This window comes from Arthrobacter sp. ISL-5 (genome assembly GCF_018613835.1).
Taxonomy (GTDB): Bacteria; Actinomycetota; Actinomycetes; order Actinomycetales; family Micrococcaceae; genus Arthrobacter.
In genome coordinates this window covers 1-115,343 of sequence record NZ_JAGGPM010000013.1, presented here as the reverse complement: position 1 = coordinate 115,343, position 115,343 = coordinate 1, and the positions used below count along the sequence as shown (strand labels likewise).

The following is a 115,343-nucleotide window of genomic DNA, read 5'->3' as shown; positions in this document are numbered from 1 at the left end:
GACCACGTCCCGTGAGCTGGGTGAAGAAGTCATCAGGCACATCGACAAGCAGCTGCGCACGCTGGCCACCCGGGACATTGCCGGACCCGCATGGCGGGACTACGGCACCGTCTACCTGGCGGAGGACCGGGAAACGGCAGTGCAGATCATGGATCTGCTGGCCCCGGAGCACCTGGAAATCCAGACCTCGGACGATTCCTACTATCACGCCAACCTGCAGAACTACGGCTCCATCTTCCTGGGACCGTGGTCCACCGTGGCCTACTCAGACAAGGGCGCTTCTGGCACCAACCATGTGCTGCCCACCGGAGGGGGTGCCCGATCATCAGCCGGGCTCTCAGTCTCCAGATTCCTCAAACCGCTCACCTACCAGCGGGTCGACAAGGACGCCACCCCGCGTCTGGCCAACTACGTGGCGACGATATCCGACGTCGAAGGAATGGAAGCCCACAAGGCCACTGCCACACTTCGACTCGAACGCTTCAACCGATAGAACCCATCACTAACAAAAGGCACTCCATGATGAATACAAAGATGCTCCGCAGGCGCTTCGCCGCACTGCTGCCCATGGGCGTTGTTGTTGCCCTGGCCATGACGGCGTGTGGCTCAGGAGGCGGAGCGGGCGGCGGCAACACGGGCGGTGCTGAACAGAAGACCATCACCATCGCAACGTCAAACGACGCACCCTTCTCCTTTACCGACCAGGCGTCCGGCGAACTCAAAGGCATTGATGGGGACATGATCAAGGCCATCGCCGATGCCAAGGGCTGGAAGATAAAGGTCTTCACCTCCGAGTTTGCCACGCTGATTGCGGCGTTGAGCGCGAAAAAGGCGGACGTCATCGTGGATGCCATGTACATCACGGACGACCGGAAGAAGCAGATCAATTTCACAGACCCCTGGTACACCGAGGGTGAGGCCATGGTGGTCCCGGCCGACTCGACCCTGGCCTCCCGCGACGACGTAAAGGGCAAGGTACTTGGCGCCCAGACCGGCACCGTGTTCAAGGACCTGGTGGACAGCCTGGGCGGCAGCCAGGTCAAGCTCTTCGATTCGCAGGCCGCCCTGCTCGCTGCAGTGGAAAACAAGCAGGTTGACGCCGTATTCACCGACAGTGCCGTGATTGGCTACAGCCTGGTGCAGAAGCCCAACCCCAAGCTGAAGCTCGTGTCGCCCTACAAGCCGTACTACCCGGGCATCATCGGCGCCGGAGTGCGCAAGGACGATTCGCAGCTGCTGCAGGACCTGAATTCCGGGCTGGCAGAGCTCAAGAAGTCGCCAAAGTACCTCGAGATCCTCAAGAAGTACGGCCTCGGCGAAGCCAACATGTCCAAGTAGCATTCAGCACCGGGCAGGGCCGGCGGACACCGCTTCATGGGAGCTGTCCGCCGGCCGGACCCTAATTTAGGGATTCCTTAATGGACTTCATCAACAACACCCTCGCCGTTTTTCCGGCACTGCTGGTGGCCGTACCCGTCGTGGTGCAACTGGCGCTGGGCGCCATGCTGCTGGCACTGGTACTGGGCCTGCTGATTGCCCTGGCACGCATTTCCTCGATCAAGATCCTCCGCGGGGTTGCGACCTTCTACCTGGAGGTCATCCGCGGTACCCCGCTGCTGGTGCAGCTGGTCTACATCTTCTTCGTCCTTCCCAGCATCGGCGTGGAAATCGAACCCGTCCCCGCCGGCATCCTGGGCTTGGGGCTCAACTATGCCGCCTACCTCTCCGAGGTTTTCCGCTCCGCAATCCTGTCGGTGGAACACGGCCAGACCGAAGCCGCGCTGTCCCTTGGCTACACTCCCTCGAAGACCCTGTGGAAAGTCGTGATCCCGCAGTCGTTTGTGGTCTCCATGGGACCGATCGGCAACTACTTTATTGCCATGATCAAGGACACCGCCCTGACGTCGGTGATCGCCGTGACCGAGATCCTGAAGACCGCCAACATCCTGAACAGCCAGACTTTCCAGACCACGGCCATCTACACCGCCGCGGCGATTCTGTATCTGATTATCAGCCTCCCACTGTCGCGCGTCGTGGTAGTGCTTGAACGAAAGGCACGGGCCAGTGGCTGACGAGACCATCATCGACGTCCGCGATGTCCACAAGACCTTCATCTCCGAGACGAAAAGGACCCTCTGGAGCAAGCTGACGGGCCGGCCCCACGTGGAAAAGAGGGTGGAAGTGCTCAAGGGCGTGGATCTTGTGGTCCACCGAGGAGAGACCATCGCCATCCTCGGGTCCAGCGGCTCCGGCAAAAGCACGCTTCTGCGCTGCATCAACAAGCTCGAAACCATCGAAGCCGGCCGTATCTACGTCAACGGGCACCTGATCGGCTACGAGGAACGTGACGGTGAGCTAATCGCTGAAAAAGCATCCATCACTGCCCAGAAGCGCACGGACATTGGCTTCGTGTTCCAGCACTTCAATCTGTTCCTCAACAAGACGGCCCTGGGCAACGTCATGGCTCCGCTGCGGGATGTCAAGAAACTCTCCGCGGCCGAGGCCCGGAACATCGCCGTACCCAACCTGGAAATGGTGGGACTGGCAGACAAAATGGAGAACTATCCCAGCAAGCTCTCCGGCGGCCAGAAACAACGCGTTGCCATCGCCCGTGCCCTCGCCATGGAGCCCAGCGTCATGCTCTTTGACGAGCCGACATCCGCATTGGACCCCGAACTGGTGGGAGAGGTCCTCGCCGTCATCAAGAAAATCGCCCAGCAGGGCACCACCATGGTCATCGTCACCCACGAGATGCAGTTCGCCCGGGATATCGCGGACCGCATTGTCGTCATGGACCAGGGGGTAATCGTGGAGGAGGGGCCTCCAAGCCGGATCTTCACCACGCCGGAGCATCCGAAAACCCGGGCCTTGCTGAGCCGTTCGGGCATCCTGCCGGGCTAAGGGGCTCCTGGAAGAGGGCCGGCGGGGAGACCTGGATTCGCTTCCCGCCGTACCGCTGCACAGGGCGGCGTCGCTCTTCCGGCCCTTTTTCTCTTGCGCTTGGACACGGTTCGGCGCCTACTTATGGAAGGAGCCGAACCGCCCTGGTAACACTTGCCGACCAGGCCGTGTTCCGCCCGGCAGCGGCCCGACCCCAAGGGTGAAGGCTGAAGCGGCAAACGGGCTCCACATAGGGAATATTGGAGGTAGATCGATGTTCGCTCGAGTCAGCACCTACAGAACAAGCCCGGACTCAACCACGGAGGGCCCGTCGGAGGACACGCTCAGGAAATTGTTTGATATCCCTGGGTGCAAGGGGGCCTATTTCTTGAACGGGACCGGATCGGACAAGGCCCTGTCCATCACGTTGTGGGAGAGCGAGGAAGCTCTTACCGCAAGCCAGCAGACAGCTAATAAGCTCCGCTCCGCGACCAGCGAAGAGCAGAAAATCGAGATCCTTGAGGTGGAAGAGTTCAAGGTGACCGCCAGCAAGCTTCCCGCGTGAATGCCTTCCAATCCTTAGGAGCCCGTCATGGCGACCTGCGATACCTGCGGCAACGATTACGACAAGACATTCACCATCACAAGAGGTGAGCAGTCCGGCACCTTTGACAGTTTCGAGTGCGCCATCCATGCCATGGCGCCGGCCTGTGCCCACTGCGGCTGCCGGATAATCGGACACGGCACCGAGAGCGGGGGCGCAATGTACTGCTGTGCCAACTGCGCACGCCAGGCCGGTGAGACCGGAGCTGTTGATCGAAGCTAGAACCGCCCCAGCGTTACCGGAAGATGTTGTAGCTGTCCCGGCCGGAGCCGACCCGAGTGCGCGGAGACAGCGATGATCCGCTGCTGTTGCCGTAGTACCAGAGAGTCCCGGCGGAGTCGTAGCCAAGATGCCCGGGTACCGGTCCGTCTTGCACCAGCGGCGGACCGTCACTTGGTGACTGCCCCATCCTGAACCGACGGCGCGGGCCCCTGGGCAACAGGCGTCGGGGATACGGGTGGACGCCAGCGCTCTGCCGACGTCGTTCGTCCGCGAGCAGAAGCCCCGCCCTAAGCGCGGTTCCGTGGCTTCCTGTACCGGGCGACCGACGGGTCCTGGAACATGGGCCCAACGCGCTGGAGCGCGAGGAGGAAGAGCTGGCCGAGGAGTACCTGCGAATCCGCAAGCCGATCTCCAGCTACTACTCCGTGGCCCTGACGGACTGCGGCACCGGCGTGACGCACAACGCGATGAGCGGGATCCTGCAGTCGGCAGACAACCTGATCATCGCCGCCGGCTACGCGGTGAGCGGCGCCAAGCGCGCCCGCAGCACCCTGCAGTGGCTCGCCGGCCACGGCTACGAGGACCTGGCCCGCAACGCGATCGTGGTGATCACGGACAAGGACGAGGTCTCCACCCGGGTGGACAAGGACGCCATCGAGGACCACCTCGCAGGGATGTGCCGTCAGCTCATCGCCGTGCCGCACGACAGGGGAGTGGCCGACGGGGACCTGGTGACACTGGACGTCCCGAAGCCGGAGACCCGGCGGGCGTACAAGGAGATTGCCGCGGCGATTGTGGACGGGTACCGGTAGCGGTTTCTGGGCGGATGTTTGGCCGGGTGTGGTCACTTCCCAGCTGATCCTCGCTTGTTGTCCCGCAATCAGACCAAGCTGCTAGCTACAAATCGCTCCAACCTCTTCTGACGGTGAGGGCACTTAACCGGTGGTAACTTCACCACGTTTACGTAACTGTTCCCGTGTTATGGATCCCAGGGTTGCTGAGTCAATGCAAAGTTAGGCCCATGCTTATCAGACGGCCGCGGGCCTCCCACTTGAGTAAGGTGTCCGGCCCTTGGGCTGAGCGGCACGCCAAGGAACTCTTCACCTACGAGATGGTCCTTCAGCGTGAGTTGGAGCAGGACGCCATGCTTTGGCAGACGCCAACAATCGCGTTGACCGCGCAAGCGTTTCTTTTGACGATCGCATTGAACCCTTCCTCACCAGCTTTCGCCACCTACCTGGCGGCGGCCCTGGGCCTGGTCGTCGCGCTGCTCTCCATGCAATTGATGGCCAAGCACCGCTTCCTCAACCTCATGGACAGAGCGCACCTGCACGCGCTCGAGGCCCGTCTGAGGATGGAGCACCTAAGCAACCGCCAGTATTTCTACACTGACGGCGCCTACCAGATCCCGAATTGGCTCGTCGGGCACAAGTCGCCGCCGTCCGAGCACGGCTTGGCGAGGTTCCGCAGCTACCGTGTCTGGATTGGCGGCATGGTGATCTTCGCGGCCGTCAACCTTGGGATCATCGCCGTACAAATTTGGGCCCCGGGGCTCCTCGACGCCCCTCCCGCGCCAACACCACTGCCGTGAGCTTTGACTCCCTCCCGACTTGCGTGGAGGGCAACTTAGCTGGTCCACTGCGGTGATTGTGGACGGGTACGTGTAGGTCTTAACCGTGTGCATGCGGCTGACTGTCGGCTAGCCTCTTGCCATGACTGACGACGAATTCAAGAGGCTCCTAGACGGAGTGGATGCGCTGTACCGCGAAGTCGTTGCGCTGCGGGAAGGCGCCAAGGGCGGCGGCCACCCGGGCAAAGAAGAGGAGCTCGTGCTAGCGGAACTGCGGCTGGATAACGCATGGCATGAGCTGTACGAGTTCATGGACCTGCCCCTTTCCCGTGAAGGTGGAAGAGGCGCCGGCCCCGAGTGACTGTGCAGTGGTCGGAACCGCGCGAGATAAACGAGGCTGTGCCCCGCTGACCGGCGCCGCAGCGGCGCCGGTGAATTCTTGATGAAACCTTGACGGATTCCGGCATGCAGTCCTGAGCCTGCGGCGGCATTGTTCTTGCAACAGGCCCGGGGAGAGTCTTGTGGTTTTCGAAATCTGACGCTCTTCCTCGGCTCCAGCCACCGTGAGGGGACACACGCCGTGAGCATCGCGATTCCACAAGTTTCCCGGCAGCTGCGGGCCGCCCGGTGACAGAGCCTAAAACCGCGCCCCCAGCCGGGGACTCATTCACGCCGAAGGCCGCAGGAGATTCGCGGCCGCGGCCGCAGTTCGGCATGGATACCGGCGGCCAACGTGGCAGCCGCCGCCCCGCCGAGCCCGCCGAAAGACGCGGCGGGCCCGGGTTGGGTGCCGCCGGCGGCGTCGCCAGCGTGCTGTTGATGGTCCTGGTCTTCGCTGCCCTTGCCCTGGTCATCGTGCCCCAGGTCGCCGGGTACCGGACGTACACCGCTTCAACGAACTCCATGGCGCCGAAGTACCCCGCGGGAACATTTCTTACGGTGAAACCCGTGGCGCTCAGCGAACTGAAAACCGGCGACATTGTCACGTTCCAGCCCAACCCGGAACGGCCGGAGGTCGAAACACAGCGGATCGTCGGGTTCGGCATCACACAGTCCGGCGAAAAAACCCTGATCACCAAGGGCGACAACAACGGCTTCCCGTCCCCGACGCCCGTCCACGCACGCCAGATCAAGGGGAGGCTTTTCTACGCGGTGCCTTTTGCCGGCTCCGTCGCGGACGCACTGGGGAACGCGGACCGCGATCTCTGGATGACGGTGGCCGCTGCCGGCCTGATCGGCTTCGGTGCGCTGTTCATCTTCCGGGCGGTCCGCCGCCGTCGCCGGGCCGGAGGCCGGGGCTGACCTCCCGACTCCCGGCCCGCCGTCGTCGTTCTCCTTCTTTGAAACGCTCACAGCCCGCTCACAGCGGCACAACAGGCGCACAATAGTCCCGCGTTCAAATATTGGGTCATAGCCTGCGAGCAGTCGGAGCGGAACCCAAGGAGCACGATGATGAACGCCAGTGCAGGCGCCGAGAACCAGGCCGCCGGGACCCCGAAAACCCGCCGGAAGGCTGGGAAGCGGGTTGGGCCGGCGGTCTTTGTCACGAGCCTGGTGGCCGCGGGTCTCCTGGGCGGGGGCACCGCAGCCGGGGCGGCATCCCTGTGGGGCACGCCTGCGCAGACCGCATCCAGTGCGCAGACTGCCCAGTACACCCCGGTGATCGTCAACAACACCTCCAGCGTGAACGCGGTCACCGCTGCCGCCCAGAAGGCCTCGCCCAGCGTGGTGACCATCAGCGCGAGCTCCGGCAGTTCCGGCGGCACCGGCTCCGGCATCATCCTGGATGCGGAGGGCCACATCCTGACCAACACGCACGTGGTCACCCTGGACGGGCAGGCCGAAGCGGCGGCCATCGAAGTCCGCACCAGTGACGGGAAGGTCTATGCGGCAACCATCGTCGGCACGGATCCGCTCTCGGACCTGGCCATCATCAAGATAACGGCTCCGGGGCTGGTTCCGGCGACCCTGGGTGACTCGAGCGCCGTCAAGGTGGGTGACACCGCCATCGCGATCGGAGCGCCGCTTGGGCTCAGTGGCACCGTCACGGACGGCATCGTTTCGGCCGTGGACCGCACCATTGAGACGGCGTCCTCGGCCGTGCCCAGCTCCGATTCCTCGAGCGCGGGGCAGGGCTCCATCAGCATCAACGTCATACAGACGGACGCGGCCATCAACCCCGGAAATTCCGGCGGCGCCCTGACCAACACACAGGGCGAGATCATCGGCGTGAACGTTGCCATCGCCTCGGCCGGTTCATCCTCCACCGCCCAGTCCGGCAACATCGGGGTCGGCTTCTCCGTCCCGATCAACGTGGCGAAGCGGGTGGCACAGGAGATCATCGCCACGGGCGCGGCGACGCACGGCCAGCTGGGCCTGTCGGTGAAGTACAAGGCGTCCGGAACGTCATCCGAGTTCACCACCGGGGCCGAGGTGGCCGCCGTGACCCCGGGGTCTGCCGCGGCCGAAGCAGGGCTGAAAGCCGGGGACGTGGTCACCGAACTGGCCAGCCACACCGTGACTGACGCATCCGAGCTGACGGCGGCTGCCCGGGAACAGGCAGCCGGGACCACCGTGAAGATCACCTTCCAGCGGGACGGACAGGATCAGGAAGCCGACATCACCCTCGGTGTGGCCACCGCGGGCTGACCGCAGGGACCGGTTAGTCGACGCCGGCCCGCTGCGTGAGGCGGCGGAAGTCCCGGGACAGGTACAGGGCGATGGCAGCGGAGTTGGCGCTGTGGACGGTGACGGCAACGGCCCTGTGTCCCAGCGTGTGCAGGACATCCATGGCAGAGCGCAGGAGGTCCTCGGCGAGGCCCTGTCTGCGGTGGTCCGGATGGGTGAAAAGCTCAGCGATGTAGGCCGTTCCCGGGGTGGCACTGCCGACATTGCGGTCCGTGATCAGGATGGCCGCGGTGATCTGCCCTACCGCGTTGACGATCGCCAGGGATGCCTGGGGGATGGGGGTTCCGTGCGTGCCGGCAAAGATCCGGCTGATCCTGCCGGCTGCCTTTTCGGCGTCCAGACGGTCCGCTTCGGGATGGTAGGACCGGAGATACAGGTCCGTCAGTTCTGTCAGATCCGTGGATTCCACGGGACGGGGGATGCTTGCGCCGGTCTTGTGTTCCTGCGGGCCGATGAGAGCCGCCAGGGAGATGAGAGGGGCCATGGTTGATCTGCCTTCTACCAGTGGGGGAATGACTCCTGCGCTAAGTGTGGGGCATTCGGGGCTGCGGGGGAAGACCCATGAGAGGGGCGTACCAGCCGCGGGGATTTTCTGGACGACCTTCGCCATGTCTTGCTTGCTGGACGCCTTCTTGACCAGGAAGTGGATCAGACCAGATGCGCTCAGAGACTACCGAGCCCGTCAGCCTCAGTAGGCTTCCCGCGGCGGGCCCCGTTGGAGTGCGGGACCGGCGAAAAACAGCTGCTGGGACTTCCCCGTACCGGAGTCGCCGATCAAGACCTGATGAGTGGTCGGGAGGCAGTCCCGGTGTCCGGCCCGTGTGCCGGGCGGCCCGCAAGAACTACGGCCACCTTCTCCAGCTGGCGCGGCCGGCTGCCGGGTCCCCGCCCAAGGGCATGCGGGCTCTCTGAACGGTTCTCCTTCGTCGCCCACTGACTAGACTTGTGTCAACACGAAAGGCGGGGACATGGTGCACGAGCCGGCTATCAGCAGCCCCGGGACTGTCCTGCAGCAGCGGTACAGGATAGGGGAGGAGATCGGGCGCGGCGGGATGGGCACCGTGTATCGCGGCACCGACCTGGTCCTGGAACGCGAGGTGGCCCTGAAGGTCTTTCGCCCCGACGTCGCGGGTGCTGACCAGCTCAGCAGGCAGCAGAGCGAAGTGCATCTGCTCGCCAAGCTCAACCATCATGGCCTGGTCACGCTCTATGACGCCGGGACAGCAACCCTGGGCAATGAGAACGTGTCGTTTCTGGTGATGGAGCTGATCCCGGGCAACGACCTGCATCGTCTTCTTGCTTCGGCACCCCTGTCGGGCGCCGAAACCGCCAGGATGGGTGCCGATCTGGCCGAGGCGTTGCAGTATATCCACCATCACGGGGTGGTGCACCGGGATGTGAAACCAGCCAACATCCTGCTGACCCGGTATGCCGGCAATGTCGGGCTGCGGCCCAAACTCGCCGATTTTGGCATTGCCAGGATGCTGGACGGTGCACGGCTCACAGCAACCAACACAACACTTGGAACCGCCGCCTACCTGAGCCCTGAGCAGGCCAGCGGCGGGCCCGTGAACTCGCCTGCAGACATCTATTCTCTCGGCCTGGTCCTGCTGGAGGCCCTCACCGGGAAGGTTGAATATCCGGGCCCGCCGTTGGAGGCGGCCGTCGCCCGGCTGTCCCGGGACCCCAGTATCCCTGACACGCTGGGTCAGCGGTGGACGTCACTGCTGACAGCCATGACCGCCCGGGAGGCGGCGAAAAGGCCCGAAGCCGGTGAAGTCGCCAGGACCCTGAACGACGGCGGCGACTGGAGCACCCAAGCCGTCCGGGCGGGCGCCGCAGCGATTCCCGCGGCGCACACTCCGCAGCGGACCATGCCGATCGACGCCACGAAGCCGCAGGAAAACGGAAGCCCGGGCCGGATGGTGCCTGTCATGCCGACCAGTCAAATCACCAATGCGACGGGTTCATGGCAGCCGGCACCGGCCGTGCCGCAGCGCAGGCCTGCGGTCCCGGGGCGGAAGCCGCGGGCCGGTCTCTTCCAGATCAGGGCCCGCGATGTCGGCCGCCGCAGGATCTTCATCGGTGCCGCGGTGGTGGTCGCGGCAATGGCTCTCGTCATCGCCGCGACGTTCTTTTCCCTGCCGCAGGGATCGTCACCGGGACCTACACGGTCCCCGGATCCGGTCATCACCGGAGAATTGGGTAACGACTTCAAGGAGCTGGAAGAGAGCGTCACACCATGACCGCGCTGCAAGCCATAAGTGAGGAAACACTTTCCCGGGCCCGCCGACGTATCAGTGGGCTGAACGTGGCAGTTCTGAGCGGTATCGTTTCCGCAGCCCTGCTGACCGGCTGTTCAGCTGCCCCGGAGCTCGATGAAGCCGCCGGCCGGAGGCTTCAGGACCGCGTCAGCGCCGCGAAACAGCTCACCGCGCAGCAGAACTACACCGGCGCGGTCGCCGAACTCGACCAGCTGGCCCGCGAACTGCAAACCGCCGTGGAAAGGGGGGAGGTCTCGGCCGCGAGGAGTTCACGCATTGAAACATCCGTGAGCAAAGTCCGAGCCGGTCTTGACGCCGCCATCGCCGCCGCTAAACCGACACCTGAGCCTGTGCCGTCCACTACCGCTCCCGCCGGCGGAAACGACAACGCAGGCGGGGACGATGAGGACAAAGAAAGGGGCAAAGGTAAAGGCAAAGGGGAGGAAAAGCAGGACGCTGGAAGTCGCTGAAAACAGACACGGCATGTGTGACGTCGTGGACGAAGTGCCAGGAAGGCACGCACCCACGCTCCGACAGGGCCACGCGGCGCACGGACGCCGCGACAGTCATGATCCTGCTGGTTTATGCCCTGCATCACAAAAGTCGGGTCCACCGGTTACACTCATTTTGACGCGGCGGGGGCCGCGCTTTTTTCTGCGTTCCGGCCATCAGTGGTCTGGGCGCCGCACAGGATGGTCTCAATGTCTCAGACGCGCCGCACTTACTTGTCCTCTTTGCTGACCTCGGCCGGCGTTGCCGCCCTGGTTGCGGGCGCGCTAATCGCGCCCCCGGCCTCGGCTGCAGACGACCCGGCCGTGCCGCCCGCGGCGCCGCGCCGGGCGTCGTCCACCGCTCCCGCGCCCACGGACCAGTTCATTGTGAAATTCAAGGACCCGGCCGCAAGGGCCCCCGCGGAGCGGGCCAGGGCCTACGCCCGGGCCGCGGCCAAGCTGGGCGCCGCCGTCAAGGACATCCGGGCCACCTCGAGCGGAGCCCGCGTGCTGCGGACCGACAAGGAGCTGGGCGCCGCGGACGCTGCCAAGCTCCTGGCCTCGCTGCGCGCCGATCCGGCTGTGGCCTATGCCGAACCGGACGCCCTGCTTCAGGCCAAGGCTGCGGACCCGAACGATACGTACTTCGAATTCCAGTGGCCGCTTTCCGAGCAGCCGGGCGGCATGCGGGTCACGCGTGCCTGGGATGTCACCCGGGGCAGCGGCGTGGTGGTGGCGGTGGTGGACACCGGCATCACCAGCCACATCGACCTGAACGCCAATGTGCTGCCGGGCTATGACATGATCGCCGATCCCGACAATGCCCGGGACGGCAATGGCCGCGACGCCAACCCCAGGGACGAAGGCGACTGGACTGACATCGGCCAGTGCACCAACGGCACCCCCGAAATGGATTCGTCGTGGCACGGCACCCACGTGGCGGGCGTCATCGCCGCCGTCGCCGGCAACGCAGAAGGCGTCGCCGGGATTGCCCCGCAGGCCAAGATCCTGCCCGTGAGGGTTCTGGGCCCGTGTGGAGGCCGCACCTCTGACATTGCGGACGCCCTGGTCTGGGCATCGGGAGCCTCCGTGGCGGGCGTACCGGACAATGCCACTCCGGCGCGCGTCATCAACCTCAGCCTCGGCGGCACCGAAGCCTGCTCGCAGGCCTTCCAGGAGGCCATCAACACCGCCGCCGGCAGGGGAGCGGCCGTGGTGACGGCCGCCGGCAACGAAAGCGCGCAGGCCGCGTCCTCCAGCCCCGGCAACTGCCAGAACGTCATCAACGTTGCGGCCAGCGGACCCAGCGGTGCGCTTGCCCCCTACTCGAACTTCGGGACCGCAGTAGACGTCACGGCCCCCGGCGGCGACATGACACCCCTCCCCGGCGGAGACGCCAACAGCGGCGTTCCGGGCGGCATCCTGTCCACGCTGAACGACGGCCCCACCACGGCCGGACCGGAGGCCTACTACTTCGCCGAGGGCACGTCCGCGGCGGCTCCGCACGTATCCGCCGCAGCCGCGCTGCTCATGGCCCAGATGGGCCCGGGGGCCACCCCCGCCGCCGTCGAGGCACGGCTGAAGAGCACCGCGCGGCCCGTGCCCGGAGGCTGCCCGGCAGGGTGCGGGGCCGGCCTGGCGGATGCCGCGGCCGCGGTGCTGCACATCAACATGGTTGTTGCCGCCGGTGACCTGAGCGGCGACGGGAAGGCCGACGTCCTGGCCCGCGACAACGGCGGCGTGCTGTGGCTGTACCAGGGCAACGGCCGGGGTGGCTGGCTCGGACGGGTGAAGGCCGGGACGGGCTGGAACGGCATGACGGCCATCGTGGGCTCCGGGGACATGAACGGCGACGGCAGGAACGACGTGCTGGCCCGTGACGGGTCCGGCGCCCTGTGGCTGTACCAGGGCAACGGCCGCGGCGGCTGGCTCGGACGGGTGAAGGCCGGGACCGGCTGGAACGGCATGACGGCCATCGTGGGTCCCGGGGACATGAACGGCGACCGGAAAGCCGATGTCCTGGCCCGCGATACCGCCGGTGCGCTCTGGCTGTACAAAGGCAGCGGCACCGGCGGCTGGCTCGGCCGGGTCCAGGCCGGTTCAGGCTGGAACGCGATGACCGCCGTCGTGGGTCCCGGGGACATGAACGGCGACAGGAAAGCCGATGTCCTGGCCCGCGATACCGCCGGTGCGCTCTGGCTGTACAAAGGCAGCGGCACCGGCGGCTGGCTCGGCCGGGTCCAGGCCGGTTCAGGCTGGAACGCCATGACCACCATCACCGGCCGGGGCGACTTCAGCGGAGACGCCCGTAACGACGTCCTCGCCGTGGACACCGCCGGAGCGCTCTGGCTGTACAAGGGCAGCGGCACCGGCGGCTGGCTCGGCCGGGTCCAGGCGGGGTCGGGCTGGAACTAGGCTCGGAGCGCCGCCGATACCCGAGGAAAAACCCGAGGACTCTAAGACATACCGGCCTGCCAATTCCGTCCGATCGCTCCAATTAGCGACGGGTACACGATGAGGTGGCGGAATGGCGCGATTACGGCCATGTAGATCTTCCCGACGATTCCGTTGGGCTTCACCAGGACGGCCATCTGGCCGTGGTAACCGCCGGCCTCGTCCTGGACCCAGCCAATGTGCATCACCGCGTGCACGGTCCGGTTCGCGATCTCCGCCGCCCATTCGTCGTCGGTCTGGTACACACAGGTGAATGGACCCGTGGGGAGGTCCAGCGCGGGTGGAGCGCCGCGAAGATCCAACGGCAATCTGTCGCGTAGCGACTGCACCCGCGAGCCGAGGCCGGTCTCCGACTTGTCCCACCCGAGCAATTTCCCGAGCTTCCAACGGATCTCGAAGAGCGTGCGGGTGAAAAAAGACGTTCGGCGCGGCATGTCAGCCGAAGTGAACTGTCGCACCAGACGTGCGAGATCGTCGGGGCCACCCGGCGTCGGCAATGCCCACACGTCCTCGAGGCGGAAGTCGGGTGTGATTTCGTGGATCCGCCAGGGTCGGGTGGTGTGTGCTGTCTTCGGGAGTTTCACTTCGTGGTCTCCTTCATCCGGTTCTGCGTCACGGCAACGGGGTCGAGTCCGAGTACGCCGGCTACGGCACGGGCTGCGAGGAGTTCGTCATGCGGGGCCAGTCCCGCCACTGCGGCCACGGTCCCCTCGAGCGCGCCGACGAACGCGAGGGCGACGGTACTGGTTGGCGGGCCGGGTGGGATGGTTCCGTTCTCGCGTCCGGCGTCGATCAGGCGGACACAGCTCTGGACGAGCAGTTCGTAACTCCGCTCGATCTCGCGCCCGACAGGATGGTCCTGTCCGGAGAATTCGAGCCGCACCGCGAGAGCCATGCGCGCGATATCACGTCGACAGAAGATGGCGTGCCCGCGGGCCAGGGTGAGCAGCGCCGTGACGGGCTCCGATTCCTGGTCGACGCGGGCAAAAACCTCCTGCCGCATTGTCTGAAGAACCCACTCAATCACGGCCAGGACCAGGTCCTGCTTGTCCTTGAATTGGTGGTAGAGCGCCCCGCGCGTGTACCCGGCATCTTGGGCGACCTGCTCAAGCTTGAGGTTGCCGTAGCCGTAGCGGGACAGTCCGCGTGCGGCCGACTCGAGCAGTGCGTTGCGAGTGCGCGCCCTCCGGTCTGCCTGGGTGGGACGACGACGGCCGGCGTGATCCGGCTCGATCAACCGCTCCCGTGTCTCGTCGTTTGCGTCCGGTCGGAGCAACGCCCGCTCCATTCAATTCGTCGCAGTCTTGCTCGTGATGAGCTGCCGCACCGTTCGGCGATGCCCCGGGCCGACGAGCGCCCAGACGAGGCGGGCGAGCACGGGCCGCTCGTAGTAAAGAACGGTTGTGAGCGTCCGCCGCGTCGGCTCGACCCTGCGTCCCACCACGGCAACGCGCATCAGCGGAAAGTGCGTCTCCAAATGGATCACCTCGGGTCCGGATTCGACAATCCGAAAAGGGCCCAGACGATCGGGCGACGGGGTAGTGGGGGCGCTTCGTATTCCCATCATGCGCAGGATTCGCTTCACCGTCGGCGACGTGGATCGCATTCCGGCCCGGAGCCAAGTTTCGGGCGAGTGGGGATCCGGCTCGGGTAAGCGAACTTCGAAGGCGTCGGCGTAGTCGTACGGGTGAGCGGCTGCGACCGGATCGGTCGCGTCGATCTGACGTACCTGGTCGGCTGGTTGGATTTTCATGCGGCCCTTCCTCCTCATGGAACCACTGAGACAGAACCATACATACGCGTATGTATATAAATCAATACCCTCTCGCAACACCAACCCCGCTGTGCTGACAGCACCAAGCCAGATCAGCGGGGCCGCAGCCGGCTGCCCGAACAGCAACTGGACCGGCGTGAACCCGGTCCTGACGGTGACGTCGATTTCCCTGGTCATCGAGCAACCGCCAGGCACCGTCATTTTCAGGTGCTCGGCGTCCAACTCGCGCGGACTGACCGGCACGGGGGCTCTTACCTGCTGAGCAGCCCTGGACTGAGGTAAACCAAACGCTGATTGTCCGGGCTTCAGGCTCCGCCTTCCGGGGCGGGTCTGGAGCCCGGACATAGGCGGTGCCAGCCGGCTTGACCACATCCTGCAGTTTCACGTGAAGATGTCCGCCACGTACCTGCCGTGCGTGCGTTCCACCTCATCCATCCACGCGTCGGCATCCGCCTCAGAGGCGCCGGTCGCCTCCTGGTAGATCTGTGCGCACGTGTCGCGGACCTGCGGCGCCATGTTCTTGCCGTCGCCGCAGACGTAGACTGTGGCGCCCTGCCTGACCAGCTCCTTCACATCGGCGCGGTCCGCCCAGAGCCGGTGCTGGACGTACTTCTGGCCGTCTGTGGGTGCGGTGGAGAAGACCGGCCGGAGGTCGAGGTTGGCTTCGTCTGCCCAGGATGCCAGCTCCGCCCGGTAGAGGAAGTCGGTGTCCTCAGCCCGGCAGCCGAAGAACAGCATGGAGGGCGCCGGCTTGGTGCCCTCGGCCTCGGCCCGCAGTGCCCGGTCCTGGACGAACCCCCGGAAGGGCGCCAGCCCGGTGCCGGCACAGACCATGATGAGCGGGACCTCCAGGGACTGGGGCGGGTGGAAGGCGGTATTCGAGGGACGCACCGTGACCGCGACCCGTGTCCCGGGCCTGGCCTGGGCGAGGTAGGTGGAGGCGGCACCCTCGAAGACGCCGCGGCCCGACCACGCCGGAGCCTGGATGACGGCGAACGTTAGGGTCACATGGTCCGGACTCCAGAGCGGGGACGACGAGATGGAGTACCGCCGCGGCGCCAGCTGGGTCAGCAGCTGCAGGAACGAGCTGAACGACAGCTTGCACGACGGGTACCTCTCCAGCAGGTCCAGGAGGGAGACGCGCTTGTCCAGGATCTCGGCCGCATGGCGCTCGCGGTCCTCCGCCAGGGCCTCAAGCTCCCAGCGGTGGGCGGGATCCTCGGCCACGTCGGCCAGGTACTCGAGCTGGGTCCGCGTGGCCGGGACCGCAAGTTCGACGTAACTGCTGAGCAGCTCGCCCACGGCCACAGGCGAACCGGTGGGCAGGAACGTGTCACCCTGCTCCATGCTCAGCAGGACGTGCGAGTCGTAGTCGAGGTTGAAGCGGCTTAGGGCCCGCTGCACGAGTTCGCTGGGATTCAGCGGCAGCACGGCCAGATAGTCGCCCGTCCGGTAGCTCATCCCCTCGGGCAGGGCGATCTCGACATGCCGCTTGGACTTGGCTCCTGGCTTGGCCATGTCCACCAGTTCACGGTTTGCCACCACCGTGCCGAGTGCCAGCCCGTTCTGGCGCAGCAGCGGTTCCCGGACGTTGCCCACGAACTGAATCTCCAGCTCGGGCTGTGCGGCCGGCGAGCTGGTGCTCTGCCCGAGCGCGCCGTCGACGGCGGGCCAGAAGCCGGCGTACCACTCGTCGAAATCGCCGAAGAAATCGCCGCGGGCGTTGGCCTCGCCCCGTTCATAGATCTGCGTGGCGCCGGCGGCCTCCAGCCGGGCGTCGATGGCCTTGGGCACCTCCTGGTAGGTCCGCGCCCAGTCCTTGTTTCCGTTGCCGAACACCGTGTACCGCACCCCGGAGAGGCTGCCAGGCTGCAGGCCCTCGGTCCAGGCCATGAACTTCCGGGCGTTGTCCGGCGGCTGCCCCTCATAGGAGGAGGCCACAATGGCGACGATCCCCGCCGTCGGCAGTCCGCCGGCCGCGTCGTCGAGCGGACCGATGGTGGGGCTGTAACCGCGCCGCCCGGCGTCGTTCGCAATGCGCTGGGCGAAGTCCTGGGAGGTTCCCGCGTTGGACCCGTAGAGCACACGGAGCGGGACTCCGTTGGCGGCTGCCGCCGGCGCCTCGGCCTGCCGGGCAAGTTCGACGGCGGCCTCGCTGGCCGCTTGGATCTTCACGTTCCGCCGGCTCACGTTGATGAAGAGCCCCTCGGGCTTCATGGTCAGCGTGTGGTGGATCTTCAGTTCATAGCCGGGGTCGGCCGGCGTGATGTCGAAGCGCTGCAGGAGCTTGGCCAGGAACAGCATGGCCTCCTGCAGGGCAAATCCACGGCCGATGCAGGAACGCTGGCCGTTGCCGAAGGGCTTCCAGGCATTGGCAGGGATTTCCGCGGCACGTTCGGGCGAGAACCGGTCCGGATCGAAGAGCTCCGCGTCCTCGCCCCACGCCGCCTTGTCCCGGTGCAGCTGCGGGATCAGGACCAGGATGCCCTGCCCCGCGGGGACCTGGTAGCGGCCGCCGAGCGTCGTGTCCTCGAACGGGGCGACGTTGAATCCGGGGGCGGTGGGCCAGAGCCTGAGCGTTTCCTTCAGGATCTGGTCCAGATACCCCAGCCGGGGCAGGTGCTCGAACCGTGCGCCCTCGGTGCCGAGGACCTCGTCCACCTGGGCGCGCGCCTTGGCCAGGACATTGGGATGGCGCAGCAGTTCGTAGAGCGCGAAGGACAGCAGGCCGCTGGTGGTCTCATGCCCGGCCACCAGGAAGGTGACCATCTGATAGCGGATGTTGTCCTCGGACAACCGCTCACCGGTCATCGGGTCCGCCGCGTTGAGCATGGTGTCCAGGATGTCTTCGCTGCCCGGCGGGCTGGGGTTGCGGCGCCGGTCGCTGATCATCTGGTCGGCCACCTCGAACATCAGGGCATTGTCTTCCTCGAGCTGGTGGCGCCTGCGCAGCATGATCTTGTTCTGGACCGGGAGCCTGCGCGCCCGGCTCCCGGATTCGACCAGGGCACGGACCATGGCCCCGACGAAGGGATGCAGCTCCTCCCGGTAGAGGCTGTTGAAGCGGTAGCTGAACGAGCACAGGGCAATGGTGTCCAGGGTCAGCCGGGTGGCGTTGTCCGGAACATCGATCCGGGCCGTGGGGCCGAGCCTTTCCCACTTGAGGAGCAGCTGCTCGGCGATGTCGTCCATGCCGCTGAACATCCGCTTCAGCGCCGCGGGCCCGAACGCCGGCATCAGGATCCGGTGCGCCTTTTGCCAGTTCGGTTCTTCTGTCCGTGCGGTGAACAGGCCGTCTCCGATGAAGTCCCGCACCTCCCGCAGGGAAACGCCCAGCACCTTGCCGAAACGGGACTCGTCGCACACTTCGTTGACGAGCTGCTGGGAGGAGACGGCTATGACGCTGCGGTTGAAGAACTGGATGCGGACAATGGGGCCGTACCGCTCGGCCACCTCGGCTATTCCCAGGATCCCCTTGCTGGAATCGATGTCCGGCAGGTTGCCGACCACCGGCTTCGGGGGAGGCTGCGGTATGGGGACGGTGGGCGAAGTCATGGCCCCTCCTAGGCGATTCTCAATCGACGCTCAGTGAGCTCTAATTGCTGCCTGACCGGACGGCACTGTCCGGACTCGACACAGGATACTCCGGTCAGTTCCGGGGCACTACGGGAAATTTCCGGGACGCAACGGGTGGCATCCTCAACGTTGACCTCGGTGCCAAAGTCCTCGGAGTCCTGCTCTCGCTGGAGTTCGTTTCCTGATGCGGCAAGTGGGACTGCTACCGGACTTATCGGACCCATGATGTCCGTTATCCGAATCCTCTCCAGACCATGAGTTGGTGGCGTTGTACGCGAGCAGTTGAGCTAGTGGAGAATTCGTTCATGACCAATGACGATCTTCGGCCCGTCTACTTCCTTTCGGACAGCACCGGCATCACAGCGGAAACGCTCGGCAACACCTTGTTGACGCAGTTCCCCGCTAATAACTTTGACCGCATCACGGTCCCCTTCATCACGACCGTCGAACAGGCCAGGACGGTGGTCGGCTCCATCGACAAACTGGCCGCCACCGGCCTGCGGCCGATTGTCTTTTCCACCGCTGTCAGCAGCGATGTCCGGCAGACCCTGGCGACGTGCAACGGAATCATCGTGGACCTCATCGGGACGCATGTCGGACAGCTGGAGCACGCCCTCGGCACCCCGGCGAGCGGAGAACCGGGGCGGGCGCACGGCCTGGGCAATGCGGAGCGGTATCGATCCCGGATGGCCGCCGTCGAGTACGCCATGGAACACGACGACGGCCAGAGCCTGCGCGCGCTGGAAAAGGCGCAGGTCATCCTGGTGGCGCCGTCCCGCTGCGGAAAGACACCCACCACCATGTACCTGGCGCTGCAACACGGAATCTTCGCCGCGAACTTCCCGCTGGTGGACGAGGACTTTCAGCGGGAGGGGCTACCCAAGCCGCTGCGGCCTTTCGTTGAGAAATGTTTCGGCCTCTCCTCCAACCCCCTGCGCCTGAGCCAGATCCGCACCGAACGGCGCCGCGGCTCACCCTACGCGTCGCTGCGGCAGTGCGGCTTCGAGCTGCGCAGCGCCGAGCAGCTGTACGTATCCCACCGGATTCCGTACCTGAATTCAGCCACGGTGTCCGTGGAGGAAATGGCGGCCACCATCCTGCAGCGCATGAACCTCAAACATTAGGAAAAGTTTCACAAGCCCGGTGTGGCGCACATCATGTGGAAAGAGCGCTCGAGACCTGACACTGTGGACAGGATTCGCGCCCACCAACCGGCCATCGCCGCGAGCGGGGCGGCACATCTGCATGCCATCATCTGCAAAGGAGCAGCAACTATGACGACAGACATCCTGTGGTTCTCGGAACTCGGACTCAAGGACCTGGACCGGGTGGGCGGGAAAAACGCCTCCCTCGGTGAGATGGTGCAGAACCTGACCTCTGCCGGCGTCCAGGTCCCGGACGGCTTCGCCACGACGGCCGACGCCTACCGCACCTTCCTTACAGACTCCGGCCTGGACCAGAAGATCGCCGACCGCCTGGTCGGACTGGACACCGACGACGTGACAGCCCTCGCCGCGGCTGGCCAGGAAATCCGGACCCTTATGCGCGAGACCCCCTTCCTGCCGGACTTCGAAACGCAGATCCGGAACTCCTACCAGCAACTGGTGGACAAGCACGGGGGCTCCGAGGACCTCTCCTGGGCCGTCCGGTCTAGCGCAACGGCCGAAGACCTTCCCGACGCCTCCTTCGCCGGGCAGCAGGAAACCTTCCTGAACGTCCGCGGCATCGAGAACATCCTGCTCGCCATCAAGGACGTGTTCGCGTCTCTCTACAACGACCGGGCCATCGCCTATCGCGTGCACCACAAGTTCGAACACGCCGAGGTGGCGCTCTCTGCCGGCATCCAGCGGATGGTGCGCTCCGACGTCGGCGCCTCCGGTGTCATGTTCACCATGGACACGGAGTCAGGGTTCCAGGACGCCGTATTCGTCACGTCCTCCTACGGCCTCGGCGAGGCCGTCGTCCAGGGCGCCGTGAACCCCGACGAATTCTACGTGTACAAACCCGCGCTGCAGGCTGGCCGCCCCGCCATCCTCAAGCGCGGACTGGGCGAGAAGGCCCTCCAGATGACTTACACGAGCAGCCGCGAGGTCGGCCGTACCATCGACTTCGTACCGGTCGAGGCCTCGTTGCGGAACCGCTTCAGCCTCAGCGACGACGACGTTGAGCAGCTCGCCCGGCACGCCGTCGCCATCGAGAACCACTATGGCCGCCCGATGGACATCGAATGGGGCAAGGACGGGGTCGACGGCGGCCTGTACATCCTGCAGGCACGCCCGGAGACCGTGCAGTCCCGCCGGGCCTCCGGCAGCCTGAGCCGTTTCCGCCTCAACGGGACCGGCCGGGTGCTGGTCGAAGGCCGCGCCATCGGCCAGCGCATCGGCGCCGGCAGCGTACGCATCCTCACCGCGATCGACCAGATGGCCGCCTTCAAGACTGGCGATGTCCTCGTCGCAGACATGACCGACCCGGACTGGGAACCGATCATGAAACGTGCCTCCGCGATCGTGACCAACCGCGGCGGGCGCACGTGCCACGCGGCTATCATTGCCCGGGAACTGGGAATTCCCGCCGTCGTCGGCACCGGAGTCGCCACGGACGCCCTCTCCGACGGCCTCGAAGTCACCGTCTCCTGCGCCGACGGTGAGACCGGCTTGATCTACGAAGGGCTCCTGGACTTCAGTGTCGAGGAAGCCGAGATCACCCAGCTGCCCGAGGCCCCCGTCAAGGTCATGATGAATGTCGGCACCCCGGAACAGGCGTTTACGTTCGCGCAGCTTCCCAACCACGGAGTGGGCCTGGCCCGGCTCGAATTCATCATCAACCGCCAGATCGGCATCCACCCCAAGGCACTGCTGAACCTGAACGAGCAGCCGGCGGACGTCGCCGCGGAAATCCGTGAGCGGATCGCCGCGTACGACGGCCCGCGCGACTACTACATCAAGCGCCTGGCCGAAGGCGTGTCCACCATCGCGGCGGCCTTCGCGCCGGAACCCGTGATTGTGCGCATGTCCGACTTCAAGTCCAACGAGTACGCCAACCTGATCGGCGGACCCGCCTACGAGCCGCACGAAGAGAACCCGATGATCGGCTTCCGCGGCGCCTCACGGTACCTGGAACCGTCCTTCCGGGACTGCTTCGACCTCGAGTGCGAGGCCCTGTCCTTCGTCCGCAACGAGATGGGGCTGACCAACGTCAAGCTGATGATCCCGTTCGTGCGGACCCTGGACGAGGCCCGCGGCGTCATCGAGCTGCTGGCCGAGAACGGCCTCACCCGCGGCGAGAACGGCCTGGAGGTGATCATGATGTGTGAAATTCCGTCCAATGCCCTGCTCGCCGACGAGTTCCTGGACTACTTCGACGGATTCTCCATCGGCTCCAATGACATGACCCAGCTGGCCCTGGGCTTGGACCGGGACTCCGCGATTGTCTCGGGCGGCTTCGATGAACGCGACCCCGCCGTCAAGAAGCTCCTGAGCATGGCCATCAAGGCCTGCAAAGAGCGCGGCAAATATGTCGGCATCTGCGGCCAGGGCCCCAGCGACCACACGGACTTCGCCGAGTGGCTGGTCGAGGAAGGTATCGATTCCGTCTCCTTGAACCCCGACACCGTGGTGGATACTTGGCTCCGGCTCGCCGGCGCTGCCCTCGAAGCAGGGGTCGGCGCCTAGCAGTTTCGGCCGATGGAGGAGCAGCGTTAAGACTCACTCGGTTGTTACGGCGGATGCACGAGGCCCCGCCCAGAATCAATCATCTGGACGGGGCTTCGTCAGTTAGTGCTTACCGGTGACTGCTAGACCACCTTGACAGTAGCCGCCGACGTCCTGGCGACGGCGGTGTAGCCCGCCTTCCGACCCGTGACCGTGACCGTCAGGATCTTTCCTCGCACCGCGGCGACCGGCTTGTAGGTGCTGGCGGTGGCGCCGGTGATGGCGATGCCGTTTGCCTTCCACTGGTAGGTCAGCGTGACGGGTGCCGGTCCCCAGGTGCCAGGAACGGCGGTCAGGGTGTAGCCCACCCTGACCGTGCCGGTGATCCTCGGTGCCGGCGCCGTCAGAGTGCCCGCTGCCACCCTGAGCGTTGCTGCGCTGGTCTTGGCTACGGTGGTGTACCCAGTCTTGGCTCCGGTGACGGTGACGGTCAGGGTTTTGCCCACCACCGTCGACACCGGCCTGTACGTGCTGGCGGTGGCGCCGGTGATGGCGATGCCGTTTGCCTTCCACTGGTACCTCAGGGCGACCGGTGCCGGCCCCCAAGCGCCAGTTGCCGTCAGCGTGTAGCCCACCTTGGCGGTGCCGGCGATGCCCGGTACCGGTGCGGTCAAAGTTCCCGCTGCGACCCTGGCCGTTGCCGCGCTGGTCTTGGCGACCGCGATGTAGCCGGCCTTTGACCCCGTGACAGTGACGGTAAGGGTTTTGCCCAGCATGGTTGCTGCCGGCCTGTACGTGCTGGCGGTGGCGCCGGTGATGGCGATGCCGTTGGCCTTCCACTGGTACGTCAGCGTGACCGGTGACGGGCCCCACGTGCCTGCTGCGGTCAGCGTGGAGCCGACCTTCACCGCGCCCGTGATCACGGGTACTGGCGCGGAGAGCGTGCCGGCGGCGACCTTGACCGTTGCCGCGCTGGTCTTGGCCGCGGTGGTGTAGCCCGCCTTTGTTCCGGTGACCGTGACGGTCAGCGTCTTTCCCACCACCGTGGAGGCAGGCTTGTAGGTGCTCGCGGTGGCGCCGGTGATGGCGATGCCGTTTGCCTTCCACTGGTACGCCAGCGCCACCGGCACCGGTCCCCAGGTGCCCGGTGCCGCGGTCAGCGTGTAGCCGACCTTCGCCGTGCCCGTAATGGCGGGCACCGGTGCGCTGAGCACAGGGTTGAGGGCCATGACCGTGCCGGTGCGCACTGACGTCTTAGCCGTCGTCGTGTAGCCCGCCTTGGTGCCCGTCACGGTGACGGTTATGGTCTTGCCGACGTCGGCCGCCGTCAGTTTGTACGTGCTGGCGGTGGCTCCGGCGATGGCGAGTCCAACGGCTGTCCCGTTGGACTTCCACTGATAGGAAAGCGCGACCTGCCCCGGCCCCCACGTGCCCGGGACCGCCGTCAGGGTCGAGCCCGCCTTGGCGGTTCCCGTGATGGTGGGCACCGGTGCGGTCAGGGGTTCCGTGGCGTACGACAGATCGTGCGTGGTGGCGCTGCCGCTGGCAACCGTCACGGGTGTAGCCGCGGCTTCCGTGGCGGCGTTGCCCGAGTAGAGGTCCCCGGCAATCGGGCCGCCGATGACCCGCAGCGTGTACTTTCCTGACGTCAGGCCATTGATGGTGTACTTTCCGGCCGCGTCAGTGAAACTGGCGCGGGTCACGAGCGAACCATCGGGGGTGTAAGCGTGGACGAATGCATCCGCGAAGGGCTTTCCGTCTTTGTTCAGCACGGTGCCGGTGAGGGATCCACCGGTGGCCAGGGTCGCGTCAATGTTCTGTACCTGCTGGCCTGCCGTCACCGGGAGCGACTGCGCCTGGCCTGCACCGGCGGACTCGGGCTTGTTCTGGTAGAACTGCGCTTCTTCCTGCGCATAGCCGCTGGAGCGGTTGAAAGCTACCTTGTAGGAGCCTTCGGCAAGCCCCACCACACTGTAGTTTCCGGCGGCGTCCGAGAAACCTTCCTTGACACTCTTGCCCGCGGCATCAAGCACGGAGACGGGGTATCCGTAGGTGGTGCTGGTGCCGGCGATCTTTCCCTTGATGGACGCTCCGGTAATCACGGTCATGTCCACGCCCGTCACGGTCTGCGAGACCGCCACTGTCACGGGGGTGGCGCTCGCTGCCGTTGCTCCGCCGTGCCAGGTATCCGTGGCGCCGCTTTGGCCGCCGGAGAACCGCACCGTGTACGTGCCTCCCTCCAGCCCGATCACGGAGTACGTTCCGTCGGAATTCACGGAGCCGTACACGGGGGCCGGATTGCTGACCCCGTTCTTCGTCGCGACGACCTGCGATGCAGCGAGGTTGGTCCCTGCGGGGGCCGTGATCTTGCCGCTGATGGTGCCGCCCTTGATCAGGGTTGCGTCAATGGCGGTCAGGTCCTGGCCCTCGGTGACCGGCACCGTGGTGGCAGTTTCCATGGACGAAGCGTTCTTGTACCACTGCGGCAGCGCTCCGGTGCCGTAGGAGCCGAAGGAGATTTTGTAGCTGCCCGGCGTCAGGCCGCGGATTGAGTAAGTGCCGTCGAAATTCGAGTTGGCGGAGCCGGCCATGGTGTTGTCGCTTGCCCTGAAAGCAGTGACGAAGACGTTCGGGGAGTATTCGGCTGCCGGCAGCGTGACCTTGCCGCTGATGCTGGCACCCTTGGCAAGAGTGGCATCAACGGCCGTGCGGTCCTGGCCTGCCGTGAGCGTGATCGGAGTGGCCTCCGCCGCGGTCAGGACGTTGTTGTACCACTCGTCCAGGGCGCCCGAGTTGTAGTTGGAAAAACTGACCTTGTAGGTTCCCGCCGGAAGTCCCTTGACCGCGAAGGTGCCGTCGGCGTTCACCTGCCCATACGAGCCGTTGGCGCTTCCCTCTCCGGTGGCGGACACGTTGACCATCGTCAGGTCGACGCCGGCGGGAGCCGTGATTTTGCCCGCGATGGACGCGCCCTTGATCAAAGTCGCGTTGATGCCTGTGAGGTCCTGGCCTGCGGTGAGAGGCAGTGTGGTTGCCGAGTCCATGGTGGTGGCGTTCGCGTACCACTGGTTCAGCGCGCCGGTGTTATAGCCCGCGAATTGAACTTTGTAGTTTCCGGCGCGGAGGCCGGTCACCTTGTACGTGCCGTCGGACTGCACCTGGGCGTTCACGGCGTATGACCGGAAGTTGTCAGCGTTGTAAACGGACGCCGTCACCGCGGAGAGCTCGACGCCGGCAGGAGCCGTGACCTTGCCGCTGATGGACGCGCCCTTGGCGAGAGGCGTGTCACTCAGAGTCAGATCCTGGCTGTCCGCTACGGGGACGGGCGTGGCCTCGGTGAACGACAGGCCGCCGTACCACTGATCAAGTGACCCCGAGCTTCCTGCGCTGAACTGCACCTTGTAGGACCCGGCCGCTAAGCCGGCAAACTTGTAGGAGCCGTCCGCTCTGACGTCGGCAGAGCCCGCGTAGGAGTAGCTGTCCGACGTATAGAGATAAGCCTGCACCGCGGACAGATTGACGCCGGCCGGAGCGGTGACCTTGCCGGATACTGACGCGCCCTTGATCAGGGTGGCGTTGACGCCGCCATGATCCTGGCCTTCGGTCAGGGCGACCGGTGTTGCGGCATCAAAGGATGAGGCGCCGGCATACCACTGCACCAGTGCGCCGGTGTTGTACCCGGCGAACTGCACTTTGTAGCTGCCTGACGGGAGACCGGCCACCTTGTAAGTGCCGTCGTCGTTGACCGAGGATGAAGCCACGTAGTGGGGGTTCGTTCCGCCGGCCTGGTAGACCGTGGCCTGAATGGAGCCAAGATTCACCCCGGCGGGGACGGTAACAGTTCCGCTGACAGACGCGCCCAAGACCAGGGTCGCGTCGATCCCGGTACGGTCCTCGCCCGCGGCGAGCGTCACGGGCGTGGCCGTGGCTTCGGACGAGGCGCCCGCGTACCACTGCTGCAGGGTGCCGCTGTTGTACCCGGAGAACCGGACTTTGTAGCTGCCTGCCGCAAGGCCGTTGACTTTGTACGTGCCGTCGGCGCCGAGTTGGGTAGATCCCCCGTAGCTTCCGTTAGCCGAGAGGACGTCGGCCTGCAAGGAACCGGGATCCACGCCGGCAGGAACGGTGACTTTGCCGCTGATGGAGGCGCCCATGACGAGGGTCGCGTTGATTCCGCCAAGATCCTGACCTGCCGTGAGCGTTACTGGCGTAGCGGTCTGGGAGGACGACGCTCCCGAATGCCACTGGGTGATGACGCCCGAGTTGCCTCCGGAGAACTGGATTTTGTAGCTGCCGGCAGGCACTCCGTGAACGGTGTAGCCGCCGTCCTGGCCAACCTGCCCGTAACCGGAATACCAGTCGGGGCCATAGGCAGTGCTGGTGATCCAGACGCCGACTGAGCTGGGATCGATGCCTGCGGGGACCGTGACGTGCCCGCTGATGGAAGCGCCCTTGATGAGGGCTGCGTCGATGCCGGCCAGGCTTTGGCCGGCCGTAAGGGTGACGGGTGTGGCCGAGTCAAAGGACGATGCGCCCGAGTACCACTGGTTCAGTGCACCGGAGCTGGAACCACCGAATTGGACCTTGTAGGAACCTGCCGGAAGGCCGCTGACCGTGTAGCTGCCGTCTGCGGCGACCTCCCCCCAGCCAGTGTAGGAATACGCCTCAGCGGTGTGGACCGTAATTCCGACGGAGGTGAGATCGACGCCTGCAGGGGCCGTCACCTTTCCGCTGATCGAAGCATTCGACAAGTCTGCTGCGTTGGCCGGCGTTATGCCGAGCAGTACCAGCGCTGACAGAACCGATAATAAAACGACGATTCGGAAACGGAATCGCCTGCTCAAAGCGAGCATTTTTACCCCCCATGGGTCATGCAGCAGCTGGGCCGCATCATTTAATTGTCAAAGAACGCCTCAGTGTAACCGTTATAAACGGCATTCAAAGTACTTTTTCCAGAAATTTCGGCCGTATGTCCAATTGAGTTAGTAACCGTGCCTCTTGTCGGCTTGACATAGTCCTGTGTCAGGGCGGGGCGGTTATATTGGAGCAGTCTCCCTTGAAAGGTCACCAACCCGCGCATGAAGCAAGCGATTACCCGGCTGCCCGCGCTCTGCATCATCCTGATGGCAGGGTCAATCCTGGTGTTTCAGCCCGGAGGCCTTTTCAGGTTCGTCTGGATCAAGCTTGTGGTGGTGATCATCGCCGTCCTCGCCGGCCTGCTGTCTCCGCTGCGGGCCCGGATTCCCTGGGCGGTGCAGGCGGCGACCGCCGCCTGCGTGGTGTGGATCGCCGTCGCCATGCTCTTGTCCGATACTCCGCTGGCCAGCATGGCCGGACGCTGGCCGCGCTACGAGGGAATGTTGACCCTTGGCGTGTACGTGGCCGTGTTCGCGGTGGGCGCGAAGGTCCTGGGCGGTGCGTCGGCCGGCCAGAGACGCAAGCTTCTCAGCATGTCGCTCGCCGCCGCCGCCTTGGTTCTGCTGCCCATCGCAGTCCTGGAAAGCGCGGGTTTGCGGCCGCTGGGAGGGGCCGCTGACGTGCGGCCTGGCGCCACGCTGGGGAATGCCACGGACCAGGGCCTGGTGGGCTTCGTCATCGCGGGAGTGTTGTCCGCCGGCGGTAGTTCTGAGCGCGGATGGCAGATGTGGCTGCGGCGGGCAGGCCTATTCGCCGCTGCCGGGGTGGCGATCCTTTCGGGCTCCCGGGCTGCGCTGGCCGGGCTGCTGATCGTGGCGTTGTTTGCCTCCTACATGTGGATGCGGGGCCGGTCCTGGGCGCGGCCAAAAATCGCGGCGGGAGCCGCACTCGCTGTGGCGGGCGTCGCCGTCGGAGTACTGCTGGTCCCCGCTGCCCGTGACCGGCTGCTGTCCGCGGGAACCGTGGACGGACGCCGGCTGCTATGGGACCGGAGCCTCGGCCTGATAGGCGCCGATCCGGTCTTCGGCGTTGGGCCGAGCGGCTTAGTTGATGCGCTGCCGGCGTATCTGAACCAGGAGTGGGCCCGCTCCGTGGGCGACAGTTTCCCTGCCGATTCTCCGCACAGCTGGCCCCTGCAGGCACTGGCCTCTGGCGGAGTTCCTCTGCTTCTGTTGGTCCTGGTTCTCGGTGCGGTTGCCGTGGTGGCTGTGGTCCGGCGGATGAAGGAAGCCGGGCACGGTGCAGACCGCCGGTACCTTGCCGTGGTGCTGGTGACGGCGGCCGCCTACGGTCTGGCGCTGCTGACGCACTTCACGTCAATCGGCACCACGGCTCTGGTGGCTTTCCTGTGCGGCGGCCTGGTGGGGTGCGAGGGCGTGGGGTTCTCCGTCTTCCGTTCACGGGTTTCGACGGCGGCTGGCCTGGTTCTCGTCGCGGCCGGCCTGACCGTTGCCGTCCCGGCCACCATTGCCGAATGGCCGATGGGCTCTGGAGCCCAGGCTGCCGCGGCGGGGGATGCTGACCTTGCCGAGCAAGCGTTTCAGCAGGCCCGGCAGCTCAGGCCGTGGGACAGCGATACCGCGCTGCTCGCGGCCCAGGCGTTTGCCGGCCCGGCGACGGCGGGGGACCAGGGGGCGGCGCGCTACGCCGTCGATTGGGGAAGCCTGGCCCGGGACCGGACGCCGCGCTCGCAGGAGGCCGGGACGGCGCTGGCCATCGGTTACCTCTACAGCGGGGATCCGGGCGCGGCCAAAAACCTGCTGGACGACCTGGTCCGGGATGCCCCGTATTCCACCGGACTCTATATGCACCGGGGCGTTGCCCAGTTCGGCCTGGGGCGACCCGCCGAGGCCGTAGCGGACCTGCAGTACGCGGCAGCCCTGGACCCCGGCTTGGACACGCCCTGGCGCATCCTCGCGAATATCCATCAGCGATTGGGCAATGCCGAAGCCGCCCAGGCTGCCAGCCAGCGCGCAGATGCGTTGTCCGGACGCTAGCTGTGGGGAATTAACGGCGGGCTGTCCTCGAACCGTGACGAATAATTACCCTGTCCGGGTGGAAATTCGATTCCGGCAAATTGAACTCTGCATAAACATTCCGGAGTGAGAAGTTCTTAACCCAAGAATGACTCAAGATTTGATCAAGAAAAGCGCAGTTTTTTTAGGAAAGAATGGAAATTCTCTTCGGCGGTGATATTGTCCGCGCGGCCGGTTGGGCGGGGTCGTGTCCCAGTGGTGCGGTATTACGCCCGTCTGGAAACAGTGCAGACACACAAGGAGCACAATTTCGAAACCCTGCAGAAAACTTCATCGTGCAGGCTGGGCATATTGAGCCGGACCGTGGAAGGGGACACAGCAATGATGACGGATGAGGACCTTGAGGTGCGTTCGTGCGCGGAGCTCTCGGCGGGGGAGGAGATCGAGGCCTGGCACCGGGGACGTCTCTCGCACCGTGGGACAGTGGCTAACATACTCGAAGACATTGACCTGTTCTGGATCATCGATGCCCGGACCGGCGCGCGCCGGCTGCTGGATCTCGAGCAGCTCAGCGTCAGGCGCGTCCCGGTGGGAAAGCCGGCCGCCGCCGTCGGGAAGCTGAAGCCGGCTGCCGCGCGGAAGCCAGCTGCCGCCGTCGGGAATCTGAAGCCGGCCTCCGCCGCGAAACCGAAGCCAGCCGCCAGCCTGAGGCAGGTCGTCTTCATGGAGGCGCGGTGACGTGCGTCAGGTGAGGTTGCTAAATCTCTCCGCCTGGGTTTTGCTGCCCTGGACGATGATCTGGTCCTCCTCGTAGAGGACGGTCTGGGCCGTGGTGTGGCCCCAGATGCCGCCGGGGCGCTTGACGGCCACGATGGTGATGCCGTACTTGTCCCGGAGCCCCAGCACGCCGAGCGGTCGGTCCTGGGCTTCCCGCGGAGGGCTGGTGCGGATCATCACGAAGTCGTCCTCGAACTCCACGTAGTCGAGCAGGGAACCCCGGACCAGGTGGGCCACCCGCTTGCCCATGTCGTGCTCCGGCCGGATCACGTGGTCCACGCCGAGCTGGTTCAGGATCTCGGCATGCGGTTCGCTGATGGCCTTGGCCCAGATCTGGGGTTTGCGGAAAGTCAGGAGGCGGGACGTCGTCAGGATGCTGGCCTCGATGTCCGAGCCGATGCCCACCACGGCCCGGTCGAACTCATGCACCGAGAGCTGGCGCAGCACCTCTTCCTTGGTGGAGTCCGCCCGGACCACGTGGGTCAGGCGGCCGTTGTAGGACTGGACGATCTCTTCGTTCGCGTCGATCCCCAGGACCTCGGTGCCCTGCGCTTCGAGTTCCAGCGCCAGCGCCCCGCCGAAGCGGCCCAGCCCGATCACGACGACGGAGTCCGCCTGCGGTTCGCTGCCGGCCGAGCGGGAGAAAATGTTCTTAGCCAATGAGGGGCCTTTCCTTCGGGTATTCGTAGAGCGGAGGGCGTTCCCGCAGTGCAAGGGCGGCGCCCAGGGTGACCGGGCCGAGGCGGCCGATGAACATCAGCAGGATCAGCACCACCTGGCCGGCCGGCGGCATGGCCGCGGTGATTCCGGTGGAGAGCCCCACCGTGGCAAACGCCGAGACGACCTCAAACAGGATCCGTTCCTGCCCGAAGTCCGTGATGATCATCAGGAACATGGTGGAGCCCACCACCAGGGCGATGGCCAGCAGGACCACGGTGATGGCCTGGCGGTGCACGGCCCGTGAGAGGCGCTTGCCGAAGATGTTCACGGCCGTCCCGCCCTGAAGCTCCGTGGCCAGGATGAAGAACAGCACGCCGAACGTGGTGATTTTCAGGCCGCCGGCTGTTCCGGCCGGACCGCCGCCGATGAACATCAGGATGTCCATCCCCATCCAGGACACCGGGTGCATCTGCCCGATGTCGACGCTGTTGAAGCCCGCCGTGCGCGTGATGACCGACTGGAAGAAGCCGGCAAGGACGCGCTCGCCGGGCCTGAGGCCTCCCAGCGTGGCGGGGTTGGACCACTCGACGGCGGTGAGGAAGACGGTGCCGCTGGCGAGGAGCACGGCGGTGCCCACCAGGACCAGCTTGGTGTTCATGCTCCAGTGGATGGGCTTGCGGTACTGGCGGCGGAGTTCGAACAGCACCGGGAAGCCGAGGCCGCCGATGATCACCGCCGCGGCGATGGGCAGGCAGATCCAGGGGTCCCCGGCGAACCCGATCAGGTTGTCCGTGTACAGGGCGAAGCCGGCGTTGTTGAACGAGGACACGGAATGGAAGACGCCGTGCCAGAGCGCACGGTCCGGCGCGTACCCGTACCCGGCCACGAACCGCGCCGCGAGCATCCCGGCGAGGGTCACCTCGACGGTCAGGCTGATGGCGAGCACGCCCAGGAGCACCCGGCGGACATCGCCGAAGCCGGTGCTCTTAATTTCGGCCGCCGCCGAGAGGCGCGAGCGGAGGCCCAGCCTGCGGGCCATGAGCACGCCGAGCAGGGTGCCGAAGGACATCACGCCGAATCCGCCCACCTGGATCAGGGCCAGAATGACCACCTTGCCGAAGCCGCTCCAGTAAACCGGCGTGTCAACGGTGATCAGGCCGGTCACGCAGACCGATGACGTGGAAGTGAACAGGGCATCCAGGAAAGGCGCGCCCTCCGGCCCGTTCCGCGCTGCGGGCAGCATCAGCAGCAGGGTTCCCACGGCAACTGCCGCCGCGAAGCCGAGGACGATCACCTGGGCGGGGTGCTGCGGCGCCAGGATGTTCAGGATGGCCGGAAAGGCCTTCGACGCCCGATGCCAGTGGCCGTGGAGGACTCCGCCGGAGGCGTCCTGCCGCCCTTTGGAATCCGGAACGTCGCGCATATGCGTCACGCTACCACCGCGAATCCGCCGCGCACGGCCTGAACGAGGTGGCGTTAAGAAAGCGTTAAGATCCCGGGTTCCGGCCCGCGGCGGGAAGCGGCCGGTGCTACGCTCCCGTGGTCATCAGCAAACTTTCCGTTCGAATCGAAGGACCCCGTGGCCACCACAAGCGCGCAAGCGGAGACCGGCCATGCTCGCTGATGCAGCCCCCCTGCTCCTGCTGATTCTGGGCTGCGCCGTGACGGGCTACATGATCTACCGGTTCATTAAGGCAACCAAGTAGCCCCCGCCGTCGCCCGTTCCCGGCCTGAACCGACGCACCCGGAACCCCAGAAAGACACTTCATGACCGCACCCGCCCAGTATTCCGTTCCCGCCAGCGTGCCCAATCCGGAGCAGGAAGCCGGCCCCGGCAGCCCCCTGACGCGGTGGCTGCTGGAGCACAAGGTGCACCAGCCGATGGGTCCGGAAGTGGCCGAAGCCGGGGCGCACCAGCAGCCCTGGTGGAAGGTCATGTGCCTGACCGGCGTGGACTACTTCTCGACGCTGTCCTACCTGCCCGGCATCGCGGCCCTCGCGGCCGGCGCGCTGTCCCCGCTGGCCACGTTGCTGATCGTGGCCCTGACGCTGCTCGGCATGCTGCCGATGTACCGGCGGGTGGCGCAGGAGAGCCCGCACGGGCAGGGATCGGTGGCCATGCTGGAGAAGCTGCTGCCGTTCTGGCGGGGCAAGCTCTTTGTGCTCATCCTGCTCGGGTTCGTGGCCACGTCCTGGATCATCACCATCACCCTCTCCGCCGCGGACGCCACCGTCCACATGCTGGAGAACCCCTATCTGCCGCCCTTCCTGGAGGGCCAGGCGGTCCTGATCACCGTGGTGCTCCTGCTGATCCTGGGCGGGGTGTTCCTGCTCGGCTTCTCCGAGGCGGTGGCCGTCGCCATCCCGCTGGTGGGCGTCTTCCTGCTGCTGAACGCCATCATCATCGGCACGGGAATTTACGACGCCGTCACACAGCCGGGTGCGCTGTCCGACTGGACCGCTGCGCTCACCTCGTACGGCGGAGTCGGCAGCATTGCCGGGCCCGCCATCCTGGCGTTCCCGCTGCTGGTCCTGGGGCTCTCCGGCTTCGAGACGGGGGTCAGCATGATGCCCCTGGTTGCGGCCTCGGGGGCCACACCGAAGGAGATGCTGCAGAACCGGATCCGGAACACCCGCAAGCTCCTGACCACGGCCGCGGTGATCATGAGCGTATACCTGATCGGCAGCAGCTTCGTGACCACGGTCCTGATCCCGGCCGAGGCATTCCAGGAGGGCGGCGAAGCCAACGGCCGGGCGCTGGCATATCTGGCCCATGAACGGCTCGGCAACGGCTTCGGCTCCGTCTACGACGTCAGCAGCATCCTGATCCTGTGGTTCGCCGGTGCCTCGGCGATGGCCGGGCTGATCAACATCGTGCCCCGGTACCTGCCGTCCTACGGCATGGCGCCCGACTGGACGCGGGCGGTGCGGCCCGTAGTGCTCGTCTACACGGCCATCAGCATCCTGATCACCATCGGCTTCAAGGCCGACGTCAACGCCCAAGCCGGCGCCTACGCCACCGGCATCCTGGCCATGATGGTCTCCGGCGCCCTGGCCGTCAGCATTTCCGCGGCGCGCCAGAAGCGGCAACGTGCCGCCGTCGGCTTCTCCGTCCTGACCCTCATCCTGCTGTACGCCTTGGCGGCGAACGTGATCGAAAAACCGGACGGCCTGGCCATCTCCGGGTTCTTCATCCTGGGCATCGTGGTGATCTCGCTGGTCTCGCGGATCAGCCGGACCACGGAGCTGCGCGTGCACCGGATCGAGTTCGACGATACCGCCCGCCGCTTCGTCACCGACACGCTTGAGTTCGACGGGCGGATAAACCTCATCGCCAACCGGGTGCAGGACGGGGACGCCGCGGAGTACGCCGCGAAGGAAGCGGAGCAGCGGGGCATGAACCCGGTGCCGGGGACCGCGGACGTGATGTTCCTGGAAATCGACGTCACGGACCCGTCAGCATTCAGCGACGTCCTGGAGGTCAGGGGCGTTGAGGTGGACGGCCACCGCGTCCTCCGCGCGAAGAGCCCGGCCGCGCCCAACGCGATCGCCGCGACCCTCCTTGCCCTGCGCGACGGCACCGGGGTCATTCCCCACGCGTACTTCGAATGGGCGGAGGGGAACCCGCTGGCCCACCTCATGCGGTACCTGCTGCTGGGCCGCGGGGACACGGCGCCGGTGGTCCGGGAAATCATCCGCGAAAACGAGACGGACCCCGAGCGCCGCCCGCGCATCCACGTGGGCTGACGCTCTCTCACTTCCCGTCGCGTCTTTCCCGACGCTCTCTCACTTCCTGTCGCTTTTTTTCGGACGCTCTCTCACTTCCTGCCGGTTCTTTCCTGACGCTCTCTCACACGTCCTGTCGGGTTTTTTCGGACGCTCTTTCACTTCCTGTCGGTTTTTTTCGGACGCTCTCTCACGTCCTGCGCGAAACCGCTAGGCGTATTTCAGGCTCATTATCAGGGCCTTGAGCTGGGCGTACTGTGCCGTGGCCATCCACGCTTTCGCCGCTTGTCGGCTCGGGAACGCCGACTGGGGGTTCGGGTACATCGTCTGGTTGAAGATGACCTGGTTCTGCGCGCCGCCGTTTCCCATAATGAGCAGCGTGCAGTGCGACGAGACGTCACCCTCCTTCAGGTTGCGGGCGTGCATGACCGCCATGACGTACCAGTCTTGACCGACGACGTTTTCCACGATAAATCCGAACATCGGCGTGGTGCCATCAACTTCGCGCATTCCTGGGACGGCTGCACTGTCGAACACTGTGCGGTTGGCCGGTCCCGCCGTGCAGCCGATGCCGTCGGCGCCGCTTGAGACGCTGAAGAGGTCGGCGCCGGTTCCGTCCGAGACAATCGCTTCAAGGGGCTGCCAGGGAGGCCCCTCCCGGCCCGGCCCACGTTGGGTTCTGACGGACCAGGACGCCGGGTACGAGAAGGAAATGTGCCCATCGGGGAACGTGAAGGACTTCAGTGCTGGCTGGACCGGCGCGGCAGGCGCCGCTGGTGGGGTGGGAATTTTAGGAGCAGGCGCAGCGGTCGTGGCGGGCGCTGTCGGAGTTGAGGTAGCGCTGGCAAGGGCTGTGGGCGCCGATGTCGCAGCGGCCCTCAGGCTGCTGGGAGCCGCATTTTCCGCAGTCGCATTTTCGGCTGGCTGTGGCCCGCAGGCTGAAAGGATAAGGCTGATAGTAAGACCGGCCACAGTGACGGCACCATAAAGTCCGAAGCGATTGGAACTCATGTTTCTAAAATCCCCCTGAAAGCGCTTGATAGCGCGGTTTCTGCTCCCTCATCCCGTAGATCGGGGCCGGCGGCATTGGTCAAAGACTAGACGGGAATTCCGCATCGTCGGAGGCAGGATCATAACTGACTAATAACGAAATTTCTTGGCGGGAGAAACGGTCCTCGAGGTGCTGATCGAGGGTGAGTGCTACCGACTCGATTCCGCGCCGTGACTTCGGACTCCTTACCTGCTTCAAAGGAATATGCAGGACCCCAAGGACCTTGTCCTAGGTGGGCGTCGACGATCGGCTGCCTCGTGAAAGGACCCTCTTTGCCCACCTTTATTCCGTTCAACATGCGCGCTACCGTCCGCGAAGACCACAAGCGTTCCTTCCGCACCGACATAGAACGTCTCACCTCCGGCCACCGTGGTTGGGCGCCGCTGGACGTGGTCAAGTCCACCGACACCCAGGCGCTGCTACGCGGAGCGGTCCCGGAAAGCGTTCACACCGCTACCGACGCGAGCCTTGCCCGCTACCTCCAGGATCGCCTCGTCGCCGACGACGACATCCACGTGGATCTCACCGTCTGCATCGAGCGCTAACAGCTTGCCCACGCGAGCCCCGGACCCTTCAGGTCCGGGGCTTTTCTGTGTCCACTGATCGAGGGTTGGGTTTTGGGCGGCAGGATCTGAGAGAGGGTTGGGTTTTGGGCGGCAGGAACTGAGAGATGGTTGGACGGCGGCTCGTGACGCGCCCTGTTCACCGGGGCGTCAGCCGCCGGTGGGGAAGCGTTAGCCAGCGCGGGGCAGTGTGGTGGGGCACGCCGTCGGGCCTTCCCTATCCGGGAGGCGGGCGGCGGACCCATCCCGCACTGAAGGAGAACCCTGTGCTGATCAAAAGCACCGTCACCGCACTCGTTGCCCTCACGGCCCTGGCCGGAATTGCCGCCCCGTCCTCGGCGGCGCCGGCGTCCGACGTCGTTCTGGGGCAGCCGCAGGCCGCAGCCCACGCGCACAACGACTACGAGCATGACCGTCCGCTGCTGGACGCCTTGGAGCGTGGCTTCACCAGTGTGGAGGCCGACGTCTGGCTGGTGGACGGCGAGCTCCGCGTGGCCCACGACCTCGTGGATGCCAAGGCCGGCGTCACCCTGGAGAGCCTGTACCTGGACCCGCTGGACGAGCTGGTCCGGCAGGACGGCCACAGCGTCTACCCCGGCTGGGACGGCAGCCTGCAGCTGCTGATCGACATCAAGAGTGAAGGCGAGGCCACGTACACCGCGGTGGAGAAGGAACTCGCGGAGCACCCGGCCCTCATGAGCCGGTTCGCCAACGGCAAGGTGTCCACCGGACCGGTCACCGCGGTCATCAGCGGCAACCGCCCGCTGGCCACGATGCAGGCCGCGGACAAGCGCTTCGGTTTCTACGACGGGCGTTCCGCGGACCTCGCCTCCGGCATGCCGGCCGCGCTGATGCCGCTGGTCAGCGACAACTGGACCAAGCTGTTCACCTGGCAGGGCGTCGGTCCGATGCCGGAGACCGAGCGGACCAAGCTGCGCGCCTACGTGGAAACCGCCCACTCTAAGGACTACCGCGTGCGCTTCTGGGCCACGCCGGACCAGCCTGGACAGGCACGCGACGCCATGTGGGCCGAGCTTCACAACGCCGGTGTTGACCACATCAACACGGACGACCTCCCCGCGCTGGACGAGTTCCTGAGCGACCTCGGACAGTAGCTGCTGCGCCCTCCCGCGCGGGGTGTGCGGGAGGGTTCGTCGTTTCGCTCCGGGAAGTGCAAGAGGGTTGGTCGTTTCGCTGCGGGAAGTGCAAGAGGGTTCGTCGTTTCGTTGCGGGAAGTGCGGGAGGGTTCGCCGTTTCGCTGCGGGAAGTGCGGGAGGGGCGGTCAGAAAAATTGCGCTCCTTCTATGGCCGCGGCCGTCACGCGCGGCTAGGCTACAAGCTCAAGACGGTGCTTCAGCCTGAGGCCGCCGGCGTGGAGTTGAGAGTCATTACTCTCGGACGCGGTAGGGGGACCAATGGCTGAGGAACGCCATGATGATCTGGTCATGCAGTCGCTGCTGCTCGATGACATCGGACAATCGGTCATCGGGATGGACAGTGAGTGGCGGGTCACGTACTGGAACCGCGCCTCTGAGCGGTTGTACGGGTTCAGCCTGGCCCAGGCGTTGGGGATGAAGATCACGGATCTCGGAATCATGGGCGGCGCTGACGGGCCGGGGCAGGATGCCACCGATCAGGAGATAGCAGACAGGCTCGCCCACGGCCGGGACTGGGCCGGCGAGCTCTGGATGCACCACCGGACCGGGAGGGAGTTCCCGGTCCATGCCACCGTCAGCCCGATCCGCGGCCGGCACACGGTGCCCGTCGCCGTCGTAGCGATCTCCAAGGACATCACCGACCGGAAACAAAGCGAGGCCATTCTGCGCCGGCTCTCAGCCATGGTGGAATCCTCCGGGGACGCGATCATCGGCGCCGACCTGACCGGGAAGATTTCCAGTTGGAACGCAGGCGCTACCAGGATGTTCGGCTGGAGTGCCCGGGAAGCTGTCGGACAGAGCTATCGCCTGCTGACCACCAGCGACGCAGCGGACCACGACCAGGAATTCACCGCGCGCATCGGAAGCAGGACGTTCGCGACCGGAGTGGAAGCGCGGTGGCGCTGCAAGGACGGGTCGGTGATCGACGTCGAGCTGACCGTGTCCCCGGTCTATGGCCAAGACGGTGCACAGGTCGGAGCGTCTGCCATCGCCAGGGACATCACCGAGATCCAGCGGCTGAAGGCAGCGGCCGCCGCCGAGCGGGAGCGGCTTCTGGCTGCCCAGGAGATGGCTCATGTCGGAAGCGTCGAATACACGGTCGCGACCGGGGAGACCTGGCACTCGGAGGAGTTCGCCCGCATTCTGGGTGTGGCAGCCGGTACCCCCGCGGCCAGGGATTCGATGCTTGAGTTGACGCATGTGCAGGACCGCGATCTCGTCCGTCAGGCATGGAAGAGCCTGGAGAACGGACAGGGATTCGCGGACTTCGAATACCGGATTATCCGGCCCGATGGGGAGCAGCGATGGCTGCATTCACGGATCCGGAGCGTCGACGGCCCGGACGGGAAACCTGTCAGGTTCCTGGACACAGTCCTGGACGTCACCGAACGGAAGAACGCCGAACAGGTTCTGGAATGGCAGGCCCGCCACGACGCCCTGACCGGACTGCCGAACCGGTACATGATCACCGAGGTGCTTCAGGGCTGCCTTGACCGGGCCTCCCGACCCGTGGTGATGTTCGTAGACGTCGACCGGTTCAAACTCATCAACGACGGGATCGGCCACGGGGCCGGTGACACAATTCTGGTTCTGCTGGGGGAGCGGCTGAGGACCGCCGTCAGGGCCGGCGATACAGTCGCCCGGTTCGGAGGCGATGAATTTGTCGTGGTCTGCGATGACCTGCTCAGAGGCGGAGCCAAGGCGTTGGCCGAACGGATCAGGGACGCCACCCGCCACCCCTTTGAAGTCGACGGGCGCAAGGTCTACCTGAACGTCAGCATCGGCATCGCACTGGCGGGCCCTGATGACACCGCCGAGGCGATGCTCAGCGGTGCAGATGCTGCCATGTACCGCGCCAAATCCGCTGGCGGCGATTCCTCGGCCGTGCATGACGCGCGCCTGACGGCCCGGGCCGCGGGCCGGCTAGATCTGGAATCTGACCTGAGGCTGGCCCTGGACCGCGGAGAGCTTTCCCTGAATTACCAGCCAATCATTGACGTCACCACCGAATGCCCTGTCGGCTTCGAGGCGCTGCTGCGATGGCACCATAACGAACACGGCTTGATCATGCCCGACACGTTCATTCCCATCGCCGAGGAAACGGGCCTCATCCTTCCTATCGGCAGCTGGGTTCTCCATGAAGCGCTGCGCCAGGTGCAGCAGTGGCGAAGCCAACTTCCCGGGGCGGAAAACCTTTCGGCGGCAGTGAACATCTCGGGGCGACAGCTCGTGGCGGACGACTTCCCGGACGTCGTGGAAGCAGCAATGCTCAGCTCCGGCATCGATCCAGCCGCTGTCCACTTGGAAATTACCGAAACTGTGCTCATGGATCAGCCCGATCTGCCCAAAGAAACCCTGCGACGGCTCTCCCGTCTGGGTGTGGGACTTTCCATCGATGACTTCGGCACCGGGTACTCATCCCTGAGCTACCTCAAGTGGCTCTCGGCCCGGACCCTGAAAATCGACCGCAGCTTCGTAGAAGAGCTCGGCAGCGACCCTCACGGTGCGACGATTATCGAACTCGTCATGGGCATGGCCGGCAGCCTGAATCTCGACGTCGTTGCCGAAGGAGTGGAAACCGCGGACCAACTCACCGAACTCCTACGCCTGGGCGTCCGCCACGCCCAAGGCTATCTGTGGAGCAAACCGATAGCCGCGGAGAGCATCCCGGTGTGGCTCGCTGCCCTTCCGGCCGGCCCTCACGGCCGAGAACCGGCGCAGCAATTGCAGTAGGTTATCCGTCGGGCACCGTCGCCATTGCTCCTCGAGCTGTAGTCAGAGAATTTCCTCGAGGTGTGAAACCCGCATTTTTTCGACCTGCTCCCGAAGTGCCCGGACACGGAAAGGTTTGGTCATGACCGCGCTGGCACCGGCAGATAGCAGCGTTTCGGTCAGATCATCGTGACCGGTGAGCATGAGGATCTGCACCGCACTGAAGCTCCTGATAAGCCTGATCACTTCCAAACCAGTGATGTCGGGAAGACCGTAGTCCAGGACCACGAGATCGGGGCAGTGCCCCCGGACGGCGGCAACGCCGTCGGTCCCTGTTGCAGTCAGTCGGACCTGCATTCCGGTTGCGGACAGGACTGTTTGAACGAGCCGTCCAACGTCCGCGTCATCTTCAATCACCACAGCCGTGCACGTATCGGGCATCGCAACATCCCCCTTAGACCCGCCCCAGCAAAGCCTTAAGTGCACTCTATCAACGGGTGAAGGCTCCCGGCAGTGGCCATTCGAGTCGGCAAGCGATTTGTACCGGACCCAGCCCCGTCAGGACCGCGAGCCATCCCCCCAGTGGCGGTCTTGCGCATATCTAGGGGCTAAGCTGCCTCGGGCTTGAGCCTGATACGGGAAGGTGGTTACGTACCGTGCAGCAGAGCCGCGGTGCCCTTAACCCAGTTTCAGGAAGGTCAGGGATGAGCACCCCATGGCGAGACATCGCCGGCACCGGAATTCCGGCTATCGTTCAGGTCTCAGGAGCGAGCCACAGGCAGGAAGGGCAGCAGGACGGGGGGTCCCTGCCGGTGCTGGACAGGGCCCCGATCCGGTTCCTCGCCGACGAGGCAGGTCCGGGTGCGGCGCAGAAATTCCTTGAGGACTACCTGGGCTTGCTGCCCGCCCGAGCCGCAGCGATCATCGACGGTCTCAACTCCGAGGACCGGGAGAAAACCCTGGATGCGCTGGTCAGCCTGGGGGTCAGCTCTGCCATGGCCGGCGCCTCGCGAGTGGAATACCATGCCCGGAACCTGCAACGGCAGGTGCAATCCGGTCATTGGCCCGATGCCACCTCGGCGAAGGCACTTCTGTCCCAGGCAATTCTCCAGATCAAAGATGCGACCGTTGGCCCCGTGCGCCCGGGCTAACGGGGAAGCCTGGCCGAGCGAGTCAGCCTGAGCCTGTCTCCGTGCCACCGCCGCCTGCGCGCGTTGGAGGAGTCCGGCGCGATCAGCGGCTACCGGGCCCAGCTCGACGCCGAGGCCCTGGGCCTCACGTTCGACGCGCTCGTCTTTGTCACCATGCGGGACGCGGACAGGGACACCGTCGAGGCCTTTGAACAGGCTGTCGCCACGATTCCCAACGTCCTGACGGCTCAGCGGCTTTTCGGGGATCCCGACTACCTCCTGCAGGTCGTCGCCCGCGACCTGCGCGCTTTCCAAAAGCTCTACGACGAGCGGATCTCCACCCTCCCCGGTGTCCAGCGCCTGAGCTCCACCCTGGTCATGAAGAGTGTTGTCGAAAACCGACCGCTGCCGCTGTGAACCGGTTCTGCGAGAGGGTTCGTCGTTTCGCTGCGGGAAGTGCGAGAGGGTTCGTCGTTTCGCTGCGGGAAGTGCGAGAGGGTTACACGGTTCAGCGCTCCGTGGCCTGGCGCGCCAGCTTCACAGCACTACTGCTACGGCTGACAGCGGGTGAGGACGTGGATAGTCTTAGTAATAAGTCTCGCGTTGTGATTTATATCGCAGCCGATGACCTTGTGCCCCCTGGGGCACGCTCACGGCAGGGGCACCGAGGTGAACAGAACCAGAGGTTTGGCCAAGGTAAGTTTCCTTGCAGCAGTTTGGCTGGCTGTAGCCTTTCTGGCGGGCTGCACGCCAGGCGGCGGCTCAGCAGGTGCTCCCGTCAATACGCCGGATGCCCACGACATAACTGTCTGGACCACGGACGTCCTCCCGGACCGGGTGGCCAAGACGAAGGCGATCATCGCCAACCTCACCACCGCGACGGGGGTGAGAGCGGAGCTGGTGAGCGTGCCCGAGCACCGGTTTAACCAGGTTCTTAAGTCCTCAGCCGCATCCGGTAACCTGCCGGATATTATCGGCGGCATTTCGCTGGGGCACGTTCGCACCCTCGCTTCCAGCGACCTGATTGACGCCGAGGCCAACGCCAAGGTCATCGGCAATCTTGGCGAGGGTACCTGGTCCCGGCGGTCGTTGGAGCTGACCCGCGACGGCGTCAAACAATTGTCCGTGCCAGATTCCTCGTGGCAGCAAATCCTGTATTTCCGAAGGGACCTGTTCGCGAAGGCCGGCATAGCGGCGCCGGCTACCTACGGTGACATCAAAGCGGCCGCGGCAAAGCTGCACAGCCCGCAGCTGGCGGGATTCGTCGCGGCCAACAAGGCTGATCAGGCGTTCACACAGCAGTCGTTCGAACACATCGCGCAGGCCAACGACTGCGAAATGGTCAACGCCGAGGGCGACATCACCTTTGACAGTCCGCAGTGCGTGGGTGCCCTCGGCTTCTACCGCGACATGCTGAAGAACTACTCCGTGCCCGGGACCCAAGACATCAACTCCGTGCGTGCCATGTACTTCGCCGGCAAGGCCGCCATGGCGATCTGGCCCACGTTCATGCTTGACGAATTGGCGGGCCTGCGCAGCGACGCCAAGCCTAACTGCCCCGAATGCAAAGCTGACCCCGAATTCCTGGTCAGGAACACCGGCGTGGTAGCCGGCATTCTCGGTGGCGGTGGCAACCAGCCCGCGCACTTTGGCGAGATCACCTCCTGGATTATCACCAATGACTCAGACACCGAACCGGCACGCCGGTTCGTGGAGTACTTCATGAGCGACGGTTACGCCGACTGGCTGTCCATCGCCCCGGAGGAGCGGCTGCCGGTCCGGGCCGGCACGGCGTCCAAGCCCACGGAATATGCGGACGCCTGGAAGACCATGCCGGCAGGCATCGGCACGAAGGAACCCCTGGGGAAGTACTACGGACAGGACGTCGTTTCTGTCCTGACGCAGGGCGCCAAGGACCTCAAGCACTGGGGCATCCTAGAAGGCCGCGGCGACCTCGCCGGTGCTGCGATGAGTGAACTGCCCATCGCCAAGGCGGTTAGCGAGGTTGCTCTCGGTGTAACCGATCCCAAGGTCGCAGCCAAGAAGGCGGCTGCCACCCTCCGATCCATCATGGGCTCCCTGTAGTGACCGGAACTGTCTAACGCCGTTCGGTGGCCCGACGCACAAGTTTCGCTGCGGGAAGCGAGAGAGGGTTTGTTGTTTTGCGGCGGGGAGTGCGAGAGGGTTGGTCGTTTTGCTGCGGGGAGTGAGAGAGCGTTGGCTTAGCCCGCGGGGGTTTCCGGGACGCGGACCACTTCGAAGGCCAGGGGATCCAGCAGCTTCCGGGTTCCGGTCCTGGAGTCGAGGATCCAGAACATGTCGAGGACCGGCACCGTCTCCGTAACCTTTCCCTGGTAATACATGAGGCCGTTGTAGCGGGCCTCGATGACGTCGCCGGGGGAGAGGTCACCGCAGTGGGTGATCCTTCGCGTCGTTGCCTCGTTCATGGCGGGCTCCATCCTGGCGTTACTCGCGCCTTGACCCTGTGCGCTGACCCTGCGGGCTTGACCCTGCGCGCCGATTGGCGCACTGCGCTGATGTGCGCCCTTTCAGGATGGGGCCTCCACGTTGCCGCGCCGTTTCGGCCAGGTGATTTCCCCGTGTCCAATATCCGCGCAGGGCTCCTGCCCTAAACACTACGCGCGCCGCGGGCTCCCTGCACGCCCCGAGCCGCGGGTTCCCCGCGCGCGTCGCGGCCGCCGCCAAGGCACTGCCCCAGGCGCAGCCGCCGGCCCTGCTGCAGACGCCGACGACGCCGATTCCGCAGCCACCTCAGGGTGGCGGACCTGCGCCAGCAGGGCCAGGGACGGCGCGATGGACAGGTTCGGCTCGTGCCGGGTCAGGTCGCGGGCGCGGAGCACCGTCATGGACCGCGCGGTGACTTTCAGCACCGAGCCGGCGACCAGGGGTCCGCGCTCCACTCCGTTCCCGGCGGTGTTGATCACCATGTCCCAGGACGCAGCGAACTCGGCGGCCGGAAGCGTGAACTTGATGTCGTCGTCGTGCGCGTTGAAGTAGAGCAGGAAGTTCACGTCCGTGATCTGGCGGCCGCGGTCGTCGCGGCCCTGGATCCCGTCGCCGTTCAGGAACGCGCCGATGGTCCGCCCGAACCCGCGGCCCCAGTCCTCCGGCAGCATCTCCGCGCCGTCCTCGTTCAGCCACACGATGTCCGGCAGCTTGTCGTCCTTTCCGAGGCGGCGCACCGGCCGCCCGTCGAAGAAGGTGCTGCGGCGGAACGTGGGGTGCGCGGCGCGCAGCCTGTTCACCGCGGCCGTGAACTCCATGAGCGGCTGGTCCACCTCATCCCACTTCACCCAGCTCAGTTCCGAGTCCTGGCAATACACGTTGTTGTTGCCCTGCTGCGTCCGGCCCAGCTCGTCGCCGTGCGCGATCATGGGCACGCCCTGCGAGAGCAGCATGGTGGCGATGAAGTTCCGCTGCTGCCGGGCCCGCAGGTTCAGGATTTCCGGGTCCTCCGTGGTCCCCTCCGCGCCACAGTTCCACGACCGGTTGTGCGATTCGCCGTCCCGGTTGTCCTCCCCGTTCGCCGCGTTGTGCTTCCCGTTGTACGAGACCAGGTCCCGCAGGGTGAAGCCGTCGTGCGCGGTGACGAAGTTGATGGACGCCACCGGCCGGCGTCCCGAGCGTTCATACAGGTCCGACGAGCCGGTCAGGCGCGACGCGAACTCGCCCAGCGTGGCCGGCTCGCCCCGCCAGAAATCCCGCACGGTGTCCCGGTACTTGCCGTTCCACTCCGTCCACTGCGGCGGGAAATTCCCCACCTGGTAGCCGCCCGGCCCCACATCCCACGGCTCGGCGATCAGCTTCACCTGCGACACGATGGGGTCCTGCTGGACCAGTTCGAAGAACGTGGAGAGCCGGTCGACGTCGTAAAATTCCCGGGCCAGCGCCGCCGCGAGGTCGAAGCGGAAGCCGTCCACGTGCATCTCCGTGACCCAGTACCGCAGCGAATCCATGAGCAGCTGCAGCGAATGCGGGTGCCGCACGTTCAGCGTGTTCCCGGTGCCGGTGTAGTCCACGTAATGCTGCCCGGCGCCGTCCACCAGCCGGTAATAGGCCGCGTTGTCGATGCCCCTGAAACTCAGTGTGGGCCCCAGATGGCTCCCTTCCGCGGTGTGGTTATAGACGACGTCGAGAATCACCTCGATGCCCGCACGGTGCAGTGAGCGGACCATCGACTTGAAGTCCTGGACCTGCTGGCCCATCTCCCCGATGGAGCTGTACGTGTTCTGCGGCGCGAAGAATCCGATGGTGTTATAGCCCCAGTAATTGCCGAGGCCCTTCGCCTGCAGCTCGCCGTCGTTGACGAACTGGTGCACCGGCATCAGCTCGATCGCTGTCACCCCCAGCAGCTGCAGGTGCGCAATGACGGCGGGATGCGCGACGGCGGCAAAGGTGCCGCGCTGCTCTTCGGGAACCTCCGGATGCAGCTGCGTCAGCCCCTTGACGTGGGCTTCGTATATGACGGAGCGGTGGTAGGCGGTCCTGGGCGGGTGGTCCCCGGCCCAGTCAAAGAACGGGTTGATCACCACGCCCAGCATGGTGTGCGCGGCGGAGTCTTGGTCATTGCGGGAGGCAGGGTCGCCGGCGCTGAACGAGTACAGCGACGGATGCCAGTCCATCTTCCCGGCGATGGCCTTGGCGTGCGGGTCCAGCAGCAGCTTGTTCGGGTTGCATCGCTGGCCCCTCGGCGGGTCGTACGGGCCGTACACCCGGTACCCGTACATCTGGCCGGGCTGGACCTGCGGGAGGTAACAGTGCCAGACGTAACCGTCCACTTCGACGAGGTCCACGCGTGACTCCGTGCCGTCGTCGGCCATCAAACACAGCTGAACGGCCCTGGCCGCCTCGCTGAACACGGCGAAGTTTGTCCCGGCTCCGTCGAAGGTTGCACCCAGCGGATACGCGCGGCCCGGCCAGACTTCCATGGTCACTCCTGTGGCTTCAGTTTTCCCATATCCGGCCGGGTTCCGCGTGCCACGCCCTGAGACAATGCTAAGGAGACTTAGTAGAATCGCCAAGCGTTTTGCCGGTCCGGTTGCCGGGAAGCTGTGATCCCCGCCTCTCCGGCGGTCCGCGTCCGGGGAGTCCGCGGGCCGCCGCGGGGCAGCCTGCCTAGGATGAAGGGGATGACTCCGCCAGACAGACCGCCGCCCTTCAGCCTCCGCAGCATTGCTGTTCCGGCGTTCGGGCCGGCGCTCCTGTTCAACATCGGCGAAGGCGCGGTCCTGCCCGTGGTGGCGCTGTCCGCCTATCGTGGGCGCCGCGGCGGCGGGGGCGCTCGCGCTGCTGGCCGCCGGGCTGTCCCTGATGATTCCGGACGGACTGTGGCTGCTCGCCGTGGCGATGGCCGTCGTCGGAATGTCCGCGAGCGTCTTCAGCCTGGCCCGGCAGAAGTACCTGACCGAGGCCGTGCCGGTGGAGTTCCGGGCGCGGGCGCTGTCCACGCTGGGCGGCGTGAACCGGATTGGCATCTTCATCGGCCCGTTCGTCGGGGCCGCGGTGATGCATTTCGCCGGGATCAGCGGCGCCTACTGGGTGGGCGTGGCCGGGATGGCAGCGGCGGCCGTGCTGGCCGTGACCATCCCCGACCTGGTGGTGGCGCCGTCGTCCTCCGCGGCCGGGCCGGAGCCCACGCTGCGGGGCGTGGCCATGTCACATGCCCGCGTGTTCCTGAGCGCCGGGGCGGGCATCCTGCTGCTCAGCGCCCTGCGGGCATCGCGCCAGGTGGTCATCCCGCTGTGGGCCGACCACGTGGGCCTCGACGCCACACAAGCCTCCTTGCTGTACGGGCTTTCCGGGGCGATCGACATGCTGGTGTTCTACCCCGCGGGCAAGGTGATGGACCGGCGGGGACGGCTGTGGGTGGCCTTCCCGTCGACGCTCATCATGGGCACGGCGCTGATGCTGATACCGCTCACGGCGGGGTTCACCGGCCTGCTGCTGGTGGCCCTGCTGATCGGCTTCGGCAACGGCATCAGCTCCGGGCTGGTGATGACCCTGGGCGCCGACTTCTCGCCCGACCGCGGCCGCGGGCAGTTCCTGGGCCTGTGGCGGTTCATTGCCGACGCCGGATCCACGGGCGGCCCCGTGCTCCTCTCCGCGGTCACGGCCGCGTCATCCCTGGCCGCGGGCGTGACGGCCACCGGCGTACTGGGGTTCGCAGCGGCAGCCGTGTTCGCCGTCGTCCTCCCCAAACTCAAGCACCGCCGGAACTACTGACGGCTCCTCACCCACCCCAACTAGCTCGCATTTGTGGTCGTTTTGAGCGCTCAAAACGACCACAACTGCGAGCTAGTTGGGAGTTCGCTCACGGTCCGGCCTTGTTCTTCCGCCCGGTGAACAGCAGGTACTCCCAGTCCATCTGCGACGGGGCATCGCCGTGCGCGTCGCTGAAGGCGTCGGCCAGCTCCGTGAGGGCCTTGTCCAGGGCTTTCAGCCTGTCTTCGTCGCCGGCGAGGGACTTGTACACGGAGATGGTGGGGCCGTAGTGGGATTTGAAGTAGCGCAGGAAGTCGTCCGGCTGGTGAAAACTGGTGATGGTGGCCGTCTGCTTCCGCGTCTGGATGTCCGCGACGCGGTCACCGAACAACTGGCGGAGGTGGTCCTCGCTGCCCCACAGCGGCGGTGGCTGCGCGCCCGGCGGTGGCGGGGGAGCGAACGGCTTCATGGTCTTGGACATCTGCCCGATGAAGCCCTCAGGCGTCCAGCTCAGCAGCCCGATGGTCCCGCCCGGTTTGCACACCCGGACCAGTTCGTCGGCGCCCGCCTGGTGGTGCGGGGCGAACATGACGCCGAGGCAGGAGATCACGGCGTCGAACTCGTTGTCCGGGAACGGAAGGGCCTCGGCGTCCGCTTCAACCCATTCCAGCTCGACGCCGCGATCGGCCGCTTGGCGACGGCCGGCGTCGAACATCTCCGGGGTGAGGTCGCTGGCCACCACCTCGGCACCCATCATGGCCGCGGGAATTGCCGCGTTGCCGGCGCCGGCGCCGACGTCCAGCACCCGCTGCCGCGGCCTGAGCCGGCACGCCTCCACCAGGATGGCGCCGAGGTCCGGGATGAGCTCGCTGGCCAAGGCGGGGTAGTCGCCCTGTGCCCACATGGCCCGGTGCTTCTCCTTCAGGACGCGGTCCGCATCGGCTTGATCGTTCATGTCGGCACCCCTCTGCTCGTGCAGGATTCGGTGACAGCGCGCTGCTGACCAGTGGAGGCTGTGGTGCGACTTATTGTGGGCGCCGACGTAGGGGATGTAAAGGAGGTGCGGCTACCGCTCCGGCGCCGTTCCGGCCCCGCTCTGGCCCAAGTAGGTCGCAATTGATGCCGTTTTGAGGGCTGAAAACGACGTTAACTGCGACTCAGTTGGGTGGGGAGGGCGGGAGGTGCGGAGCGCGACCCGGTTGGGTGGGCGACTCAGCGGCGGCCGCTTACCCCGGGTAGTCCGCCTTCAGGAGGGCCGACTGCTTCGCGAAGATGGGGTCGCCGGTCTGTCGGCCAAGAATGGCCAGCTGGCTGGTCACGCCCTTGTGGTACGTCGCGGGGGTCCGCCACACGTACTGCCCGAAGGCGCTGGCCGCGTACCACGAGATACCTCCGGGGCGCCGGTAGACATTGAAGTGGTCGCGGATGACTGTTGCCGCGGTGTTGAACATGAATTGGGCGGTGGGATTCTTCGTGATCCGGTAATAGTCGTAGGCTCCCCAAGCAGCGTAAATGTGCCCGTTGACGACGCGTGTGGAGGGAATGTCTTTGCCGACGTATTCTTCGAACCATATGTAGATTTTGCTGCCCTCAAGGACCTTGTTCTGGAACCACGGCTGGCCGTTCCGTTTCGGCACCTGGTAGGACTTGAAAACGCGGTCGGCATTGGTTTTCCAATAGGTGTTCCCGGTGGTCTCATAAAGGTTTACGAGCGTGGAGAGCATCATTCCCTGGGCCATTCCTGAGTACCACGGCCGGCCCATATTCATCCTGTTTCCCGGGGTGTGCCGGAAGTTGTAGGGAAACCACGTGGCCCCGCTTGCATCCGAGAACGAGCCAGACAGGATGTACCGCGTGGTAGCCTCGGCACGCCGCAGATACTCCCGGTTCTTGGTCACGCGGTACGAAGAGAGCATCTGGTTGATGAACCAGGCGCTGTTGACCGGGTGGTACACCGCCACGTTGTTAATCTTGACTTGCACCACTCCCTGGCTATTCACGGTGCCCCATGTTGTGGCGGTTAGAGGCACCACGGCGGTGCCGATGTACGGCGATCCGAGTGCCGTATTTATGGTGTAGCCTGCATTCGCATAAGTGAGCTTTACCGGTGCCGCCTGGGATGACACCCCGGCGGTCAAGAGAATCGCTGCAACCGCAATAAGAGCTGTTAAAGAACGCGAGACACCACGGAAGCGCAAAAGAAATTCCCCCAATAATTAAGTCAAGATGCGCCAATGCTAGCAAGGTTAATTCCGCAACTTGGCAATGCGCTCTCGGGCACCGCGTTGGGTAAGGGCGGGCGGGATGTGCGGCTCTTGGCCAGAACGGGCCCCTTCGCCCAACTGGGTCGCAATTGATGCCGTTTTGAGGGCTGAAAACGACGTTAACTGCGACCTAGTTGGGTGGGCAGGGGGTGGGGGAGGGCGGGAGGTGCGGCTACCGCTCCGGTAAGTCCCGCCGTCGGGCCGTGTAGGCGAACAGCGACGTCGTGGCCACGGTGGCCAGGTACCCGGCGATCACGATCAGCGAAATGCCGGCCCAGAAGTAGTTGGTGGTGCTGTCCTCCAGGCCCGGGGCGATCTTGAACAGCGAATACCCGGCCACCGCGGCTGACGCCAGCCCCAGCACCACCGGCAGCGTGATCCACAGCCGCGCCGAGGCCCAGTGTCCGCCGAAGCCGTCCCAGACCCTCCATTCGTGGCTGTCGTTGCGGATGATCAGCCAGCCCGCCGGGATCATGAAACAGCCCACCAGCAGGAACGCCGCCACCACATCCGCCGGCCGGTGCCACTGGTTCACCAGCGTGGACATCCCCGACGCGATCGCGAAACTGCCGCCCACAAAGCCCGCCAGCGGCCGCCACCGCGGCGACGCCATCAGGAACACGGCCGCAGCCGCCGAGGCCGCCAGGGTGGTGTGGCCGGACGGCAGCGAGTTCAGCTCCAGCGTCTCCACGCCCCGGTACGGCCGGGCCGGCAGCAGGTCCTTGAGCACCTGCGTGGCGATGTTCGCCGCCACGCACGCCGCCACCGCAATGCCCGCGGCCCGCCATCTGCGGTGAATCACCGTCACCGACAGAACGACGACGGCGGCCATCACCAGTGAGATGGTGGGCAGCCAGTCCAGGAACCGGGTGGTGACCTTGCCCGCGGGCCCGTGGATGGCCACCGCCTCCACCAGCGCGGACTCGTCGATGAACTGCCCGGTGGTGGTTCGCACAAAGTAGTAGTAGGTGGCCGCGAGCCCGGTGGCACAGGCCAGGGTTGCCACGGCAAAGAGGAAGCCGGTGCCCCTGGCGAGGCGAATCCGGCCCGCTGCCTGCTTGCGTCGGGGGTCCCTGAGCTGGAAAGTCATCGTAACAAGGGTGTCACAGTTTGCTGGGAGCCGCCTGTCCGCCGGGTGGGAGCACGGATCCGCCGGTTGCGTGCAGGAGGGGCCAATCCATCCCCGCGGCCTAGCGCCCCGAACGGCTATTTCGGCGCCGTCTGGCCGATAGAGTTGGAGCATGGCCGGACTGGTGGATGCGCTGGGACCCATCCTGGAATTGATGACGTGGGTGGGGTTCGTTCCCGGCGTGCCGCTGCTCGTCTGGGGCCTCATCATTGCCCGGCGGCGCTGCGTCTGGACCCGCACCACGGGCGAGGTCTACACCGCCGGCGGATTCACCGGATTCCGCTGGACCGACCAGGACAACGTGCCGCGCCAGACCCTCGTGGACGCCGACGTTGCGCCGGGACTGGTGGCAGGCAACGAGGTGGAACTCCACTACGACCTCTGCCACCCCTCCCGCTGGGGCCTCGGGCCTCCCAAGCATGACAACACCGTGCTGATCCTGGGCTGGATCCTCACCTCGGTGGGCATTCTGTGCACGGTCGGGGGCTTTGTGCTGCTGCTGTTCTGACTGCTGGTCCGCTATGGCTGGTTCCGCTATGCGTGCTTCCGCTAAGCGTGCGGATCCAGGCTCGGACCGCGCCCGCCAGTGCGCGGTGACCGCCCGCCGCGGCGGTTCCTGTCCCGCAGATGATCCAGGAGCGCCTGCTCCGGATGCCCCGGATTCTCCGCCAGGTGGCGCAACAGACGGCGCCGGACGTCCGACCGGGCGTCAGTAGTGGCCAGCACACCCTGGATGATGTCCAGCACCTGCTGATGGAGTTCCGAATCGTCGACACTGACAGTGGAGGGCTGGCCGAACTGGTCCGCGCCGGCGTGACCCCACCGGTCCGGCGGAATGGGTTCGTACAGATCGCGGAAGTCGGTGTGCATCACGGGCTCCTTCATGAGAGGGGAAACTGATTCAGGCTGCCGCCGCGGGCGCTTACTCATTGCTGCCTCCGGTGCCTTTGTTTCCGGAGAGACCGCCGTTGTCATCGGGGATGGTGACCGACGTCGAATCGTCGAGGGTGCTATATAATGTCGAGTCGTCGAGGTCGGTTTGCGACGTCGAGTCGTCAGTGGGGGCCACCGCGGGGGAGGTGACCTGCGCCGGTTCCACGCGCTCCACGGTGACCCCATCCTCCGGAGCGGCGGTGCCGGCATCCGGTGCCTCGGCGGCCTTTGAGGCGGGCGAGGTTGCGGGGTTAAGCGGCGTCGACTTGAGCGCGGGCGAGGTTGCCTTGGGCGTGGCAATGGGTGCCAGGCCGGGGCGCTTGGTGAAGCCGTCAATGTTGAGAACAGAGTCGCGGGGTGAGGGTTCGCGCACGACCACGCCGGAATACTGGTCAGCCGGGGCCCCGGCGACGGCCTGCGCCCAGACCGAAATGCTGGCAAGTCCGACCAACGGAATGCTCAGCAAGGACCACTTCTTCATCGGCTTGCCTTCCCTCATTCGTGCTTCCACTGTGAGGGGCGAAGGTGAGGCAGGGATGAGACGCGGATGAGAGTCTTCTCATCCACCGCCTACACGGCGGTTCATGCACCGCCTACACGGCGGCAGGCTCCTGGCCGTTGGGGTCGCCGTTGCGGTCCTTGTTGCCGGGCTGGTCACCGGCCTGGTCCCCGGAGCCTTCGGGGCCTTCGGGGCCGGTGCCGGATGCCTCTGCCGGATCGCTGGCTGGGGGTTCCGGATGCGGGGCGGGCATGCACATGAGGCGGTAGCCCACGCCCCTGATGGTCTGGATGCGTTCCGCGCCGAGCTTGTGCCGCAGGTACCGGACGTAAACGTCCACGACGTTGGAGGAACCCTCAAAGTGGTAGCCCCAGACGCGGCTGAGGAGCTGTTCGCGGCTCAGCACCCGGCCTGCGTTCTCCATGAAGGTCCGCGCCATGACGAATTCCCGCGCCGACAGGTCGATCACGCGGCCGCCGATTTCCGCGGTGCGCAGGTTCACGTCCAGGGTCAGGTCTCCGCAGACGAGGGAGGGCGTGGCGGTCACGCCCTGGGTTCCGCGCAGCCGGAGCTTGACGCGGGAGAGGAGCTCTTCGAACCTGAACGGCTTGGTCATGTAGTCGTCCGCCCCGCCGTCGAGCGCGGCCACCGTGTTTTCCAGGCTGTCCGCCGCGGTCAGGACGATCACCGGAACCGTGGAGCGCATGGCCCGCAGGTTCCTGAGGACCGCCAGGCCGTCCATCCTTGGCATCCCGATATCCAGGATGAGCAGGTCGAACTCGCCGGAGGTGGCGTAGTCCAGCGCCTTCACCCCGTCAGACACCTGGGTGGTGGTGTAACCGGCGGCCGTAAGTCCCTTGGCGAGGAAGGCAGCAATGCGGGGCTCGTCGTCGGCGATCAGGATCCGCGTCACGGCGTTCCCCCGGCCTGGGTCAGGATCTCAGTGCCCGACGACGGCCCCCTCACGTGCAGTTGGACCACCTCGTCAGCTGCGCTGTTCGCCTCACCGCTGCCTGCTTCGCCGCCGCTGTCACCGCCTCCGGACGGAATGACCAGCACGAAGCGGCTCCCCTTGCCCACCTCGGATTCCAGCCGGACCCTGCCGCTGTGGGCCTCGGCAATGGCTTTCACGATCGACAGGCCAAGGCCCGAGCCTTCGGTGCCGGCCGCATTCCGGCCCTTCCAGAAACGCTCGAAAATGCGCTCGTGATCCTCGGCGGGAATTCCGGCGCCGGTGTCCGCGACCCAGATCTCCAGGTTCTTCGCAAGGCCGGGCCGCGCGCCCTGCGGGGCGCCGCCGTCGTCGTTCTGCGCCCAAGCAGCCCCGACCGAAATCCGGTCCGCCTCCGATGTGTGCTTCACAGCGTTCGCCGCGAGCTGCTCGACGGCCTGGGTCAGCCGGCGGCGGTCCGCGCGGACCAGGCCGCCGGGCGTGGCATCCAGCTGCCAGCGGCGTTCGCCGAGGACCTTGATGCGGTTCATGACGCCCACCAGGAAGTCGTCGGTTTCGATCCAGTCCGGGGAAATGAAGTCGGGACGGCCGCTGCGGGCCAGGATCAGCAGGTCATCCACCAACTCCTGCATCCGGTCCAGCTCGTCCAGGAGCAACACCCGCGTCTGGTCGACGTCGGCCGGATCGCCGGCGCGGAGCAGTTCCAGATATCCGCGGATGATGGTCATGGGGGTCCGGAGTTCGTGGCTGGCGTCGTGCACGAAGCGGCGCTGGTTTTCGAAGCCGGACTCCAGCCGTTCCAGCATGTGGTTGAAGTTCATGGCCAGCTGGGCGACGTCGTCCGTGCTGGCCGGAACCTCGACGCGCTTGGTGAGGTCGTCGAACGTGGTGCTCTGGGTGGCCTCCCGCAACCGCCGGATGGGACTCAGCAGGCGCCCGGTGACCAGGTACCCCACCACACCTGCCAGCCCTAGCGTTGCCAGCGAAGCCAGGCCGTAGATCCACATGGACTGGATGACCTCGCCGCGCTGGACCCCGATCTCGTTGGAGACCACAAACAGCCCCTGGTCAGGCCGGCCCTCCAGGGAGACGGAGGTGATGGCGAGCCGGACCTGCCGGCCGTCAATCTCCGTGTCCCTCAGGACGGTCTGGCCGGGAACCCGCCAGTCCCAGACACGCTGGATCACTTCACGGGACCCCAGATTGGTGCGCTGTTCCTCGATGGGCAGGATGATGTTGCCGCCCCGCACCATGGTCATGACGGACTCGTAGCCTCCGGGCGAGCCGCCCCGCAGGTAGGTGGTAAAAAGCTCTTCAAGGGAGGTGTAACCCGCGCCGCCGGCGTTTGGCCGGCCCCGCTGGGCCAGGGCGTCCAGGTTCTTGCTGGGCAGCTGCAGTTCTTGGTTGACACGGTCGTTGAGGTTTTTCAGCTGCGCGGCGTGGGTGAATGCGCCGGAAACGAATAGCCCTACGGCCATGAACACCAGAAGCGTGGCCAGCACCCGGAAGCGGACGGAGTGGATCTCCGCCCGCAGCGCGCTGGCCGGGTTCACTGTTCTACCCGTGAATGCCGGGGTGGTGCCGGCAGGGCTGATTCTGCCGCTACGTGCCGCCGGATTACCAGCCGGTAGCTTAACGCCGTACACGAAATCGCCCGTTCGGCAAAATATTTTTGGCCGCGGAAGTCGCCCGGAACGCCCCTCAACGCCCGGTACACGGAGTACTTGGTTGTACCCGCCACGGCCATGTTCCGTGTCATTGGATCACCCATCTCATGGTTATTTGGCGGTCCTCCGGGGGCGAGGATCGCCGAATCACCGCTGGAACTGCGGTAATACGAAACTAACCCCCTGTGCTTGGGAAAAACTTGGTGTTTCGGCACCCCCACAGATGCCCTATCCCAAGTACTCGGGGGGTCCCCCGGCAGGCAGCAGACAGGTGGTCGCCAAAGGCCGCCAGAGCATCCAAGTGGTCCCCGCGGCAAAAATCGAGTACTCGCTACTCGTGCCCCTACTTGGCCGAGTGGCAAGTATGAGGACAAGACATTCATGGGGAATGCAGTTTGATGGGGATAGTAGGTGCACAGATGGTTCAGACAGTTGCAGAAGACACTCGCTGGCCGGGCAGGGCGCACGAAGACGAGTACCTTCCCCCGACTTTGGCAGCTGGGCAGACAGCACGTCTGTACATCAACATCCTGGGTCCGCTCCGGGTCCGCCGGGGCAACGTGGTGATCGGATCCCACGAGCTGGGCGGACCTAAACCGCGGCAGGTGCTGGAGCTCCTGTTGCTCAAGCTGGGCACACCGGTCTCCAAGAATCACCTGATCGACGTCCTGTGGAACGGGCAGCCTCCGGCCGAGGCCCTGTCCACCCTCGAAAGCTACGTCAGCGTCCTCCGGCGCCACCTGCAGCCGGGCTCCGGCAAGGGCGGTGCGCTCCGCACGGTCACCGGCGGCTACATGATTGACCGCACCATGGTGGACCTCGACCTGGACCGGTTCGATGACCTCCTGAAGCAGGCCGGACATGCCGGCCCGGAGGAATCGTTCCAGCTGCTCGAGAAGGCACTGGAGATCGCCTCGGTGCCGCTGCTCGGCGATGAGCTCCTGGCAGGCTGGGCGGAAGAGGAACGCGGACTGCACTCGGCCCGTGTGGCCAGCATCAAGGCCCGTGCCGCCGAAGCCGCCGTCACCGTGGGCCAGCCCGAACGCGCCGTGGCACTGGCCAGCGAACTGCTGCTGGACGATCCCATCAACGAGCGGGCCTGGACCGCACTGGTCCTGGGGCTGGAGGAATCCGGACAGTACATGGAAGCCCTGCGGGCCTACGGCCGCTGCCGGCGGGTTATGGACCAGGAGATCGGCTGCCTGCCCGGACGTGCCCTCCGCGATGCGCACGCCAGGCTGCTGCAGGCAACCGCCGCCAGCGACGAGGACACCTCTGAGATGTCCGACGGCGACGCACCGCTGCCGGCACTGTCCGTGCAGAACGCCCGGGAAATCAGCATCCTGACCATCGACGACCACAGCACGTTCACCGAACTGCTGACCGCCGCCCTCGACCGCGAGCCTGACCTCCGGAGCGTCGCTTCGGCCACCACCGCCAAGAGCGGCGTGGAGCAGAGCATGGCGCTCAAGCCCGACGTCGTCATCATGGATTACCACCTGCCCGACGGCGACGGCCTCACCGCCGCTGCCCGCATCCTGGCCGATGCACCGAACACCCGGATCGTGATGCTGACCGGCGACCCCACGCCGGACGCGCTGCGGACCGCCGCTTCGATGGGCATCTGCGCCTTCCTGCCCAAGGGCGGCTCGCTGTCCACGCTGCTGGATACGCTCCGGTATGCGCGGGCCGGGAACATGGTGGTCCACCCGTCCCTGGTGGCCCAGCTGGGCATGAGCACGCCGAAGCCGGCTCCGGCCGTCCGGGCGGTGGAGGCGGGCGGTCCGGTGCTGACCCCCCGGGAGCTTGACGTGCTCCGGCTGATGGCGGGCGGGCACGGCTCCAAGGAAGTGGCCAGCAAGCTGGACATCTCACTGAACACCTGCCGCGGCTACGTGAAGGCAATCTTCGCCAAACTGGGCACCCATTCGCAGCTCGAATCGGTCATGGAAGCGTCACGGCGCGGCATGCTCGAGCAGCCGTCCCATGGCTAGGCCGTCCCTTCGAAAGCCTGCCCTGTTCGGCCCGTTTGAATCGCCGGCGTCCGAGAATTCCGAGGTCTTCAAGGCCGTCCGGCGGTTCTTGCTCATGGGCCTGGTTGCCCTCGTCATCGTCACCACTCCGGTAGCCTTCTGGATCTGGTCCGAGGCCGAACACCACGCCCTGGAGAACTCGAAGGAGGCCACCGAGCACCTGGCCAGCAACGTGGTGGGGCCCCTGCTGGACGAAGAAGTCCTCTCGGGGAACCCGACGGCGGTGGGGCGTCTTGACGAGCGGCTCCTCCCTTGGATGGGCGAAACCTCGGTTTTCGAGATCCGGCTGTGGGACAAGGACGGGCGCATTGTCTATTCGGACGACGAGAATCTGATTGGCAAAAGGTTCGATCTCCCACATGACGCGGCGGAGGTGCTGGCCGGACGTCTCGTGCCGCCCAATCTCGAGATGCAGACGGACGAGGTGAACACGCCCAATGCGGCGCCGGAGGAGTTGGTGGAGGTTTACGTTCCTGTCACCGCCCCGGACGGCCAGCGGCTGGTGTTCGAGGCCTACTACGACGACGACGAAGTCCGGGCTGAGCAGGCTTCGGTCCTGTTCGGCATGGCACCGCCGTTCCTCCTGGCCCTCGGTGTGCTGCAGCTGGCACAACTTTTCCCGGCTGTACGGCTGGCCCGCAGGATCCAGGCACATGAAGCGGCGCGGAGCCGCCTGCTCCGCCGGGCGATCGAGGCCTCTGAACTGGAGCGCCAGCGCATTGCCCGGGATCTTCACGATGAAGTGATCCAGGACCTCTCGGGCCTGTCCTATGTGTTGGAATCCGAAGAGCGCCACGGTCCCCAGGCACAGCGTGCGCTCTTCGCCGATGCCCGCAGGATCCTGCAGGACAACGTCCGGAGCCTTCGGGCAATGACCACCGAACTCTATCCGCCGGACCTCAACAGGCTGGGGCTCAACGGAGCCTTGGCGAGGCTTGGGGATCCGCTCGAGGAACGCGGGATCAGCCTCGAACTCGAGCTGCCGCCCGAGTGCGAGCTGGACAGGGACCGCGCCGCGCTGTTCTACCGGGTGGCGCGGGAGGCCCTGGCCAACACGGCCAAGCATTCCAAAGCGGCCACAGCCCAGCTCCGGCTCAGCCAGGACGGCAACCGGGCAGAAATCCGCATCCAGGACGACGGCTGCGGCTTCGACCAGAGCCTTGGGTCGCCGGAAGGCCACTTCGGCCTGCGCATCATGGAGGACACCATCGGCGAGGCCGGCGGTACCCTCCAGGTGATGTCCGCTCCCGGGCGCGGGACCACCGTGATCGCGCGCTTCGGTGCAGAAAATGATGCTGTCCTCCGTGGTGTCCCGCAGCCGGTGCCTTAGCGCCGGCCCCAAAGCCGCCGGCCCCTCCAAAGGCGTGGGGACCGGCGTAAAACCTGAAAGAGTTCCTTCTATGACCCCGACAGCACCCGAAGGGCCGGCTGGACTAGGGCCGGCTGGACTGCAGCACACGCGGTTCGCGCGTGCGTACGCACGGGCCGTCGTCGGAATGAACCGGCGCGGAGGCGCCGAACACCGGCGCCGCCTGCTGGCCGGCTTGCGCGGGAGCGTCATCGAGATCGGCGCCGGGGAGGGGTCCTCGTTCGGCCTCTATCCGGGAACGGTGACCGACGTGCTGGCCATCGAGCCCAACGACTACCTGAGGAACCTGGCCCGGCGGCGGGCCGAGTCGGCTCCCGTGCCGGTGGTCCTCGTGGCCGGCGTGGCGGAGCAGATCCCGGCCCCCGATGCGGGCGCGGACGCGGTGGTCACGAGCCTGGTCCTGTGCAGCGTCGCGGACCAGGCCAGGGTGCTGGCGGAAATCCGCCGGGTGCTGCGTCCGGGCGGAACGCTGGCCTACTACGAGCACGTCCGGTCCGGGAATCCGGTCCTGGCCGCGGCCGAGGACCTGCTGACCCCTGCCTGGCAGCGGATGGCGGGCGGCTGCCATCCCAACCGGGACACGCTCGAAGCCATCACGGCCGCCGGATTCCTTGTCCAGGACAATGAGCGCTTCGGCTTCGGAGGGCACCCGCTGGCGCCGAGGGTCGCCCATATCCTGGGCCACGCAACGAGCCCTGGCCGTTGACGGTGGGCTGTTGGCGGCCGCGCCCGCTGAGGGCCGCGACGGGCCGCCCGTTGAGGGCCGGCTGAGGCGCTTGGGCTGGTTCCGGTCGGGGTTGTCCACATAGCCGCACGGGCGCTGAGGGGCCGACCGGCCCCACCGGTACAGTGAAATCATGCCTGCCGCTTCGCCTCCCGGGGCCCCCAAGTTTCCGCCGCTCCATGCGTCTCCGCTGCCGTCCTGGGGCGGAATGCCGCCGCTTGCGGAACTGCTCGACGGCGCCCGCGTGGTGGCGCTGCCCATGCGCGTGAAGTTCCGCGGCATCCTTGAACGCGAAACGCTGCTGTTGCGCGGACCCGTGGGCTGGGGCGAGTTCGGCGCCTTTCCCGAATACGGCGACGCCGAGGCGTCCCGCTGGCTCGCAGCGGCCATCGAAGCCGGCTGGCACGGCTTCCCGGAACCGCTGCGGGCCAGCATCCCGGTGAATGCCACGGTGCCGGCCGTTCCTGCCGAGCGCGTGCCGGAAATCCTGGCCCGGTTCGGCCGCGTGGACGCGGTCAAGGTCAAGGTTGCCGAACCCGGCCAGTCCCTCGACGACGACGCCGCCCGCGTTGCAGCCGTCCGGGCCGAACTTCCGGAGGCCGCCATCAGGGTGGATGCCAACGGGGGCTGGGACGTGCCGGCGGCGGTGGAGGCGCTGACCCGGCTCGCCGCCGTCGGGCTGGAATACGCGGAGCAGCCCGTGCCGGACATCGAGGGCTTGGCGGAGGTGCGGCGCAGGCTCCGCGCGCTCGGCGTGCCGGTGCTGATCGCCGCCGATGAAAGCGTGCGAAAGGAGGAAGATCCCCTGAAGGTGGCACGCGCCGGGGCTGCCGATCTGATCGTGGTGAAGGTGGCGCCGCTGGGGGGAGTGCGGCGCGCGCTGGACCTCGTGGCGCAGGCCGGGATGCCCGCCGTCGTGAGTTCCGCGCTGGATACCTCGGTGGGGATCCGCGCGGGGCTGGCGCTCGCCGCGGCGCTGCCGGAACTGCCGTACGCCTGCGGACTGGGAACGGTCTCGCTGCTCGCCGCGGACGTCACCACCGATCCCCTGGTGGCCGACGACGGCGCCATCCGCCTCCGCGATGTGGCCGCCGACGAGGGGCTGCTTGAGCAGTACGCCGCCGCTCCCGAGCGGAGGGAATGGTGGCTCGCCCGGCTGCGCCGGACCTACGCGGAGATTGCCTGAACCCGGACGCCGTCGTCCGGGCCAGTGATGTTCACCGGCTCTTAACCAGAGCGTCCTCTCATCTTTGGTTAGCGCTGACAGGGTGGGCGGGACCGCATCTCACCCCTTGGCGGGTAAGCGGGACCGCATCTCACCCCTTGGAAGGTCTCTCTCCATGTCTGAAATCTCCGGACGCAAGTTTGCCCTGCTGCCCATGCTTGGCCACACCAAAGGCAAGCGCAGCCCTGTCACGTGTGCCCTCAAGTGCGACAACGCGTGCGCGGGCGACGTCTGCAACACCAGCTCCAACAGCTACTTCCGTGACATCGCCTCGACCACCCTGTCGCGCCGCGCCGCCCTGGGCTTCGGCGCCGCCGGAGCGCTCGCCGTCGCATTCGGCGGTGCCCTCAACTCCTCCGGCACGGCAGTGGCCGACGGCGGGTCCGGCCTTTCCCGCGCCGCGACCACGGGCTACGGTGCAGGCGCATCGAAGCTGCAGTTCACGGCCATCCCTTCCATCGCAGCCAACGTCGATGCCGTGACCGTGCCGGCCGGCTTCACCTGGCAGCCCGTCATCCGCTGGGGCGACCCCATCTTCAACGACGCCCCGGCGTTCGATCTCGCCAACCAGACGGCCGCGGCCCAGGAGCGCCAGTTCGGCTACAACAACGACTACTCGGACATCCTCGAGATCCCGGGCAGCAGGGGACGCCGCGCGGTCCTGTTCGCAAACCACGAGTACACCAACGAGAACATCATGTTCCCGGCCACCATGCCGGCCGCCGAGATGCGGGCCGTCGGTGCCGCGGCCCACGGCCTCTCCGTTGTGGAACTGGAGCGCGCCAACAAGAGCACGCCGTGGAGCTACGTCCAAGGCGCCGGCCTTAACCGCCGCTACCTGAACAGCACCCGCTATGAGCTGACCGGCCCGGTTGCCGGTTCCGCCCTGGTCAAGACCACGGCCGATCCCGCAGGCCGCTGGATCAACGGCACCCTCGGCAACTGCGCCGGCGGCACCACCCCCTGGGGCACCATCCTCTCCGGCGAAGAGAACTTCAACGGCTACTTCGTGGCCCCCGGCACGTCCGCCTCGGACAAGCGCTACGGCCTCACCAACAAGGTCACCGCACGCCAGTGGGAACTGGACGATCCGCGCTTCAACACCAACAACCCCGGCTACGAGAACGAGGCCAACCGCTTCGGCTGGATCGTCGAGGTTGACCCGTTCGATCCCACGTCCACGCCGAAGAAGCACTCCTCCCTGGGACGCTTCAAGCACGAGGGCGCCAACGTGATCGTGGCGAAGTCCGGGCAGGTTGTTGCGTACTCCGGCGACGACGAGCGCTTCGACTACCTCTACAAGTTTGTCTCGAAGGCCAAGTACCGCGAGGGCGACCGCAAGCACAACATGACGCTCCTCTCCGAGGGTGACCTCTTCGTTGCCAAGTTCAGCGGCGACGCACCTGCCGCCGAGGTCGACGGCACGGGCACGGTGCCGGCCGACGGTTCGTTCGACGGCAAGGGCGAATGGCTGCCTCTCGTCGTCGGCGGCAAGTCCATGGTTGCCGGCATGACCGTCGAGGAAGTCCTCGTCTACACCCGCCTGGCCGCGGACAAGGTGGGCCCCACCAAGATGGACCGCTGCGAGGACGTCCAGCCGAGCCTGCACACGGGCAAGGTCTACGTGGCCTGCACCAACAACTCCGACCGCGGCAAGCCGGGCAAGGAAGGCGCCACGGAGGTCAACCCGCGCAACGAAAACCGCGACGGGCACATCGTGGAAATCACCGAGACCGGCGACCAGACCTCAAGGAAGTTCACCTGGAACCTCCTGATGGTCTGCGGTGATCCGGCGCAGGGAGACGTCACCTACTTCTCCGGCTTCCCGGCAGACCATGTGTCACCGATCTCCTGCCCGGACAACCTCGCGTTCGACTCCGTGGGCAACCTCTGGATCTCCACCGACGGCGCCCCCTCGGGGATCGGCCGTGCGGACGGACTGTTCAAGGTGACGGTCGACGGTGCAGAGCGCGGCCGCGTCGAACAGTTCCTGGCCGTGCCGCGGGATGGTGAAACCTGCGGGCCCATCATCCACGACGACGAAGGCCACGTGTTCGTCTCGGTCCAGCACCCGGGCGAGGAAGGCACCTTCGCGGCGCCCAACTCGTACTTCCCGGACTACGTGCGGGCAGGCGCCGCGCCGAAGCCCGGCCAGGTCCGCGCCCCGCGCCCGTCCGTGATCCAGGTCTTCCGTATCGGCGCCTAGGGGCCTAAGCGCCTAACGGTTCCTGCCCCTCCTAGACGCTCTCTCACTTCCTGCGGGTTTTCGGCCGACCCTCTCGCACTTCCTGCGGGTTTTGGCCGACCCTCTCGCACCTCCTGCGGGTTTTCGGCCGACCCGCTCGCACCTCCCGTCGGTTGGTGTCCAACGCTCTCTCATCTCCTGTCGCAACACGGACAGGAGATGAGAGAGCGTTGCCTTTACGGCAGCAGGAACTGAGAGAGCGTCCCGGCTTTAGCTGCGAAAAGTGAGAGAACCTGTGCGAGTTGGCGCAGCTGTTCACGTCCTGTTATGACCAGTGCCCTGTGCGCGCTCATCCTCCGCAGGCTCTCCGAGGGGCTGCACCTGCTGGGCATCGAGACGTCGGCGAACATGTAGCCGCGCGGCCGGCCTGGCCCGCCTCCCTTCCGCCTGCAACGCTCTCTCATTTCCTGCAACATTTTTTCGCGACGCTCCTCCAGATCCGCGGGTTTTTCCCAAACGCTCTCTCGCCTCTCGCGGCATGACCGCAGGGGATGAGAGAGCGCCGCGGGTTGGCGTGCAGGAAGTGAGAGAGCGTCGCGGGTTGGCGTGCAGGAAGTGAGAGAGCGTGCGGCCCGCGTCGGACCTGCTTCCGGCCGCGTTCGCAACGTATTACCGCCCCCAGGTTGTGACGCTTGACACGTGTTAGGTCGCTCATCTACAGTTCCTAACACGTGTTAGGAAGGAAATTGACATGACCGGAGCCACAAACGGGCACCTGCGGGAAATCACCCGCCGTACCGCCCTTGGTGCCCTCGGCGCGGGAATTATCGGAGCAACCGTGGCATCGTGGCCGCGTCTCTCCGGGACGGACATTCCGGGCCGCGGGGACAACAGCCTCAGCATCGCCATCATGGGCACCGCCGCGGACGCCGCCGCCCGCCAGCGCGCCATCGACGCTTTCACCCGACTCCACCCGGAGATCAAGGTCAAGGTCCAGGCCATCCAGGCCGTGGACTGGAAAGACTTCTTCACCAAGATCCTCACCATGGTGGCCGCGGGCACACCGCCGGACGTGGTCTACGTGGCCACCGAAGGCGCCCAACTGTTCGCGGAGAAGCTCGCCCATCCGCTCGACGAGTATGTGCGCCGCGACGCCGCGGACATGGCCGAGTTCTTCGACGACGTCCACCCCAGCCTGGTGGAAGCCTTCATGTACAAGGGCAGCCTGTACCAGCTCCCGATGGACTGGAACGCGGCCAACATGTACTACAACACCACCGCGTTCACTCAGGCAGGGCTGGAGCGCCCGGCGGATGACTGGACCCACCTGGACTTCCGCAACAGCCTAGCCGCCATGCGCAAGGCCCGCACGTCGGACTTCACCCCGTACTACTGGACCAACCGGCTCTTCGGCGGTGTGGTGCCGTGGCTCTACGCGAACGACACCAGCTTCCTGAAGGAGACCAGGTCCGCCGGCGGGGAGTGGCTCTGGGACGGCTTCTACGCCAACGATCCCTCCCGCAGCCTCCGTTCGGGCGGGTACCAGTGGCTGGAGCCCAACGCCAATGACGACCGCGTATTCGAGTCCTTCGACTACCTGCGCGGGCTGGTCAAGGACGGACTCGGTGTCCGCCCGGAGGAAGGCGGCGGCAGCTCACTTGTCGGGCTGTTCGCGTCCAACCGCATCGGGACCACGCCGGCCGGCGGCTACTGGGTGCAGGGCCTGCACGAGGCCGGGATGGGCGAAAGCGATTTCGACGTCCAGTTCTTCCCTCGCTGGAAGACCCAGCGCCACCAGTTCGGCACCGCCGGCTACGCGATCATGAAGACCGCCAAGGACAAGGACGCCGCCTGGGAGTGGATCAAGTTCAGCTCCAGCCGCGAGGCGATGGAACTGATCTTCCCCAACCCCATCACCACCCCGGCGCGGCGCTCCATGGTCAACGAGCAGCTCTACGCCGGCAAGGGACCCGCCAATTGGAAGGTCTTCTACGACACCCTGGACCGGTTCCCCACCACCGGCCCCATCCCGGCACCGCCGCAGCAGGCCGCCGTCGAAACGGCCCTGATGAAGAACGTATCGCTGGCTGTCAGCGGCGACGAGCGCCAGCTCAAGCAGGCCCTCGCGTCCATGCAGCGCGACCTTGAACTGGCCCTGAGGAGGCAGTCATGAGCACCACCACCCGCCGCCTGGCAGGGGAGTCCGGCAAGAGGCAGTCCGGCAAGAGGGCAGTCGGCGAAACGACGACGCCTGACGCCAACGCCCCGGCCCAGCACCAACCCACCGCCAAGTCACGGCAGAGCCAGCGCTGGCTTGCCTGGATCTTCCTGGCCCCCACCATCCTCGGCATGGGCCTGTTCACCCTGATCCCGATCGTGGCCTCCGTGGTCCTTGCCTTCTTCCACTGGGACATCATTTCGGCGCCGACCTTCGTGGGCTTCGACAACTTCTCCGAGGTGGTCCAGGACCCCACCGTCCGGGTGTCCTTCCTGAACACCATCCTGTTCGTGGTGGTGGCCGTGGCCCTCCAGCTGGGGCTCGCCCTGGCGCTGGCCATCATGGTGCAGGAGAAGATGCCGGCCTGGCTGCGCGTGTTCTTCCGCTCGGCCTTCTTCTTCCCGCTGATCCTGTCCGCGGCCTCGGTTTCCATCTTCATGCGGTACCTCTTCAACGAACAGTTCGGCGTGGTCAACTGGTTCCTGTCCCTCGTGGGCATCCCCGCGGTGCCGTGGCTGACCACACCGGGCGGGTCCGCCGCCGTCGTGATCTTTGTCTACGTGTGGCAGAACTTCGGGTTCTCCTTCCTGCTGTTCATCGGCGGCCTGGCCTCCATTCCCGTTGAGACATATGAGGCGGCCTCGATCGACGGCGCCACCGGCTGGCGCAAACACCTGTACGTGACGCTGCCCCTGCTGAGCCCCACCACGCTGGTGGCCTCGGTAATGGCCATCATCAGCGCCCTGCAGGTGTTCGACCAGCCATACGTGCTAACCCGCGGCGGCCCCGGCGACTCCACCCGCACCGCCGTCATGGTCATCTTCGAATCGGCCTTCCAGCGCCTCGAGTTCGGTCAGGCGTCCGCCATCGGCGTGCTTCTCACCCTGATCATCATGGCCATCACGGCCGCGCAGTTCCGGCTCAGCAAACGATTCGTCTTCTACCAGTAAGGCCAGCCATGACAACCACAACAGACCACGGCCTGGCTGGGCATTCCCCCCGGCTTTCCGAAGGCCTCCCGGAAACGTCTCCCAACCGGCGCAGGTTCAGCTGGAACTTCGCCATCCGCATCGTCCTGCTGCTGATCGCGGCCGCCCTCACGCTGGGCCCGGTGCTGTGGACCCTGTCCACGTCCCTGCGGTCGCCGTCGGAATCCTTCAAGCTGCCGCCGTCGTTCTTCCCGTGGAACCCGGACTTCACGTCCTACGGTGAAGTATTCCAGCAGCTGAATATCTTCCTCCTCGTCCTCAACAGCGCCCTGGTGACCGGGCTGATCGCGGTGGGCCAGATGGTGTCCGCGGCGATGGCTGGCTACGCGTTCGCGCACCTGAAGTTCCGCGGCCGCGGCGCACTCTTCTCGATCGTGCTGGCCACCATGATGGTGCCGGTGCAGGTCACGATCGTGCCCGTCTTCATGCTGATCCGCGGCATGGGCCTCTCCGACACGCTGCTGGCGCTGATCCTGCCGGCCATTCCGACGGCGTTCGGCACCTTCCTGATGCGCCAGTACTTCATGGGGCTCCCCGCCGAGCTGGCCGAGGCCGCCTCGATCGACGGCGCCTCGCCCTGGCGGACGTTCCGTTCCGTATATGCACCGCTGGCGATGCCCGGCATGGCGATCGTGGGAATCCTCGCATTCAACTTCCACTGGAACGAGTTCTTCCGCCCGCTCATCCTGACCATCTCCGAGCAAAACTTCACGCTCCCGCTGGGACTTGTCTCGCTCCAGGGCAACCTGGGAACCGGCAGCATCTCCGTGGTGCTCGCAGGCGTGGTCCTGTCCATGATTCCGGCGCTCGTGGTCTTCATGTTCGGCCAGCGCGCACTCCAGGACGGCCTCACGGCCGGCACCGGAAAATAACCTCCTCACCGAAAGGCCCCGCATGCCCTCCCCGGACCTCGCCGCCATGCGCTTCGACGACGTCGCCGCCGCCCACCCCGACCCCGCCTTCCCGCGGTTCCACCCGCGTCCCGCGCAGGGCTGGATCAACGATCCCAACGGCATCAGCCACATCAACGGCCGGTACCACGTGTTCTTCCAGTACAACCCGGACTCCGCCCGGCACCACAGGATCGCCTGGGGCCACGTGAGCTCCGCCGACCTGGTGCGCTGGGACGAACACCCGGTGGCCCTGCGCCCCCAGCACGGCGGGCCGGATGAGTACGGCTGCTGGACCGGTGTGGTGATGGACGACGGCGGTGTTCCCACCGCGGCGTACTCGGGCGTCCGCGGCGACGGGGGCCACTCGCAGGTGGTCATCGCCCGCGGTTCGGAGGACCTGGTCCATTGGGAGCAGACCGGCCACGTGGCGGCCTCGATGCCGGACGACGGGCAGGTCACCGCGGTGCGCGACCCGTTCATCTTCCGTTTCAACGGCAAGCGGTACGCCATGCAGGGTGCCGGCCTCGCCAACGGGCACGCCGCACTGCTCCTGTACACGGTGGAGGACCTGTCCGACTGGAAGTACCAGGGCATCTGGCTGACGTCGGAGAACCCGGTGGCTTCGCAGTTCACGCCGGCCGAGATCTGGGAATGCCCGCAGCTGGTGCGGGTGCCTGATTCCACCGGGGACTCTTCTGACTCAGGCAACTCGGGCGCCTCCTCAGGCGACTCAAGCGATTCGGGAACCTGGCTCATGATGTTCTCGCTCTGGCTCTCAGGCGACGCGCACGAACACGCCAACGGCGTGGGCCACCTGGTCGGTTCGCTGACCGAGGACCCGGAGACCGGCTTGCCCGTGTTCACGGCCCGCGGCGGCGGGAAGTCCGACCTCGGGCGCGACTTCTATGCGCCCCAGATCGTGGCGCTGGAGGACCGGGCCCTGCTGTGGGGCTGGGCCAATGAAGGCCCGGGCCGCGACGGACGCAGCGGCCGGAGCCAGGACGAAATTGACGCCGCCGGCTGGGCCGGGGTCCTGACGTTCCCGCGTGAACTCTCGGTGGTCAACGGCGCCTTGGCCGTCAGCCCGGCCCCCGAAATCGACGCCTACCGTGGAGCGCAGACGGCCAGCCAGGTGCGAGGATCCGTTGTGCTTCCGCCGTTTGCTGAAGCCTTGGTGACCGCTGGCGGGACCGGGTCTGGTGACGCGGCGGGCACTAGCGGGAACACCGCCGTCGAACTCCTGCTCGTGGGGGACGGCAGCCGCCAGACGGTCTTCAGCGGAACCATCGCACCGGGGGATGAACTGCGGGTCTTCGTGGATGCCTCGCTGGTGGAGGTCTACCGGACCGGTTCGGTGGCCACGACGCTGCGCGCTTACCCGGCTGCGGGGGAGCAGTGGCAGCTGCACCTTCCGTCCGGCGCCACGGCGGACGTCTGGGAACTGAAGCAGCCGTCAGCCCAGGGCTGAGCCCGGAAGTCTTGGAGCCGTCCGGGCGTCAGCGCCCGGCCGGGACGGGGCCCGTGGAATCCCGGACCACCAGCCGGCACGGAACCATCGTCTCAGCGCTGGTCGCGGGCTCAGCGCTGGCACCGGGGCCGGCACCCGCGCCGCCGTCGTCGTTCTTTCCGCTCGGCGACGCCTCCACCTCGGCGAGCAGAGCCGTCATGGCCGCCGCCCCCATCTCCCGGAGCGGAAGGGCCATGGTGCTGAGCGCCGGGACCATGGCCTTGGCGACGCGGAATTCGTCGTCGTAGCCCATGACGGACACGTCCTGCGGGACGTTCAGCCCCAGCCGGTAGCAGGCCAGCACGACGCCGATGGCGAGGCGGTCGTTGGCGCACAGGATCGCGGTGGGGCGGGTGGACGGTTCCACGCCGTCGAGGAGTTTCATGGCGCCGTGGAATCCGGCGTCGATGTCCCAGCCCACCTGGAGGACCCGGTCCTCGTTCACCGGCAAGCCCGCGGCCTTGAATGCATCGCGGTAGCCCTCGATCCGCCGGGGCGCGGCGGGCGTCAGGGAGTCGCCGGCGAGGAAGGCAATGTCCCGGTGGCCGAGGGCCATCACGTGCTCGGCGGCTTCCCGTCCGCCCCTGACCTCGTCCGGGATGACAGCGGGAAGGCCGGCTTCGGGGCGGTCATCGAAGCAGTTGGCCAGGATCGACGGGACCCTGGCCATGTTCGGGGGCACGTGCAGGGGACGCAGGCCCACCGTCACGTACATGAGCCCGTCCACCTGCCGGTCCAGCAGGGTTTCCACGGCGCTTTCGTCCCGGGACTCGTCCAATTCCGTATCCATCACCACGGTGACAAAGCCGTGCGACCGCGCCACCGCGTCCGCGCCGGCGATGATGTTGCCGTCGAACGGGCTGGTGACCCCCAGGTCCGACACGATCCCGATGACCCGCGACTGCTGGTTGCGCAGGCTCAGGGCAATCTTGTTCGGCGAGTAGTTGAGGGCCGCCGCTGCTTCCCGGATGCGCTGCTGGCTTTCCAGTGCAACATTGCCGTCCCCCCGCCCGTTGAGCACGAGCGACACAGCGCTACGCGAGACACCCGCCAGCTTGGCGACGTCCAGTGCGGTGGCCTTGCGGTTCATGGGCTGTTCCTCTGGGTGCTAAATCACTGCTTTGCTGCAGTTTACCTAACTCGTGTGAGCCGCGCCCTCCCTGCCACGCTCTCTCACATCCTGTGTGTTTTTCAGGGACGCTCTCTCACTTCCTGCGGGTCTTCTTGAGACGCTCTCTCACCTTCAATGTCTGGGCGGCGGGAAGTGAGAGAGCGTTGTGGGTTGGGCGGCGGGATGTGAGAGAGCGTTTGGTTGATGGGAGACTGGATTGGTGACTTCTGAGAACCCGCTGGACCCGCTCAACGCCTATGCAGCAGCCGATGATGCCCCGCTTTCCGAAGGCGACCCCACGGGCGGCCCAGCCGACTCGAACGCACACAGCGACGCGGACAGCCCTGTCAACGCCTCCGCGGACACCATCAGCCACCCCGCCGCCGGCCCGCAGCACACGCTGACCTCGCTGGGTGCGGCCCGGATTGCGGTCGCGGCACTGCTCGACGGCGGCGTCCGCTTTGTTGTGCTTGCGCCGGGGTCGCGCTCCGCGCCCATGGCGTACGCGCTGGCCGAGGCGTCGGCTGCTGGGAAGGTGGAGCTACTGGTCCGGATCGACGAGCGCTCGGCCGGCTTCACCGCACTGGGCCTCGCCCTGGCGACCGGAGCTCCGGTGGCTGTGCTGACCACCTCGGGGACCGCCGTCGGAAATCTTCTGCCGGCAGTCATGGAAGCCAACCATGCCGCCGTGCCGCTCGTGGTGGTTTCGGCCGACCGGCCGGAGGAGCTCCGCGGAACCGGCGCCAACCAGACCACCATCCAGCTGGACCTCTTCGGCGAGCACGTGCGTTTCGCCGTCGATGTTCCCGCCGGCGACAGCCCGCAGCGCGCCGTCGATACGGCCCTGGCCGCAGCCACCGGGGTCTTCGAGGACACGCCGCCCGGGCCCGTCCAGCTCAATCTCGCCTTCCGGGATCCGCTGGTTCCCGAGGCGGGGGAGCGGCTGCCGGAGCAACACGGCCGCGGCACGTTCCGGATCGCAACCGAGCCGCTTACCATGACGCTGACCCACACCACGGCCGACCTTCCGGAGCTGCGCACCGTGGTCCTCGCCGGGCACGACGCCGGGCCGGTCGCCGAAGCCTTCGCCCGCGCCCACGGCCTGCCGCTTCTTGCCGAGCCGTCGTCCAACTCACGCTTCGGCCCGAACGCCGTGGGTCCCTACCGGCTGCTCCTAGAGCACTTCGGACCGGACTCGGTCATGCCGATCGAACGCGTCGTGGTCTTCGGCCGCCCCACGCTTTCGCGGCCCGTCTCGGCGCTGCTGGCACGGGCAGACGTCCCTGCAGCCCTCTACGAGCCCGTTCCCGTGGCCTGGTACGAGCCCGGCCGGCGCCGCGAAACCCCGATCGCGAGCCTGACCGAACTGGCGGAATTCGCGGGGCGCGGCTCCTCGGCGTGGCTTGATGCCTGGCTGCTCGCCGGCGCCGCTGCCCAGCACGCCCTCGACGGCGTGCTCGCCACGGCCGACGCAGCAACCGGCCCGTCCGTGGCCGCCGTCGTCTGGCAGCACTCCCGCGGCCAGCTGGTCCTCGGTTCCTCCAACGGCATCCGCGACGTCGACCTCGCCGGCCAGCCCGCTCCCGAACCCGCCGCCACCGTCTTCGCCAACCGCGGCCTCGCCGGGATCGACGGCACCATCTCCACCGCCACGGGCATCGCGCTCGGCGGCCGCCAGGAAACCACCCTGCTTCTCGGTGACCTCACGTTCCTGCACGACGCCGGCGGCCTCCTCCTCGGCGCCGGGGAGAGCGAGCCGCAGCTCCGCATGGTGGTGCTCAACGACTCCGGCGGAGCCATCTTCAGCCTCCTGGAGCACGGCGCGGTGGCCGAGGCAGGCGGCTACGGAGACGCCGTCGAACGCCTCTTCGGCACTCCCCACTCAGTGGACATCGCGGCACTCGCCGCAGCGTACGGCGTCGGGCATTGCTCGGTAAGTACGACGGCGGGACTCGCCGAGGCGCTTGCCGCGCCGTTCGCGGGCCGCACCATCATTGAGGTGCGCACGGACCGGTCCGAGCTGCGGGCCCTGCATCGGCGGATCAAGGCGGCGGTAAGCGCAGCCGTGGCGGGAGTGCTGGCGGAGTAGCGTCTTCGCGAAGATCCGCACCGGTTTCGGACATCCGCGCCCCGGATCCGAGGTGCGGATGTCCGGAATCGCCGCGGATTCCGGTGCGAGCTTGTCCACATACGGCCTGTCGCCGGTGTTCATTGCACGAATGCGGCGCAAGCATCGAAGCATGCCGCAATCAACCCTGATCCTCACCAGCGAATATGCCAAGCTGGGCCGCGATGCCCGGCAATTGGCACGGCTCCAAGCTGCCGGCGAGCTCAGCAGAATCCGGCAGGGCGTGTACGTGCCAGCCGCGGAGTGGCGGGCCCTGACGGCCTGGGAACGGTACCCGATGTTGATCCAGGCGGCCGCATCCACGCTGCGGAGCACCACCGTATTCTGCCGGCAGTCTGCTGCGTGTGTGTGGGGCGTCCCGTTGCTGGGCACTCACACGCTGGTCCACGCCTGTACCGGCGACGGCCGCGGCGGGCGCTCCCGTGCCGGGGTCCGCCGGCATCGTGTGGACACCGAATCCTTGGAGATCGAAGAGCGGTCCGGCCTCCTTGTCACCAGCCGAACCAGGACTGTGCTTGATCTGGCCGCCTTCGGGTCATTCGAGCAGGCCGTCGTGGCGTTTGACCATGTTTTGAAACCGGACCGGCCGCGTGGCCTGCAGGCGGTGACCAAACACGAGCTCGCGGCGGCATTGGCACCGTATAGCGATGCAGCCGTGCGGCGAATCCAGGCTGCCTTGGAATTTGCTGATCCTGCGGCGGGGTCACCAGGGGAATCGCTGAGCCGGGCCTTGATGCACCTTGCGGGCTTCAAACCACCCATGCTGCAGTCGGAGATCCGCGATGCCAGCGGGCTTGCTGGCTACCTTGATTTTGAGTGGCCGGAGGACGGTCTGGCCGGAGAGTTCGACGGCATGGTCAAGTACCAGAAGGACGAGTACTTGCGGGGACGATCCACGTCGCAGGTGGTGATCGACGAAAAGCGCCGGGAGGACCGCATACGCGCCACCGGCCGCCGTGTCATCCGATGGACGTGGTCTGACCTGGCGGACCCGAGGAAGTTTGCGGTCTTCCTCGATCTGGCCGGGGTACCACGGTTGAGGCGGCCCTCGTGTTGAGGGTGAGCCTGCGCCCCATCACCGAATTCGCTACAAAAACGGACAGCCGCTACGTGGATCCACGTAGCGGCTGTCCGAAAACGGCGCGGAAAAAGGAAACCTACTCCGAGATCTCGATGTGCGTCGGGTCCAGCACGCGCTTGAGGAACTCCTTGGTGCGGCCCTGCGTGGGGTTGCTGATGACACGTTCGGCCACGCCTTCCTCCACCACCACGCCGCCGTCCATGAAGACCACACGGTCGGCCACTTCGCGGGCGAAGCCCATCTCGTGCGTGACCACCAGCATGGTCATGCCTTCCTTGGCCAGGTTCCGCATGACGGAGAGCACGTCGCCCACCGTCTCCGGGTCCAGGGCCGAGGTGGGCTCGTCGAAGAGCATCAGCTCAGGGTCCATGCTCAGAGCGCGGGCAATGGCCACGCGCTGCTGCTGGCCGCCGGACAACTGGTCAGGGAAGCGGTCCGCGAGGTGCCCCAGACCCACGCGGTCGAGGTTGGCCTGGGCCACCTTGTCCGCCGCGGCCTGGGAGCGCTTGAGTACCTTGGTCTGCGCGATGGTGCAGTTGCGCAGCGCGTTCAGGTGCGGGAACAGGTTGAACTGCTGGAACACCATGCCCACCTTGCGGCGCATCTTGTCGATGTCCACGTCGAGGTCCGTGGCCTCGAAGCCGCCCACATGGATGGTGCCTTCGTTGGGCTGCTCAAGCAGGTTGACGCACCGCAGCAGCGTGGACTTGCCGGAACCGGACGGGCCGATCAGGCAGACAACCGCGCCCGGGGCAACGTCCAGGCTGATGCCCTTGAGGACCTCGTTGGAGCCGTACGACTTGCGCAGGTCCTTGATGGAAACCCCGGCGGCGTGGACAGGCCCGGTGTGGTTGCGGGAGGGAATTACGACGTCGTTCATTGACTTCTCTGCCTAACGCTTGGTCCGCGCGGAGCGGCTTTCGAACTTCCGGGCCAGGAGGCTCAGCGGGATGGTCACCACGAGGTAGAACGCACCGGCTACGAGGAGCGGGGTGAGCCCTGCGCCGAGGCTGGAGATGCCGTCGCGGCCGAACTTGGTGAGCTCGTACTGCGAGGCGGTGAGGCCCAGCACGTAGATCAGCGAGGAGTCCTTGGTCAGCAGGATAACCTCGTTGGTCAGCGGCGGAAGGACGATCCTGAAGGCTTGCGGGATGACGATCGTGACCATCGACCGCCACATCGGCATGCCGAGGGACCGCGCGGCCTCCATTTGGCCCTTGGGCACCGCCTGCAGGCCGGCGCGGAGCGTCTCTGCGATGTAAGCGGCCGCCACCATGCCCAGCGACACCATCACCACGACTGTCACGCTCCACTGGACGCCGAACGCGAGCGGAACGCCGTAGCCGAAGGCGATGAACACCAGCAGGGCCGGGATTCCGCGGAAGAACTCGATATAGCCGGTGGCGATCCAGCGGTACAGCGGGAAGGTGGAGAGCTTCATGAGGGCCAGCAGGAGACCCCCGGAGAGGCCGACGATGAACCCGAGGAAGGTGTAGATCAGGGTGTTCTTCAGGCCGATCAGGATGATGTCCGGGAACATCGGACCGATCTTGCCGAAGTTGAAGACGTTGTCCGTGACGGTCTTCCAGTCGGTGGCCAGGATCAGCGCGGCCATGGCCACGACGAATATCCCGGCCTGGACGTAAAGACTTACTCTGGCTCGCTGTCGTGCGGTCATTGCCATGGTGTACTCACATTCGTTTTGCGCAGTTGAGGCCCCGTACGGACTGCTGAACAGATCCGGAACGGGGCCCCTGCTGCGTAGGTGTCAGGCGCGCCGGTTACTTGGTGGCTTCGCCGAACCAGTTGGTCTCGAACTTCTTGAGGCTTCCGTCGTCGGTCAGGCGCTTCAGCGTGGTGTTGACCTGGCCGAGCATGGCGGAGTTTCCCTTCTTGACCGCGATGCCGAGCTTTTCACCGGTGGCGTAGTCCTCTACGCGCTTGAACTTGGAGTCATCCTTGATGGCGTAGCCGAGGACAGACTGGTTGCCCAGGGCGGCGTCAATGGTGCCGGCCTTGAGGGCCTGGACCAGGAGTCCCGTGTCCTCAAACTGCTGGGCGTCCAGGCCTTTGTCCTTCGCGTACTGGGCACCGGTGGTGGCCTGCTGCACGCCCACCTTCTTGCCCTTGGCGCCGTCGATGTTCGTGATGCCTGAGGCCTCAGTGGCCACGAGGGTCAGATCGTCATTCAGGTACGGGTCCGAGAAGTCCATGACGTTCTTGCGGGTGTCCGTGATGGAGATCGAGGAGATGGAAACGTCGCACTGGGTTAGGGCCGTTCCAGTCTCGATGGCTTCGAAGGAGCTGTCCACGACGTTGAGCTCGGCCTTCATGTCCTTGGCCAGCTCGCCCGCGATGTCCATGTCGAAGCCGACGATCTTGCCCTCCTTCTGGAACTCGAACGGCTCGTAAGGGACGTCGGAGCACACCGTGAGCTTGCCGGCATTGATCAGCTGCACCCCGCCGGTGGTGGTGGCAGCGGGAGTGGCGCCGCCGCCTCCGCATGCGGTGAGGCTGAGGGCCCCGACGGCTAGGATTGCGGCTGCCTTGGCGCTGAGCTTGGCCGTGGCAAGGGACTTGAGCTGCATTTTCTTACCTTTTGTTGCAGGGGTATGCGGACCTAAATCGGTTTATAGTGTACCGCCGAACACGAGAGGTACATCACAGAAAACTAAGTTTCACTATTGGATAACTAAATCACACTGTAATTCAAGACCTTCGGCGGCCCGCGTGTCTGTAATCCCGGATTCCCGGCCGCCCGACCGCCGTCTGGCCCCGCCGCCCGCCCGCCGGCTGAGCATAGGCTAGCTGATGATGCCCAGCGATTCGAGCATCGGGCGGAACTTGGCCCAGGTCTCCGCCAGCTCGGCCTCCGGGTGCGACCCCTCGACTATTCCGCAGCCGGCATATAACCGCACGGTGTTCGGCGATTCGATGACGGCGCCGCGCAGGGCGATGCCCCATTCGCCGTTCCCCGCGGCATCGAGCCACCCCACCGGCCCGGCATACGGCCCGCGGTCCAGGTGCTCGAGTTTGCGGATCAGGGCGCCGGCCACTTGCGTGGGGGTGCCGCACACGGCCGCCGTGGGGTGGAGGGCATTGATCAGCGCCAGGCAGGTGGGGACGTGCCCCTCCACCTCGGTGAGCTCTGCCTTGACGTCCGATGCCAGGTGCCACACATTGGGCAGCTCCAGGATGAACGGTTCGCTGTGCGCGTTCATGGCCTCGGAGAAAGGCGCGAGCTGAGTGGTCAGCGACTGGATCGCGATCTCGTGTTCGTGCCGCTGCTTCTCGGACCCGGCGAGGACCCGCTCGGCATAGTCCAGGGGCAGCCCGGCCTCGCCCACGGCGTCGAGGCGGTCCAGCGTTCCCGCCAGCACGCGCGCCTGGGCAGTGCGGCCCTCCACCTGGATCAGCATCTCCGGCGTCGCGCCCACAAGCCCGTCCACGCCATACGTCCAGCATTCGCGGTACCGCACCGCCAGCTGCCGCAGCACTTCGGCGGCATTGACGCCCTCCGGCACCGTGGCCACCACGTCCCGGGCCAGCACCAGCTTTTCCAGCCGTCCCGTCCGGATCTCGGCAACACCGGCGGCGACGGCGGCCATCCAGTCCTCTTCGCTCAGGGACCCGGTCTCCAGCGTGGCGGGGTGTGAAAGTTCGACGGCGGCACCCGCCTCCGCGGGCACCCCGCCGCCGGAAGCGCCGCCGGAAGCGCCGCCGGAAGCGGCGCCGGCGGCAGCGCCACTTGAAGCAGCAGTCGACTCCAGCCACCCCTCCAGGGCGGCGAGGGCGCCCGCTTCGGTGAGTTCGCCGTCGTCGGCCGTGATCTGGGTGAGCCAGGTGCGGCCGTCACGGACGCCCACCACGATCTCCGGCACGATCAGCCGGGATTCATGGGCGGAAACCTTGGAGAACGCGAAGGAGCCGAACGCGACGGGGCCGGTGCCGGGGCACTCCACGTGGTCGGTGATGTCGGCCTCGATGACCAGGTGCCGCCACCAGATGTCCGCCTCGAGGAAGCGCTCCGGGCCCGTGGCCGTGAACCGGGCGACCTCGCCGAAGCCCACCAGGCCGGCCTCGCGGCGGGTCCAGCAGAGGACATCGTCCCGCACCAGATACGACGGCAGCCCCCCGGGAGTCGATTCTCCATCCAAAGGGACTGTCAAGGTGCGGAGCGTTCTGGTCATGATGGGTCAACAGTACTCCGCGCGGCAAACTTCGGTAGAAAACAGCAACTTCGGCCGCCCGCCTCGCCGGGGCTTACCGCTTCCCGCCGGCAGCGGCAAGTACCTGACGGTAGATTCGGGTAGATTGTCAGGGTGAACCGAGCATCCTTGGATAAGCGTCCGGACGAAGTAGCCACGATGTTTGACGACGTCGCACCGAAGTACGACGTCGTCAACGATGTCCTGTCGATGGGGCAGACGCGCCGGTGGCGCAAGGTTGTGGTCGAGGCCATGGATGTGCGGCCGGGCCAGCGAGTGCTGGACCTGGCGGCCGGAACCGGGACCTCCAGCGAGCCATATGCCGATGCCGGCATAGACGTGGTGGCCTGCGACTTCTCCCTCGGCATGCTCAAGGTGGGCAAGCGCCGCCGCCCCGACATCGACTTCATCGCCGGTGACGCGACCAACCTGCCGTTCGCGGACAACACGTTCGACGCCACCACCATCTCCTTCGGCCTGCGCAACGTCAACGAGCCCAAGAAGGCCCTGGCCGAAATGCTCCGCGTCACCAAACCCGGCGGGAAGGTGGTCATCGCCGAGTTCTCCCAGCCGGTGGTCCCGCTGTGGCGCACTATGTACACCGAATACCTCATGCGGGCCCTCCCGGCCATCGCCGTCAAGGTCTCCTCGAACCCGGACGCCTACGTCTACCTCGCCGAGTCCATCCGCGCCTGGCCGGACCAGGACCACCTGGCCGCGTGGCTGCAGGAATCCGGCTGGCAAGACGTCACCTACCGCAACCTCAGCGGCGGCATCGTTGCGGTCCACCGCGCCCACAAGCCCCTTGATTCAACGCCCGACGGCGGGGCTGCCGCCATCGCCGCCCACACCGGCCCGGTGGCCAAGCTGCGCCGCAACATCCCGCGTTCCGCCCGCTGACACTGTGAAAGTACTGATTGTCGGCGCGGGTCCGGCCGGGTCCACCGCTGCATATTACCTCGCCAAGGCCGGCATCGACGTCACGGTGCTGGAAAAAACCAGCTTTCCGCGCGAAAAGGTCTGCGGCGACGGCCTCACGCCGCGGGCAGTCCGGGAGATCCAGAAGCTCGGCCTGCCTCACCACCAGGAGGACGGCTGGCGCCGGAACAAAGGCCTGCGCCTGCTCGCTGGCGGCCGCTCCATCGAACTGCCCTGGCCCGAGGTGTCCGACTTTCCGCAGTACGGGCTGATCCGCACGCGGCTCGGATTCGACGAGGAACTGGCCCGGCACGCCCAGGCCGCGGGCGCCGTCGTGCTGGAACGCCACAGCGTCACCGAAGCGCTCCGCAGCGAGGACGGCCGGGTGACCGGCGTCCGCGCAGCGCTCCTGGACGAGTCCGGACGCAAGACGGGGGAGACGCTCGACTTTACCGCCGACGTCGTCCTCGCAGCGGACGGAAACTCCACCCGCACCGCCGTGTCCCTCGGCATCCAGAAGCGCGACGACCGACCCCTTGGCGTCGCCGTGCGCACGTACTTCACCTCCCCGCGCCACGACGACGACTGGATGGAGGGCTGGCTGGAGCTTCCGGGCCGCGACGGCAAGCTGCTGCCCGGCTACGGCTGGGTGTTCGGCGTGGGCGACGGCACCTCCAACGTGGGCCTCGGCATCCTCAACTCGTCCAAGGAATTCGGCAAGCTGGACTACAAGCAGGTGCTCCGCGAGTGGACCGCCGGCATGCCTGCCGAATGGGGCTTCACTCCGGAAAACCAGGTGGGCGAGATCCGCGGTGCCGCCCTGCCCATGGGCTTCAACCGGACGCCGCACTACTCGCCGGGCCTGCTGCTCCTCGGCGACGCCGGCGGCATGGTGTCCCCGTTCAACGGCGAGGGCATCTCCTACGCCATGGAGTCCGCCCGCTTTGCGGCCGAGTTCATCATCGACTGCACCGCCCGCTCCGCTTCTGCCGGCTGGTCCACGCACGACGCCGATGCCCGCCTCGCGGGGTACGCGGACTACGTGCGCAAGCAGTGGGGGTCGCACTTCACGCTGGGCCGGGCCTTTGCCGCGCTGATCGGCAAGCCCGCGGTGATGAAGCTCGCGCTGCGGACCGGAATGCCCGTCCCCGTGCTCATGCGCTTCGTGGTCCGGCTCCTGGCCAACCTGACCGATCCGGCCGCCAAGGGGTTCGAAGACCGCGTGATCAGGGTCCTGGAACTGCTGGTGCCCGCCACGTCCAATACGTCCGCCCATGCCCCGTCAGGCCTCAAATCAGCGGTTTCCGCAACAAAAAGTTAGGGTTAACCCGTGACCAACTCCGCGAACCACAGCTGGACGCATGCCGGGCATGGCCTGCCGGCCTCCGAACCCAGCCTCAACACCACCGCCATCGCCACCGGGCTCCAGCTGCCGGCAGGCTTCGCGGCCATCGCGGGGGACCCCGAACTCGGGCCCGCGATCACCAACAACCTGGCCCGCGTGGAGAAGAAGCTGCGCGAAGCCATCGCCAACTCGGACCCCCTGGCTGACGCAACGTCGCGTCACCTCGTGGAAGCCGGCGGCAAGCGCATCCGCCCCCTGCTGACCTTGCTCTGCGCCCACCTCGGTGACGCCTCGCTGCCCGCGGTGGTGCAGGCCGCCGTCGTCGTGGAACTGACGCACCTGGCCACGCTGTACCACGACGACGTCATGGACTCGGCCCCCTTCCGCCGCGGTGCCCCCACGGCGCACGAGGTCTGGGGCAACTCCGTGGCTGTCCTCACCGGCGACCTCATCTTCGCCCGCGCATCGATCCTCGTCTCCGAGCTGGGCTCCCGCGCCCTGGGCATCCAGGCCCGCACTTTTGAGCGGCTGTGCCTGGGCCAGCTGCACGAAACCGTGGGCCCCCGCCCGGACGAGGACCCGGTGGAGCACTACCTGTCGGTCATCGCGGACAAGACCGGTTCCCTGGTGGCGGCCTCCGGCCAGTTCGGCGCCATCTTCTCCGGCGCCGACGAAGCCTACGAGCACGTCCTGGTGGAATACGGCGAAAAGGTGGGCGTGGCCTTCCAGCTGGCCGACGACGTCATCGACGTCACCGGTGTCAAGGTCAAGTCCGGCAAGTCCCCGGGAACGGACCTCCGCGAAGGCGTCCCCACCCTGCCGGTGCTGCTCCTGCGCAACGCCGCGACGCAGGGCGACCAGTCCGCCGTCGAGCTTCTCAAGCTGATCGACGGCGACCTCTCCTCCGACGAGGCCCTCGCCGAAGCCGTGGCCGGCCTGCGCGAGCACCCCGTGACCGCGGAGTCGTGGGTGGTCGCCCGCGCCTGGGCCGACGAAGCCATCGCCGCGCTGGCGCCGCTGCCCGAGGGCGTGGTGAAGGATTCACTGACCAGCTTCGCCCGGGCCGTGGTGGACCGCGCGAGCTAGGCCCACGGCCTCCCCGGCCTGGACCGAGCAGGCTTAAACGGAACGGCCCCGGTTCCCTGCAGCGTTACGAGTCATACGCTGCATGGAACCGGGGCCGTTTCTCCGTTCGCATCAGATCCACCGGAGGCATTTAGTGGATCCATGAAACAGTCTATGACACGTTTGTCACACAATTCAAATCTGCTGTTAACGGGCGTGTCACAACCCTGCGCCGTCCGTGCCGCCGTCCTGACCTTGTTTGGTCTCCGTCCTTGAAGGACACGCCGGTGGGGTGGCGCGCCGTCGGCAGTCGGCCACGAAAGTGGGTCACGGCGGACCCGGGTAGGTTGTGCACATAGGCAAGTCCATGGCTCCCCATGGCTGCCGAGCACGGGGACCGTGGGGTGATGGACCTTGCAACCTTCCTGGCGCGACGCGGCGGAGCGGCCCGGAGGAGCGACCTCCTGCGCGCCGGCTTCCTCCGGCCCGCGCTCGAGGCTGCCGTCGACGCCGGGCGGCTGCACCGGACGCTGCGGGGAGTGTACGCGCTGCATAACGCGGACGACGGCGTCCTAGCCGCCTTTAGGTTCAACGGCCGGCTCACCTGCGTGTCGGCAGCGCGGTTCTACAGCCTGTGGGCCCTGCATCCGCCGCAAGAAGTGCACCTGAGCTGCGGCAACGGTGTGCCAAAGACCGGCGTGATTGACCATGCCCCGTGCACGCACGACCCCCACCGGGCCTATCCCGTGGCGGGCCTGGCAGATGTGCTCCTTCATGCGGTGCGCTGCCTGCCGGAGCTCGAAGCGCTGGCCCTGGTGCAGTCAGCCACGGGCCGAGGCCAGATTTCCGCTGACTTCCTGAGGAACAAACTCGTCGGGAACAGGAACGGCCGCGGCCGCGCGGTGTTGGATCTGCTGATTCCGCGGGCAGACTCCGTGCTGGAGATACTGGCCCATACGCACTTTGTCCGCGCCGGCCTCAAGGTCCGCATGCACGTTCACCTGCCGGGGGTGGGCGAGGTGGATTGCCTGGTTGAGGAATGTCTGGTGGTGGAGTTGGACGGCTCCACGCACTTTGAACCTCGGCAGGTCAAGAAAGATCAGCGGCGCAACAATGCCGGCATGCTCGGGGGCCATCTCACACTGCGCTATTACTACGATGACGTGGTACATCACCCCGAAGCCATGGTGGAACAGGTCTTGGCGGTGCTCCGCCTGCGGGCATTGGGCAGGTTCGCACCCGAATGACGCCCTGGTGAGGGCCGCCGTCGTGGTGAGTGCCGCCGTCGTGACCCTCTTTGACGCCGCGGGATCCCCGACACGCAGGCTCAGCGGCGAGCCGCTGCCGGTCGGCGGCCAAACAGGGTCAGGACGGCACAGAAAGGTAAGGCAAAGGTGAGGGTCAGTCCTCGTCCTCGTTGAAGGCCCAGTCGAACATGTCGAACACGAATTCCGAGAAGGTGCCTTCTTCGCTCTTCCACTGGCCGCGGAGGTTGTTGCGGCGGTACACGATGGGGTCCGGGACGCTGAGATCGCCCATGCGGAAGCCCCAGGTGAACTGCTCCGCCTCGTCTTCAAGGAACATGAGGAAACCGTCGTCGTCCACTTCGAGTTCCTCGGGGTCCCAGAAGTAGTGGTAGGCCTCCATGAGGTCCTCGCAGCCGCCAAGGGCCAGGTAGAACTCGCGGAGCACCAGCGGAACGGCGAACTGATGTTCGGCAAGTGCGGAATCGAGCTCCTCGGCGGGCAGCCCGTCCTCTTCCTGCCATTCGTCTTCGAGATACTTCGGAACGAGCGCGCGGAACTTCTCGAGGAACATGTCAGTCATGGCTCTTATCCTAGCTAATCCCGGCCCCGTGAATTGCCGGTGTCCAGCCCCAGCCGGTGCCACCCTCGGACGGCCAGCGGAGCGTGCCACGAGCGGCGCCAGGCCAGCACCCGGAAGGCGAACACGACGGCCGCCACGGCACACGCTGAGAGGGCATTGAACGAACCCGAAACCCACAGCACGGTTGTAAGCGCGGCGCCTGTGAACGCGGGCAGGGCGTAGAGGTCCCTGGCGTCGAACAGCTGTGGCACCTCATTGGCCGTGATGTCGCGCAGCAGGCCTCCGCCCACCGCCGTCGCGACCCCCAACAGCACCGCCGCGATGGGATTCATCCCGGAGGACAGCGCCTTGAGCGTGCCCGTAATGCAGAACAGGGCCAGGCCGCCGGCGTCGAACAGAGTCAGCAGCGAGGTGAAGCGCTGCACGCTGGAGAACAGGAAATACACCAACACAGTGGCCAGCAGCGGCGGCGCGAGGTATGCGGGGTTGGTGAAGGCAGCCGGCGGCCCGGTGTTGATGATGATGTCGCGGATTACGCCGCCGCCCAGCGAAACAAGGGAGGCGAGCAGGAGGGAACCGATGATGTCGAACTGTTTCCGCGCCGCGAGCAGGGAACCGGAGACCGCAAAGAAGAAGACGCCGGCCAGGTCCAGCCATACCAGGGCGATGTCAAAAGGGAATGTCATGGAGCGTCCCGGCTAATTCAAGGGGCGGACAGGGCGGCTCCAACGTTACGCTAGCCCGTATGAACAGCCCGATCATGATCGCTTGTGCCCACGGGACCTCCAACGCCCAGGGAGCCGCCGAGGTCAACGCCCTCCGCGACGCCATCGCCGCACTCCGCCCCGGGCTCGACGTCCGCGAGGCCTACGTGGACGTGCAGCAGCCCGACCTGGTGGACGTGGTGGCGGGCCTTCCCGGGGCTCCCGGCGACCAGGCTCCCGCCCAGGCCCCCGGAGGCGGGGGAGACGGCGGACCGGCGCCCTCCGCCGTGGTGGTGCCGCTCCTGCTGAGTGTGGGATATCACGTGAAGGTGGACATCGCCCGGGCCGTCAAGAGCCGCCCGGGGACCCTCGCGGCCGCACCGCTGGGACCCGACCCCCGGCTGGCCGCCCTGCTGGACCAGCGGCTCAGGGAGGCCGGCGTCACGGACAACGACGCGATCGTCCTGGCCGCCGCCGGCTCCTCTAACCCCAACGCCGCGCTCAGCGTGGAGAAGCTCGCCGAGCAGCTCGGAGCCCTCCGGTCCAACCGGATCGAGCCCGCTTACGGGGCGTCCGCCAAGCCCTCCGTGCCCGAGGCCGTGGCCATGCTCCGCGAGGAGGCCGCCGGCGGTGCCGGGGCGGGGGAGTCCGCCGGGGCCGTTGACCTGGGCGGCCGGGTGGTTATTGCGTCGTACCTCCTCGCGCCGGGCTACTTCCACGACCAGCTCGCCAAGGCGGGCGCGGACGTCGTGACGGCACCGCTGCTGCCGTCGCCGGTGCTGGCGGAGATCGCGCTGGAGCGTTTCGACGCCGCGCTGGCCGCGCACACGGCCGCCGCCTGACGCCGCGCCGCCGATGCCCAGAGGCCGCGCCGCCGATGCACAGCCAGGCCCCGCCGCCGATGCACAGCCGGGCGGTCCGTTCAAGGCCATTCGGCGATTCATGACGAAATATTTCCCTAGGTGACTTAGCGTTTCCGGGGCCTTTGTGGCGGGTTTCCGGGCGGCCCTACAGTCGATGCATGACTGATACAGCTCTAGCCGGAGCGGCGACCGATAAGCCCGCGGAAAAGCCCGCGCGCCCGGCCCGTGCCTCCCGCCCCGCCGCAAAGCCTCACGGCCAGTGGAAGGTGGACGGAACCACCCCGCTGAACGCCAACGAAACCTGGAAGCAGGAAGACGACGGCCTCAACGTCCGCGAGCGTATCGAGTCCATCTATTCCAAGGACGGCTTCGACTCCATCGCGGGCCAGGACCTCCACGGCCGTTTCCGCTGGTGGGGCCTGTACACCCAGCGCAAGCCCGGGATCGACGGCGGCAAGACCGCCACGCTTGAGCCGCACGAGCTCGAAGACAAGTACTTCATGCTCCGCGTGAGGATCGACGGCGGTGCTCTCACCACCGAGCAGCTGCGCGTCATCGGCAACATCTCGGTCGACTTCGCCCGGGACTCCGCCGACCTCACCGACCGCCAGAACATCCAGCTGCACTGGATCCGCGTCGAGGACGTGCCGGAGATCTGGCGCCGCCTCGAAGGCATTGGCCTGTCCACCACCGAAGCCTGCGGCGACGTGCCCCGCGTCATCCTGGGCTCCCCGGTGGCCGGCATCGCCAAGGACGAAATCATCGACCCCACCCCGCTCATCGCCGAGCTGGGCGAACGGTTCATCGGCAACCCGCTGCTGTCCAACCTGCCGCGCAAGTACAAGACCGCCATCACCGGCCACCCCAGCCAGGACGTGGTACACGAGATCAACGACTTCGCGCTCGTGGGCGTCAAGCACCCCGAACTCGGCATCGGCTACGACCTCTGGGCCGGCGGAGCACTGTCCACCAACCCGATGCTGGGCAAGCGCCTCGGCGCCTTCGTCACGCCCGAGCAGGCTGCCGACGTGTGGCTCGGCGTCACCAGCATCTTCCGCGACTACGGTTACCGCCGCATGCGCACCAAGGCCCGCCTGAAGTTCCTCATGGCCGACTGGGGTCCGGAGAAGTTCCGCCAGATCCTCGAGGACGAATACCTCGGCTACAAGCTGGCCGACGGCCCCGCCGCGCCCAAGCCGTCCACCCCGGGCGACCACGTGGGTGTGCACGAGCAGAAGGACGGCAAGTTCTTCATCGGCGCCACGCCGGTGGCCGGCCGCCTGTCCGGCACCCAGCTGGTGAGGCTCGCGGACACCCTCGAGGCCCGCGGCTCGCACCGCCTGCGCACCACCCCGCACCAGAAGCTGGTTGTGCTGGACGTGCCCAAGGACGAGGTTGAGCCGCTCGTGGCAGAGCTCGACGCCCTGGGCCTCTCCGCCCGGCCGTCCGTGTTCCGCCGGGGCACCATCGCGTGCACCGGCATCGAGTACTGCAAGCTGGCCATCGTGGAGACCAAGGTCACCGCGGCCACGGCCGTTGCCGAGCTGGAGCGCCGCCTCGCCGACCTCGCGGACAGCGGCCAACTGCCCCACGCACTGTCCCTGCACATCAACGGCTGCCCCAACTCCTGCGCCCGCATCCAGACGGCGGACATCGGGCTCAAGGGCATGATGCTCCCCACGCCCGACGGCGATCCAAGCCCCGGTTTCCAGGTCCACCTGGGCGGCGGGCTGGCTTCGTCGGACCGCGAAGAGGCCGGCCTCGGACGTACCGTCCGCGGCCTGAAGGTGTACGTTGCGGACCTGCCGGACTACGTGGAACGCGTGGTGCGGAAGTTCGTGGCGGAACGCGCCGAAGGCCAGACCTTCGCCGAGTGGGCCCACGCGGCAGACGAAGAGGCACTCCAGTGAATCCCCAGCCACTCCCCAACCTCGCAAGCTCGGCCGGGGACCCCGGTGGCCGTGGCCCCTCTTTGGGAATTAACCCGGCCAGCGGCGCCGAAACCCCGGTCTCGACGACCGTGCCCAAGCGGTCCGTCGAGGAGCTCAAGGCCTTGGCCGAGGCCGGCGCCGCCGAGCTCGGCTGGGACGCCCCCGCCCGCGACGTGATCGCCTGGGTGGAGCGCAACTTCGAGATGCCCGCCGTCGCCGTCGCCTGCTCCATGGCCGACGCCGTCCTGCCGGCGCTCGTCGCGGACCAGATTCCCGGCGTCGACGTCCTGTTCCTGGAGACCGGTTACCACTTCCCGGAGACCTACGCCACGCGTGACGAGGTGGCCGCGAACCTCCGGGTCAACGTGGTGGACGTGCTTCCGGAGAACACCGTGGAACAGCAGGACCGGCTCCTCGGCAAGGACCTCTTCGCCCGCGACGCCGCCCAGTGCTGCGCGCTCCGCAAGGTGGCCCCGCTCCGCCGCACCCTCGCCGGCTACGAACTCTGGTTCACCGGCGTCCGCCGCGACGAAGCCCCCACCCGCATCAACACCCCGCTGGTCACCTTTGACGAGGCCAACGGCCTGGTCAAGGTCAACCCGGTGGCAGCCTGGACGTTCGACCAGCTGGTGCAGTACTCCGATGACAACCTCCTTCCCGTCAACCCGCTCCTCTCCCAGGGCTACCCGTCGATCGGCTGCCAGCCCTGCACCCGCAAGGTGGCCCCGGGCGACGATCCCCGCGCCGGCCGCTGGGCAGGAACCAACAAGACAGAATGCGGACTACACGTATGAGCACTTTCCTAACTGAGGAGCCCACCCTGGTGAACGACGCAGCCGTTTCAACGCGCCTCTCCAGCCTGGACACCCTCGAATCCGAAGCGATCCACATCATCCGCGAAGTCGTCGCCGAGTTCGAGAAGCCGGCCCTGCTGTTCTCCGGCGGCAAGGATTCCGTGGTCATGCTGCACCTCGCCACCAAGGCCTTCTGGCCGGGCAAGGTCCCGTTCCCGGTGCTGCACGTGGACACCGGCCACAACTTTCCCGAGGTCATCGACTTCCGCGACCGCACCGTTGAGCGCCTGGGCCTGAAGCTGGTTGTCGGCTCCGTCCAGGAGTTCATCGACCGCGGCGAGCTGGCCGAGCGCGCCGACGGCACCCGCAACCCGCTGCAGACCGTCCCGCTGCTGGATGCCATCCAGTCCAACAAGTTCGACGCCGTCTTCGGCGGCGGCCGCCGTGACGAGGACAAGGCCCGTGCCAAGGAGCGCATCCTGAGTCTCCGCGACGAGTTCGGCCAGTGGGACCCGCGCAACCAGCGCCCCGAGCTGTGGAACCTGTACAACGGCCGCCACACAGTGGGCCAGCACGTCCGCGCGTTCCCCATCAGCAACTGGACCGAGCTGGATGTGTGGCGCTACATCGAGCGCGAAAACATCGAGCTGCCCGGCCTGTACTATGCCCACGACCGCGAGGTGTTCGCCCGCGACGGCATGTGGCGCGCAGTGGGCGAGGTGTCCCAGCCCCGCCCCGACGAGGAAGTCATCACCAAGACCGTCCGCTACCGGACCGTCGGCGACATGTCCTGCACCGGCGCTGTTGAGTCAGCCGCCGCCACGGTGCGCGACGTCGTGATCGAAGTTGCCGCCTCCACCATCACCGAACGTGGCGCCACCCGTGCGGATGACCGCATTTCCGAGGCCGCCATGGAAGACCGCAAGAAGGATGGCTATTTCTAATGAGCACCGAAATTGACACCGCCCGCGCGGCTGCCCTTCTTGACGAGGCTCCGCTGAAGGACGCCACCCTCTTCCGTTTCGCGACCGCCGGATCGGTCGACGACGGCAAGTCCACTCTGGTGGGCCGCCTCCTGCACGACTCCAAGGCCATCCTCGCCGACCAGCTCGACGCCGTTGCCCGCACCTCTGCGGACCGCGGGTTCGGCGGATCGGCCGGCGGCATCGACCTGGCGCTGCTGACCGACGGCCTGCGTGCCGAGCGCGAGCAGGGGATCACCATTGACGTCGCCTACCGCTACTTCGCCACGGACCGCCGCAGCTTCATCCTGGCCGACTGCCCCGGGCACGTTCAGTACACCAAGAACACGGTGACCGGCGCGTCCACCGCGGATGCCGTCGTCGTCCTCATCGACGCCCGCAAGGGTGTCCTGGAGCAGACCCGCCGGCACCTGTCCGTGCTGCAGCTGCTGCGCGTGGCCCACGTGATTGTGGCCGTGAACAAGATCGACCTGGTGGACTTCAGCGAGTCCGTGTTCCGCGAGATCGAAGCCGACGTGCAGAAGGTGGGCCGCGAGCTCGGCCTCGGTTCCGACGGGATCGCCGACCTGCTGGTGGTTCCGGTTTCCGCGCTCGACGGCGACAACGTGGTGGAGCGCTCGGAGCGCACCCCCTGGTACACCGGCCCGGCCCTGCTCGAGGTGCTCGAGACCCTGCCCGCCGCCGACGAACTCGAAAGCCACCTGGAGAGCTTCCGCTTCCCGGTGCAGCTGGTGGTCCGGCCGCAGGGTGCACTGGCCCCCGACGCAATTGCCGGCGGGCTCGACGTCGAGAAGTACCGCGACTACCGCGCCTACGCCGGGCAGATCACCGAGGGCTCGGTCAAGGTGGGGGACGAGGTCAGCGTGCTGACCCCCGGCCAGGCCCCGCGCACCACCACGGTGACGGGCATCGACTTCGCGGGCGCTGAGCTCACCGAGGCCGTGGCACCGCAATCCGTGGCGATCCGCCTGGCCGACGAGTTTGATGTGGCCCGCGGTGACACCATCGCCGCGGCCGGCACCGTCCGCGAGAGCTCGGCCGACCTCTACGCCGCCCTGTGCTGGCTGTCGCCGAAGCCGCTCCGCGAGGGTGCCAAGGTGCTGGTCAAGCACGGAACCCGCACGGTGCAGGCGCTGGTCCGCAGCGTCAGCGGCAAGCTGGACCTCGCCACGTTCAATCTCGAGGGCGCGTCCAGCCTGGAACTCAACGACATCGGCCACGCGCAGCTCCGGCTCGCCGCCCCGCTGCCGCTGGAGAACTACCTGCACCACCGCCGCACCGGCGCGTTCCTGGTGATCGACCCGCTGGACGGCAACACGCTGGCCGCGGGCCTGGTCAAGGACCACCCGGGCGACCACGAGGACGAGCGTTACAGCATCTGATTCCTTGGAACACCAAGAGGCCTCGGCCCGGAATTATCCGGACCGGGGCCTTCTTGCTGTCCCCGCTTGACCGGCCGCGCCCCGGGCCGCGCGTGCGGGCGGGGGCCGGTCAAGCGTGGGCGAACTTCGCACCGGGGGAACGAGTCCGTGCGCAACGAACTGTTGACAGCCGCCGCCGGGTGCACAATAGTTTCTCCGTGATGGCCCGGAACGGGACATTCCCATGGCAGGCCTCCGGGCCGCGAACAGTGCGGGGACAAAGTGGCAAGCAGCATGCAGTTAAGGCAGCGACAGGAAGCACTCCTGCCGCTGCTGCGTGCTGCCGTCGAACAGCTACCCGCCACCCGCCGTCGCCATGGGTTGATTGTGAGCTAGAGCCTGTATCCAGCAGGCCTTAGCCCCGCAACCAGCAATGGTTCGGGGCTTTGTCTTTGGATCCGGACGATACCCGAACCTCTTTGTTTCACCGAAGTGCCCGCGCCGCCGAACCGCGGAACGGCCCGACGAGAGGAAATCGTGGAAACCATCAACAGCCGGCTCATCAACTGGGCATCCATCTTGGATGACAAGACCCGTGAGCAGGCCCTGGCAACCTCCCGGCTGCCCTTCATCTACCCGCATCTGGCGCTGATGCCGGACGCACACCTTGGCAAGGGCGCCACGGTCGGATCCGTCATCCCAACCCTCGGCGCCATCATCCCGGCCGCCGTTGGCGTGGACATCGGCTGCGGCATGATCGCGGTCAGGACCCAGTACTCGGTGAACGACCTGCCCCGCGACCGGAAGCGGCTGCGGGAGGCGATCGAGCGTGCCATTCCGCTGTCCGCTGGCCACAACAACCGGAGCGTCGCGATTACGGCGGTACCGAGGATCGGCGAGCTGAAGAGGCTCGCCGAGAAAGCCGGATTCAACCCCGCCCAGTACACCGGGAAATGGGAACTGCAGCTTGGCTCGCTGGGATCGGGAAACCACTTCATCGAGGTGTGCGCGGACGAGACGGACGCCGTCTGGCTCTTCCTGCACTCCGGCTCGCGGGGCGTGGGCAACCGGATCGCGCAGCACCACATCAAGGTGGCGCAGGGCGTGGCCCGGCAGAAGCGCGTCACGCTGCCGGACCCCGACCTCGCCTACCTGGAGGAGGGCACGCCCGAGTTCACCCGGTACATCAAGGAGCTGCGCTGGGCCCAGCACTTCGCCCTGCTGAACCGCGAGGAAATGATGGACCGCGTCGTCCGGCAGTTCAGCGAGTGGGTGGGCGGCAGCGTGAAGGAGAGGGAGCGGATCAACTGCCACCACAACTTCACCCAGCAGGAGACCCACTACGGCAAGTCCGTCTGGGTGTCCCGCAAGGGCGCGATCCGGGCCGAAGCCGGGGACCCTGGCCTGATTCCCGGGTCCATGGGCACGGCGTCGTACGTGGTGGAGGGATTGGGCAATGCGGTTTCGCTGAATTCCTCGCCGCACGGCGCCGGGCGGGAGTACTCCCGGACGGCGGCCCGCAAGACGTTCTCGCTGGAGGAGCTGAAGGCGGCCATGCACGGCATCGAATTCCGGGCCACCGAGGCCTTCATCGATGAGATTCCCGCTGCGTACAAGCCGATCGACGTAGTGATGCGCGACGCGGAGGACCTGGTAAAGGTGCGCCACAGGCTGCGGCAGCTCGTCAACGTCAAAGGCGACTGAACCGCGCGGGCCGCGGCCGACGTCGAGAGCGCAAGGCTCTGGACGTCGGCCGCGTGACGGTGCCAAGGTGAAGCAGTAGGCGCGAACAGTCCGGCGTCGAAGCAACGGAGGTTGGTCATGAATCTCGACGAATTGGTCTTCCACCCGTGGGCTGTGCAGGGGCCGCGCGACGTGCCTACCTTGGTCGGTGGCTCCGGGAGCTACGTCATCGACGCCAGCGGACGGCGCTACCTGGACTTCAGCTCGCAGCTGGTGTTCACGAACCTTGGTCACCAACATCCGCGCATCGTGGCTGCGATCAAGGAGCAGGCCGACCGTCTGTGCACGCTCGCACCCGGCCACGCGTCCGACGTCCGGGGAGAAGCGGCACGGCTGATTGTGGAGGTCGCGCCGGAGGGCCTCGGGCACGTGCTGTTCACCACTGGCGGGACGGAGGCCATCGAGCATTCGGTTCGGATGGCGCGCCTTTACACCGGACGGCCGAAGGTGCTCGCCGCTTACCGCTCCTACCATGGCTCGACGGCGACATCGATCCACCTCACCGGCGACCCCCGCCGCTGGGCCTCGGACACCGGCGCGGCGGGTGCCGTCCACTTCTTCGGTCCCTTCCTGTACCGGTCGGCGTTCGGGTCGAGGACCCAGGAGGAAGAGTGCGACCGGGCGCTCGCCCATCTCGAGCAGGTGATCCTCCTGGAAGGCCCGTCGACGATCGCCGGCCTGGTCCTGGAATCGGTGATCGGCAGCTCGGGCGTCATCGTGCCACCAGCCGGCTACCTGCGCGGGGTGCGGGAGCTGTGCGACCGCCACGGCATCGTCTACATCGCCGACGAGGTGATGGTCGGCTTCGGCCGGACGGGAGCCTGGTTCGGCGTCGACCACGATGGCGTGGCACCCGACCTGATGGCGTTCGCGAAGGGCGTGAACTCCGGGTACGTGCCGCTGGGCGGCGTGCTGGTCGGCGACGCGATCTACGAGATGTTCACCAAACGCCCCTACCCGGCGGGCATGACGTACAGCGGCCACCCGCTCGCCTGCGCGGCAGCCGTCGGCGCCATCAACGCCATGCGCGAGGAGGACACCGTCGCGGCAGCTGCCCGCCTCGGCACGGACATACTGGGTCCAGGACTCAGGGCGCTTGCCGAGAAGCACGAGTCAGTAGGGGACGTTCGCGGCATCGGCGGCCTCTGGACCGTCGAACTGGTCCGCAACCGGCTGACCAAAGAGCCCCTCGTGCCTGCAGGAGCCACTGGCACGGCGAACGCGCCGATGGTCTCCTTCGCCAAGGCGTGCCGGGATCGGGGCCTGTTGCCGCTGATCCAGGGCAACCGCGTCCATGTCGCCCCTCCCCTCAACGTGAATGACTCCGACGCCGCCGCGGGCCTGGCCATCCTGGACGAGGCACTGGCGGGAGCCGACACGTACGTGACGTAAACCTGGGTCCACCGAAGGGACCAGCCCGGCCGAGGACAGGAGGTTCGGATCGTCGAACACCGGCCGGCCAATGGCGCACGCTAACGCCGGTCCGAATGTGACGTTAGATGAACCCGCGTGACCCCCCGTTTCCGCTTCATTGAACGGGTTTATGACACTCCCTATGGTGAAACCATGACAAGTCCCCAGCCCGGAATGACCCGCATCGTGGCAGGAGAGAGCAACAAACCCCGCCGCAAGCGCGCCGTCGAGGTTCTGGTTGCCCTCGGCCTGGTGCTGCTCATTGCCGCCGGTGCCGTGGCGGCGTCAACGATTTCCCGCAATAGCGAAGCCCAGGCGGCCGGCGCCCCGTCGGCCACGCCGGCTGCGGAGCTGAAGCTGGGCTACTTCGGCAACATCACGCACGCCGCCGCCCTGGTGGGTGTCAAGCAGGGCTTCATCGAGAAGAACCTGGGCGGCACGAAGCTGTCCACGCAGGTGTTCAACGCCGGTCCGGCCGCGATCGAGGCGCTGAACGCCGGCGCGATCGACGCCACGTACATCGGCCCGAACCCGGCCATTAACTCGTTCGTCAAGAGCAAGGGCGAGTCCGTCAGCATCATTGCCGGCGCGGCGTCGGGCGGGGCGCAGCTGGTGGTCAAGCCGGAAATCAAGACGGCGGCGGACCTGAAGGGCAAGACCCTGGCCTCGCCGCAGCTGGGCGGCACGCAGGATGTGGCGCTGCGCGCCTGGCTGGGCAGGCAGGGCTTCAAGACCAACACCGACGGCGGCGGGGACGTGGCGATCAACCCCACCGAGAATGCCCAGACATTGAAGCTGTTCCAGGACGGAAAGCTCGACGGTGCGTGGCTGCCGGAGCCGTGGGCCTCCCGGCTGGTGCTCCAGGCCGGCGCGAAGGTCCTGGTGGACGAGAAGGACCTGTGGGACGGCTCGCTGACCGGGAAGCCGGGCGAGTTCCCCACCACCGTCCTGATCGTGAACAGGAAGTTCGCCGCCGAGCACCCGGAAACCGTGGAGGGGCTGCTCAAGGGGCACGTCGAGGCGGTGAAGTGGCTCAACGACACCCCGGCCGCCGAAAAGGCAGCGGTGGTCAACGGCGCCCTGAAGCAGGACTCCGGCAAGGCGCTGCCGCAGGACGTCATCGACCGCTCGCTGCAGAACATCGTGTTCACGGTTGACCCGCTGGCCGGGACCTTCACCAAGCTCCTGCAGGACGGCGTGGACGCCGGCACCACCAAGCAGGCCGACCTCAACGGCATCTTCGACCTCCGGACATTGAACTCCGTGGCCGAGGACAAGACCTCCGCAGCCGGGCTGGGCCAGGACTAGCCGCAGCCCGAACACGCACCACCGCACTCCAAGCATCACCCACCACGAACAAAGGACGGGACCATGCCAGTCGTACTGGAAAACCTGGGCAAACGCTTCGGCGACGGCGCCCCGGTGCTGGACGACGTCAACGCCACCATCGGCAAGGGCGAGTTCGTCGCCCTCCTCGGTGCGTCCGGCTGCGGCAAGTCCACCCTGCTGAACATCATGGCGGGACTGGAGGTCCCGACGTCGGGCGCTCTTGAGGTGCCCAGCGACGGCGCCGCCTTCATGTTCCAGGACGCCGCCCTCTTTCCGTGGCTGACGGCCCGGGAAAACATCGAGCTCGCCCTGAAGCTGCGCGGCGTGGGCAAGGCCGACCGGCGCACCAAGGCCAACGAACTCCTTGACCTGGTTCACTTGGCCGGTGCCGGCGACAAGCGCCCCCACGAGCTCTCCGGCGGCATGCGCCAGCGCGTCTCCCTGGCCCGTTCGCTCGCGCAGGATCGCCAGCTGCTCCTCATGGATGAGCCGTTCGCGGCCCTCGATGCCATCACCCGCGACCTGCTGCACGATGAACTCGAACGCATCTGGAAGGAAACCGGCCGCACCATCGTGTTCGTGACGCACAACGTCCGCGAGGCCGTCCGCCTCGGCCAGCGTGTGCTCCTGCTGTCCTCCCGGCCCGGCCGCGTAGTGCAGGAATGGAACGTCACCGAGGAACACCGTACCGACGCCGGTCTTGCCGGACAGCTGACCGGGGTCATCACCGCCCGGCTGCGAGAGGAGATCCGCCGCCATGCCAAGTAATCCATCTCCCGTGGCCGAGACGCCGGAAGTATCCGAGACCCCGGTTTCGACAGGCTCACTCGGCGAGCACGAAGAGACACGTAAGGTCCACGCGGCGCTGACCCGCTCCTCCACCGGCTCCGCCGACCTTCGCGAACTCGAGTCCGGGCTGGACTCGCTACAGTCCGACACCGTCCGCAAGGCGCGCGTCGACTGGAGCCGCATCCTGTTGCCGGTGGCCGCCGTCGTGGTGCTCATCATCATCTGGCAGGCATACGTCTCGCTCGGCCTCAAGCGCCGCGACCTGGTGCCCGGCCCGTTGGATGTGGCGCAACAGTTCGGCGCCCTCTGGGCCGATGGTTCGCTGCAGGAAGCCGTGTGGACATCGCTGCAGCGCGGGCTCGTGGGCTTCCTCATCAGCGTCGCCATCGCCACGCCCATCGGACTGCTGCTGGCCCAGGTGGCCCCGCTCCGCCGGGCATTCGGCCCGCTCATCTCCGGGCTCCAGGTGCTGCCGTCTGTGGCGTGGGTGCCCGCGGCCATCATCTGGTTCGGCCTCACGGACTCCACCGTCTACTTCGTGGTGTTCATGGGCGCCATCCCGTCCATCATCAACGGCCTGATCTCCGGCGTGGACCAGATCCCGCCGCAGTACCGCAGCGTCGGCACGGTACTGGGCGCCTCACGCCTGCAGATGGCCGTGCAGATCGTCCTTCCCGCGGCCCTTCCCGGGTATCTCAGCGGACTCAAGCAGGGCTGGGCCTTCTCGTGGCGTTCGCTCATGGCCGCGGAAATCATCGCCGTTGGCGGCACCATCGGCTTCGGTCTCGGCTCCATGCTGAACCAGGGCCGCGACCTCGCCGACATGACCATCGTGATGTCCGCGATCCTGCTGATCCTGGCCGTCGGCATCCTGATCGAGCTCCTCGTCTTCGCGCCGATCGAGAAGCGACTGCTCCAGCGCCGCGGCCTTCTCTCCGGCAGCACCCGCTAAAGCACCCCGGCAATACCCAACACGGAAAGCCCGACGGCGACCATCGCCGTCGGGCTTTCCGCTGCCTGTTGTCAGCCGCGGACCCTTGTTCGGCGGATGCCCCGTGCCTAGACTCGCGACTAGGCGGGCACCCGGCCCCATCCCGACAATGATTTGAGGCGATAGCCGTGGCACCAAAATTTGGCTTGCTGGCACTGGTCGAGGCCAAGTCCGGGAAGGAACAGGAAGTTTGGGACTTCCTCAACGAAGGACGCGAGATAGTGCTCAACGAGCCGGGCACCAGGACCTGGTACGCGTTCCGGATCAGCGAGGACACCTTCGGCATTTTCGACACTTTTGACACCGAGGAGGACCGGCAGGCCCATCTCAACGGGGCCATTTCCCGCCGCCTTGGGCGAGCGCGGTCCGTCCCTGCTCGCCATTGATCCGTACATCCGGCCGGTTGAACTCATCGCCGTGAAGTAGCGGGGCCGGGGCGGCCGTAGGCCGCCCCATCCCTTTGTGACGCAGCGTTACCTTACGTGAACTGGTGTTTCCGCGCCGTTGGTCCGGTATATGACGTGGCCCTACCGTTGATTCATGGCAATTCAGGACATCTACCCAACGGCACTGCGCCTGCTCGGCCGCCCCGTGCTGGTGGTGGGCGGCGGACCCGTGGCCACACGCCGCGCGAAGGGCCTGCTCGACGCCGGTGCCCGCGTCACCGTCGTGGCCCCTGACGCCTCCGCCGGGCTCCGCGAACTCGCCGACGCCGGCCTGCTCACCTGGGAGCCGCGCACCTACTCTTCCTCCGACGTCGACGGCGTCTGGTTCGTCCAGACCGCCACCGGTGATCCCGCCGTGGACGCGCAGGTGTCGGCCGACGCCGAGGCGCAGCGTGTCTGGTGCGTCAACGCCTCCGACCACGAAGCCTCCGCAGCCTGGACCCCCGCCGTCGCCGTCGTGGACGACGTCAAGATCGCCGTCAACGCCGGGGGAGACCCGCGCCGCGCCATGGCCCTGCGCGACGCCGTCGCCACCGCCCTGGAAACCGGCGACCTTCCGCTGCGCCGGCGCCGCGTGCCCAAGTCTGATTCCGGCCAGCTCAATCACCGGGGCTCCGTGGCCCTCGTCGGCGGCGGCCCCGGCGACACCGGGCTCATCACCGTGCGCGGCCGCCGGCTCCTGGGCCAGGCCGACGTCGTGGTGGCGGACCGCCTGGGCCCGCGCGAGCTGCTCAACGAACTGGCCCCGGATGTCCGCGTCATCGAGGTCGGCAAGACGCCGGGCCACCACCCCGTGCCGCAGGCCGACATCAACCGCATCCTCGTGGAAGAAGCCCTCGCCGGCCACCGCGTGGTGCGCCTCAAGGGCGGGGATCCCTATGTCCTGGGCCGCGGCGGCGAGGAAGCAGAGTTCTGCCGGCACCACGGCGTCGAAGTTGAAGTGGTTCCCGGCGTAACGTCCGCCATCTCCGTGCCTGCTGCCGCTGGCATCCCCGTGACGCACCGCGGCTTGGCCAAAGGCTTCAGCGTGGTGACCGGCCATGAGGAGCTGTCCGAGGTCCCGGCCCGCGCCGACCACACCGTGGTGCTACTCATGGGAGTGGGCCAGCTGCGCGAATCGGCGGCCGCCCTGGTCCGCGCCGGTCTGCCCGCGGACACCCCGGTTGGTATTGTGGAGAACGGCTACCTGCCGAACCAGCGCGTGACGATCGGCACGGCCGCGACCATCGCCGACCAGGCCGAGGCCACCGGCGTCGCGAATCCTGCCGTGATCGTCATAGGTGACGTTGTCCGCGTGAGCCCCTTCGCGCCGTCGCACTTCAAGACCGCTGACTACAGCACCACCAGCCCCAACAAACCCCGTACGAGCACCACCCGCGTTCTCACCCCCTAGCCCCCGTTCCCCAACTAGGTAGCAGTTGTGGTCGTTTTGAGCCGTCAAAACGACCACAACTGCGAGCTAGTTGGGCGGGACCGAAGAAAAGGAACACAGCCGTGTCAACCAGCACCACCGTAGGAACCGCCGCCCGCCCGTTGCGTGTGGCCGTCGTCGGGTCCGGCCCGGCCGGCGTCTACGCAGCGGACATCCTCACCAAGAGCGAGGCCGTCAAGAGCGGCGAGCTGACCGTGAGCATCGACCTCTTTGACCGCTACCCGGCCCCCTACGGCCTGATCCGCTACGGCGTTGCCCCGGACCACCCGCGCATCAAGGGCATCGTCAACGCCCTGCACAAGGTCCTGGACCGCGGCGACATCCGCTTCTTCGGCAACGTGGACTACGGCACGGACCTCTCCATCGAGGACCTGCGCACCCACTACGACGCCGTCATCTTCGCCACCGGCGCCATCAAGGACGCTGACCTGAACATCCCGGGCATCGAGCTGGATGGCTCCTACGGCGGCGCGGACTTCGTCTCCTGGTACGACGGCCACCCCGACGTGTCCCGCGAATGGCCGCTGGATGCCAAGGAAATCGCCGTGATCGGCAACGGCAACGTGGCCCTCGACGTGGCCCGCGTCCTGTCCAAGCACGCTGACGACCTCCTGGTCTCCGAGATCCCGGACAACGTCTACGCGGGCCTGAAGGCATCACCGGTCACGGACGTCCACGTCTTCGGCCGCCGCGGCCCCGCCCAGGTCAAGTTCACCCCGCTGGAACTGCGCGAGCTGTCCCACTCCAAGGATGTGGACATCATCCTGTACCCGGAGGACTTCGAGTTCGATGAGGAATCCGACCGCCAGATCCAGAGCAACAACCAGACCAAGACCATGGTGGGCACGCTCACCAACTGGATCGCCGAGCAGCCCGAGGACCTCTCCGAACTCAAGGCCTCCCGCCGCCTGCACCTGCACTTCCTGCACAGCCCGGTGGAGATTTACGACGACGCCGAGAACCCCGGGCGCGTCAGCGGCATGAAGTTTGAGCGCACCGAGCTGGACGGCACGGGCAACGCCCGCGGCACCGGCGAATACATCGACTACCCGGTGCAGGCCGTCTACCGCGCGATCGGCTACTTCGGTTCCGCCCTTCCGGAGGTCGAATTCGACCACAAGAAGGGCGTCGTCCCGAACGCCGGCGGCCGCGTCCTGGACGCGTCCGGCGAGCACGTTCCGGGCATCTACGCCACCGGCTGGATCAAGCGCGGCCCCGTGGGCCTGATCGGGCACACCAAGGGCGACGCCCTCGAGACCGTGACGTACCTGCTGGAAGACCGCGAAAACCTGCCGGTTGCCGAGGCACCCGCCGCCAGCGCCGTCGTCGACCTCCTGGAAAGCCGCGGCGTGCAGTACACCAGCTGGGAAGGCTGGCTGGCCCTGGACGCGCATGAACTCGCCCTGGGCGCCGAGGCCACCGCGGCCGGCGGATCGCACGGCGTTGAGGTCAAGCGCGAGCGCATCAAGGTTGTGCCGCGCGAGGACATGGTTGCCATCTCCCGCGACGGGGTTGCCGCCAGCGTCTAGCTCTCTGCAGTTCCGCCGGGGTCGCTCCCTGCCCGTTAGCCGGGCGGGGAGCGGCCCCGCGTCGCTTTAACGTCCGCTAGGTTCCGGCTCCGCCGGCAGCCATGAGTTCGAGCCGCTTCAGGGTCTCCGTGTTGCGCACTCTGATGAGCGGATCCCGCACCATCTTGGGAACGGCGAGGCCCGGACCGCGGACGGCGTCCTCGGCGATGGTGACGCGGCACTGCGGCCCCAGGTCTTCGAGGGTGATGACCACCTTGGCCTCGCCCACGGGCCAGCCGCGCGCGATGAGCTCCAGTTTCCGGCCGGGATCGGCAGCAGCGACCCTGGTGGAATCATTGATGAGCAGGGGCCACGCCCCCACGGAATGATGGAGCCGCGCGTCCATCTCCGGCCAGTGGGCGTCCACCGAGCGGATCCTCGACGCGCCCACAACCCAGCCGGAGTAGAGCCAGCCGTCGGCCATCACCTTCCAGACGTCTGCCGCCGGAGAATTGAAGACCCGAGTGACGGTTGACATGGGGTTCCTTTCGTCGGGCTTCGGCGGAGTCTTTAGCGCCGCAGTCTTTAGAGGCGCAGCCTTTAGCGGCGCAGGCCGGCGGGCCGCGCGGTAGGAGCGTTCCCGGAGCCGGCGCGCCCACGGATACGTCCCGGCTCCGGGCAGCGGATGCTCCAGGGGATCGAAACGGGCTGACGCGTCATCGGAGGCCGGGGCTGCCCGCAGCCGCAGCACCCCGGCGGGGACCCACCGGCCGGCGGGCGTGGCGAAGGAAAGCGCCAGGGACCATTCGCCGTCGGCCAGTGAATCCTTGAAGTTGCCGCCCGTGTCGGCCCGGCCCGTGGCGCCGGAAGGCAGGGAAAGCGTCCGCAGCCCCAGGAGTACGGGCCCGTCCGCGCCCTGGTAGGGCATCAGCGTGGTGAATCTGGCGGAGCGGACGTCCAGCTTCGGAATCAGCATGAACCGGGCGGGGAAGCCCCAGCCGGTCGAAGCGAACAGCATATCCGCCGGCTGGTCGGCCGGACCGGTGCGGAGGGCCAGGCCGAGAATGTCCGGCAGCGCCTCCGGCAGGCCCACGGAGCGGGAGAAACGCGCCTGCACGGGCTCGGTTCCGGCGGCGTCCAGCCAGCTGATCCCGCTTCGCGCACCGGGGATCCCGCCGGCTGCGCGTCCGTCAGCACCGGTTTGGGTGAGCTCACCGAGCAGGCTGATGCCCCGTGGATGTATCGGGCGGACCGGACGAACGGCCTTGATGGCGCGGAAAACTGTGGCGAAGGCCTGCCCGGCGAGATCCGCAGCATGCCCGCCCGGTTCCGGCCAACCAGGTAGCAGCTGACGTCGTTTTGGCGGCTCAGAACCGCGTGAGCTGCTACCTAGTCGGGGAACGGGCCCCGACCTGCGGATGGTGTCGCTTGCCTGCCGGGCGAGCTCACGGAACTCGCGTGCCATACTGCGCCTGCTCATGATTCACATCCTGCCGAACTTTGACCGAACCAGGGCAAAAATGCCGTAGCAAATGAAGCCGGCGCCGATCGCCAGCAGCAGGTAGGGCCCGTAGGGGTGGTCGCGCAGTGCCTTGAGGCTGCCGTCCAGGCCGGTGGATTCTTCGGGGGACTGCTTCGCGGCCGCGATCACGAACAGCAGCCCGGCCAGATTGAGGGCGATGCCTTTGGCCACGTGGCCCGTCACGCCCAGGGAATCGATGATCTTTCCCCGCCGCGTGCCGTCAAAACGGAACAATTCCTCCTTGAAGCCGCGCCGGAGCCCCTTCACCACAAAATAGACCCCCACGCCCATGACGGTGAGGCCCAGGGCGCCCAGCACTACCGCGCCAAAGGGGGCGTTGATGAGGGCTGTGCTGATGTCCCTGGTTGTTTCGCCGGAGTCGCCGCGGAGCCCCACGGCAAAGCCGCCGAAGGTGAGCCCCACGGTGCCGTACGCAATGGCGAGGAACCCCGAGGAGATGAGCTTTCCCGCCCGTTCTTTCCGCGGCTTGCGCCGGGCCCGGAGCGTCGCCTCGCTGAGCTGCCAGAGGGCGAGGCCCGCGCAGCCGATCATGCAGGCCCACATGACGGCGGGGCCCCACGGATTGGCGGCCAGCTGCTCGATGGCTCCGGTGGCTTCGGCCTGCCCGGGCTGTCCCAGCGCCAGTGCGATCGAGATTGCGCCGACGACCATGTGGAGCAGGGCCATCACGGCAAAGCCTGAACGCGCGACGACGTCCAGCGCCTTGGTGTTCGACGCCGCCTCTGCGACGTCCGCCGCTTCGCCGATGGTGGACTCCTCTTCCGCCGGGGCCCTGGTCAGCCGTTCATGGGTCCTTCGGCGTGGATATTGTTTGATCCCTCACCCACGAGCTTCACCGTGCAGCGAACCACCAGGCTGTCCGGTGCAGTGTCCACATCCACCAGGGCATCGCCGGCGCTGAGGATGGTGAAGACCTCCGAACCGGGCTCAACGTCAAAGCCCTTGGACTTCGCAGCCTCCGTGGCGTTGTTCAGGGCTTCCCGCTTGAGCTCGCCGACGTACGCTGCATCGTCCTCGCGCTCGGAGTCCCCGAATGCCCAGCCGAACAGTGTTCCTGTTGATCCCATGGCGTTGATTTTACGCACAGGACAGCCGATATTGCGGGCTACCGTAACGTTAGTAAGTGTGCTTACCATGTTGCACCGTGACTTTGCTGCGGGAGGCAGCTCCGGCGACGCCGGGGCTGCTGAAGCCAACTGATCCACCTTGCAGGTTTGATCTCTACGTTAGGAAGCACAACATGACAGGAAATCTTTTGGCCCGGTCCGTTCACGACCTGACGGCGGCGGCGTGGTTCGGCGGTTCGCTCATGGGCGCCATCGGCCTCAACGGGGCAGCGGCGGAAGCCCGGGAGCCCGCCGAACGCACACGGCTCTCGAGCCGCGGCTGGATGAAATGGGCTCCGATTCAGACCGCAGCCTTCGCCGCGCACCTCGCCGCGGACCTGGCGATCGCCTGGGAGAACAGGGAACGCATCGCCAAGCAGGACAGCGTGGGAGCCGACACCATCTACAAGACGGCAGTCACCGTGGCGGGTGCAGCGGTGACGCTGTATGCGGGCGTCCTCGGCAAGAAGGTTGAGAAGCTGGCGGGCCAGGGTGCCGAAGGGGCCACCGAGCCCGGCGCCGGCGCGTCCGACAAGCTGCAGTCGGCCCAGAAGCAGCTCAAGGCGCTGCAGTGGGCCATTCCGGTGTTCGCCGCCTGGGTCATCGTCCTCGGCGCCAAGCACGGTGAGATGCAGCGGCCCAAGAACGTGTTCAAAGGCCTCCGCTAAGGGCAGTTCCGTTTAGAAGGTCGACCCTTTAAAGGGCGACGGCGGCTGGGCACCTCAGGTGCCCGGCCGCCGTTCGCGAGGCAACACTGACCGGCCTTCTCTGCACTTTTCAAGTGGGTAGGGTGGCGCGCCCAGGTTCGTTCGGCCGTTCCGGGTCCGGGTTCCGCCGTGAGCAGGGGACGGCGGTGTGCTGGCGCCGGGTTCACCCCGAGTACGAACCCGGGGGACCAGAGGTGTTCACGGCGGCCTACACCGCCAAGATCTGTGCGGCCTGCGGGCTGTCCATGCGACCCGGTGAACCCCTTTCACTGAGGGTGGACGTTACGCAGGATGCATCCACCGGGCACGTTAATTTTCGCCCTCGGAAGGGGCTCGCTGTGCCGCGCGCCTCGGGTCAAGGAACAGCAGATCCAGGAGCCAGGGACCAAGTGGTGGCCATCCCGTTCTGAGTACAAGCACGAGAGACCGAAGACGGCACCGGACTATTAGCGGGTATCGGGTACTCGTGACGCGCGCTTTCCCATGCTGTGGACTTGCGGTTCAACTGAACACCGCCTATCGCAAAAGGTCTCAAAATGCGTGAAGAAGCGATATTCCTGTGCGCCCTGCCTGAGCTGGCTGGCCGGATGCACGCCAACCCCGCCACTTGGCCGTGATCACCATGCCGGATTTGATTGATTCCGCGCTGATGACGCTGGGTCCGTTCCTGTTCGTGGCCGTCTCCGTTATCGGCGTCCGCATGGCCGGATACTGGTTGAGCTTCGTCTTCTTCTGGAGACGCTACCGGCGGCGGGAGGCTGTGACCACCACCGAACTGCGCGGGCTGGACGTGCCGTTCGTCAAGATCCAGATCACCACCCGCGGCTCAGACGGCAGCACCGGTGTCATCCTGCGGGGGATCCGCAACGTTGTCGAGCTTGGCCGTGAGGACCCCGCGTTCTACCGCCGGTTCCTGTCAGTGGAAGTAGTGACCGAATCCGCCGATCAGGCAGAGACAGTGCGGAGGGTCTTCCACGACGCACCCATCGCCGTCGACGCCCTGGTGATCCCTGCCAACTACGAAACCCCCGCCGGGACCGGCCTCAAGGCCAGGGGCCTGCACTACGCGGTGGAAAACCGGCGGGGACTGTGGAACAGAAAATCGGGCCGCACCTTCATCGTCCATTACGACGAGGAGAGCGTCATGGTCCCCGAGGAGCTCCGCAAGCTGATGAAGATCCTCTCCGGCACCAGCAAGCAGGTCCTCGAAGGCCCCATCTTCTACCCACTCGAATACCTGCGCGCATCCGTCCTCTGCCGGTCGATGGAGGCCAACCGCCCCATCGGCTGCTACGAGTGCCGCCACGTGATGGAATCAGGGGTCCCGCTCCACCTGCACGGCTCCAACCTGGTGGTGGATGAAGCCCTCGAGAACGAGCTGGGCTGGGACATCGGCTCCCTGGACGGTCAGCCGTTCATAGCCGAGGACTACGTGTTCGGAATGAACGCGTTTACCAAGTACGGCCGCGACATTTTCGACTGGCACGGCTGCCTCATGCTGGAACAGCCCCCCTTCTCGGTGCACAGCGCCTTCAAGCAGCGGTACCGCTGGATCTTCGGCGTCCTCCAGGGGATCACCGCCGCGGCCCGGAGCTCGCTCTTCCGCACTCTACCGCTGCGGACCAGGACAGGACTGCTGTGGGGCACCCGCTTCCGCATCACTACCTTCGCGCTCGGCGCCATCGTCGGGACACTCTCACTGCTGGTGGTTCCCCTCTTCGTGGCCCGTGCCATCGCAGCCTTGATCCTGGACGACGTTCCGCTGATCCCCGAGGCAGCCAGTCTCTGGCTGGCCGTTATCGGCGCAATGTGGCTCGGCTCGGTGTTCGTTGGTGCCTGGCACAACGTGGCCGACGCCGGGCTGGACAGATGGACCCGTGCGGCGGAGATCGCACGCGCAGTGGCCGTTGCCCCGATCGCGGGGATCTGTGAAAGCTCCGCAGCCCTTTGGGCTGTTGTGGGCTGGGTGTCCGGAAAACGTGGGGTGGCGTGGATACCCACCCCCAAGACCAAGCAAGCAGACCTCGCGAGCATCAGGAACGGTGAGTGACATGGAACCAAGCATAGGATTCGCCGTCGGAGACGGCTTGACGGCAGAAACAGCCGCAACCGCGGCCGCCGTCGCAAACGAGGAACTGCCCATGCCGACGGCGGCTGGCAAGGCCAGCCTGAAAACTCGGGTGGCGTGCCTGGCCCTGTTGTTCACCGGAGCGCTCATGGCCTCTGTCTTCATCGGTGTACCCTTGGCGGCAGCCCTCCATGGGGTCCTTGATCAGCTCCTGCCGGACATTGTTTTCGCGGCGGCGATCACCGCAGAACTGGCGTTGATGGTGGTGTACGTCATCCTGAAGACCGAGAAAAGCGTGAGGGTGATCCCCGCATGAACCGGGAAGGCACAGCCCGGAAGGTGGTTGTCTGCATGGTGGCGCTTGCGGTCGCAGCCGCTTCCCTGGCCTTTGCGTTCACCGAACGGCGCGTCCCATTCCCCGTTCCCGACGACGGGAAGGCCTATTACGGCGTCCAGCTGGACTGGCAGCAGGATTCCGTGGAGGACTATGCATCCCGACTCGGAGCGAGCCCTGCAATGTACGGACGCTACGTCAGCTTCCCCCTGACGCCGGAGGAGGAAAAGGCAGTGGGCGAGGAGGTAGCGGAGCTGGCTGCGGCCCATTCCGCCATGATGCTGACGCTCGAACCCCGGAACGGCCTCGCCTCCGTCACGCCAGAGGTGCTGGCGGCGTTCTCGCGGGAGCTGACGACCTGGACCCGCAAGGGTGTTCCCGTCATGGTGCGCTTCGCCCATGAAATGAACGGATCGTGGTATCCATGGGGCCAGCAGCCGGCGCTCTTCATCGAAAAGTTCCGCCAGGTGGCCGCAGCCGTCCATGCGGTCCCCGGATCCACCATGCTCTGGTCCCCGAACGAAGGCGGCGGCTACCCGTTCCCTGGAGGGGCGCAGGAGGCGAAGCCCGGAACAGCCGCATTCTCCGCCCTGGACACAAACGGCGACGGGAAGCTGTCCATGGACGACGACCCCTACAGCCCCTACTGGCCCGGCGACGACGCCGTGGACTGGGTGGGACTCACGCTCTATCACTTCGGCGACGTCTACCCCTGGGGCGAAAACGAGATTCCCGCCCCGGGCAAGCTGGCCGCGAAAATCACCGGAACATACAAGATCGGCCTCGTGGATGAAACCGCCGTCCCGGACTTCTATGCCACCTACGCGGAAGGGCACGCCAAGCCATTCGCCATTTCCGAAACAGCAGCGTTCTACAACACGGCCCGCACAGACGGAGCGGCAGCGCTGGACATCAAATCCGCCTGGTGGAAGCAAATGTTCGACCCCGGTCTCTCAACGCGGTTCCCCCTGATGAAACTGGCCATGTGGTTCGAGTACACCAAAGAAGAGACGGTGCCGACCAACCAGGTCATCGACTGGAGGGCCACCGCGGATCCGGCCACCCTGGCGCCGTTCCGTGCAGCGGTCCCTCCGCGGTTCATCATGGCACCGCTGGGAGGGTAACAGGCGCGCCGGGCAGGGGACTGAACCGGCCGTCGTACCTTTCCTACTTGACCTGCAGAGTGAGGTTCTCCACCCAAGCAATAGACCGGCCTTGGCAACAAGTGGGACTTATAGAGCAGACCGCTGCTGCCGGCGCAATGCTCGCCGTCCACGCGGAGGACGACGATACCGTCATGTACTCCTATAAGAAGCTGCAGCACGAGGGCCAGATCGGCATCGAGTACATGCACCATCCCCACAACAACCTATCCGAAAACCTCTCGTTCCAGATGGCGATCACGCTGGCGCCCATGTAGGAGCCCCACTTACCAGATGCACGTCAGCGTCCACGAAGACGTGGACGCCATCCGCGAGGCGCGCGGCAAGGGTCAACCGGTCTACGGGTACGGGGAAGCGTTGCCTGGCCCAGTCCACCTGGTCACCCCGGACCCCGAGAAGCTCGCTCGCCCGGGCACCCGAGGACAAATACAGGCTCACGAGCGCCCGATCCCGGCTCGTGCGCAAGACCCCGATCAGCTCATCGACGAGACCATCCGGAATCGACCGCGCCAGCACGGCCGCTTTCTGCCGCAACGGCGCCCGGCGCATCCCGGCGTTCTCCTCCAGCGGGATGCGGTGCGCCAACCGGGCACGCCGGCCAGGGCTCTCCGGCATCGGTTCAGTCTCCTCTGAAGTTCAGTCAACAGGACGGGTGCGGCCCGCCGTCGTGCGTTGGTTACGTCGGCTGGCTGTTGGCAGGGGGCAGGTCCGGGTTCATGGCTTCGAGGTCAGGATCTTCCGCGGTCCACACCTGGATGATCGCCCAGGTCACGGCTGCCAGCGGCACCGAAAGGACGGCGCCGACGATGCCCGCCAGGATGGTGCCGGCCGTCAGTGCCATCAGGATGACCAGGGCGTGGAGCTGGAGCGATTTGCCCATCACAATCGGCTGCAGCAGGTCACCTTCGAGCTGGTTGACCACGATCACCACGGCCACCACGATCAAGGCCACCACCGGCCCGTTGGCCACCAGGGCCACCAGTGCGGCGAGGATCCCGGCCACGGTGGCTCCCACGAGCGGCACAAAGGCGGTGATGAAAACGACGATGGCCAGGGGGATGGCCAGCGGCACCTGCAGGATCAGCAGGGCGGCGCCGATTGCCACCGTATCCACCAGTGCCACGATGGCGGTTCCGCGGACGTAGCCGCCCAGGACCTCCAAGGTCCGCTGGCCGGCGCGCCGGAGCCTGGCCTCGCGGTGGCCTGAGTAGGGCCGCAGGAAGAAGTTCCAGATCTTTGCGCCGTCCTTCAGGAAAAAGAACAGGAACACCACCATGAGGGCGGCGCCGGCGAGGAATTCAGTGACCATCGACAGTCCCAGGATGGCGCCGGAGCGCACCTGGCTGCTGGCCGCGAACTGGACCAGGCCCTCCCGTGCCTGGTTCAGCTGCTCGCGGTCGAGGGGAACGGGGCCGGTCAGCAGGAAGTTTTCCAGTTCGTCCAGCCCGGAGGATGCCTGCTGCGCCAGTTCGCCCCACTGGCTGCGGACGGATAAATAGATCACCGTGGTGACCCCGGCCAGCAGGAGCAACAGGCCCACGAAGGCCAGTCCCGTGGCAATGCCGCCCGGTATGCCCCGCCGCCGCAGTATGTTGACGAACGGGCCGATGGCGGCTGCCAGGATCAGCGCGATCACGACCGGAATGACCAGGAGCTTGACCTGCAGGAGGCCGTAGGTGGCCACGGCGGCGACGGCGAGCATCAGCAGGACCTGCGCGCTCCGGATGCCTACCCTGCCGAGGCCGTCGGCCCAGAGTTCCCCGGGGGATTTCCGGTCACGCAACTGCCTGTTCTTCCGAGGCTGCGGGGGCTGGGCCGGCGGGTCCTGGCCGGGTGATTCTTGCTCGGACAGTTCTGCCGATCGGGCCATCGGAACTCCTCGTCATCAGCGGGCGGCGGGGAGCATTGAGCTCCCCGGAGTTAATTCCCCGGTTCAGGTAGTAAGCCTACTGATGTGTCTGAGGATGGTGAAACCCCGCAGGCGCGCCACTGGACAGGAGCGTCGCTGGACGCCGCCTGCCTCAGAACTCGGCGTTGACGAACCCGATGACGATCGCAGTCCACCTCCACAGGCGCTACTCCCGGAGCCACTCCGCGCAGGAGTTGAGGTTCCGGTGCACGCTGGCCACAGCAGCGTCGCCGTCGTGCGCTTCGATGGCGTCCACCATCTCGCCATGGCCCTCGTGCGGCAGCCCGTTGAAGCCGCTGCGCCGCTGCTGCTTCAGCAGGTCGTTGTGGAAAACGTCGCCGAAGCTGACGTAGAGCTCGTGCAGGAGGGGGTTGCCGGAGGCCTGTGCCACCCGTTCATGGAAGCCCCAGTCCGCGCGGGCCCAGCGCGCATAGTCGGCTGCGTGCCACGCGTCTTCGCGCTCGGCGAGCAGCGCGCGCATGGCGGCGACGTCGTCGGCGGTTGCGTGCCTGGCGGCGAGGCGTGCGGCCTGGGTGTCCAGCCCCACCCGCACTTCGAGGATGTGCTCATCGGTGTGGTCCTGGTACAGCCGCCGGGCCGCGCCCGAGATCTCGCTCGTGGCGCGGACGTAGGTGCCGTCCCCGCGGCGCACTTCGAGCATGCCGCTGTGGGCCAGGGCCTTGATGGCCTCCCGCAGGGTTCCGCGGGATACGCCCAGCCCGGCCATGAGCTCGGTTTCGGACGGGATGCGCTGTTGCAGCGGCCACTCGCCCGAATGGATCATCTCCCGGAGTTTGGTGGTGATTTCGTCCGCCAGGGGCGGGCGGTGCGAGGTGCTCAGAGTCATGGCGTCCTATTCTTTCATTCCAGCAGTGGCCGGCGTCCTGGCCGTGCGGCCGCCGCTCAGGAGGTGGGCCACGACGATCTGGGCCAGTGCGATGGCAAGCAGCAGCGCCAGCGGCAGCGTCCAGCCGCCGGTAGCGCTGTGCAGCAGGCCCATGCCGAAGGGGCCGACCGTAGCCAGGAGGTAGCCGGTGGACTGCGCCAGGGTGGAGAGTGCCGTGGTCTCGGCCGTGTTCTGCCCGCTGCGGCTGATCATCACCATGACCAGGGGGAAAATGCCCAGGCCGAAGCCCAGCAGGACGGCGGGGATGACCGCCAGCGCAACGGGAAGGAGGAGCAGCGCCGCTACCCCGACGGCCATGGTGACGGTGGACAGATAGAAGGCCGGGCGCAGCATGCCGGGGCGGGAGCCGATGGCGATCAGCACCATGCCGGCCGGGACGGAGACGAGCTGCATGAGCCCGTACAGCAGGCCGCTCTCCGCCGCGCTCAGCCCCATCGTGGTCAGCATGTAGGGGAACCAGCTCAACAGCGCGTAGGCGAGCAGTGCCTGCAGCGTGAAGATCGCGGTGATCAGGAGCCCTTTCCTGGTGCGCAGCAGCGGCCACGGAGAGACATGGCCGGCAGTTTTCCGGACGCTGTTGCGGTGCGCGTGGAGTGCCACAGGCACGAAGCCGAGGAAGGCGGCCACCGCAAGGATCCCGATCGCGCCCAGGCCCGCGGACGGCGAGCCAAGCAGCTGGGCCAGCGGTACCACCACGATGGCGGTGACCGTGGCGCCGCTGGTCATGGTCACGGTGTACAGCCCGGTCATGAGGGACGTGCGGCGGGCAAAATGCTCACGGATGAACGAAGGCATGGCAACGTTGCAGACCGCGAGGCCGGACATCCCCAGCACCGTTCCGGCCACCAACATGCCGGTCGACGGAATGCCGCGGACCAGGAGCCCGGCCGCCAGCATCGCGAGGGACAACAGGATGGACTTCTCGACGCCGAGCTTCCCCGTGAGCCACGAGGTGGCCGCCCCTGCCACCGCGAAACACAGCGTGGGAATGGACGGAATGATCGAGGCGACCAGCGGTCCGTAGCCCAGGACGAGCTGAAGGTCGTGCAGCAGCGCCGACGCCCCGGTAATGCCAGCGCGGAGGTTGAGCCCGATCAGCACGAGTGCAATGACGCCGGTGACGACGGCGGCACGCGGCCTGGGCAGGCCGGTTGCCGTCGCGGGGGGAGCTGAAGAAGTGGTGGCCATCCCTTAACGTTAGACGTTTGACGTTTGATGTCTAGGGTTTTGTGGCCAAACTCTCGCGGCGCTGCGGTCCTGGGAATAGACTCAGGCCACCGAGACATCCGGGCCGCAGCGGCCCGCCGATGGGAAAGGATGCCGTGCGGCCATGACTGCCGAGGGCACTGAAACCGAGAAGAAGTACGACGTCGATCCCGCGGCTCCGCTGCCGACCCTCGAGGACATCCCGGGAATCGGGCGCGTGGCGGAGCCCTACGAGGCACACCTGGAAGCGGTCTATTTTGACACGGAGGACCTGGCGCTTGCCGCCCGCCGCATCACGCTGCGGCGCCGGACCGGCGGGTCCGACGCCGGCTGGCACCTCAAGCTGCCGTCGGCGCCGACGTCTCCGTCAGCATCGGACGCCGAGCAGCGACGGGAGATCCACGCGCCGCTGGGCCAGCCCGACGTCGTGCCTGACAAACTGCTGGCGCACCTCCACGTCTACCTCCGGGGTTCCGATCTGGAGCCGGTGGCCCGGCTGGACACCCGGCGCACCACCGTCGCCCTCTACGGGCACGACGGCGTGCACCTCGCCGACTTTGCCGATGATCACGTGGACGCCGAAGTGATGGCAGGGGCGGGGCTGGCCGAAGGGGGTCAGGAAGCGGCAGATCAGGCCGGGGCGGATCTGGCCGCAGCCGCGCGGAAGCGGCAGTGGCGCGAATGGGAACTCGAACTCGTCCACGGGGGGCCGGATCTTTTTCCGGCCGCCGCGGCATGCCTGGCCGCGGCGGGCGCGCGGCCCGCGCCGCATGAGTCCAAAGTGGGCCGGGCGCTGGGGGAGGCATGGCCGCAGCGCCTGGAAGCGGCGCACGACGACGGCGCCGCCGCTGCGGAAAGGGCGCAAGCCGCAAAGAAGCGCGGCAAAAAGAAGCCCGGCAAGAAGTGGCCGGCGTCCGCCGTCGTTACCGCATACCTTGGCGGGCAGATCGACGAACTCCTGGCGCAGGATCCCCGCGTCCGGCTGGAGGAGCCCGACGCGGTGCATGCCATGCGGTCAGCCGCCCGCCGGATGCGGTCGGCGCTGGCGGTCTACCGCAAACTTTTCGGCGGCGCGGCGGTGCGCAGGCTCAGAGACGAACTGCAGTGGATTGGCGGGATCCTCGGTGCTCCCCGGGATGCGGAAGTCATGCTCGAACGGCTGCGGCAGCACGCCGCCGAGCTCCCGCCGGAGCAGGCCGGTGACGTGGTGAAGGAGCGCGTGGAACGGGAACTGGGCACCAGGTTTGACGCCGGCTACCGGAAGGCACACGAAGTCCTCCTGACCGATCGCTACTTCCGCCTCCTGGACGACCTTGAAGGCTTCCGCGACTACCCGCCGGTCCGGCCCCTCGCGTCGTCGCCGGCGCGAAAGGTGGCAGGCAAGCTGGTGAACAGGACGGTAAGGCGGCTGCGCCGGGCCCACAAGGCGGCAGCCCGTTCCGCGGAGGGCTCGGCCCGCGACGCCGCGCTGCACCAGGTGCGCAAGGACGCCAAGCGTGTCCGGCATGCCGCGGAATCGGTTGACCCGGTCTACGGCAAGCGTGCCGCGAAACTCGCCAAGGCCTCGCACAAGCAGCAGACGATCCTCGGCGATCACCACGACAGCGTCATCGCCCGGGACCTGCTCGGAAAGCTCGGATCGCCCACAGATCTTCCGGAGCCCGTGGCCTTGGCCTACGGCTCGCTGCTGGACATGGAGGAACGCATCGCCGCCGCCGACGAAGCCAAATACCGCAAGGCCCGCAGGAAGGCCCGCAAGCTCCTGAAGCGCGGCGTCAAATAGCGCGTTGCCTGACCGACGCGTTGCCTGCCGGCCCGGGGGTGCCAGTTCGGCCGGCCGTCAGGAGTGCCTTGCCCCGAGCCGCGAGACGGCCAGGGCCAGCCACAGCTGGACACGGTCGGCGGTGACCGAGGGGTCGTAGCCGGTGAGCTCGGTGATCTGCGCGAGCCGGTACCGGACCGTGTTCCGGTGCAGCGTGAGGGCCTCCGCCACCGCTGCCACCGAGCCGTTGTTGTTCAGGTAGCTCTCCAGCGTGGCCATCAGCTCGGCGCCGTGGGCGGCGTCGAAGGAACGGAGCGGAGTCAGCGATTCGTTGGCCATGTCCGCGAGCGGCACGTCCTCGCTCGCGAGCAGCAGCGATGTCAGGCTGAGCCGTTCGGGCTCGTTGACCGGCAGCCCGTGGCTCGCGGCGTCACGCGCCTCGAAGTAGCTCCAGCGGAGACCGTTGGGCTTCGTGTAGGCGCCGCCGATGCCGATCGTCGCGTGGATGCCGGCCTCGGCCAGGTGATCGCTGAGGCTCTTGGCCAGCGCCGTGGCGCCGCGGCCGTCGTCGGGAATCACCGTAATCAGATCCTTCCCGACGACGGCGGTCACCGCCTTCTCGAGGGACTGCGGCAGCGATGAGGTAACGAGCTGCTTGTGGTGCGCCTCGGAGCCGGCCAGTATCACCACGTTCTTGCGGGTGCTGTTGATGCCCGTTCCCGCGAGCCGCCGGGTGGCCTCGCTCGGGTCAAGCGTTCCATGAATCACGTCTTCGAGCACCTGGCCGCAGAGCGCGCGCTCGGCCTGGCGCTGCTTCACCATGTTGTTGAGCTCCACGCTGATGAGGTTCTGGGCGTATCCCACGATGCCCGAATCCTCGAACGGCTGCTTCACCCACAGCGTGCACGCGTCCCGGCGGCCCGTGGGAATCGGATAGGACGCCCAGGAATCTGCCGACGGCGGCTCTGCGCTGCTGTTGTAGAGCTGCGCCGTGAACTGGGTCAGGACAATATCCGTGCGCAGCATTCCGCCCAGGTGCCTGAGGAGCTCGGCCAGGCCGCCGCCGGTGAGCAGGGCGCGGGCCAGGATCTGGTGCCCGGCGATGAGCCGCTCCAGCTTCGAGTAATGGTCGGCCGACTGCGCGTCGGCCACCAGCTTGCCGATGGCGATGAACGGCGTCTCATAGGGGACCTCAACTACAGGCAGCCCCCAGCGGTTGGCTTCCGCGATCAAGGCCGGCGGAACGGCTTCGTGCGTCAGTCCCACGCCGAACCCGATCCCCACCGCACCGGCACGCTGGACCTGGCGGACGAACCGCCGCTGTTCCGGCGCGCTGCGCAGCCGCATGCCGGTGGTGAGCACCAGTTCGCCGCCGTTGAGGAAACGCTGCGGATCCTCCTGTTCGGTGACGGCCACCCAGTGGATGTCCTGATGGGAAGTGGTCTCGGCCAGGCCGGCCTTCTTGAGCCCCAGGGAATGCACGGCGAGCAGCGCCGCCAGGGAAATTGCCATGCCATCAAGCGTAGCCGGATGCTGGCCGATCGCACTAAAGCCTCCGGACAAGGGTGTGCAGGTGACTATTCCCCGGCTTGCCGGGCTGGCATAGGCTCGAAGCAGCTGCATCCCATCATTCAGTACGAAAGAGGTTGTACACCGTGGTTCAAACCTTGCAGAACTTCATCAACGGCGAATTCGTCACGCCCGCCGGCACCGGACTGCTTGACATCGTGAATCCCACGAACGGTGAAGTGGTGGCCAAGTCGCCCATCTCCGTCGCGGAAGACGTCGACGCCGCCATGACGGCAGCCAAGGATGCCTTCAAGACCTGGAAGCACACCACGCCGGGCCAGCGGCAGCTCATGCTCCTCAAGCTTGCGGACGCCATCGAGGCCAACAGCGACGAACTCGTCGAAGCCCAGCACCGCAACACCGGGCAGGTCCGCTCCCTGATCGCCTCCGAGGAAGTTGCCGCCGGCGCCGACCAGCTCCGTTTCTTCGCCGGCGCGGCCCGCATCCTCGAAGGAAAATCCGCCGGCGAGTACTTCGAGGGCCACACCTCCTTCGTCCGCCGCGAACCCATCGGCGTCGTGGCCCAGGTTGCGCCGTGGAACTACCCGTTCCTCATGGCCATCTGGAAGATCGGTCCCGCGCTCGCCGCCGGCAACACGGTGGTCCTCAAGCCCTCTGACACCACGCCGGAATCCACCCTGGTGCTGGCAAAGCTGGCCAAGGACATCTTCCCGGCCGGCGTTCTCAACGTCATCCTCGGCACCGGCGAAACCGGCGCCATGATGGTGGAGCACAGGGTCCCCGGACTCGTCTCCATCACCGGGTCCGTCCGGGCCGGCATTGCCGTTGCGTCCGGCGCCGCGAAGGGACTCAAGCGCGCCCACCTGGAGCTCGGCGGCAAGGCCCCGGCCATCGTCTTCAAGGATGCCGACGTCAAGAAGAGCGCGGCGGCCATCGCCGAGTTCGCGTTCTTCAACGCCGGCCAGGACTGCACCGCCATCACCCGCGTGCTGGTCGAGGACTCGGTGCACGACGACGTCGTGGCAGCCATGGTGGAGCACACCAAGACGCTGCACACCGGATCGCAGAACGACGAAGACAACTACTTCGGCCCGCTGAACAACGTCAACCACTTCAAGGCGGTCAGCGCCGTCGTGGAGTCGCTGCCGGAAAACTGCCGGATCGAGACCGGCGGCCACCGCTCCGGCGACAAGGGCTTCTTCTTCGAGCCCACCATCATCACCGGCGCCAAGCAGACCGACGACATCGTGCAGAAGGAAACCTTCGGCCCGGTCATCACCGTGCAGAAGTTCAGCACGGAACAGGAAGCCGTGGACATGGCCAACGACGTCGACTACGCGCTGGCGTCCAGCGTCTGGACGTCCGACCACGGCACCGCCATGCGGCTCAGCCGCGATCTCGACTTCGGTGCGGTCTGGATCAACACGCACATCCTGCTCACCGCCGAAATGCCCCACGGCGGGTTCAAGCAGTCCGGCTACGGCAAGGACCTCTCCATGTATGGAGTCGAGGACTATACGCGCATCAAGCACGTCATGAGTGCACTTGATGCATAGCGCGGATGCATAACTCAGACGCATAACAACTCCGGGGGTCGGGCCTGTCCCGACCCCCATCACGAAACACGAGCACCCGGTGGTCGAGCTAGTCGAGACCCGGACCGGCACCCACCCCACCGGCGCCCTAACCTCGCTTCGCTTCGGCCAGGGAACCCTGCCGACGGGGGCCCAATCAGTTGCAAAGGAAACACCATGACCACCACCGCAAGCGAAATCACCTACCGTCTCGAGCAAAAGCGGCGCGTCCAGGCCGACTTCCCGGGCCCCAAGTCGGTGGCACTGTCCGAACGCCGCAAGGCAGTGGTTGCCGCCGGCGTCGCCTCCAGCGTTCCGGTTTACGTCGCGGACGCCGACGGCGGCATCATCCACGACGTCGACGGCAACTCGTTCATCGACCTCGGCTCGGGCATCGCCGTGACGAGCGTCGGCGCGTCCGATCCCGCCGTCGTCGGCGCCGTGAAGGAGGCCGTGGAGCACTTCACCCACACCTGCTTCATGGTAACGCCGTACGAAGGGTACGTCGCGGTCGCCGAGCAGCTGAACCGCCTCACCCCGGGCGACCACGAGAAGCGCACGGTCCTCTTCAACTCCGGTGCGGAGGCCGTGGAAAACGCCGTCAAGGTGGCGCGGCTCGCAACCGGCCGGGACGCCGTCGTCGCTTTTGACCACGCCTACCACGGCCGCACCAACCTGACCATGGCGCTGACCGCCAAGGCCATGCCGTACAAGACCAACTTCGGACCGTTCGCGCCCGAGGTCTACCGCATGCCCATGAGCTACCCGTACCGTGAGGAAAACCCGGAGATCACCGGTGCCGAGGCCGCCAAGCGCGCCATCACCATGATCGAAAAGCAGATCGGCGGCGAATCCGTTGCCGCGATCATCATCGAGCCGATCCAGGGCGAGGGCGGCTTCATCGTTCCGGCCGACGGCTTCCTGCCGGCGCTGGCCGCGTGGGCCAAGGAGAAGGGCATCGTCTTCATCGCGGACGAGGTCCAGTCCGGCTTCTGCCGCACGGGCGAGTGGTTCGCCGTGAACCACGAGGGCGTCGTTCCGGACATCATCACCATGGCCAAGGGGATCGCCGGCGGCATGCCGCTGTCCGCGATCACCGGCCGGGCCGACCTGCTCGACGCCGTCCACCCGGGCGGCCTGGGCGGAACCTACGGCGGCAACCCGGTGGCATGCGCCGCCGCGCTGGCGTCCATCGGATCGATGAAGGAATACAACCTCAACGGCCGGGCGAAGCACATCGAGGAACTGGCGGTGGGCCGCCTGCGCGAGCTCGCAACTGAGCTTGGTGAGCGTTCCGTGATCGGCGACATCCGCGGCCGCGGCGCCATGCTGGCCATCGAGCTGGTCCAGGCCGGGTCCAAGGAGCCCAACCCGGAGCTCACCAAGGCCGTGGCGGCCGCCTGCCTCAAGGAAGGCGTCATCATCCTGACCTGCGGCACCTATGGCAACGTCATCCGCCTGCTGCCCCCGCTGGTCATCAGCGACGAACTCCTGACGGACGGCCTCGACGTGCTGGCCGCGGCCATCAAGGCCAACGCGTAGCCGCTGCCACACAGAAGCGCGAACGGGCAGATAACGCCCCCAGTAGGCGCTGAACAGGGCATTATCTGCCCGTTCGCGCTGGGCTGTGCGAACCGGCGGGCCGGGCACTTTCACGGGTGCCCGGCCCGCCGTCGTGTACGCCCAGCATGGGCATTTGCTTGGAGGTGAAAGTCCTCTGAAGGAGAAGGTGGTTTAACTTCTAGCCAATGGCAACTGCGTCATCGTGAGGTGGGGTGGGAAGGAAGCCGGAGGCAAATCCCTGCACCGAGGGACACGAACCGCATAGAAGGCATGCTGGTCGGGGTGAGCCAGCACGTGATGGTGAAGCCCGTTCCACCGAAACGGCCACTGTGTAAATGCGGCGGCGGCAG

The 115,343-nt window shown here is 66.6% G+C and carries 95 protein-coding genes and 3 pseudogenes (1 of these 98 running past the window's edge); 64 read left to right on the top strand and 34 right to left on the bottom strand.

The genetic code is table 11. The annotated features are described in order from the left end of the window. The 10 genes and pseudogenes from hisD to J7I89_RS07115 all read left to right on the top strand — a co-directional run. Positions 1 to 493, top strand: partial view of a histidinol dehydrogenase gene (gene hisD / locus J7I89_RS07160; RefSeq protein WP_214968627.1) — the 3' end only. 827 nt of this gene lie to the left of the window's left edge; only the last 493 of its 1,320 coding nucleotides appear in the window; its start codon lies beyond the left edge, outside the window; its stop codon occupies positions 491 to 493. Positions 494 to 519: 26 nt separating this feature from the next. Continuing rightward, positions 520 to 1,338, top strand: coding sequence for an ABC transporter substrate-binding protein (locus J7I89_RS07155; protein ID WP_214968626.1), 819 nt, complete (start codon positions 520 to 522; stop codon positions 1,336 to 1,338). An 80-nt stretch (positions 1,339 to 1,418) separates the two neighbouring features. Further along, entirely contained in the window at positions 1,419 to 2,072 is a 654-nt protein-coding gene (locus J7I89_RS07150) for an amino acid ABC transporter permease (protein ID WP_214968624.1), read from the top strand. Positions 2,073 to 2,145: 73 nt separating this feature from the next. Then, entirely contained in the window at positions 2,146 to 2,901 is a 756-nt protein-coding gene (locus tag J7I89_RS07145; protein ID WP_214968738.1) for an amino acid ABC transporter ATP-binding protein, read from the top strand. A 367-nt stretch (positions 2,902 to 3,268) separates the two neighbouring features. Continuing rightward, positions 3,269 to 3,445, top strand: a complete 177-nt coding sequence (locus J7I89_RS25065; protein ID WP_251045035.1) for a hypothetical protein — start codon at positions 3,269 to 3,271, stop codon at positions 3,443 to 3,445. Positions 3,446 to 4,083: 638 nt separating this feature from the next. Next, positions 4,084 to 4,518: pseudogene (locus J7I89_RS07135) on the top strand (MinD/ParA family protein); the annotation flags it as partial. A gap of 209 nt (positions 4,519 to 4,727) precedes the next feature. After that, positions 4,728 to 5,297 (top strand): hypothetical protein, encoded by a 570-nt coding sequence (locus tag J7I89_RS07130; RefSeq protein ID WP_214968622.1) that lies wholly within the window; start codon positions 4,728 to 4,730, stop codon positions 5,295 to 5,297. Positions 5,298 to 5,418: 121 nt separating this feature from the next. Continuing rightward, positions 5,419 to 5,637 (top strand): hypothetical protein, encoded by a 219-nt coding sequence (locus tag J7I89_RS07125; RefSeq protein ID WP_214968620.1) that lies wholly within the window; start codon positions 5,419 to 5,421, stop codon positions 5,635 to 5,637. Positions 5,638 to 5,903: 266 nt separating this feature from the next. Then, on the top strand, positions 5,904 to 6,578 hold the full coding sequence (locus tag J7I89_RS07120) for a signal peptidase I (RefSeq protein ID WP_308159824.1): 675 nt from the start codon (positions 5,904 to 5,906) through the stop codon (positions 6,576 to 6,578). A gap of 108 nt (positions 6,579 to 6,686) precedes the next feature. Continuing rightward, positions 6,687 to 7,925 (top strand): S1C family serine protease, encoded by a 1,239-nt coding sequence (locus J7I89_RS07115; RefSeq protein ID WP_374102003.1) that lies wholly within the window; start codon positions 6,687 to 6,689, stop codon positions 7,923 to 7,925. Positions 7,926 to 7,938: 13 nt separating this feature from the next. Here the strand turns inward: J7I89_RS07115 and J7I89_RS07110 are convergent, their stop codons facing one another. Next, positions 7,939 to 8,448, bottom strand: coding sequence for a GNAT family N-acetyltransferase (locus tag J7I89_RS07110; RefSeq protein WP_214968616.1), 510 nt, complete (start codon positions 8,446 to 8,448; stop codon positions 7,939 to 7,941). 484 nt (positions 8,449 to 8,932) lie between these two features. Here J7I89_RS07110 and J7I89_RS07105 point away from each other — a divergent pair, with 484 nt between their 5' ends. The 3 genes from J7I89_RS07105 (at position 8,933) to J7I89_RS07095 (ending at position 13,134) form a co-directional block, all read left to right on the top strand. Further along, positions 8,933 to 10,210 carry a serine/threonine-protein kinase gene (locus tag J7I89_RS07105; RefSeq protein WP_214968615.1) on the top strand — a complete coding sequence of 426 codons (1,278 nt, stop codon included), beginning with the start codon at positions 8,933 to 8,935 and terminating at the stop codon, positions 10,208 to 10,210. Continuing rightward, entirely contained in the window at positions 10,207 to 10,698 is a 492-nt protein-coding gene (locus J7I89_RS07100) for a hypothetical protein (RefSeq protein ID WP_214968613.1), read from the top strand. The genes J7I89_RS07105 and J7I89_RS07100 overlap by 4 nt, the downstream gene beginning before the upstream one ends. 231 nt (positions 10,699 to 10,929) lie before the next feature. Then, positions 10,930 to 13,134 (top strand): S8 family serine peptidase, encoded by a 2,205-nt coding sequence (locus tag J7I89_RS07095; RefSeq protein WP_214968611.1) that lies wholly within the window; start codon positions 10,930 to 10,932, stop codon positions 13,132 to 13,134. Between the two features lie 41 nt (positions 13,135 to 13,175). Here the strand turns inward: J7I89_RS07095 and J7I89_RS07090 are convergent, their stop codons facing one another. Genes J7I89_RS07090 through J7I89_RS07080 form a run of 3 tightly spaced genes read right to left on the bottom strand, consistent with a single transcriptional unit; the run spans position 13,176 to position 14,926 of the window. Next, entirely contained in the window at positions 13,176 to 13,757 is a 582-nt protein-coding gene (locus J7I89_RS07090) for a DUF2867 domain-containing protein (protein ID WP_214968609.1), read from the bottom strand. Next, the gene (locus J7I89_RS07085; protein ID WP_214968608.1) at positions 13,754 to 14,449 is read right to left on the bottom strand and encodes a TetR/AcrR family transcriptional regulator; all 696 of its coding nucleotides are present in this window, start codon (positions 14,447 to 14,449) and stop codon (positions 13,754 to 13,756) included. Before J7I89_RS07085 ends, J7I89_RS07090 begins: the two co-directional genes overlap by 4 nt. Before the next feature lie 12 nt (positions 14,450 to 14,461). Then, positions 14,462 to 14,926 (bottom strand): hypothetical protein, encoded by a 465-nt coding sequence (locus J7I89_RS07080; RefSeq protein WP_214968606.1) that lies wholly within the window; start codon positions 14,924 to 14,926, stop codon positions 14,462 to 14,464. A gap of 91 nt (positions 14,927 to 15,017) precedes the next feature. Between J7I89_RS07080 and J7I89_RS07075 the strand changes: the two genes are divergently transcribed. Continuing rightward, positions 15,018 to 15,209, top strand: a complete 192-nt coding sequence (locus tag J7I89_RS07075) for a hypothetical protein (RefSeq protein ID WP_214968604.1) — start codon at positions 15,018 to 15,020, stop codon at positions 15,207 to 15,209. Positions 15,210 to 15,328: 119 nt separating this feature from the next. On the opposite strand, the gene J7I89_RS07070 is transcribed toward J7I89_RS07075, so the two are convergent. Beyond that, complete coding sequence (locus J7I89_RS07070; protein ID WP_214968602.1) at positions 15,329 to 18,502, bottom strand: bifunctional cytochrome P450/NADPH--P450 reductase; 3,174 nt, start codon at positions 18,500 to 18,502, stop codon at positions 15,329 to 15,331. Positions 18,503 to 18,546: 44 nt separating this feature from the next. Between J7I89_RS07070 and J7I89_RS07065 the strand changes: the two genes are divergently transcribed. The 3 genes from J7I89_RS07065 (at position 18,547) to ppsA (ending at position 22,194) form a co-directional block, all read left to right on the top strand. Continuing rightward, entirely contained in the window at positions 18,547 to 18,708 is a 162-nt protein-coding gene (locus J7I89_RS07065; RefSeq protein WP_214968600.1) for a hypothetical protein, read from the top strand. Positions 18,709 to 18,828: 120 nt separating this feature from the next. Next, a complete protein-coding gene (locus J7I89_RS07060) occupies positions 18,829 to 19,647 on the top strand; it encodes a pyruvate, water dikinase regulatory protein (protein WP_214968598.1) in 819 nt (272 codons plus the stop codon). 150 nt (positions 19,648 to 19,797) lie between these two features. Further along, a complete protein-coding gene (ppsA, locus tag J7I89_RS07055; RefSeq protein WP_214968596.1) occupies positions 19,798 to 22,194 on the top strand; it encodes a phosphoenolpyruvate synthase in 2,397 nt (798 codons plus the stop codon). 122 nt (positions 22,195 to 22,316) lie between these two features. On the opposite strand, the gene J7I89_RS07050 is transcribed toward ppsA, so the two are convergent. After that, positions 22,317 to 26,924: an S-layer family protein gene (locus J7I89_RS07050; protein WP_214968594.1), complete on the bottom strand. Its 4,608-nt coding sequence runs from the start codon at positions 26,922 to 26,924 to the stop codon at positions 22,317 to 22,319. Positions 26,925 to 27,251: 327 nt separating this feature from the next. Between J7I89_RS07050 and J7I89_RS07045 the strand changes: the two genes are divergently transcribed. Together J7I89_RS07045 and J7I89_RS07040 are read left to right on the top strand one after the other, a co-directional pair. Further along, positions 27,252 to 29,087 carry an O-antigen ligase family protein gene (locus tag J7I89_RS07045; RefSeq protein WP_214968592.1) on the top strand — a complete coding sequence of 612 codons (1,836 nt, stop codon included), beginning with the start codon at positions 27,252 to 27,254 and terminating at the stop codon, positions 29,085 to 29,087. Between the two features lie 360 nt (positions 29,088 to 29,447). Next, a complete protein-coding gene (locus J7I89_RS07040) occupies positions 29,448 to 29,804 on the top strand; it encodes a hypothetical protein (protein ID WP_214968590.1) in 357 nt (118 codons plus the stop codon). 6 nt (positions 29,805 to 29,810) lie between these two features. Here J7I89_RS07040 and J7I89_RS07035 read toward each other — a convergent pair whose 3' ends face one another. Both J7I89_RS07035 and J7I89_RS07030 read right to left on the bottom strand, forming a co-directional pair. Next, entirely contained in the window at positions 29,811 to 30,503 is a 693-nt protein-coding gene (locus tag J7I89_RS07035; protein ID WP_214968588.1) for a TrkA family potassium uptake protein, read from the bottom strand. Further along, positions 30,496 to 31,926, bottom strand: coding sequence for a TrkH family potassium uptake protein (locus J7I89_RS07030; RefSeq protein ID WP_251045032.1), 1,431 nt, complete (start codon positions 31,924 to 31,926; stop codon positions 30,496 to 30,498). The genes J7I89_RS07035 and J7I89_RS07030 overlap by 8 nt, the downstream gene beginning before the upstream one ends. 344 nt (positions 31,927 to 32,270) lie before the next feature. Here J7I89_RS07030 and J7I89_RS07025 point away from each other — a divergent pair, with 344 nt between their 5' ends. Then, a complete protein-coding gene (locus J7I89_RS07025) occupies positions 32,271 to 34,250 on the top strand; it encodes an amino acid transporter (protein ID WP_214968587.1) in 1,980 nt (659 codons plus the stop codon). Positions 34,251 to 34,439: 189 nt separating this feature from the next. Here the strand turns inward: J7I89_RS07025 and J7I89_RS07020 are convergent, their stop codons facing one another. Continuing rightward, positions 34,440 to 34,739 carry a hypothetical protein gene (locus J7I89_RS07020; protein ID WP_214968585.1) on the bottom strand — a complete coding sequence of 100 codons (300 nt, stop codon included), beginning with the start codon at positions 34,737 to 34,739 and terminating at the stop codon, positions 34,440 to 34,442. Between the two features lie 813 nt (positions 34,740 to 35,552). On the opposite strand from J7I89_RS07020, the gene J7I89_RS07015 reads away from it, so the two are divergent. From J7I89_RS07015 to J7I89_RS07005, 3 genes are all read left to right on the top strand, one after another. After that, positions 35,553 to 35,825, top strand: a complete 273-nt coding sequence (locus J7I89_RS07015; RefSeq protein ID WP_214968583.1) for a hypothetical protein — start codon at positions 35,553 to 35,555, stop codon at positions 35,823 to 35,825. 284 nt (positions 35,826 to 36,109) lie between these two features. After that, positions 36,110 to 36,958: a phosphatidylinositol-specific phospholipase C/glycerophosphodiester phosphodiesterase family protein gene (locus J7I89_RS07010; protein ID WP_214968581.1), complete on the top strand. Its 849-nt coding sequence runs from the start codon at positions 36,110 to 36,112 to the stop codon at positions 36,956 to 36,958. Between the two features lie 300 nt (positions 36,959 to 37,258). Continuing rightward, the gene (locus J7I89_RS07005) at positions 37,259 to 39,733 is read left to right on the top strand and encodes an EAL domain-containing protein (RefSeq protein WP_214968579.1); all 2,475 of its coding nucleotides are present in this window, start codon (positions 37,259 to 37,261) and stop codon (positions 39,731 to 39,733) included. Between the two features lie 42 nt (positions 39,734 to 39,775). On the opposite strand, the gene J7I89_RS07000 is transcribed toward J7I89_RS07005, so the two are convergent. After that, on the bottom strand, positions 39,776 to 40,153 hold the full coding sequence (locus J7I89_RS07000) for a response regulator transcription factor (protein ID WP_214968577.1): 378 nt from the start codon (positions 40,151 to 40,153) through the stop codon (positions 39,776 to 39,778). Positions 40,154 to 40,416: 263 nt separating this feature from the next. Between J7I89_RS07000 and J7I89_RS06995 the strand changes: the two genes are divergently transcribed. The 3 genes from J7I89_RS06995 (at position 40,417) to J7I89_RS06985 (ending at position 42,927) form a co-directional block, all read left to right on the top strand. Next, positions 40,417 to 40,863: a hypothetical protein gene (locus J7I89_RS06995; RefSeq protein WP_214968575.1), complete on the top strand. Its 447-nt coding sequence runs from the start codon at positions 40,417 to 40,419 to the stop codon at positions 40,861 to 40,863. A 9-nt stretch (positions 40,864 to 40,872) separates the two neighbouring features. Continuing rightward, positions 40,873 to 41,259: an Lrp/AsnC family transcriptional regulator gene (locus J7I89_RS06990; RefSeq protein ID WP_214968731.1), complete on the top strand. Its 387-nt coding sequence runs from the start codon at positions 40,873 to 40,875 to the stop codon at positions 41,257 to 41,259. 270 nt (positions 41,260 to 41,529) lie between these two features. Then, a complete protein-coding gene (locus J7I89_RS06985) occupies positions 41,530 to 42,927 on the top strand; it encodes an ABC transporter substrate-binding protein (RefSeq protein ID WP_251045030.1) in 1,398 nt (465 codons plus the stop codon). A 137-nt stretch (positions 42,928 to 43,064) separates the two neighbouring features. Here the strand turns inward: J7I89_RS06985 and J7I89_RS06980 are convergent, their stop codons facing one another. Further along, positions 43,065 to 43,289, bottom strand: coding sequence for a hypothetical protein (locus tag J7I89_RS06980; protein ID WP_214968574.1), 225 nt, complete (start codon positions 43,287 to 43,289; stop codon positions 43,065 to 43,067). Positions 43,290 to 43,478: 189 nt separating this feature from the next. After that, complete coding sequence (gene glgX, locus J7I89_RS06975) at positions 43,479 to 45,791, bottom strand: glycogen debranching protein GlgX (RefSeq protein WP_214968572.1); 2,313 nt, start codon at positions 45,789 to 45,791, stop codon at positions 43,479 to 43,481. A gap of 201 nt (positions 45,792 to 45,992) precedes the next feature. Here glgX and J7I89_RS06970 point away from each other — a divergent pair. Continuing rightward, positions 45,993 to 47,085 (top strand): annotated as a pseudogene (locus J7I89_RS06970) (MFS transporter). Between the two features lie 88 nt (positions 47,086 to 47,173). On the opposite strand, the gene J7I89_RS06965 reads toward J7I89_RS06970, so the two are convergent. The 3 genes from J7I89_RS06965 to J7I89_RS06955 all read right to left on the bottom strand — a co-directional run bounded on the left by J7I89_RS06965 (position 47,174) and on the right by J7I89_RS06955 (position 50,418). Next, a complete protein-coding gene (locus J7I89_RS06965; protein ID WP_214968570.1) occupies positions 47,174 to 48,019 on the bottom strand; it encodes a class I SAM-dependent methyltransferase in 846 nt (281 codons plus the stop codon). Positions 48,020 to 48,290: 271 nt separating this feature from the next. Beyond that, complete coding sequence (locus tag J7I89_RS06960) at positions 48,291 to 49,046, bottom strand: D-glucuronyl C5-epimerase family protein (protein WP_214968568.1); 756 nt, start codon at positions 49,044 to 49,046, stop codon at positions 48,291 to 48,293. 454 nt (positions 49,047 to 49,500) lie between these two features. Further along, complete coding sequence (locus J7I89_RS06955) at positions 49,501 to 50,418, bottom strand: phosphatase PAP2 family protein (protein WP_214968567.1); 918 nt, start codon at positions 50,416 to 50,418, stop codon at positions 49,501 to 49,503. A 151-nt stretch (positions 50,419 to 50,569) separates the two neighbouring features. Between J7I89_RS06955 and J7I89_RS06950 the strand changes: the two genes are divergently transcribed. After that, positions 50,570 to 50,965, top strand: a complete 396-nt coding sequence (locus J7I89_RS06950) for a hypothetical protein (RefSeq protein ID WP_214968565.1) — start codon at positions 50,570 to 50,572, stop codon at positions 50,963 to 50,965. Positions 50,966 to 51,006: 41 nt separating this feature from the next. Here the strand turns inward: J7I89_RS06950 and J7I89_RS06945 are convergent, their stop codons facing one another. From J7I89_RS06945 to J7I89_RS06930, 4 genes are all read right to left on the bottom strand, one after another. Further along, positions 51,007 to 51,327, bottom strand: coding sequence for a hypothetical protein (locus tag J7I89_RS06945; RefSeq protein WP_214968563.1), 321 nt, complete (start codon positions 51,325 to 51,327; stop codon positions 51,007 to 51,009). 52 nt (positions 51,328 to 51,379) lie between these two features. Beyond that, positions 51,380 to 51,889 carry a hypothetical protein gene (locus J7I89_RS06940; RefSeq protein WP_214968561.1) on the bottom strand — a complete coding sequence of 170 codons (510 nt, stop codon included), beginning with the start codon at positions 51,887 to 51,889 and terminating at the stop codon, positions 51,380 to 51,382. 94 nt (positions 51,890 to 51,983) lie between these two features. Further along, positions 51,984 to 52,802 (bottom strand): response regulator transcription factor, encoded by an 819-nt coding sequence (locus J7I89_RS06935; protein WP_214968560.1) that lies wholly within the window; start codon positions 52,800 to 52,802, stop codon positions 51,984 to 51,986. Further along, positions 52,799 to 54,394, bottom strand: coding sequence for a cell wall metabolism sensor histidine kinase WalK (locus J7I89_RS06930; RefSeq protein ID WP_214968558.1), 1,596 nt, complete (start codon positions 54,392 to 54,394; stop codon positions 52,799 to 52,801). The genes J7I89_RS06935 and J7I89_RS06930 overlap by 4 nt, the downstream gene beginning before the upstream one ends. Positions 54,395 to 54,927: 533 nt before the next feature. On the opposite strand from J7I89_RS06930, the gene J7I89_RS06925 reads away from it, so the two are divergent. The 9 genes from J7I89_RS06925 to J7I89_RS06885 all read left to right on the top strand — a co-directional run bounded on the left by J7I89_RS06925 (position 54,928) and on the right by J7I89_RS06885 (position 67,612). After that, the gene (locus J7I89_RS06925) at positions 54,928 to 56,502 is read left to right on the top strand and encodes a BTAD domain-containing putative transcriptional regulator (protein WP_214968556.1); all 1,575 of its coding nucleotides are present in this window, start codon (positions 54,928 to 54,930) and stop codon (positions 56,500 to 56,502) included. Then, positions 56,495 to 57,871 carry a sensor histidine kinase gene (locus J7I89_RS06920; RefSeq protein ID WP_214968555.1) on the top strand — a complete coding sequence of 459 codons (1,377 nt, stop codon included), beginning with the start codon at positions 56,495 to 56,497 and terminating at the stop codon, positions 57,869 to 57,871. Before J7I89_RS06925 ends, J7I89_RS06920 begins: the two co-directional genes overlap by 8 nt. 70 nt (positions 57,872 to 57,941) lie before the next feature. Next, on the top strand, positions 57,942 to 58,616 hold the full coding sequence (locus J7I89_RS06915; RefSeq protein ID WP_214968553.1) for a class I SAM-dependent methyltransferase: 675 nt from the start codon (positions 57,942 to 57,944) through the stop codon (positions 58,614 to 58,616). 226 nt (positions 58,617 to 58,842) lie between these two features. Further along, a complete protein-coding gene (locus J7I89_RS06910) occupies positions 58,843 to 59,820 on the top strand; it encodes an o-succinylbenzoate synthase (protein WP_214968727.1) in 978 nt (325 codons plus the stop codon). 154 nt (positions 59,821 to 59,974) lie between these two features. Then, the gene (locus J7I89_RS06905) at positions 59,975 to 62,065 is read left to right on the top strand and encodes a PhoX family phosphatase (RefSeq protein ID WP_214968551.1); all 2,091 of its coding nucleotides are present in this window, start codon (positions 59,975 to 59,977) and stop codon (positions 62,063 to 62,065) included. A 730-nt stretch (positions 62,066 to 62,795) separates the two neighbouring features. Beyond that, on the top strand, positions 62,796 to 64,217 hold the full coding sequence (locus J7I89_RS06900; RefSeq protein ID WP_214968549.1) for an extracellular solute-binding protein: 1,422 nt from the start codon (positions 62,796 to 62,798) through the stop codon (positions 64,215 to 64,217). Further along, complete coding sequence (locus J7I89_RS06895) at positions 64,214 to 65,212, top strand: carbohydrate ABC transporter permease (RefSeq protein ID WP_251045028.1); 999 nt, start codon at positions 64,214 to 64,216, stop codon at positions 65,210 to 65,212. Before J7I89_RS06900 ends, J7I89_RS06895 begins: the two co-directional genes overlap by 4 nt. Positions 65,213 to 65,220: 8 nt before the next feature. Then, on the top strand, positions 65,221 to 66,123 hold the full coding sequence (locus tag J7I89_RS06890) for a carbohydrate ABC transporter permease (RefSeq protein WP_251045027.1): 903 nt from the start codon (positions 65,221 to 65,223) through the stop codon (positions 66,121 to 66,123). Between the two features lie 22 nt (positions 66,124 to 66,145). Continuing rightward, positions 66,146 to 67,612, top strand: a complete 1,467-nt coding sequence (locus J7I89_RS06885; protein WP_214968547.1) for a glycoside hydrolase family 32 protein — start codon at positions 66,146 to 66,148, stop codon at positions 67,610 to 67,612. Between the two features lie 28 nt (positions 67,613 to 67,640). Here J7I89_RS06885 and J7I89_RS06880 read toward each other — a convergent pair whose 3' ends face one another. After that, the gene (locus tag J7I89_RS06880; protein WP_214968545.1) at positions 67,641 to 68,741 is read right to left on the bottom strand and encodes a LacI family DNA-binding transcriptional regulator; all 1,101 of its coding nucleotides are present in this window, start codon (positions 68,739 to 68,741) and stop codon (positions 67,641 to 67,643) included. A 241-nt stretch (positions 68,742 to 68,982) separates the two neighbouring features. Here J7I89_RS06880 and menD point away from each other — a divergent pair, with 241 nt between their 5' ends. After that, a complete protein-coding gene (menD, locus tag J7I89_RS06875; RefSeq protein ID WP_214968543.1) occupies positions 68,983 to 70,851 on the top strand; it encodes a 2-succinyl-5-enolpyruvyl-6-hydroxy-3-cyclohexene-1-carboxylic-acid synthase in 1,869 nt (622 codons plus the stop codon). A gap of 151 nt (positions 70,852 to 71,002) precedes the next feature. Next, positions 71,003 to 71,947 (top strand): type IV toxin-antitoxin system AbiEi family antitoxin domain-containing protein, encoded by a 945-nt coding sequence (locus tag J7I89_RS06870; RefSeq protein ID WP_214968542.1) that lies wholly within the window; start codon positions 71,003 to 71,005, stop codon positions 71,945 to 71,947. A gap of 100 nt (positions 71,948 to 72,047) precedes the next feature. Here J7I89_RS06870 and J7I89_RS06865 read toward each other — a convergent pair whose 3' ends face one another. The 4 genes from J7I89_RS06865 to J7I89_RS06850 form a co-directional block, all read right to left on the bottom strand. Continuing rightward, entirely contained in the window at positions 72,048 to 72,851 is an 804-nt protein-coding gene (locus J7I89_RS06865; RefSeq protein ID WP_214968540.1) for an amino acid ABC transporter ATP-binding protein, read from the bottom strand. A 12-nt stretch (positions 72,852 to 72,863) separates the two neighbouring features. Beyond that, positions 72,864 to 73,655: an amino acid ABC transporter permease gene (locus tag J7I89_RS06860; protein ID WP_214968538.1), complete on the bottom strand. Its 792-nt coding sequence runs from the start codon at positions 73,653 to 73,655 to the stop codon at positions 72,864 to 72,866. Between the two features lie 97 nt (positions 73,656 to 73,752). Further along, positions 73,753 to 74,559, bottom strand: coding sequence for an ABC transporter substrate-binding protein (locus J7I89_RS06855; protein ID WP_214968536.1), 807 nt, complete (start codon positions 74,557 to 74,559; stop codon positions 73,753 to 73,755). 216 nt (positions 74,560 to 74,775) lie between these two features. Then, entirely contained in the window at positions 74,776 to 76,161 is a 1,386-nt protein-coding gene (locus J7I89_RS06850; RefSeq protein WP_214968534.1) for an isochorismate synthase MenF, read from the bottom strand. A 132-nt stretch (positions 76,162 to 76,293) separates the two neighbouring features. Between J7I89_RS06850 and J7I89_RS06845 the strand changes: the two genes are divergently transcribed. From J7I89_RS06845 to J7I89_RS06830, 4 genes are all read left to right on the top strand, one after another. Continuing rightward, the gene (locus tag J7I89_RS06845; protein WP_214968532.1) at positions 76,294 to 77,079 is read left to right on the top strand and encodes a demethylmenaquinone methyltransferase; all 786 of its coding nucleotides are present in this window, start codon (positions 76,294 to 76,296) and stop codon (positions 77,077 to 77,079) included. Positions 77,080 to 77,083: 4 nt separating this feature from the next. After that, on the top strand, positions 77,084 to 78,418 hold the full coding sequence (locus J7I89_RS06840; protein ID WP_214968531.1) for a geranylgeranyl reductase family protein: 1,335 nt from the start codon (positions 77,084 to 77,086) through the stop codon (positions 78,416 to 78,418). 9 nt (positions 78,419 to 78,427) lie between these two features. Next, entirely contained in the window at positions 78,428 to 79,528 is a 1,101-nt protein-coding gene (locus tag J7I89_RS06835) for a polyprenyl synthetase family protein (RefSeq protein WP_214968529.1), read from the top strand. A 386-nt stretch (positions 79,529 to 79,914) separates the two neighbouring features. Next, a complete protein-coding gene (locus J7I89_RS06830) occupies positions 79,915 to 80,754 on the top strand; it encodes a type IV toxin-antitoxin system AbiEi family antitoxin domain-containing protein (RefSeq protein ID WP_214968528.1) in 840 nt (279 codons plus the stop codon). A 154-nt stretch (positions 80,755 to 80,908) separates the two neighbouring features. On the opposite strand, the gene J7I89_RS06825 is transcribed toward J7I89_RS06830, so the two are convergent. After that, positions 80,909 to 81,334 carry a hypothetical protein gene (locus J7I89_RS06825; protein WP_214968526.1) on the bottom strand — a complete coding sequence of 142 codons (426 nt, stop codon included), beginning with the start codon at positions 81,332 to 81,334 and terminating at the stop codon, positions 80,909 to 80,911. 14 nt (positions 81,335 to 81,348) lie between these two features. Next, the gene (locus J7I89_RS06820; RefSeq protein WP_214968524.1) at positions 81,349 to 82,020 is read right to left on the bottom strand and encodes a trimeric intracellular cation channel family protein; all 672 of its coding nucleotides are present in this window, start codon (positions 82,018 to 82,020) and stop codon (positions 81,349 to 81,351) included. 59 nt (positions 82,021 to 82,079) lie between these two features. Here J7I89_RS06820 and J7I89_RS06815 point away from each other — a divergent pair, with 59 nt between their 5' ends. From J7I89_RS06815 to J7I89_RS06755, 13 genes and pseudogenes are all read left to right on the top strand, one after another. Further along, positions 82,080 to 82,880, top strand: a complete 801-nt coding sequence (locus J7I89_RS06815) for a sirohydrochlorin chelatase (protein WP_214968522.1) — start codon at positions 82,080 to 82,082, stop codon at positions 82,878 to 82,880. A 179-nt stretch (positions 82,881 to 83,059) separates the two neighbouring features. Then, positions 83,060 to 84,811 (top strand): nitrite/sulfite reductase, encoded by a 1,752-nt coding sequence (locus J7I89_RS06810; protein WP_251045026.1) that lies wholly within the window; start codon positions 83,060 to 83,062, stop codon positions 84,809 to 84,811. 62 nt (positions 84,812 to 84,873) lie between these two features. Then, entirely contained in the window at positions 84,874 to 85,626 is a 753-nt protein-coding gene (locus tag J7I89_RS06805; protein ID WP_251045043.1) for a phosphoadenylyl-sulfate reductase, read from the top strand. Continuing rightward, entirely contained in the window at positions 85,623 to 86,570 is a 948-nt protein-coding gene (gene cysD, locus J7I89_RS06800; protein ID WP_214968521.1) for a sulfate adenylyltransferase subunit CysD, read from the top strand. Before J7I89_RS06805 ends, cysD begins: the two co-directional genes overlap by 4 nt. Beyond that, a complete protein-coding gene (locus tag J7I89_RS06795) occupies positions 86,570 to 87,991 on the top strand; it encodes a sulfate adenylyltransferase subunit 1 (protein WP_251045025.1) in 1,422 nt (473 codons plus the stop codon). Before cysD ends, J7I89_RS06795 begins: the two co-directional genes overlap by 1 nt. Before the next feature lie 516 nt (positions 87,992 to 88,507). Beyond that, positions 88,508 to 89,674, top strand: coding sequence for an RtcB family protein (locus J7I89_RS06790; protein WP_214968519.1), 1,167 nt, complete (start codon positions 88,508 to 88,510; stop codon positions 89,672 to 89,674). A gap of 72 nt (positions 89,675 to 89,746) precedes the next feature. Then, positions 89,747 to 91,105: pseudogene (locus J7I89_RS06785) on the top strand (aspartate aminotransferase family protein); the annotation flags it as partial. Between the two features lie 174 nt (positions 91,106 to 91,279). Then, positions 91,280 to 92,434, top strand: a complete 1,155-nt coding sequence (locus tag J7I89_RS06780) for an ABC transporter substrate-binding protein (RefSeq protein WP_214968515.1) — start codon at positions 91,280 to 91,282, stop codon at positions 92,432 to 92,434. A gap of 63 nt (positions 92,435 to 92,497) precedes the next feature. Beyond that, complete coding sequence (locus tag J7I89_RS06775) at positions 92,498 to 93,223, top strand: ABC transporter ATP-binding protein (RefSeq protein WP_214968513.1); 726 nt, start codon at positions 92,498 to 92,500, stop codon at positions 93,221 to 93,223. Further along, the gene (locus J7I89_RS06770; RefSeq protein WP_214968512.1) at positions 93,213 to 94,196 is read left to right on the top strand and encodes an ABC transporter permease; all 984 of its coding nucleotides are present in this window, start codon (positions 93,213 to 93,215) and stop codon (positions 94,194 to 94,196) included. Before J7I89_RS06775 ends, J7I89_RS06770 begins: the two co-directional genes overlap by 11 nt. A gap of 167 nt (positions 94,197 to 94,363) precedes the next feature. Next, positions 94,364 to 94,621: a putative quinol monooxygenase gene (locus J7I89_RS06765; RefSeq protein WP_251045024.1), complete on the top strand. Its 258-nt coding sequence runs from the start codon at positions 94,364 to 94,366 to the stop codon at positions 94,619 to 94,621. A gap of 154 nt (positions 94,622 to 94,775) precedes the next feature. Next, the gene (gene cobA, locus J7I89_RS06760) at positions 94,776 to 96,074 is read left to right on the top strand and encodes a uroporphyrinogen-III C-methyltransferase (RefSeq protein WP_214968510.1); all 1,299 of its coding nucleotides are present in this window, start codon (positions 94,776 to 94,778) and stop codon (positions 96,072 to 96,074) included. A gap of 101 nt (positions 96,075 to 96,175) precedes the next feature. After that, a complete protein-coding gene (locus J7I89_RS06755) occupies positions 96,176 to 97,642 on the top strand; it encodes an FAD-dependent oxidoreductase (protein ID WP_214968507.1) in 1,467 nt (488 codons plus the stop codon). A gap of 76 nt (positions 97,643 to 97,718) precedes the next feature. Here the strand turns inward: J7I89_RS06755 and J7I89_RS25055 are convergent, their stop codons facing one another. From J7I89_RS25055 to J7I89_RS06740, 3 genes are all read right to left on the bottom strand, one after another. Further along, positions 97,719 to 99,101: an SRPBCC family protein gene (locus J7I89_RS25055; protein WP_251045023.1), complete on the bottom strand. Its 1,383-nt coding sequence runs from the start codon at positions 99,099 to 99,101 to the stop codon at positions 97,719 to 97,721. A gap of 3 nt (positions 99,102 to 99,104) precedes the next feature. Beyond that, positions 99,105 to 99,830, bottom strand: coding sequence for a DUF1206 domain-containing protein (locus tag J7I89_RS06745; RefSeq protein ID WP_251045022.1), 726 nt, complete (start codon positions 99,828 to 99,830; stop codon positions 99,105 to 99,107). Between the two features lie 110 nt (positions 99,831 to 99,940). Beyond that, a complete protein-coding gene (locus tag J7I89_RS06740; RefSeq protein WP_214968505.1) occupies positions 99,941 to 100,231 on the bottom strand; it encodes a hypothetical protein in 291 nt (96 codons plus the stop codon). Positions 100,232 to 100,404: 173 nt separating this feature from the next. Between J7I89_RS06740 and J7I89_RS06735 the strand changes: the two genes are divergently transcribed. From J7I89_RS06735 to J7I89_RS06715, 5 genes are all read left to right on the top strand, one after another. Then, a complete protein-coding gene (locus J7I89_RS06735) occupies positions 100,405 to 100,938 on the top strand; it encodes a hypothetical protein (RefSeq protein ID WP_214968504.1) in 534 nt (177 codons plus the stop codon). Positions 100,939 to 101,608: 670 nt separating this feature from the next. Further along, entirely contained in the window at positions 101,609 to 103,027 is a 1,419-nt protein-coding gene (locus J7I89_RS06730; protein WP_214968503.1) for a glycosyltransferase family 2 protein, read from the top strand. A gap of 1 nt (position 103,028) precedes the next feature. Continuing rightward, the gene (locus J7I89_RS06725) at positions 103,029 to 103,361 is read left to right on the top strand and encodes a hypothetical protein (RefSeq protein WP_214968502.1); all 333 of its coding nucleotides are present in this window, start codon (positions 103,029 to 103,031) and stop codon (positions 103,359 to 103,361) included. Further along, positions 103,358 to 104,503 (top strand): glycoside hydrolase family 26 protein, encoded by a 1,146-nt coding sequence (locus tag J7I89_RS06720; protein WP_214968500.1) that lies wholly within the window; start codon positions 103,358 to 103,360, stop codon positions 104,501 to 104,503. Before J7I89_RS06725 ends, J7I89_RS06720 begins: the two co-directional genes overlap by 4 nt. A 101-nt stretch (positions 104,504 to 104,604) precedes the next feature. Next, the gene (locus J7I89_RS06715; RefSeq protein WP_214968498.1) at positions 104,605 to 104,799 is read left to right on the top strand and encodes a hypothetical protein; all 195 of its coding nucleotides are present in this window, start codon (positions 104,605 to 104,607) and stop codon (positions 104,797 to 104,799) included. Here J7I89_RS06715 and J7I89_RS06710 read toward each other — a convergent pair. The 4 genes from J7I89_RS06710 to J7I89_RS06695 all read right to left on the bottom strand — a co-directional run bounded on the left by J7I89_RS06710 (position 104,780) and on the right by J7I89_RS06695 (position 108,546). After that, a complete protein-coding gene (locus J7I89_RS06710; protein WP_214968496.1) occupies positions 104,780 to 105,157 on the bottom strand; it encodes a hypothetical protein in 378 nt (125 codons plus the stop codon). The genes J7I89_RS06715 and J7I89_RS06710 overlap by 20 nt on opposite strands. Positions 105,158 to 105,218: 61 nt before the next feature. Next, positions 105,219 to 106,412, bottom strand: coding sequence for an AI-2E family transporter (locus tag J7I89_RS06705; protein ID WP_214968494.1), 1,194 nt, complete (start codon positions 106,410 to 106,412; stop codon positions 105,219 to 105,221). A 205-nt stretch (positions 106,413 to 106,617) separates the two neighbouring features. Next, complete coding sequence (locus J7I89_RS06700; RefSeq protein ID WP_214968492.1) at positions 106,618 to 107,298, bottom strand: FadR/GntR family transcriptional regulator; 681 nt, start codon at positions 107,296 to 107,298, stop codon at positions 106,618 to 106,620. A gap of 6 nt (positions 107,299 to 107,304) precedes the next feature. Continuing rightward, positions 107,305 to 108,546: a CynX/NimT family MFS transporter gene (locus J7I89_RS06695; RefSeq protein WP_214968491.1), complete on the bottom strand. Its 1,242-nt coding sequence runs from the start codon at positions 108,544 to 108,546 to the stop codon at positions 107,305 to 107,307. A gap of 142 nt (positions 108,547 to 108,688) precedes the next feature. Here J7I89_RS06695 and J7I89_RS06690 point away from each other — a divergent pair, with 142 nt between their 5' ends. Beyond that, on the top strand, positions 108,689 to 110,347 hold the full coding sequence (locus tag J7I89_RS06690) for a CYTH and CHAD domain-containing protein (RefSeq protein ID WP_214968489.1): 1,659 nt from the start codon (positions 108,689 to 108,691) through the stop codon (positions 110,345 to 110,347). Between the two features lie 57 nt (positions 110,348 to 110,404). On the opposite strand, the gene J7I89_RS06685 is transcribed toward J7I89_RS06690, so the two are convergent. Next, positions 110,405 to 111,838: a PucR family transcriptional regulator gene (locus tag J7I89_RS06685; protein WP_214968487.1), complete on the bottom strand. Its 1,434-nt coding sequence runs from the start codon at positions 111,836 to 111,838 to the stop codon at positions 110,405 to 110,407. A gap of 143 nt (positions 111,839 to 111,981) precedes the next feature. On the opposite strand from J7I89_RS06685, the gene J7I89_RS06680 reads away from it, so the two are divergent. Further along, positions 111,982 to 113,412, top strand: a complete 1,431-nt coding sequence (locus tag J7I89_RS06680) for a gamma-aminobutyraldehyde dehydrogenase (protein WP_214968485.1) — start codon at positions 111,982 to 111,984, stop codon at positions 113,410 to 113,412. A 195-nt stretch (positions 113,413 to 113,607) separates the two neighbouring features. Then, on the top strand, positions 113,608 to 114,972 hold the full coding sequence (gene gabT, locus J7I89_RS06675; RefSeq protein ID WP_214968484.1) for a 4-aminobutyrate--2-oxoglutarate transaminase: 1,365 nt from the start codon (positions 113,608 to 113,610) through the stop codon (positions 114,970 to 114,972). The last annotated feature ends 371 nt before the right edge of the window (positions 114,973 to 115,343 follow it).

Excerpts from the sequence above, each read along its gene's own strand:
- J7I89_RS06855 (WP_214968536.1), bottom strand. The coding sequence starts at position 74,559 with ATGCAGCTCAAGTCCCTTGCCACGGCCAAGCTCAGCGCCAAGGCAGCC.
- J7I89_RS06825 (WP_214968526.1), bottom strand. The coding sequence starts at position 81,334 with ATGACTGACATGTTCCTCGAGAAGTTCCGCGCGCTCGTTCCGAAGTAT.
- J7I89_RS25055 (WP_251045023.1), bottom strand. The coding sequence starts at position 99,101 with ATGAGCAGGCGCAGTATGGCACGCGAGTTCCGTGAGCTCGCCCGGCAG.
- J7I89_RS06740 (WP_214968505.1), bottom strand. The coding sequence starts at position 100,231 with ATGGGATCAACAGGAACACTGTTCGGCTGGGCATTCGGGGACTCCGAG.
- J7I89_RS06995 (WP_214968575.1), top strand. The coding sequence starts at position 40,417 with ATGAGCACCCCATGGCGAGACATCGCCGGCACCGGAATTCCGGCTATC.
- J7I89_RS06695 (WP_214968491.1), bottom strand. The coding sequence starts at position 108,546 with ATGGCCACCACTTCTTCAGCTCCCCCCGCGACGGCAACCGGCCTGCCC.
- J7I89_RS06690 (WP_214968489.1), top strand. The coding sequence starts at position 108,689 with ATGACTGCCGAGGGCACTGAAACCGAGAAGAAGTACGACGTCGATCCC.
- J7I89_RS06830 (WP_214968528.1), top strand. The coding sequence starts at position 79,915 with ATGGACCTTGCAACCTTCCTGGCGCGACGCGGCGGAGCGGCCCGGAGG.
- J7I89_RS07130 (WP_214968622.1), top strand. The coding sequence starts at position 4,728 with ATGCTTATCAGACGGCCGCGGGCCTCCCACTTGAGTAAGGTGTCCGGC.
- J7I89_RS06780 (WP_214968515.1), top strand. The coding sequence starts at position 91,280 with ATGACAAGTCCCCAGCCCGGAATGACCCGCATCGTGGCAGGAGAGAGC.
- J7I89_RS07045 (WP_214968592.1), top strand. The coding sequence starts at position 27,252 with ATGAAGCAAGCGATTACCCGGCTGCCCGCGCTCTGCATCATCCTGATG.
- J7I89_RS06950 (WP_214968565.1), top strand. The coding sequence starts at position 50,570 with ATGGCCGGACTGGTGGATGCGCTGGGACCCATCCTGGAATTGATGACG.
- J7I89_RS06850 (WP_214968534.1), bottom strand. The coding sequence starts at position 76,161 with ATGACCAGAACGCTCCGCACCTTGACAGTCCCTTTGGATGGAGAATCG.
- J7I89_RS06725 (WP_214968502.1), top strand. The coding sequence starts at position 103,029 with ATGGAACCAAGCATAGGATTCGCCGTCGGAGACGGCTTGACGGCAGAA.
- J7I89_RS06700 (WP_214968492.1), bottom strand. The coding sequence starts at position 107,298 with ATGACTCTGAGCACCTCGCACCGCCCGCCCCTGGCGGACGAAATCACC.
- J7I89_RS06770 (WP_214968512.1), top strand. The coding sequence starts at position 93,213 with ATGCCAAGTAATCCATCTCCCGTGGCCGAGACGCCGGAAGTATCCGAG.
- J7I89_RS06820 (WP_214968524.1), bottom strand. The coding sequence starts at position 82,020 with ATGACATTCCCTTTTGACATCGCCCTGGTATGGCTGGACCTGGCCGGC.
- J7I89_RS06745 (WP_251045022.1), bottom strand. The coding sequence starts at position 99,830 with ATGGCCCTGCTCCACATGGTCGTCGGCGCAATCTCGATCGCACTGGCG.
- J7I89_RS06870 (WP_214968542.1), top strand. The coding sequence starts at position 71,003 with ATGCCGCAATCAACCCTGATCCTCACCAGCGAATATGCCAAGCTGGGC.
- J7I89_RS07150 (WP_214968624.1), top strand. The coding sequence starts at position 1,419 with ATGGACTTCATCAACAACACCCTCGCCGTTTTTCCGGCACTGCTGGTG.
- ppsA (WP_214968596.1), top strand. The coding sequence starts at position 19,798 with ATGACGACAGACATCCTGTGGTTCTCGGAACTCGGACTCAAGGACCTG.
- J7I89_RS07070 (WP_214968602.1), bottom strand. The coding sequence starts at position 18,502 with ATGACTTCGCCCACCGTCCCCATACCGCAGCCTCCCCCGAAGCCGGTG.
- J7I89_RS07060 (WP_214968598.1), top strand. The coding sequence starts at position 18,829 with ATGACCAATGACGATCTTCGGCCCGTCTACTTCCTTTCGGACAGCACC.
- J7I89_RS06815 (WP_214968522.1), top strand. The coding sequence starts at position 82,080 with ATGAACAGCCCGATCATGATCGCTTGTGCCCACGGGACCTCCAACGCC.
- J7I89_RS07020 (WP_214968585.1), bottom strand. The coding sequence starts at position 34,739 with ATGCGCGAAGTTGATGGCACCACGCCGATGTTCGGATTTATCGTGGAA.
- J7I89_RS07025 (WP_214968587.1), top strand. The coding sequence starts at position 32,271 with ATGACCGCACCCGCCCAGTATTCCGTTCCCGCCAGCGTGCCCAATCCG.
- J7I89_RS07030 (WP_251045032.1), bottom strand. The coding sequence starts at position 31,926 with ATGCGCGACGTTCCGGATTCCAAAGGGCGGCAGGACGCCTCCGGCGGA.
- J7I89_RS06900 (WP_214968549.1), top strand. The coding sequence starts at position 62,796 with ATGACCGGAGCCACAAACGGGCACCTGCGGGAAATCACCCGCCGTACC.
- J7I89_RS07000 (WP_214968577.1), bottom strand. The coding sequence starts at position 40,153 with ATGCCCGATACGTGCACGGCTGTGGTGATTGAAGATGACGCGGACGTT.
- gabT (WP_214968484.1), top strand. The coding sequence starts at position 113,608 with ATGACCACCACCGCAAGCGAAATCACCTACCGTCTCGAGCAAAAGCGG.
- J7I89_RS06920 (WP_214968555.1), top strand. The coding sequence starts at position 56,495 with ATGGCTAGGCCGTCCCTTCGAAAGCCTGCCCTGTTCGGCCCGTTTGAA.
- J7I89_RS07095 (WP_214968611.1), top strand. The coding sequence starts at position 10,930 with ATGTCTCAGACGCGCCGCACTTACTTGTCCTCTTTGCTGACCTCGGCC.
- J7I89_RS06795 (WP_251045025.1), top strand. The coding sequence starts at position 86,570 with ATGAGCACCGAAATTGACACCGCCCGCGCGGCTGCCCTTCTTGACGAG.
- glgX (WP_214968572.1), bottom strand. The coding sequence starts at position 45,791 with ATGGAAGTCTGGCCGGGCCGCGCGTATCCGCTGGGTGCAACCTTCGAC.
- J7I89_RS06810 (WP_251045026.1), top strand. The coding sequence starts at position 83,060 with ATGACTGATACAGCTCTAGCCGGAGCGGCGACCGATAAGCCCGCGGAA.
- J7I89_RS07040 (WP_214968590.1), top strand. The coding sequence starts at position 29,448 with ATGATGACGGATGAGGACCTTGAGGTGCGTTCGTGCGCGGAGCTCTCG.
- J7I89_RS06775 (WP_214968513.1), top strand. The coding sequence starts at position 92,498 with ATGCCAGTCGTACTGGAAAACCTGGGCAAACGCTTCGGCGACGGCGCC.
- J7I89_RS06915 (WP_214968553.1), top strand. The coding sequence starts at position 57,942 with ATGACCCCGACAGCACCCGAAGGGCCGGCTGGACTAGGGCCGGCTGGA.
- J7I89_RS07110 (WP_214968616.1), bottom strand. The coding sequence starts at position 8,448 with ATGGCCCCTCTCATCTCCCTGGCGGCTCTCATCGGCCCGCAGGAACAC.
- J7I89_RS06965 (WP_214968570.1), bottom strand. The coding sequence starts at position 48,019 with ATGAACGATCAAGCCGATGCGGACCGCGTCCTGAAGGAGAAGCACCGG.
- cobA (WP_214968510.1), top strand. The coding sequence starts at position 94,776 with ATGGCAATTCAGGACATCTACCCAACGGCACTGCGCCTGCTCGGCCGC.
- J7I89_RS06860 (WP_214968538.1), bottom strand. The coding sequence starts at position 73,655 with ATGGCAATGACCGCACGACAGCGAGCCAGAGTAAGTCTTTACGTCCAG.
- J7I89_RS06955 (WP_214968567.1), bottom strand. The coding sequence starts at position 50,418 with ATGACTTTCCAGCTCAGGGACCCCCGACGCAAGCAGGCAGCGGGCCGG.
- J7I89_RS07125 (WP_214968620.1), top strand. The coding sequence starts at position 5,419 with ATGACTGACGACGAATTCAAGAGGCTCCTAGACGGAGTGGATGCGCTG.
- J7I89_RS06705 (WP_214968494.1), bottom strand. The coding sequence starts at position 106,412 with ATGGCCCGATCGGCAGAACTGTCCGAGCAAGAATCACCCGGCCAGGAC.
- J7I89_RS06710 (WP_214968496.1), bottom strand. The coding sequence starts at position 105,157 with ATGCCGGAGAGCCCTGGCCGGCGTGCCCGGTTGGCGCACCGCATCCCG.
- J7I89_RS06890 (WP_251045027.1), top strand. The coding sequence starts at position 65,221 with ATGACAACCACAACAGACCACGGCCTGGCTGGGCATTCCCCCCGGCTT.
- J7I89_RS06945 (WP_214968563.1), bottom strand. The coding sequence starts at position 51,327 with ATGCACACCGACTTCCGCGATCTGTACGAACCCATTCCGCCGGACCGG.
- J7I89_RS06685 (WP_214968487.1), bottom strand. The coding sequence starts at position 111,838 with ATGGCAATTTCCCTGGCGGCGCTGCTCGCCGTGCATTCCCTGGGGCTC.
- J7I89_RS06980 (WP_214968574.1), bottom strand. The coding sequence starts at position 43,289 with ATGAACGAGGCAACGACGCGAAGGATCACCCACTGCGGTGACCTCTCC.
- J7I89_RS07105 (WP_214968615.1), top strand. The coding sequence starts at position 8,933 with ATGGTGCACGAGCCGGCTATCAGCAGCCCCGGGACTGTCCTGCAGCAG.
- J7I89_RS06880 (WP_214968545.1), bottom strand. The coding sequence starts at position 68,741 with ATGAACCGCAAGGCCACCGCACTGGACGTCGCCAAGCTGGCGGGTGTC.
- cysD (WP_214968521.1), top strand. The coding sequence starts at position 85,623 with ATGAGCACTTTCCTAACTGAGGAGCCCACCCTGGTGAACGACGCAGCC.
- J7I89_RS07005 (WP_214968579.1), top strand. The coding sequence starts at position 37,259 with ATGGCTGAGGAACGCCATGATGATCTGGTCATGCAGTCGCTGCTGCTC.
- J7I89_RS06895 (WP_251045028.1), top strand. The coding sequence starts at position 64,214 with ATGAGCACCACCACCCGCCGCCTGGCAGGGGAGTCCGGCAAGAGGCAG.
- J7I89_RS07100 (WP_214968613.1), top strand. The coding sequence starts at position 10,207 with ATGACCGCGCTGCAAGCCATAAGTGAGGAAACACTTTCCCGGGCCCGC.
- J7I89_RS06720 (WP_214968500.1), top strand. The coding sequence starts at position 103,358 with ATGAACCGGGAAGGCACAGCCCGGAAGGTGGTTGTCTGCATGGTGGCG.
- J7I89_RS06925 (WP_214968556.1), top strand. The coding sequence starts at position 54,928 with ATGGTTCAGACAGTTGCAGAAGACACTCGCTGGCCGGGCAGGGCGCAC.
- J7I89_RS06865 (WP_214968540.1), bottom strand. The coding sequence starts at position 72,851 with ATGAACGACGTCGTAATTCCCTCCCGCAACCACACCGGGCCTGTCCAC.
- J7I89_RS07080 (WP_214968606.1), bottom strand. The coding sequence starts at position 14,926 with ATGAAAATCCAACCAGCCGACCAGGTACGTCAGATCGACGCGACCGAT.
- J7I89_RS06940 (WP_214968561.1), bottom strand. The coding sequence starts at position 51,889 with ATGAGGGAAGGCAAGCCGATGAAGAAGTGGTCCTTGCTGAGCATTCCG.
- J7I89_RS06910 (WP_214968727.1), top strand. The coding sequence starts at position 58,843 with ATGCCGCCGCTTGCGGAACTGCTCGACGGCGCCCGCGTGGTGGCGCTG.
- J7I89_RS06885 (WP_214968547.1), top strand. The coding sequence starts at position 66,146 with ATGCCCTCCCCGGACCTCGCCGCCATGCGCTTCGACGACGTCGCCGCC.
- J7I89_RS06735 (WP_214968504.1), top strand. The coding sequence starts at position 100,405 with ATGACAGGAAATCTTTTGGCCCGGTCCGTTCACGACCTGACGGCGGCG.
- J7I89_RS07155 (WP_214968626.1), top strand. The coding sequence starts at position 520 with ATGATGAATACAAAGATGCTCCGCAGGCGCTTCGCCGCACTGCTGCCC.
- J7I89_RS06905 (WP_214968551.1), top strand. The coding sequence starts at position 59,975 with ATGTCTGAAATCTCCGGACGCAAGTTTGCCCTGCTGCCCATGCTTGGC.